Annotated in this window: 66 protein-coding genes, 1 other RNA gene, 2 pseudogenes and 1 riboswitch; of the genes and pseudogenes, 43 read left to right on the top strand and 26 right to left on the bottom strand. The window is 59.7% G+C overall.

From position 1 onward, the window contains the following. Positions 1–113: 113 nt before the first annotated feature. The 14 genes and pseudogenes from NKJ21_RS10090 to NKJ21_RS10025 all read left to right on the top strand — a co-directional run bounded on the left by NKJ21_RS10090 (position 114) and on the right by NKJ21_RS10025 (position 18,706). Positions 114–246: non-coding RNA, RtT sRNA (locus NKJ21_RS10090), on the top strand. Between the two features lie 836 nt (positions 247–1,082). After that, positions 1,083–2,690 carry a dipeptide ABC transporter periplasmic-binding protein DppA gene (dppA, locus tag NKJ21_RS10085; protein ID WP_012540345.1) on the top strand — a complete coding sequence of 536 codons (1,608 nt, stop codon included), beginning with the start codon at positions 1,083–1,085 and terminating at the stop codon, positions 2,688–2,690. Positions 2,691–2,824: 134 nt separating this feature from the next. Further along, a complete protein-coding gene (gene dppB / locus NKJ21_RS10080; RefSeq protein ID WP_008806900.1) occupies positions 2,825–3,844 on the top strand; it encodes a dipeptide ABC transporter permease DppB in 1,020 nt (339 codons plus the stop codon). A 9-nt stretch (positions 3,845–3,853) separates the two neighbouring features. Then, positions 3,854–4,756, top strand: a complete 903-nt coding sequence (dppC, locus tag NKJ21_RS10075; protein WP_032733925.1) for a dipeptide ABC transporter permease DppC — start codon at positions 3,854–3,856, stop codon at positions 4,754–4,756. Positions 4,757–4,766: 10 nt separating this feature from the next. Continuing rightward, a complete protein-coding gene (gene dppD, locus NKJ21_RS10070) occupies positions 4,767–5,750 on the top strand; it encodes a dipeptide ABC transporter ATP-binding protein (RefSeq protein ID WP_008806902.1) in 984 nt (327 codons plus the stop codon). Further along, complete coding sequence (gene dppF, locus NKJ21_RS10065; protein WP_012967082.1) at positions 5,747–6,760, top strand: dipeptide ABC transporter ATP-binding subunit DppF; 1,014 nt, start codon at positions 5,747–5,749, stop codon at positions 6,758–6,760. Before dppD ends, dppF begins: the two co-directional genes overlap by 4 nt. A gap of 24 nt (positions 6,761–6,784) precedes the next feature. Then, positions 6,785–6,958, top strand: a pseudogene (locus NKJ21_RS10060) (hypothetical protein); the annotation flags it as partial. Between the two features lie 316 nt (positions 6,959–7,274). After that, entirely contained in the window at positions 7,275–7,811 is a 537-nt protein-coding gene (gene bcsO, locus NKJ21_RS10055) for a cellulose biosynthesis protein BcsO (RefSeq protein WP_016161937.1), read from the top strand. Position 7,812: 1 nt separating this feature from the next. Then, positions 7,813–8,605 (top strand): annotated as a pseudogene (locus tag NKJ21_RS10050) (cellulose synthase operon protein YhjQ/BcsQ). A gap of 19 nt (positions 8,606–8,624) precedes the next feature. Beyond that, positions 8,625–10,736 carry a UDP-forming cellulose synthase catalytic subunit gene (gene bcsA / locus NKJ21_RS10045; protein ID WP_008806906.1) on the top strand — a complete coding sequence of 704 codons (2,112 nt, stop codon included), beginning with the start codon at positions 8,625–8,627 and terminating at the stop codon, positions 10,734–10,736. Then, positions 10,733–13,165 carry a cellulose biosynthesis cyclic di-GMP-binding regulatory protein BcsB gene (bcsB, locus tag NKJ21_RS10040; protein ID WP_032740321.1) on the top strand — a complete coding sequence of 811 codons (2,433 nt, stop codon included), beginning with the start codon at positions 10,733–10,735 and terminating at the stop codon, positions 13,163–13,165. Before bcsA (NKJ21_RS10045) ends, bcsB (NKJ21_RS10040) begins: the two co-directional genes overlap by 4 nt. Beyond that, positions 13,165–17,217 carry a cellulose biosynthesis protein BcsC gene (locus NKJ21_RS10035; RefSeq protein WP_131024434.1) on the top strand — a complete coding sequence of 1,351 codons (4,053 nt, stop codon included), beginning with the start codon at positions 13,165–13,167 and terminating at the stop codon, positions 17,215–17,217. The genes bcsB (NKJ21_RS10040) and NKJ21_RS10035 overlap by 1 nt, the downstream gene beginning before the upstream one ends. After that, positions 17,217–17,693, top strand: coding sequence for a cellulose biosynthesis protein BcsD (bcsD, locus tag NKJ21_RS10030; protein ID WP_008806909.1), 477 nt, complete (start codon positions 17,217–17,219; stop codon positions 17,691–17,693). The genes NKJ21_RS10035 and bcsD overlap by 1 nt, the downstream gene beginning before the upstream one ends. Before the next feature lie 11 nt (positions 17,694–17,704). Continuing rightward, the gene (locus tag NKJ21_RS10025) at positions 17,705–18,706 is read left to right on the top strand and encodes a glycosyl hydrolase family 8 (RefSeq protein WP_012967086.1); all 1,002 of its coding nucleotides are present in this window, start codon (positions 17,705–17,707) and stop codon (positions 18,704–18,706) included. A 107-nt stretch (positions 18,707–18,813) separates the two neighbouring features. Here NKJ21_RS10025 and bcsG read toward each other — a convergent pair whose 3' ends face one another. The 3 genes from bcsG to bcsE are packed head-to-tail and all read right to left on the bottom strand — an operon-like array spanning position 18,814 to position 22,240. Then, positions 18,814–20,493, bottom strand: a complete 1,680-nt coding sequence (bcsG, locus tag NKJ21_RS10020; RefSeq protein WP_012967087.1) for a cellulose biosynthesis protein BcsG — start codon at positions 20,491–20,493, stop codon at positions 18,814–18,816. After that, positions 20,490–20,687 (bottom strand): cellulose biosynthesis protein BcsF, encoded by a 198-nt coding sequence (gene bcsF / locus NKJ21_RS10015; RefSeq protein ID WP_008806912.1) that lies wholly within the window; start codon positions 20,685–20,687, stop codon positions 20,490–20,492. The genes bcsG and bcsF overlap by 4 nt, the downstream gene beginning before the upstream one ends. Next, positions 20,687–22,240 (bottom strand): cellulose biosynthesis protein BcsE, encoded by a 1,554-nt coding sequence (gene bcsE / locus NKJ21_RS10010; protein ID WP_254732878.1) that lies wholly within the window; start codon positions 22,238–22,240, stop codon positions 20,687–20,689. The genes bcsF and bcsE overlap by 1 nt, the downstream gene beginning before the upstream one ends. A 168-nt stretch (positions 22,241–22,408) precedes the next feature. On the opposite strand from bcsE, the gene bcsR reads away from it, so the two are divergent. From bcsR to NKJ21_RS09965, 9 genes are all read left to right on the top strand, one after another. Then, complete coding sequence (gene bcsR / locus NKJ21_RS10005; RefSeq protein ID WP_002921513.1) at positions 22,409–22,597, top strand: cellulose biosynthesis protein BcsR; 189 nt, start codon at positions 22,409–22,411, stop codon at positions 22,595–22,597. 11 nt (positions 22,598–22,608) lie between these two features. Then, positions 22,609–23,340: a cellulose biosynthesis protein BcsQ gene (gene bcsQ / locus NKJ21_RS10000; RefSeq protein WP_022064695.1), complete on the top strand. Its 732-nt coding sequence runs from the start codon at positions 22,609–22,611 to the stop codon at positions 23,338–23,340. Then, positions 23,337–25,955, top strand: a complete 2,619-nt coding sequence (gene bcsA / locus NKJ21_RS09995) for a UDP-forming cellulose synthase catalytic subunit (RefSeq protein ID WP_012540356.1) — start codon at positions 23,337–23,339, stop codon at positions 25,953–25,955. Before bcsQ ends, bcsA (NKJ21_RS09995) begins: the two co-directional genes overlap by 4 nt. A 10-nt stretch (positions 25,956–25,965) precedes the next feature. Then, positions 25,966–28,311 carry a cellulose biosynthesis cyclic di-GMP-binding regulatory protein BcsB gene (bcsB, locus tag NKJ21_RS09990; protein ID WP_008806916.1) on the top strand — a complete coding sequence of 782 codons (2,346 nt, stop codon included), beginning with the start codon at positions 25,966–25,968 and terminating at the stop codon, positions 28,309–28,311. Between the two features lie 3 nt (positions 28,312–28,314). Then, the gene (gene bcsZ, locus NKJ21_RS09985) at positions 28,315–29,424 is read left to right on the top strand and encodes a cellulose synthase complex periplasmic endoglucanase BcsZ (RefSeq protein ID WP_023298318.1); all 1,110 of its coding nucleotides are present in this window, start codon (positions 28,315–28,317) and stop codon (positions 29,422–29,424) included. Next, entirely contained in the window at positions 29,406–32,885 is a 3,480-nt protein-coding gene (gene bcsC, locus NKJ21_RS09980; RefSeq protein ID WP_254732876.1) for a cellulose synthase complex outer membrane protein BcsC, read from the top strand. The genes bcsZ and bcsC overlap by 19 nt, the downstream gene beginning before the upstream one ends. 243 nt (positions 32,886–33,128) lie before the next feature. Beyond that, entirely contained in the window at positions 33,129–35,135 is a 2,007-nt protein-coding gene (gene hmsP, locus NKJ21_RS09975) for a biofilm formation regulator HmsP (protein WP_254732874.1), read from the top strand. 156 nt (positions 35,136–35,291) lie between these two features. Beyond that, positions 35,292–36,578, top strand: coding sequence for a dicarboxylate/amino acid:cation symporter (locus tag NKJ21_RS09970; RefSeq protein ID WP_008806920.1), 1,287 nt, complete (start codon positions 35,292–35,294; stop codon positions 36,576–36,578). Positions 36,579–36,798: 220 nt separating this feature from the next. Then, on the top strand, positions 36,799–38,301 hold the full coding sequence (locus NKJ21_RS09965) for a pitrilysin family protein (RefSeq protein ID WP_008806921.1): 1,503 nt from the start codon (positions 36,799–36,801) through the stop codon (positions 38,299–38,301). Positions 38,302–38,354: 53 nt separating this feature from the next. Here the strand turns inward: NKJ21_RS09965 and NKJ21_RS09960 are convergent, their stop codons facing one another. Further along, positions 38,355–39,284, bottom strand: a complete 930-nt coding sequence (locus tag NKJ21_RS09960) for a sugar kinase (protein ID WP_012967094.1) — start codon at positions 39,282–39,284, stop codon at positions 38,355–38,357. A 194-nt stretch (positions 39,285–39,478) separates the two neighbouring features. On the opposite strand from NKJ21_RS09960, the gene NKJ21_RS09955 reads away from it, so the two are divergent. Next, a complete protein-coding gene (locus NKJ21_RS09955) occupies positions 39,479–41,530 on the top strand; it encodes an AsmA family protein (RefSeq protein ID WP_254732872.1) in 2,052 nt (683 codons plus the stop codon). A gap of 37 nt (positions 41,531–41,567) precedes the next feature. Here the strand turns inward: NKJ21_RS09955 and NKJ21_RS09950 are convergent, their stop codons facing one another. The 3 genes from NKJ21_RS09950 to NKJ21_RS09940 form a co-directional block, all read right to left on the bottom strand. Next, positions 41,568–42,890: an MFS transporter gene (locus tag NKJ21_RS09950; protein WP_012967096.1), complete on the bottom strand. Its 1,323-nt coding sequence runs from the start codon at positions 42,888–42,890 to the stop codon at positions 41,568–41,570. A gap of 271 nt (positions 42,891–43,161) precedes the next feature. Next, the gene (yhjD, locus tag NKJ21_RS09945) at positions 43,162–44,193 is read right to left on the bottom strand and encodes an inner membrane protein YhjD (protein WP_008806925.1); all 1,032 of its coding nucleotides are present in this window, start codon (positions 44,191–44,193) and stop codon (positions 43,162–43,164) included. A gap of 106 nt (positions 44,194–44,299) precedes the next feature. Continuing rightward, on the bottom strand, positions 44,300–45,199 hold the full coding sequence (locus NKJ21_RS09940) for a LysR family transcriptional regulator (protein WP_022065187.1): 900 nt from the start codon (positions 45,197–45,199) through the stop codon (positions 44,300–44,302). Between the two features lie 119 nt (positions 45,200–45,318). Between NKJ21_RS09940 and NKJ21_RS09935 the strand changes: the two genes are divergently transcribed. Then, the gene (locus tag NKJ21_RS09935) at positions 45,319–46,077 is read left to right on the top strand and encodes an SDR family NAD(P)-dependent oxidoreductase (protein WP_012967099.1); all 759 of its coding nucleotides are present in this window, start codon (positions 45,319–45,321) and stop codon (positions 46,075–46,077) included. Positions 46,078–46,101: 24 nt separating this feature from the next. On the opposite strand, the gene NKJ21_RS09930 is transcribed toward NKJ21_RS09935, so the two are convergent. The 3 genes from NKJ21_RS09930 to NKJ21_RS09920 all read right to left on the bottom strand — a co-directional run bounded on the left by NKJ21_RS09930 (position 46,102) and on the right by NKJ21_RS09920 (position 49,742). Then, complete coding sequence (locus NKJ21_RS09930) at positions 46,102–46,635, bottom strand: GNAT family N-acetyltransferase (protein ID WP_008806928.1); 534 nt, start codon at positions 46,633–46,635, stop codon at positions 46,102–46,104. A gap of 66 nt (positions 46,636–46,701) precedes the next feature. After that, positions 46,702–48,354, bottom strand: a complete 1,653-nt coding sequence (locus NKJ21_RS09925; RefSeq protein ID WP_032740305.1) for an alpha,alpha-trehalase — start codon at positions 48,352–48,354, stop codon at positions 46,702–46,704. 239 nt (positions 48,355–48,593) lie between these two features. Further along, a complete protein-coding gene (locus NKJ21_RS09920) occupies positions 48,594–49,742 on the bottom strand; it encodes an iron-containing alcohol dehydrogenase (protein WP_023323366.1) in 1,149 nt (382 codons plus the stop codon). 135 nt (positions 49,743–49,877) lie between these two features. Between NKJ21_RS09920 and NKJ21_RS09915 the strand changes: the two genes are divergently transcribed. After that, on the top strand, positions 49,878–50,501 hold the full coding sequence (locus tag NKJ21_RS09915) for a glutathione S-transferase family protein (protein WP_012540364.1): 624 nt from the start codon (positions 49,878–49,880) through the stop codon (positions 50,499–50,501). Between the two features lie 52 nt (positions 50,502–50,553). Here NKJ21_RS09915 and gorA read toward each other — a convergent pair whose 3' ends face one another. Beyond that, complete coding sequence (gorA, locus tag NKJ21_RS09910; protein ID WP_012967102.1) at positions 50,554–51,906, bottom strand: glutathione-disulfide reductase; 1,353 nt, start codon at positions 51,904–51,906, stop codon at positions 50,554–50,556. A gap of 72 nt (positions 51,907–51,978) precedes the next feature. Beyond that, entirely contained in the window at positions 51,979–52,821 is an 843-nt protein-coding gene (locus NKJ21_RS09905; protein ID WP_008806933.1) for a 23S rRNA (adenine(2030)-N(6))-methyltransferase RlmJ, read from the bottom strand. Positions 52,822–53,014: 193 nt separating this feature from the next. On the opposite strand from NKJ21_RS09905, the gene NKJ21_RS09900 reads away from it, so the two are divergent. The 3 genes from NKJ21_RS09900 (at position 53,015) to rsmJ (ending at position 57,271) form a co-directional block, all read left to right on the top strand. Next, positions 53,015–54,286: a phosphatase PAP2 family protein gene (locus tag NKJ21_RS09900; RefSeq protein ID WP_047667108.1), complete on the top strand. Its 1,272-nt coding sequence runs from the start codon at positions 53,015–53,017 to the stop codon at positions 54,284–54,286. A 182-nt stretch (positions 54,287–54,468) separates the two neighbouring features. Next, the gene (gene prlC, locus NKJ21_RS09895) at positions 54,469–56,511 is read left to right on the top strand and encodes an oligopeptidase A (protein ID WP_044612950.1); all 2,043 of its coding nucleotides are present in this window, start codon (positions 54,469–54,471) and stop codon (positions 56,509–56,511) included. A 7-nt stretch (positions 56,512–56,518) separates the two neighbouring features. After that, positions 56,519–57,271, top strand: a complete 753-nt coding sequence (rsmJ, locus tag NKJ21_RS09890; protein ID WP_022066426.1) for a 16S rRNA (guanine(1516)-N(2))-methyltransferase RsmJ — start codon at positions 56,519–56,521, stop codon at positions 57,269–57,271. Positions 57,272–57,416: 145 nt separating this feature from the next. Here rsmJ and dtpB read toward each other — a convergent pair whose 3' ends face one another. Further along, complete coding sequence (gene dtpB, locus NKJ21_RS09885; protein WP_008806937.1) at positions 57,417–58,889, bottom strand: dipeptide/tripeptide permease DtpB; 1,473 nt, start codon at positions 58,887–58,889, stop codon at positions 57,417–57,419. Between the two features lie 256 nt (positions 58,890–59,145). Next, a complete protein-coding gene (gene uspA, locus NKJ21_RS09880) occupies positions 59,146–59,583 on the bottom strand; it encodes a universal stress protein UspA (protein WP_004145166.1) in 438 nt (145 codons plus the stop codon). Between the two features lie 382 nt (positions 59,584–59,965). Between uspA and uspB the strand changes: the two genes are divergently transcribed. Further along, the gene (gene uspB, locus NKJ21_RS09875; RefSeq protein WP_002921203.1) at positions 59,966–60,301 is read left to right on the top strand and encodes a universal stress protein UspB; all 336 of its coding nucleotides are present in this window, start codon (positions 59,966–59,968) and stop codon (positions 60,299–60,301) included. Positions 60,302–60,360: 59 nt separating this feature from the next. Here uspB and pitA read toward each other — a convergent pair whose 3' ends face one another. After that, complete coding sequence (gene pitA / locus NKJ21_RS09870; protein ID WP_008806938.1) at positions 60,361–61,857, bottom strand: inorganic phosphate transporter PitA; 1,497 nt, start codon at positions 61,855–61,857, stop codon at positions 60,361–60,363. Between the two features lie 229 nt (positions 61,858–62,086). Between pitA and NKJ21_RS09865 the strand changes: the two genes are divergently transcribed. Beyond that, a complete protein-coding gene (locus NKJ21_RS09865; RefSeq protein ID WP_012967106.1) occupies positions 62,087–63,280 on the top strand; it encodes an NAD(P)/FAD-dependent oxidoreductase in 1,194 nt (397 codons plus the stop codon). A 39-nt stretch (positions 63,281–63,319) separates the two neighbouring features. On the opposite strand, the gene NKJ21_RS09860 is transcribed toward NKJ21_RS09865, so the two are convergent. After that, positions 63,320–64,333, bottom strand: a complete 1,014-nt coding sequence (locus tag NKJ21_RS09860; protein WP_012540371.1) for a magnesium transporter — start codon at positions 64,331–64,333, stop codon at positions 63,320–63,322. A 56-nt stretch (positions 64,334–64,389) separates the two neighbouring features. Next, positions 64,390–64,571, bottom strand: a riboswitch (M-box (ykoK) riboswitch). Positions 64,572–64,729: 158 nt separating this feature from the next. Here NKJ21_RS09860 and NKJ21_RS09855 point away from each other — a divergent pair. Both NKJ21_RS09855 and NKJ21_RS09850 read left to right on the top strand, forming a co-directional pair. Continuing rightward, positions 64,730–65,005, top strand: coding sequence for a type II toxin-antitoxin system HicA family toxin (locus NKJ21_RS09855; protein ID WP_044650325.1), 276 nt, complete (start codon positions 64,730–64,732; stop codon positions 65,003–65,005). Next, a complete protein-coding gene (locus NKJ21_RS09850; protein WP_004181489.1) occupies positions 65,002–65,361 on the top strand; it encodes a type II toxin-antitoxin system HicB family antitoxin in 360 nt (119 codons plus the stop codon). The genes NKJ21_RS09855 and NKJ21_RS09850 overlap by 4 nt, the downstream gene beginning before the upstream one ends. A gap of 27 nt (positions 65,362–65,388) precedes the next feature. Here NKJ21_RS09850 and nikR read toward each other — a convergent pair whose 3' ends face one another. The 7 genes from nikR to NKJ21_RS09815 all read right to left on the bottom strand — a co-directional run bounded on the left by nikR (position 65,389) and on the right by NKJ21_RS09815 (position 71,672). Then, positions 65,389–65,790 (bottom strand): nickel-responsive transcriptional regulator NikR, encoded by a 402-nt coding sequence (gene nikR, locus NKJ21_RS09845; RefSeq protein WP_032733900.1) that lies wholly within the window; start codon positions 65,788–65,790, stop codon positions 65,389–65,391. After that, positions 65,778–66,569: a nickel import ATP-binding protein NikE gene (nikE, locus tag NKJ21_RS09840; protein ID WP_040968932.1), complete on the bottom strand. Its 792-nt coding sequence runs from the start codon at positions 66,567–66,569 to the stop codon at positions 65,778–65,780. The genes nikR and nikE overlap by 13 nt, the downstream gene beginning before the upstream one ends. Further along, the gene (locus NKJ21_RS09835; protein ID WP_008806946.1) at positions 66,566–67,330 is read right to left on the bottom strand and encodes a nickel import ATP-binding protein NikD; all 765 of its coding nucleotides are present in this window, start codon (positions 67,328–67,330) and stop codon (positions 66,566–66,568) included. The genes nikE and NKJ21_RS09835 overlap by 4 nt, the downstream gene beginning before the upstream one ends. Further along, entirely contained in the window at positions 67,330–68,163 is an 834-nt protein-coding gene (nikC, locus tag NKJ21_RS09830) for a nickel ABC transporter permease subunit NikC (RefSeq protein WP_012967107.1), read from the bottom strand. The genes NKJ21_RS09835 and nikC overlap by 1 nt, the downstream gene beginning before the upstream one ends. Next, positions 68,160–69,104 (bottom strand): nickel ABC transporter permease subunit NikB, encoded by a 945-nt coding sequence (gene nikB / locus NKJ21_RS09825; RefSeq protein ID WP_016161924.1) that lies wholly within the window; start codon positions 69,102–69,104, stop codon positions 68,160–68,162. Before nikB ends, nikC begins: the two co-directional genes overlap by 4 nt. After that, positions 69,104–70,672: a nickel ABC transporter substrate-binding protein gene (gene nikA / locus NKJ21_RS09820; RefSeq protein WP_008806949.1), complete on the bottom strand. Its 1,569-nt coding sequence runs from the start codon at positions 70,670–70,672 to the stop codon at positions 69,104–69,106. The genes nikB and nikA overlap by 1 nt, the downstream gene beginning before the upstream one ends. A 139-nt stretch (positions 70,673–70,811) precedes the next feature. Then, on the bottom strand, positions 70,812–71,672 hold the full coding sequence (locus tag NKJ21_RS09815; protein ID WP_008806950.1) for a LysR family transcriptional regulator: 861 nt from the start codon (positions 71,670–71,672) through the stop codon (positions 70,812–70,814). Positions 71,673–71,769: 97 nt separating this feature from the next. Between NKJ21_RS09815 and NKJ21_RS09810 the strand changes: the two genes are divergently transcribed. From NKJ21_RS09810 to arnF, 8 genes are all read left to right on the top strand, one after another. Further along, the gene (locus NKJ21_RS09810; RefSeq protein WP_012540376.1) at positions 71,770–72,276 is read left to right on the top strand and encodes a phenolic acid decarboxylase; all 507 of its coding nucleotides are present in this window, start codon (positions 71,770–71,772) and stop codon (positions 72,274–72,276) included. Between the two features lie 396 nt (positions 72,277–72,672). Further along, positions 72,673–73,812, top strand: coding sequence for a UDP-4-amino-4-deoxy-L-arabinose aminotransferase (arnB, locus tag NKJ21_RS09805; RefSeq protein ID WP_012540377.1), 1,140 nt, complete (start codon positions 72,673–72,675; stop codon positions 73,810–73,812). A gap of 1 nt (position 73,813) precedes the next feature. Next, positions 73,814–74,797 carry an undecaprenyl-phosphate 4-deoxy-4-formamido-L-arabinose transferase gene (arnC, locus tag NKJ21_RS09800; RefSeq protein ID WP_008806952.1) on the top strand — a complete coding sequence of 328 codons (984 nt, stop codon included), beginning with the start codon at positions 73,814–73,816 and terminating at the stop codon, positions 74,795–74,797. Beyond that, positions 74,794–76,779 (top strand): bifunctional UDP-4-amino-4-deoxy-L-arabinose formyltransferase/UDP-glucuronic acid oxidase ArnA, encoded by a 1,986-nt coding sequence (arnA, locus tag NKJ21_RS09795; RefSeq protein ID WP_008806953.1) that lies wholly within the window; start codon positions 74,794–74,796, stop codon positions 76,777–76,779. Before arnC ends, arnA begins: the two co-directional genes overlap by 4 nt. After that, positions 76,776–77,678 carry a 4-deoxy-4-formamido-L-arabinose-phosphoundecaprenol deformylase gene (arnD, locus tag NKJ21_RS09790; protein WP_008806954.1) on the top strand — a complete coding sequence of 301 codons (903 nt, stop codon included), beginning with the start codon at positions 76,776–76,778 and terminating at the stop codon, positions 77,676–77,678. Before arnA ends, arnD begins: the two co-directional genes overlap by 4 nt. Next, positions 77,678–79,333, top strand: a complete 1,656-nt coding sequence (gene arnT / locus NKJ21_RS09785; RefSeq protein ID WP_008806955.1) for a lipid IV(A) 4-amino-4-deoxy-L-arabinosyltransferase — start codon at positions 77,678–77,680, stop codon at positions 79,331–79,333. Before arnD ends, arnT begins: the two co-directional genes overlap by 1 nt. After that, positions 79,330–79,668, top strand: a complete 339-nt coding sequence (arnE, locus tag NKJ21_RS09780) for a 4-amino-4-deoxy-L-arabinose-phosphoundecaprenol flippase subunit ArnE (protein WP_008806956.1) — start codon at positions 79,330–79,332, stop codon at positions 79,666–79,668. The genes arnT and arnE overlap by 4 nt, the downstream gene beginning before the upstream one ends. After that, a complete protein-coding gene (gene arnF, locus NKJ21_RS09775) occupies positions 79,668–80,048 on the top strand; it encodes a 4-amino-4-deoxy-L-arabinose-phosphoundecaprenol flippase subunit ArnF (protein ID WP_008806957.1) in 381 nt (126 codons plus the stop codon). Before arnE ends, arnF begins: the two co-directional genes overlap by 1 nt. Here the strand turns inward: arnF and NKJ21_RS09770 are convergent. Beyond that, on the bottom strand, positions 80,045–81,094 hold the full coding sequence (locus tag NKJ21_RS09770) for an AI-2E family transporter (protein ID WP_008806958.1): 1,050 nt from the start codon (positions 81,092–81,094) through the stop codon (positions 80,045–80,047). The two genes, arnF and NKJ21_RS09770, sit on opposite strands and share 4 nt — an antisense overlap. A 133-nt stretch (positions 81,095–81,227) precedes the next feature. Here NKJ21_RS09770 and NKJ21_RS09765 point away from each other — a divergent pair, with 133 nt between their 5' ends. Continuing rightward, positions 81,228–82,448 carry an MFS transporter gene (locus tag NKJ21_RS09765; RefSeq protein ID WP_008806959.1) on the top strand — a complete coding sequence of 407 codons (1,221 nt, stop codon included), beginning with the start codon at positions 81,228–81,230 and terminating at the stop codon, positions 82,446–82,448. On the opposite strand, the gene NKJ21_RS09760 is transcribed toward NKJ21_RS09765, so the two are convergent. Both NKJ21_RS09760 and NKJ21_RS09755 read right to left on the bottom strand, forming a co-directional pair. Then, entirely contained in the window at positions 82,449–83,006 is a 558-nt protein-coding gene (locus NKJ21_RS09760; protein WP_012540380.1) for a DcrB family lipoprotein, read from the bottom strand. It abuts the gene before it with no gap. 73 nt (positions 83,007–83,079) lie between these two features. Beyond that, entirely contained in the window at positions 83,080–83,745 is a 666-nt protein-coding gene (locus NKJ21_RS09755; RefSeq protein WP_008806961.1) for a 7-cyano-7-deazaguanine/7-aminomethyl-7-deazaguanine transporter, read from the bottom strand. A gap of 206 nt (positions 83,746–83,951) precedes the next feature. Here NKJ21_RS09755 and tusA point away from each other — a divergent pair, with 206 nt between their 5' ends. Beyond that, positions 83,952–84,197 (top strand): sulfurtransferase TusA, encoded by a 246-nt coding sequence (gene tusA / locus NKJ21_RS09750; RefSeq protein WP_002920858.1) that lies wholly within the window; start codon positions 83,952–83,954, stop codon positions 84,195–84,197. Positions 84,198–84,346 lie beyond the last annotated feature (149 nt).

Below are 84,346 nucleotides of genomic sequence, written 5' to 3'. Positions count from 1 at the left end.
GCGAAGCGAGAGAACGTTGCGTCAGCAACGGCCCGCAGGGCGAGCCACGAAGTGGCGAGTCATTCTCTATCACCGACCAAATTCGAAAAGCCTGCTCAACGAGCAGGCTTTTTTGCATCTGTGGCCTGTGAGGATGAGAACCTCCGGGGGCAGGAGGTTCGACTCGAGCGAAGCGAGAGAACGTTGCGTCAGCAACGGCCCGCAGGGCGAGCCACGAAGTGGCGAGTCATTCTCTATCACCGACCAAATTCGAAAAGCCTGCTCAACGAGCAGGCTTTTTTGCATCTGAGGCCTGTGAGGATGAGAACCTCCGGGGGCAGAGTTCGACTTGTGTTCCGTAGGCCCGCGCAATCGCAGCGCCGCCGGGCATCATCAGTGCGCCACTGGCCAAAAATTCCACCAAAATCACAATAAACGACTTTACCCACGTTTCCAGCCAGCTATTCGCTATTTTGTGACATCTTCCATTGCATTTTTTTATCGATGAACAGATCTTTTTTCGCGAAGCTTATGGCTAAATGTAGCATTTTCCGCTGTGCGCTTTAACGTTCGCGCTATTAATCGCTCACATATTGGTCACACGGCAAGAAATTTTTCTCATTTGTTGGAATTGTTTCCCTCTGCGTGTTGCAAATTATTAAGGTCATTATTCTGCTTATTGACCCGTAGCATAAATTTCTCTGCTGAAAATAGCGCCTTGAAGTTTTTTTAATCTTTGCCTGCCGTTTCTCACGCTGGATGTAAAACCCGGCTGGCTGTATTGACGTTTCCCCATTCTGTTGACAGATTGTAGGGCATGAGGGGCATTTCATGGAGAATCCGTACTGCAACTCAGTCGTTTTTGCGAAAGGAATCCCCATCTCTCTCTACGCCTTCGGGCACCACCGACTGGACCGGGTATATTCTAAATAGTTCGAGCTGCGGAAAGGCGGCAAGTGTACGAGCTCCCCTGAGCATAGATAACGATGTGACTGGGATGATCGAGCGCAGCCAACGCATCCGTTGTTTGAAATAGGACGAATAAAAATAAATAAAGGTCCGGCGGATATATGCAAACAACATCACAGTTTTGGAGCAGAATAATGAGTATTTCCTTGAAGAAATCAGGGATGCTGAAGCTTGGTCTGAGCCTGGTCGCCATGACCGTCGCCGCCAGCGTGCAAGCGAAAACCCTGGTTTATTGTTCTGAAGGCTCGCCGGAAGGCTTTAACCCACAGCTCTTCACCTCTGGCACCACCTATGACGCCAGTTCCGTACCGATCTATAACCGCCTGGTCGAATTTAAAACCGGTACCACGGAAGTTATTCCAGGGCTTGCTGAGAAATGGGAAGTCAGTCCTGATGGCAAAACCTATACTTTCCATCTGCGCCAGGGCGTGAAGTGGCAAGATAATAAAGACTTCAAACCCACCCGTGACCTGAACGCCGATGACATCGTGTTCTCCTTCGATCGCCAGAAGAATACCAATAACCCGTACCATAAAGTTTCTGGCGGCAGCTATGAATACTTTGAAGGGATGGGGTTACCGGACCTGATTAGCGAAGTGAAGAAAGTGGACGATAAAACCGTCCAGTTCGTCCTGACTCGCCCGGAAGCGCCGTTCCTCGCTGATCTGGCCATGGACTTCGCCTCCATCCTGTCGAAAGAGTATGCCGATAACATGTTGAAAGCTGGCACGCCGGAAAAAGTGGACCTCAATCCAATCGGTACCGGCCCATTCCAGCTGCTGCAGTACCAGAAAGATTCCCGCATTCTGTATAAAGCCTTCCCGGGCTACTGGGGTACCAAGCCGAAGATCGATCGTCTGGTCTTCTCCATCACCCCGGACGCTTCCGTGCGCTATGCCAAACTGCAGAAAAATGAGTGCCAGGTGATGCCGTACCCGAACCCGGCGGACATCGCGCGCATGAAGGAAGATAAGAACATTACCCTGCTGGAACAGCCGGGCCTGAACGTCGGTTATCTCTCCTTCAACACCGAGAAGAAACCGCTGGACGACGTCAAAGTTCGTCAGGCGCTGACCTACGCGGTGAACAAAGAAGCGATCATCAAAGCCGTTTACCAGGGCGCAGGCCAGGCGGCGAAGAACCTGATCCCGCCGACCATGTGGGGCTATAACGACGACGTTAAGGACTACACCTACGATCCGGAGAAGGCGAAACAGCTGCTGAAAGAAGCGGGCCTGGAAAAAGGCTTCACCATCGACCTGTGGGCGATGCCGGTACAGCGTCCGTACAACCCGAATGCTCGCCGTATGGCTGAAATGATCCAGGCCGACTGGGCGAAAGTCGGGGTCCAGGCCAAGATTGTTACCTATGAGTGGGGTGAATATCTGAAGCGGGCGAAAGCGGGCGAGCACCAGACCGTAATGATGGGCTGGACCGGCGACAACGGGGATCCGGATAACTTCTTCGCGACCCTGTTCAGCTGCGCCGCAGCGAAAGACGGCTCCAACTACTCGCGCTGGTGCTATAAGCCGTTTGAAGATTTGATTCAGCCGGCCCGCGCTACCGACGACCACAACAAGCGTATTGAACTGTACAAACAGGCTCAGGTAGTGATGCATGACCAGGCTCCGGCGCTGATCATCGCCCACTCCACCGTCTATGAGCCGGTGCGTAAAGAAGTCAAAGGCTATGTGGTGGATCCGCTGGGCAAACACCACTTCGATAACGTCTCCGTCGAATAATAAGCACGATGCCTGACCCCCTCTCCCCGCGTGGGAGAGGTAGGGGGCGTATTCCCGCTATTCCGGGGAATGCTTTTGTGAGCAATACAGACGCCCTGTCGCCAGGCGGGGCGTCACTAGAGAGAATCCGGGTTATGTTGCAGTTTATTCTCCGACGTCTGGGACTCGTCATCCCGACATTTATCGGTATCACCCTTCTCACCTTTGCCTTCGTCCATATGATCCCCGGCGATCCGGTGATGATTATGGCAGGTGAACGTGGTATTTCCCCCGAGCGTCACGCGCAGCTGCTGGCCGAAATGGGCCTTGATAAGCCGCTGTGGCAGCAATATGCCCATTACATTTGGGGCGTACTGCACGGTGATTTAGGCATCTCGCTGAAAAGCCGCATTCCCGTGTGGCAAGAGTTTGTCCCGCGCTTTAAAGCCACCCTTGAGCTGGGCGTTTGCGCGATGATTTTCGCTGTCGCCGTCGGTATTCCGGTGGGCGTGCTGGCTGCGGTAAAACGCGGATCCATCTTTGACCACACCGCCGTGGGTCTGGCGCTGACCGGCTACTCCATGCCTATCTTCTGGTGGGGCATGATGCTGATTATGCTGGTTTCGGTGCAGCTGAACCTGACGCCGGTCTCCGGGCGTATCAGCGATACGGTGTTCCTTGACGATACTCTGCCGCTGACCGGCTTCATGCTGATCGACACCGCCATCTGGGGCGAGCAGGGCGACTTTATTGACGCCTTAATGCATATGATCCTGCCGGCTATCGTGCTGGGCACCATCCCGCTGGCGGTGATTGTGCGTATGACCCGTTCGTCGATGCTGGAAGTGCTCGGCGAAGACTACATTCGTACCGCGCGCGCCAAAGGGCTGACCCGGATGCGAGTGATTGTGGTCCATGCGCTGCGCAACGCGATGCTGCCGGTGGTCACGGTCATTGGCCTGCAGGTGGGCACGCTGCTGGCGGGCGCCATCCTGACGGAAACCATTTTCTCATGGCCTGGTTTAGGCCGCTGGCTGATCGACGCGCTACAGCGTCGCGATTACCCGGTGGTGCAGGGCGGGGTACTGCTGGTGGCGACGATGATTATCCTCGTCAACCTGCTGGTCGACCTGCTGTATGGCGTGGTGAACCCGCGTATCCGGCATAAGAAGTAAGGGGCCATCATGTCACAAGTTACTGAGAATAAAGCGATTGCTGCACCGGTGCCAATGACCCCGCTGCAGGAGTTCTGGCACTATTTCAAACGCAACAAAGGCGCGGTCGTCGGTCTGGTGTACGTGGCGGTGATGATTATCATCGCGGTGTTCGCCAACTTCCTCGCCCCGTATAACCCGGCGGATCAGTTCCGTGATTCGCTGCTGGCGCCGCCGTTCTGGCAGGATGGCGGCAGCCTGGCGCATCTGCTCGGCACCGACGACGTGGGCCGCGATATTCTGTCGCGTCTGATGTACGGCGCCCGCCTGTCGCTGCTGGTGGGCTGCCTGGTGGTGGTCCTGTCGCTGATCCTTGGCGTGGTGCTCGGCCTGGTGGCGGGCTATTTCGGCGGGGTGGTGGATTCCATCATTATGCGCGTCGTCGATATTATGCTGGCGCTGCCGAGCCTGCTGCTGGCGCTGGTGCTGGTGGCTATCTTCGGGCCATCTATCGTCAACGCGTCGCTGGCGCTAACCTTCGTGGCGCTCCCGCACTATGTGCGTCTGACGCGCGCCGCGGTGCTGGTGGAGGTCAACCGCGACTACGTGACCGCTTCCCGCGTAGCGGGCGCCGGCGCGATGCGCCAGATGTTCGTCAATATTCTTCCCAACTGTCTCGCGCCGCTGATCGTTCAGGCGTCGCTGGGCTTTTCTAACGCCATTCTCGATATGGCAGCGCTGGGGTTCCTCGGCATGGGCGCGCAGCCGCCGACGCCTGAGTGGGGCACCATGCTCTCCGACGTATTGCAGTTCGCGCAAAGCGCCTGGTGGGTGGTGACCTTCCCGGGCGTGGCGATCCTGCTGACGGTGCTGGCATTTAACCTGATGGGTGACGGTCTGCGTGACGCGCTCGATCCCAAACTGAAGCAGTAAGAGGTTCGAGATGGCGTTATTAAATGTAGATAAATTATCGGTGCATTTCGGCGATGAGAACGCGCCGTTCCGCGCCGTAGACCGCATCAGCTATAGCGTGAAGCAGGGTGAAGTGGTCGGTATTGTGGGGGAGTCCGGTTCCGGTAAATCCGTCAGTTCGCTGGCGATTATGGGCCTGATTGACTATCCCGGGCGGGTGATGGCGGACAAACTGGAGTTCAACGGCCGCGACCTGCAGCGCATCTCTGAAAAAGAGCGGCGTCAGCTGGTGGGGGCGGAAGTGGCGATGATCTTCCAGGATCCGATGACCAGCCTCAATCCGTGCTATACCGTCGGCTACCAGATTATGGAAGCGATCAAAGTTCATCAGGGCGGCAATAAGCAAACTCGCCGTCAGCGGGCCATCGACCTGCTGAACCTGGTGGGCATTCCCGATCCGGCGTCGCGGCTTGACGTTTATCCGCACCAGCTTTCCGGCGGGATGAGTCAGCGCGTGATGATCGCGATGGCGATTGCCTGTCGGCCAAAACTGCTGATTGCCGATGAACCGACCACCGCACTGGACGTGACTATTCAGGCGCAGATCATCGAGCTGCTGCTGGAGTTGCAGCAGCAGGAGAATATGGCGCTGGTGCTGATCACCCACGACCTGGCGCTGGTGGCCGAGGCGGCGCATAAAATTATCGTCATGTATGCGGGTCAGGTGGTGGAGACCGGTGATGCGAAGGATATCTTCCGCGCGCCGCGTCATCCGTACACCCAGGCGCTGCTGCGCGCGCTGCCGGAGTTCGCCCAGGATAAGGCGCGTCTGGCGTCGCTGCCGGGCGTGGTGCCGGGGAAATATGACCGTCCTGTCGGCTGTCTGCTGAACCCGCGCTGCCCCTATGCCACGGATAAATGCCGGAGCGAAGAGCCCGCGCTCGCGGATCTTACCGGCGGCCGTCAGTCTAAATGTCACTACCCACTCGATGATGCCGGGAGGCCTGGATTATGAGTATGCAAAAGGCCGCCACGCAACAACCGCTGTTGCAGGCCATTGATCTGAAAAAACACTACCCGGTGAAGAAGGGAATATTCGCCCCGGAACGACTGGTGAAAGCGCTGGACGGCGTCTCCTTTACCCTTGAGCGTGGTAAAACGCTGGCGGTGGTGGGAGAGTCGGGCTGCGGCAAATCGACCCTCGGTCGTCTGCTGACAATGATTGAGATCCCCACTGGCGGTGAGCTGTATTATCAGGGGCAGGATCTGCTTAAGCATGACCCGCAGGCGCAGAAGCTCCGGCGGCAGAAAATCCAGATTGTGTTCCAGAACCCGTATGGTTCGCTGAACCCGCGAAAAAAAGTGGGGCAGATTCTGGAAGAGCCGCTGTTGATTAACAGCAGCCTGAGTAAAGAGCAGCGCCGTGAAAAAGCGCTGGCGATGATGGCGAAGGTCGGCCTGAAAACCGAGCATTACGATCGCTACCCGCATATGTTTTCCGGCGGTCAGCGCCAGCGTATCGCTATTGCCCGCGGGCTGATGCTGGATCCGGACGTGGTGATTGCCGATGAGCCGGTTTCCGCGCTGGACGTTTCGGTACGTGCCCAGGTGCTGAATCTGATGATGGATCTGCAGCAGGATTTAGGGCTGTCCTACGTGTTTATCTCCCACGACCTGTCGGTCGTCGAGCACATCGCTGATGAAGTGATGGTGATGTATCTCGGCCGCTGCGTGGAGAAGGGCACCAAGGACCAGATCTTCAACAATCCGCGTCATCCGTACACCCAGGCGCTGTTGTCGGCGACGCCGCGTCTGAATCCGGACGATCGGCGCGAGCGGATCAAGCTGACCGGCGAACTGCCGAGCCCGCTGAACCCACCGCCGGGCTGCGCCTTTAACGCGCGCTGCCGTCGACGCTTTGGTCCCTGCACCCAGCTTCAGCCGCAGCTTAAGGATTACGGCGGCCAGCTGGTAGCCTGCTTTGCCGTCGATCAGGATGAGAATCCGCAAAAACCCCACGCCTGATGGCACACTCCCGGTCCCAGGACCGGGAGTTTCTCTTCCGCCGGAGAGGAAACCTGGCAACACCGTTTATTACCGCAGTTTCTGCCATACTCTCGGAGCATTCTTCGTCGATTATCCGAAAAAATAAGCCTTTCAGTCCATTTTTATAGAATTAAAGAGAAATTAAAATGGTTCAGGTTTATTCTTTCGTCCAACTGACGCTATGATTTCATCATGGCGTAATACTTTTATATAAAAACGACTGGGAAGCGCGATGGTTGCGGGGGTTAAGGATGTACGCATACCTAAAAAATGGGGCTATCCTTCTGAAAGGGAAGTGTTAGTGTAGCGATACTTCTGCCGTGGAATCATCCCAAAAATCAAATTCTAAACTATTATAACCCTGTCAATCGTGTGTATTGGTACGTCACCACCGGCGCTTTATCTGCCATACCAGAAGCGTCACGATATTTTTAATATACCCAGAAAATAACAACAAACTTAATATGAAATTTTTAAAATCATGAGGTTATCAATGAACCATTATGATGATCTGCAGCGCTTTCAAGAAAAAACGCGGACGCAAAACCTCAAATTTCAGGATCTTTCTTCGCAAGCCGCCACGCGGGAACATGGGGATTGGGCGATCCTCAATCAGCTGAATCCCGACGCCGGGAAACCCGCTTCTCTGGCGCTGGGAGGGTCGGTCTCCGCGCCGCTGCCGCAGCCCGTGCCTGCGGATCTCTTCCAGCGTGTCGACCCTGTGGTCGCCGCGCCAGCATCACCTCCGGTTGCGCCAGTCCCCCCAGTTATTGCCGCGATCCCACTGCCGGTCGCAGAACCTGCAATGCCGGAACCTGTCGCTCCGGCGCCGGCGATGACGTCAGAGCCCTTGGCAGCGACGCCAGTACCTGAACCGGTGATGTCCCCGCCGCCGAGGATGGCCCCGCGGCCTGCGCCGGGCGCCGACAACTATGCCCACCTGTTCGCGGCAAAAACCGCGGAGCCGGTGGCGAAAAATAAAGACCAGCCTTTGAAATCTCTTCTGGAAAGGATCGCTACATGCCGTTGATTTGCGTCTGTTCACCGAAAGGTGGCGTGGGGAAAACGACCCTTGTGGCCAATTTAGCTTATTCGCTGGCGCGGACCGGCAGCAAAGTCCTGGCGCTGGATTTTGACGTCCAGAATGCGCTGCGTTTGCATTTTGGCGTGCCGTTGAGCGATGAGCGGGGCTACGTGGCGAAGGCGCTGGAACTGCATGACTGGAGCCAGTGTGTGCTGAGCGCCGGCAGCAATATTTTCGTCCTGCCTTACGGCGAAGTGAGCGAAGCGCAGCGTCAGGCGTTTGATGAGCAACTGACCCACAATGACCATTTTCTCCAGCGCGGTCTGTCGGCGCTGCTCAACTATCCCGGGCTTATCACCATCGCCGATATGCCGCCAGGGCCTTCACCGGCGCTGAAGGCCCTGACGGGGCTGGCGGATCTGCATCTGATCCCGCTGCTGGCGGATACCGCCTCAATGTCGACCCTGGCGCACGTGGAAAAGCAGCGCCTGACCGGCGGGGCGCTGAATCACAAGCACGGGCACTATTTCGTCATAAACCAAAGCGATAGCCGTCGCCAGGTCAGCCGGGACGTCACCAGCCTGATGGAAGAGAAACTGGGCGAGCGACTGCTTGGCGTGATCCATCGTGATGAAAGCGTGGTAGAGGCTAATGCCTCGCAGAAGTCGATCCTGGACTTCAACGCCTCCTCCGCAGCGGCCTTTGATATTGAAATCATGGCTAAAAAGATATCTTCGCTGTTGGGTATCCATATTGGCGATGGCACGGTGCACAGCCAGCCACGCATGTCAGGGCTTTAACTTATTGCAGGGCTGCTGAATGAAAAAATCTCTTTTTTGGTTGCTGGCGCTGGTGCTGTCTCCCGTCGCCGTGCTGGTGGTGATCACGCCGATGGACAGCCAAAAGCAGTATATTTTTGGTCTGCTTAGTATCGGTATTCTCTTTCTGATGGGCTTCAGTAAGCGCCGCAGCGTATCGGTCATTATGGTCGTCACGTCGCTGCTGATGTCCACGCGTTATATGTATTTTCGCCTCACGCAGACCCTGCACTTCAACTCGTCCATTGAAGCCATTCTCGGAATGGGACTCTTTCTGGCGGAAGTTTATATCTGGGTGATGCTGCTGCTTAACTACCTGCAGACGGTCTGGCCGCTGAAGCGCGGCATTGTTCCACTGCCGGATGATATGAGCAAGTGGCCGACGGTCGATATCTATATTCCGAGCTATAACGAACCGTTAGAGGTGGTGCGCGATACCGTCCTGGCGGCACAATGCATTGATTATCCAAAAGATAAAATGAAGATCTATCTTCTGGATGATGGCAAACGCAGTGAGTTTGCCGTGTTCGCCGCCGACGTCGGCGTGGGCTATATCACCCGTAACGACAACAAGCACGCCAAAGCGGGGAACCTTAACCATGCGCTGACCCTGACCCACGGGGAGCTTATCTGCGTTTTCGACTGCGACCACGTCGCCACGCGCGTCTTCCTGCAGGCCACCGTCGGCGGTTTCCTGAAAGATCCGATGCTGGCTCTGGTGCAGACGCCGCACTATTTCTATTCCCCGGACCCGTTTGAACGTAACCTCTCCGTCGGGCGCAACATCCCGAACGAAGGGATGTTGTTCTATGGCCCGATTCAGCAGGGGAACGACAACTGGAACGCCACCTTTTTCTGCGGCTCCTGCGCGGTGATCCGCCGCGAGGCGCTGGCGCAGATCGGCGGTTTCGCTGTCGAAACGGTGACCGAAGATGCCCATACGGCGCTGAAGTTTCAGCGTCTGGGATGGAAGTCGGCCTTTCTCGATATTCCGCTGGCGGCTGGTCTCGCCACCGAACGTCTGGTGGTGCACGTCATCCAGCGAACCCGCTGGGCGCGCGGGATGACGCAGATCTTTCGCGTCGATAATCCCCTGTTTGGTCGCGGCCTGACCTTCCAGCAGCGCTTGTGCTACCTGAGCGCCATGCTCTACTACCAGTTCGCGCTCCCGAGGGTGGTGTTTGTCACCGCCCCGCTGGCTTATCTGCTGTTTAACCTCAATATTATTTACTCTTCAGCGAGCCTGATTGTCTCCTATGCCCTGCCGCATCTGTTCCTCGCTATTTACGTTGGTTCGCGAATGAACGGCCGCTATCGCTACAGCTTCTGGGGGGAGATCTACGATATTGTGCTGGCCTTCCACCTGGTGCTGCCGACACTGGTGACGATGATTTTCCCCAAACGCGGCAAATTCAACGTTACCGATAAGGGTGGGCTGCTTGACGTCGGTTACTTCGATTTCACCGTGGTGCGGCCGCACCTGGTGGTGGCCTGCCTGCTGGCCCTGGGGGTGGTGGTCGGCATCGTCCGGGCGATAGGCCATGACTACTTTGGCTCGGATCCCAACGTTATCGCCCTCAACGTCGGGTGGGGGATCTACAGCCTGATCTTCCTGCTGGCGGCGATTGCCGTAGCGCGCGAAACGCGGCAGGTGCGAAAAACCATTCGTATCGATGTCGACATTCCGGTGGTGATCCATTACGCCAGCGGTATCGTTTCCCGCAGCCATACCGCGGACCTGTCGATGGGCGGCTGCCGCGTGGCCGCGCCGGATATGCGCCATCTGGAGGATGATATCGAAGAGATTGAGCTGATCCTGCAGTCCGGGGCTATCTCCATTCCGGCTCAGCTGGTCACCTCAGACGAGCGTTTCCTGCGCCTCAAGTTTGATGAAGATATTCCTCTCTCGCGCCGCCGTGAACTGGTGCGGGTGGTGCTGGCCCGCGCGGATGCCTGGATTAATCCGCCACGCCCGCAGGATAACCCGTTCCGCTCCTTCTTCACCATTTTGCGCTGCGTGTTCGAACTGTTCTGGTTGACGTGGAAAACCCGTCGCAGCCAGCGCAGCCGGACGGCTGTGGCGAAAACGGCGCAGGAGGATGGGACGTTATGAAGCGATTAACGACGCTGGCGCTGCTGGCAGGGATGTTCTCTGCGCCTGCGCTGCACAGTGAAGAGCCGGCTACTGGCGCTTCAGCCCCGCTGAGTTTTCCGCAGCTCAACGGCGCGGCGGACAATGAGCCCGGTGACGAACCTCCGGCGGCCGCTCCGGAAGAGGCCACGCCAGCGGTAGCGCCCGCCCCCGCAGGCGATGCGGCGTTGACAACGCCTGTGCCTGAGATGCCCGCAGTAACCCCGCCGGTGAGCGACACGGTTGCGCCCGATGTCATCCCCGTCGCCCCGGTTTGGGGAGGCGATCTGAATCTGGCGCAAATGGGGATGCCGGATGGCATTATCCTCAGCGGCGGCCAGCGGCAGGGGGGCGTTAGCTTTACGCTGCCTTCCGACCAGGTGGTGATCCATTCCCAGCTCAGCCTTGCCGTCCGCGTATCGCCGGAAATGGCGAGCCGCAACGCCACCCTGCAACTGATGCTCAACGGTCAGCCCCTCGGCACTCTGCCGCTGGGTGCCGATGGCGAGGATGTCTCCCATTATCAGCTGGATATTCCGCCCGCGCTGATGGTCTCCAGCAATAACCTGAGCGTGAAGATCAACGATGGCGATACCCTGCAGTGCCAGCGTGATATTCATGATTCGTCGCGGGTGACGGTGCTGCCCACGTCGCATTTCAGCTGGGAAAGCCAGCAACTGAACATCAGCGACGACCTGAGCCACTTCCCACGCCCCTTCTTTGACAGTATGCAGATGACCCCGGCGGACATCGCGGTCGCCTATGGGGCGAAGCCGTCGGCTGACGTCTTCAGCGCCGCGGCGCTGGTCTCTTCATGGCTGGGTATCCAGGCGGACTATCGCGGCATCGCCTTCAGCGCCCTGCGCGATCGCCTGCCGGAACGCCATGGTATTGTGATTGGCCATCCGGGCGAGCAGGTGGGCGGCATGACGCTGCCGGAAACCGATAAACCGCTGCTGCGCATCATCGCCAACCCTGCCAATCCGGCCTACAAGCTGCTGCTGATTGTTGGTAAAAACGATACGGCGCTGCGCATGGCCGCCTGGCGGTTGACCCGCGGCAACTTCGCCCCGCAAACCGCGACGCTGGATGTCGAACCGCAGACCATCCCGGTTGGTAAAGCGTACGATGCGCCGCGCTGGATCCCCACCGATCGTCCGGTCAGGCTCAGCGAACTGTTGCGTAAGGATCAAAGCCCGACCGTCAGCGGCGTCTGGCATGAGCCTTTACGTATCGCCTTTCGCGCCGCGCCCGACCTCTATCTCTGGGATGGCGAGACGATCCCGCTGCAGGTTGGCTACCGCTTCCCATCGGAAAGCTGGATTAATGAGGACAAGTCCCTGCTGAGCGTCACGCTCAACGGTACCTTCCTCAATAACCTGGCGATGAACAAGCAGGGGCCGCTGGAGAAAGTCTGGCGCCACCTCGGGGGCGATGCGCGCCAGGAGCGCTTTACCATCCCGCTGGCGCCCTATCTGATCTACGGCGATAACCAGCTGTCGATGTACTTCAATGTGGTGCCGAAGGATGATGTTCCGTGCTCGGTACTGCTGAATAACAATATCAAGAGCCGGATCACTGACGATTCCTGGATTGATTTGAGCAAAACGCGACACTTCTCGCTGCTGCCAAACCTCTCCTATTTCGTTGGCGCCTCATTCCCTTTCTCGCGACTGGCGGACTATTCGCAAACGACGCTTATGCTGCCGGCGGACCCGTCTGAGACCCAGGTGGCCACCCTGCTGAATCTGGCGGCGCGCTCCGGAAATGCGACCGGCACCGCGCTGGCGAATAACCGCGTCGTGCTCGGGATGCCGACCGGCGGCGCGGATCTGCAGTCGCTGCGCGAACGTGACGTGCTGGCGGTCACCGCTCTCGATCAGCAGGCCTTTAACCAGAGCCTGCTGGCTGATTCACCGTATCGTCCGGTGGATAACACGCTGAGTGTCCGCGAGCCTGACCTGTGGCAAAAAGTGCAGCGTCGGCTCACCGGCGACTGGACCTCGGCCAGCCTCGATGCCGATCGCTACTTCTCGTCCAGCAGCGCCTGGCGCGGGTTCATCAGCTATCGTTCGCCGTGGAACGCGACTCGCCTGGTGGTGGTGGCGATGGCCAGCAATGATGACCAGCTGGCGCGACTGAAGACCGATCTGGACTCGCCGCGTATCAACGCCGGGATCCGTGGCGATACCGCGGTGATCACCAGTGATAACGGGGTACGCAGCTTCCAGGTCAGCACGCCGTTCCCCAGCGGTCAGATGCCGTGGTACATGATGGCTGTCTGGTATGCCAGCCAGCATTCCGGTTTTCTGGCGGTGCTGGGGCTGATTGCCACCTCGATAATGGGACTGGCGCTGACCGCGATGTTTAAACGTCATGCCCGTAAGCGTCTGGGTTCGGGGGATAACTAATGAAAAGAAAGATAACAATAACGATGAAAACCTCCCGCCGGCTCACGACGTTCTGCCTCACCGGCGCGTTGACTCTCGGTGCTGCTGGCGGCGCGCTGGCGGCAGGTAACGACGCGGCGCTGCAGGCGCTGTTCGCCCAGGCCAACTACTGGCATGAGAAATCCCATGACGAACTGGCGATGGAGTCCCTGCAGAAGGTGCTTTCGGTCGATGCCAATAACACCCAGGCGCTGTATCTGATGGCGCTCTGGTCGCAGCAGGGTGGCGATATGCAGGCGGCGGCGCAGTGGCGCGCCCGGCTGGCGAAAGCGGCGCCGGACAGCCCGGGGCTGCAGGATTTAGACAACGCTAAAAAGATGTCGCAGGTGCCGCAGGGGCAGCTCAGCCTGGCCCGCCAGCAGGCGCGCGGCGGCAATATCCCCGGGGCGCTGGCGACCTGGCGCAGCATGTTTAATGGCAATACGCCGCCTGCCGGGCTGGCGGCGGAATATTACCTGACCATGGCCAGCGACAAATCGCTTTATCCGCAGGCCATCAGCGAACTGCGCCAGTACGTGGCCCAGCATCCGCAGGAGAACGCCCCGCGGGTGGCGCTGGGCAAAGCCTTAACCTGGCGGGAAGAGACCCGCCGGGAAGGGATCGCCCTGCTGGAGCCGATGGCCAGCGGCAATAAAGAGGCGGACAGCGGCTTGCGTCAGGCGCTGCTCTGGCTGGGCCCGCAGGCCGGGGATGAGCAGTATTACGATACCTGGATGCAGCGGCATCCGCAGGATAGCGAAGTTCAGAATTACTTTCGCGAACGGCGCAGCGGTCAGGCGCGCGGCCAGGGCTACGCCAATCTGAACAGCGGCAATACCGCCGCCGCGAAGCAGCAATTTGAAGAGGTGCTGCAGACCAACCCGCAGGATGCCGATGCGCTGGCGGGCATGGGCTATATCGCGCAGCGCAGCGGCGACTACCAGGCCGCGTCGCAGTATCTGAGCCGGGCGGCGGATCTCGGCGGCGACGCCTCGGCGACCCGTCGTCAGCAGGCGGCCGATGCGCTGTTCTACGGCCAGCTGGCGCAGGCTCAGCAGGCCTATAAGCAGGGCAATATTAGCCAGGCGCTGGCGCTCTCCGCGCCGCTGGCGCAGCAGAGCGGGGCGCGGGGCGCCTCGGCGAAGCTGTTCCGCGCCGATGTGCTGCGGCATAACAAAGATTTGCCCCAGGCGGAGCAAACGCTACGTTCGCTGTTAAGCGACGATCCGCAGAACGCGGCGGGGCGGGAAAACCTCTATTACGTGCTGCGCGAGCAGAATAAATCCGCCGAGGCGCAGGCGATGCTGCAGACGCTCCCGCAGAGCCTGCAGCAAAAACTGCAGCCGCGGGTGGTGGCCGGTATGCCGGGCGATGCCGTGCGCCGTCAGGCCCAGGCGCAGGTCAGCAGCGGTAATCCAGCCGGCGCGATTGCCACTCTGCGCGAAGGCGTCGCCCGCTATCCGGACGATCCCTGGCTGCGCCTTGATCTGGCCCGGCTGTTGCAAAAATCGGGTAACGGCAGCGAGGCCTCTTCGCTGATGTCGGCGGCCTATCGCCCCGGCGCCAGCAACAATGCGCTGTATGCCGCCGCCCTGTTTGCCAGCGAAAACGGCGCCTGGCAGCAGGCGCAGACGCTGCTGGCGCGCATTCCCGGCGGCAGCCAGACCAGCGACATGCGCGATTTACGCCAGCGGGTGAACTACAACCTGCAGCTGGCGACCGCCGAAAACTATCTGGCGCAGGGCAACCGCACTGCCGCCAGCAATACCCTGCGGGCGATGGCCTCCACGCCGCCGAAAGCCCCGGCGGACGCCGGCAAGCTGGCGCGGCTGCTGGCCGAGAGCGGCGATCTGACTACCGCGGTCTCGCTGGTGCGCAACAATATCAGCAGCGGGGTGTCCGGCAACGCCGGTGATTACGCCGATCAGATTGCGGTGCTGAATCAGGCCGGGCTGACCGGCGAGGCGCAGAACTTGCTCAGCAATCCGCAGCTGCAGGCCAGCAGTACGCCGACGCAGCTGGCGAGTATTCGCAATGGCTATGTGATCAACGAAGCCGATCGCCTGCGCGAGCAGGGCAATTACGCTGCGGCGTATGACAAGCTGATCCGCGCCATGCAAAGCGACCCGCAGAATACCGATCTGATGTTCGCGATGGCGCGGTTGTACCAGAGCGGCAAAATGAACAAAGAGGCCGGGGTGGTCTATGACTACCTGATGACGCGCGATACGCCGAACCAGGACGCGCGCGCCGGGGCCATCGACGTGGCGCTGTCGGCGGGGAATAACGATCGCGCCGAACAGCTGGCCGGCGGTTTGCGCCAGGATAACTCCCCGGATCGCTTACTGCTGCTGGCGAGAGTCGCAGAGGCGCAGGGCCATCATCAGCAGGCGATGACCTACCTGCGTAGCGCCCGCGGCAAACTGCTGGGTATGCAAAGCACCAACAGCAGCGAAACGCCAACCGTCGGCGGGGTGCTGGCGGCGGATAACCCCTTCATCGGCGTGTCGCAAACGTCGGCGCCGACGCGAACGGCCTCCGCCTACGGGCAGTATATGCCGTGGCAGGTCGCCCAGTCGGCCGCCGCGCCCGGTTCCACGCTGCCGGGGATCCAGCGCCCCGATCTGCCAGTGGACACCGCCGAGACGCGGATGCTGCGCCAGGTGGACACCATGATGGAGTCGCTGCAGGAGAAAACCGGCAGCTGGCTGCAGGGCGGTATGGACGTGCGCGGGCGCGACGGCGAATCGGGTACCAGCAAGCTGACGGAGCTCCGGACGCCGCTGACCTGGTCTTCTTCGCCATTTGGCGATTCGCGCTTTGACTTTACCGTCACCCCGGTGTCGTTGAACGCCGGAACCGCCAGCGGCGACGCCTGGCGTCGCTACGGCGCCAACCCGTTGGCTAACGCGGTCTCCAATATGGTGAGTACCGCCACCAGCGAGCAGGCGGCGATCGCCTCGATGACCGAGGCGGAGCGGACGGCCTATTTTGCCAGCAATCCGGGGGCCGAAGCCTTAAGCGGCCTGGGCACCCTGAATGCGGCAGATTTCAATCCGACCACCAGCAGCGGGATGGAAAATCTGGCGAAGCTCGGGAGCTATGATTCGGGACAGGTCGCCAGCTATCTGGCCTCTTCCAGCCGTAAGCCGAACGTTGACCAGACCAGCGGCTCAACCGATTCGCAGAAGGCTAACGGCGTCGAGCTGGCGCTGGCGTTAAGCGGTGACGATTATCGCGTCGATATTGGCAGCACGCCGCTGGGCCAGGATCTCAATACCGTTGTCGGCGGGGTGAAATGGTCGCCTAAGCTGAGCAACTACCTGTCGCTGATCCTGACCGGCGAACGCCGCTCACTGACCGACAGCCTGCTTTCTTACGTTGGTCTGAAAGACGCCTATTCCGGTAAAACCTGGGGGCAGGTGACGAAAAACGGCGGCACCCTGCAGCTGAGCTATGACGACGGCGACGCGGGCTTCTATGTCGGCGGTGGCGGATACAGCTATCTGGGGCAGAACGTCGCCAGCAACACCAGCATTAACGCCAATGCCGGGGTCTATCTGCGGCCCTATCATGACGAATACCGCCAGTTACAGACCGGGTTGAGCATGAGCTATATGGATTATTCCAAGAACCTCAGCTACTTCACCTATGGCCAGGGGGGCTACTTTAGCCCGCAAAACTATGTCAGCGTGTCGCTGCCGGTCAGTCTGACGGAGAAATATGATAACTGGACCATGAAGCTTGGCGGCTCGGTGGGCTACCAGTCTTACAGTCAGGATAAGAGCGCCTATTTCCCGACCAATTCGGAGTGGCAGCAGACCCTGGAGACGGCGGTGAGCAATGGGTTTGCCAAGGAAGCCTACTATTCCGCGACCTCGAAGAGCGGCATCGGCTATACCCTGCGCGCCGGGGCGGACTACAAGGTTAACAAACAGATGACGCTGGGGGGCCAGATTGGCTATGACACCTTCGGGGATTATAACGAAAGCACCGCCGGGCTCTATATCCGCTATATGTTGGGAGATCATTGATGATGACGGAGAACAATAACCCGGTGGTCACGACCTGGTTCCAGCAACAGCAGACGCCTGCCGGATGGTTCGATCTGTTGGTGATTATGGTCGAAGGTATGTTAAATAATGCCGGCGAGCTGGAAAGCCAGCCCTTCCTGCGTCAGATGGGCGCCTCGCTGGCGGAGACCCATCCGCTGCCGGCGTCGGAGACGGTGGGAGAGCTGGAGGCGAATATCAACCGGCTGCTGACCCATTTCCACTGGGGCGTGGTGACGATTGATGTCGGTGAGGATGGCCTGCGCCTGCGCCATCAGGCGTTGCCGGTCAGCCGGGACGACGCGGGACGCGTGCGCTGGTGCAACGCGTTCTGTGCCATACTGGAGGGGTTATATTCTCGCTGGCTGCAGAGTCAGGGAGGCAGTGCTCATGTCGTTTTACAACGTGAGCGGGTGTTCTCTGTCTCTGACGTTCAGTTTCTTTACTACCATCCATAATGAGTGAATGTATGCCCCTGCGTGCTTTAGTGGCGGTGATAGTGACAACGGCAGTGATGCTGGTGCCCCGGGCGTGGGCGGATACGGCCTGGGAGCGCTATAAGGCCCGTTTTATGATGCCGGACGGCCGTATCATTGATACCGCCAATGGCAATGTGTCGCATACGGAAGGTCAGGGCTTTGCCATGCTCCTGGCGGTGGCGAATAACGATCGCCCGGCGTTCGACAAGCTGTGGCAGTGGACGGACAGCACCCTGCGCGATAAGTCTAACGGGCTGTTTTACTGGCGCTATAACCCGGTGGCGCCGGACCCTATCGCCGATAAAAACAACGCCTCTGATGGTGATACTCTCATCGCCTGGGCGCTGTTGCGTGCGCAAAAGCAGTGGCAGGACAAGCGCTACGCGATTGCCTCGGATGCCATCACCGCCTCCCTGCTGAAATATACGGTGGTGACCTTCGCCGGTCGTCAGGTGATGCTCCCGGGCGTGAAAGGGTTCAATCTCAACGACCATCTGAACCTTAATCCCTCCTATTTCATCTTCCCGGCCTGGCGCGCCTTCGCGGAGCGGACGCATCTGACCGCCTGGCGGACATTGCAGACCGACGGACAGGCGCTGTTGGGGCAGATGGGGTGGGGGAAATCACACCTGCCCAGCGACTGGGTGGCGCTGCGGGCAGATGGCAAGATGCTGCCAGCCAAAGAGTGGCCGCCGCGGATGAGTTTCGATGCGATTCGTATCCCGCTGTATCTCTCATGGGCCGATCCGCAAAGCGCTTTGCTCGCGCCGTGGAAGGCCTGGATGCAGAGTTACCCGCGCCTGCAAACCCCGGCGTGGATCAACGTCAGCACCAACGAGGTGGCACCCTGGTATATGGCCGGCGGCCTGCTGGCGGTGCGCGATCTGACGCTGGGTGAACCGCAGGAGGCGCCGCAGATTGACGACAAGGATGATTATTACTCTGCCAGCCTCAAGCAGTTGGTCTGGCTGGCGAAACAGGATCAGCGTTAGAGACGGTGATTGATTTGCCGCCTTCCCCGCCCGTAGGCATGAGGGTGGGGAAGGGAGAATGGGAACGTCTCACGATGTAAGGCCGCCAGTTTGGGCGGCCTTGTCGCTTATTGCGGATAAGGCACCCAGCTACCGCCATTCAGCTGGACATAAGGCTTGCCCTGATACTGGATGACGATGGCGTTGGCGTTTTCGGACACCGCTGCGCTCTGCGGCAGGTTTGCGACATACTGCTGCCAGTTGACGCTGTCCTCGCTGAACATTTTGCCGTCGAGGGCACGCACCACCAGCTCCGACACCGCCAGGTAACTGCTGGGCTGATCGATGATAATCGGCGCCCCTTCATGCGGCGCTTTCATGCCGAAGAATTTTACCGCCGTCGGGACGTTCGTGATCGACGGGCTCGGGATATCGCGCAGGCCAGAGACCTGCATCTTATCGCCCTTCAGCGCGCCGCCGTGTTCCGGCACCACCACCACCATCACTTTCCGCCCCGATTTCTCCAGCTCGGTGAAGAAGTTATCCAGGTCATCAAACAGCTTCTGCGCACGCACTTTGTAGTCTGCAGTTTTGCTTTGCCCCGGGAAGTGGTTGCCGTCATGCAGCGGCAGGGTGTTATAGAAGGTGGCGCTCCGCGGATTGCTGCTGGCCTCTTCGGTCTTCAGCCAGCGGTTGAGGACCGCCAGATCCTCATACACCGGGGAGCCGTCAAACGCCTGCAGGCTGACCGGCAACCCGGTCTGGTCCATCAGCGGGCTCTGCATGCCGCCCAGCGAACGCAGTTCTTTCAGGAAGTCGCCGAACAGACCGTTATGGCCGAGCATCAGCTGCTGGTTGAAGCCGAGTTTCGCCAGGTTTTCAAACAGGTAGCAATCGGCGCCGGACGGCTGATACAGGTTGGTATGCGACAGCTGGCCGCAGCTGGCGCGCAGCAGGCGCACCGCCGCCGGGCCGCTGTAGGAGGTCGCGGAGTTAAAGTTTTTGAAGACAATATCGAAATGCTTCCACAGCGGATGGTCCATCAGACCGGCGGCTTCAATATCCGACCAGGAGAGCGAGCAGATATTGATCACCAGCAGGTCAAACGGCTGGGCATCCGCCGGCAGCTGGTCCGGGAACGGCGTTTTGCGCTTCTGCTCGGCGGCATAGAAACCGTTCAGCCAGTTGGTGAGATTGGCTGACGTCGGCGGCTCGGTCTGCGGTGGAATATCGCTGCTGGCGGGGCTGGTCGCGGTGCCAGCGGCGGCGTTGGCCCCGGTATTGGCCGGCGCGGTCGTGGCGGCGGCCGTGGTGGGCTGACCGGCGGGCCACAGGGTAAAGGCCGGCAGCAGTGGGCTGACCGCCAGCCAGACGACCATCGCGGAGACAAACACGGTGACGCGCAGCCACTGACTGATAAACAGCCACAGGACCAGTAAAACAAAGAAGGCGCCGACCATGCTCCAGTTAATAAACCGGACGATCAGATCCCAGATATAGCTGGCGCTGAAGCCGGCGATTTGCGAACCCTGGCTAAGAAGCGTCTCCGGACCGGGCAGCCAGGTATCGTGCCAGAACAGCGCGAAGCCGAGCGGAATAGCGATCCAGTGGCGGATACGGTGTAGCTTTTCGCGCGGGATCGGCACCAGCAGAAAGGCGAGAAACACCAGGTTCAGCATCGGGTGGAAATTGAGATACCCGGCCCACAGCAGGGCAAATTTGACCAGAAAATATAAATTCCAGCCGCCAAGGCCGCGCCAGTACTGCCAGAGCGGAAGCGGTGTCGCGGTCGGTTTAGTGTTTGTCATTTGTTCGCTTTGCCTTGCTTAACCGTGGCTCCCCGGCGTAATACGCCTGCCGGTTTCACGTAACGGGGTTTAAAGAACATCAATCTTAACGTCGTGCGAATACGGCGCTGGTAATGGCGCGTCAGGTAACCCAGCGGGAAAAACAGCAGGGCGCAGAGCACCACCAGTTGCAGAATATCGGCGATAGACATCATCAGGCTTGTTCCTCGCGGGTGGTTAACCGGTGCGGCTCGGGGTAGCGTCGCCAGTGGCGTCCATCGTGGGTGGCGTTGATGGTCTCGTTTTTACCCACCGACAGCGGCAGCGGCGTGTTCCAGCGCGCCGGCTCGACGCCGCGCATGATCACGATTTCCGAGAGGATCTGCTTGTCTTCAAACCACACCATGCGGTTAGAAAAAATATCGCCGGTCGGCAGCGGGAAAATGTGGTTTAGCGCGGTATCGAGGTCATTGATCCGGCAAAACGACAAAAACAGCACCAGCCGGTTATTGCCGATGGTCATGATATCGCCCATCCGGTTGGGTTTGCATAACGTCAGCGCCTGCTCAACGCGCAGCCCTGGCGCCGGGCGCAGGGCCACCATTACGCCTTTGCTGTCGGCGGGCAGGAGGGTATTGGCCATCACGTTCTGTACCGCCTCGCAGAAAGCATCCCACTTCTGATAGCCGCGCAGCTTTAACGGCTGGCTCCAGGTCAACAGCGTGGCGAAATCCTCCGGAATATGGCGGGAGAATTTTTGGTTCTGCACGCTTTCGATCAACGTCAGACAGCGGGAGAGCGACGCGCTGCTGGGGATCACCAGACTGGCGCCGCTGCTAAGCAGTAGCCGCTCATCCGTCGCGCGCAGGCTGGGCGTTTGTTCACGGACAATAATTTTCAGCGCCGTACCGCGCTGGCGACGCAGGGTATGAATATAGCGGCCCAGCTGTTCAATTTGCGTATTCTGGGTAATGGAAAAGAGTAACGTGGCCGCTTGCGCGGTGCGCCCGGCGTTGAAGACGTCGTCGTTGGTATCGAACAGGGTCCAGTATTCCGACAGCGGCGGGGCGCCTTCCAGCACGCGCATATTGCTGAGGATCACCTTCTCATCACTACGTGGCTGAACGCTGGTTTCCGTCTCCTGCGCCAGCCGCCAGCCGGCATCATCGTGTTGCACCATCAGCTGCTGCTGGGCGCTGATGCCTTTGTCGCTTCCCCACCAGGCAATATCAAAGAGATGTCGGTCACCCTGGTAACGAATACTTGCCAGGCCGGAAAGGGAACGGTACTCGCGTAATAATGGGGTGAGCTGTCGATCGATATCCTGGGCGGAATTGATCGCCAGGAACGCGCAACGGTGATATTGCGCCCAGCGGCTGGTCTTTTCCACCCAGGCGCATATCTTATCCTTATTTATATTTTGCCAGGTATTTTCAGCGCATAGCAGAATAAACAAGTAATTGCCAGGTTCGAGGGAGCAGACTAAATCACGATGTATTTCTTCCAGTGCTTCCGGACGATTCGGCAGGGTGAACAGCGCGATATTATCCGGGCCACCTTCATTATCTAATGAAATGATATTATTAGGTTTGTCTCCCATTACCAGCGCGGCGATCTTGCTGTTTTTCGCCTGCGCGGCCAGCGTCTGATTAAACAGACTGACGGCATCGGTATAACGGTCAACGTTGAGCCACCATACCCCACCGACCGGCATATGGCACACTTCATCCCATAATGATGAAATACCCAAAGTAAATACACTATCCACGGCATCCCTCGTGCGCCCTGATTGACACTGGATAAGTTTACTAGCGAAACCGGCAGAGTAAACCTAACATTGAAATTAAAGGTCATCAGTTTTAGCATGTACACCTGCTTTTAAGGATGCGCTGTATTCGTCCTCTGGTTTAATAATAAATTTCAAACGGACAGAGATATGCCAGCAAAAGATCCTGCAGTACCCACGGACGCCACGCTGGGGTACACCTTTCAAAATGATTTTCTGGCGCTAAGCCGGGCATTTTCCCTGCCGGATATTGATTATCATGATATTTCCCGGCGCGAGCAGCTGAATGCGGCGCTGAAGCGCTGGCCGTTACTGGCAGAGTTTGCAGAGAAAAAATAAGGAAGCCGGAGATGGCTATTCTGGGATTACAGGGCGTGCGCGGGGGGACTGGCGTCACGTCCATTACGGCTGCACTCGCCTGGGCGCTGCAATTGCTCGGTGAAACGGTGCTGGCGATCGACGCCAGCCCGGATAATATGCTGCGCTTTTTTTTCAATACCGATGTCCATCATCAGGACGGCTGGGCGCGGGCGCTGCTCGACGGCCGGGACTGGCGCGACGCGGGTCTGCGCTATACGCAACATATCGATCTGCTGCCGTTTGGCCAGCTCAGCGCCGGCGAAAGAGAAAATGCTGACCAGCTGCAGCCCGCGCTGGGGGCGATGGCGGAGGCTGTGCAGCAGCTGCAGAGCCAGTACCGCTGGCTGCTGCTGGATCTGCCGAACGGTTATTCGCCATTAACCCGCGAGCTGCTGACGCTGTGCGATCGCACGCTGGTGGTGGTTCATCCCGACGCCAATAGCCATATCCGTCTACACCAGCAGCCCCTCCCGGCCAACAGCGACATTCTGATTAACGACCTGCGGGTCGGCAGCCAGCTGCAGGAAGATCTCTACCAGCTGTGGCTGGAGAGCCAGCCGCGCATCCTGCCGGTGACGATTCACCGCGACGAGGCGATGGCCGAGTGCCTGGCGGCGAAACAGCCTCTTGGGGAGTATCGTCAGGACTCCCTGGCGGCGGAAGAGGTGCTGACCCTGGCGAACTGGTGCCTGATCCACTATTCCGGCGGGAGGCCGGCATGATCCGCCTCAGCACGCTGCTGCTGGCTCCGCCGGTGGGGGAACGGCTGCGCGCGCGCTATGACGACTATCGGCAGCACGGGGCCTCCTGGCTTTCGGCGTCGCTTGGCTGTCTGTGGGCGTCGCTGGTCTGGGCGCTGATGCCGCTGGAGACGCCGCGCTGGCAGGCGATTCTGGCCCACCATGAAACCTATTTTCCCCATATTAATCCGCATCGCCCGCGTCCGCTGGATCCGCTGCGCTACCTGCTGCAATCCCTGTGGTTGCTGGCGACGCGTGTGCCGGAGCCGGAAAAAAAGGTCAACTGGCGCTCGCTGGCGGCCCTGGAAGGGGTGCACGGTCGCTATACGCAATGGCTGGAAAAATTGCCTGAACAGGTGAATGCCCGCACCGGCCATCTGGATAAACAGAAAGAGCTGGCGCACCTTAATCCGAAGCTGCGCCGGGCGATCCTTGGGGGGGTGACCTTCTGCTCGCTGGTGCTGGCGCTAATGTGTATTACGCAGCCCTTTAACCCGCTGTCGCAGTTTATCTTCCTGATGCTGCTGTGGGGCGTGGCGCTGCTGGTGCGCCGCATCCCGGGGCGTTTCTCGGCGCTGATGCTTATCGTGCTGTCGCTGACGGTGTCGTGCCGCTATATCTGGTGGCGCTATACCTCGACGCTGAACTGGAACGACCCGGTAAGCCTGGTGTGCGGGATCATTCTGCTGTTCGCAGAGACCTACGCCTGGGTGGTGCTGGTGCTGGGCTACTTCCAGGTGGTCTGGCCGCTGAACCGCCAGCCGGTGCCGCTGCCGGAGGACATGGATCTGTGGCCAACCGTGGACATCTTCGTCCCCACCTATAACGAAGATCTCAACGTGGTGAAAAACACCATTTACGCCTCGCAGGGCATCGACTGGCCGAAGGACAAGCTGAACATCTGGATCCTCGACGATGGCGGACGGGAAGCGTTTCGCCAGTTTGCCAAAGATGTCGGGGTGCACTATATCGCCCGTACCAGCCACGAGCACGCCAAGGCCGGTAACATCAACAATGCGCTGAAATACGCTAAAGGGGAGTTCGTCTCGATCTTTGACTGCGACCATGTGCCAACGCGCTCGTTTCTGCAGATGACCATGGGCTGGTTCCTGAAAGAGAAAGAGCTGGCGATGATGCAGACCCCGCACCACTTCTTCTCGCCCGATCCCTTTGAGCGCAACCTTGGCCGCTTTCGCAAAACGCCGAACGAAGGGACGTTGTTCTACGGCCTGGTGCAGGACGGGAACGACATGTGGGACGCCACCTTCTTCTGCGGCTCCTGCGCCGTTATCCGTCGCGGCCCGCTGGATGAGATTGGCGGGATAGCCGTCGAAACGGTAACCGAAGATGCCCATACCTCTCTGCGTCTGCACCGGCGGGGACACACCTCAGCCTATATGCGGATCCCGCAGGCGGCGGGGCTGGCGACGGAGAGTTTGTCCGCGCATATCGGCCAGCGCATCCGCTGGGCGCGCGGGATGGTGCAGATTTTCCGGCTCGATAACCCGCTGTTTGGCAAAGGCCTGAAGCTGGCGCAACGCGTCTGCTACGCCAACGCCATGCTCCACTTCCTCTCCGGTATTCCGCGCCTCATCTTCCTCACGGCGCCGCTGGCCTTTTTGCTGCTCCATGCCTATATCATTTATGCGCCCGCGCTGATGATCGCGCTGTTCGTGCTGCCGCACATGATCCACGCCAGCCTGACCAACTCGAAGATTCAGGGCAAATACCGCCATTCGTTCTGGAGTGAAATCTACGAGACGGTGCTGGCCTGGTATATCGCGCCGCCCACCTTTGTGGCGCTGATTAACCCGCATAAAGGTAAGTTCAACGTCACCGCGAAGGGCGGGCTGGTGGAAGAAGAGTATGTCGACTGGGTGATCTCCCGGCCCTATATCTACCTTGTACTGCTCAATCTGGTCGGCGTCGCGGTGGGGATCTGGCGATTTATGTATGGCCCGGAAAACGAAATTCTCACCGTCTGGGTGAGTATTGTCTGGGTGTTCTACAACCTGATTATTCTTGGCGGCGCGGTGGCGGTCTCGGTCGAAAGCAAGCAGGTTCGCCGTTCGCATCGTGTCGAAATGAGCATGCCGGCGGCGATTGCCCGCGAAGATGGCCATCTGTTCTCCTGCACGGTTCACGACTATTCCGACGGCGGGCTGGGGATCAAAATTCACGGCGACGCGCAGGTGCTGGAAGGCCAGAACGCCCGGCTGTTGCTCAAACGAGGACAGCAGGAATATGCCTTCCCGGTAAGGGTCGCGCGGGTCAACGGCAGCGAGGTGGGGCTCCAGCTACTGCCGTTGACCAACCAACAGCATATCGATTTTGTGCAGTGTACGTTTGCCCGCGCTGATACGTGGGCGCTTTGGCAGGATAGCTTCCCGGAAGACAAGCCGATGGAAAGCCTGCTGGATATCCTCAAGCTGGGCTTCCGTGGCTATCGTCACCTGGCGGAGTTTTCGCCGCCGTCGGTGAAGGTGGTTTTCCGCGCGCTCACTTCGCTGGTGGCCTGGATAGTGTCGTTTGTACCCCGACGCCCTGAACGCGCCGCGCCGACGCTCTCCGCAGACCCGGCAATGGCTCAACAATGATGATAATGCGATGAAAAGAAAACTTTCCTGGATGTGTGCAGTAGCGGTGGGCATGTGCAGCTGGTATCCGCTGGCCTCTTATGCGGCGCCAGCCGTCGTGGCGAACGCCGCCCCTGGCGTTCAGCCGCAGGTAGCGACCCCGGGCGCGCCGATCGTGGTGGGCGAGCCAACGGCGGCCCTTGCCGAACCGACCGCCCCGGCGGCGGTGGCCGAGAACGTCCCGCAGCGGGAGGTGAAGCTGACTTTTGCCACCATCGCGCCGCCGCCCGGCAGCATCGTGCTGCGCGGCTCACGGCCTGACGCGTCGGTCGAATTCGGCATGCGCAGCGATGAGCTGGTCGCCAACGCGCTGCTCAACCTGGAATACACCCCATCGCCTTCGCTGCTGCCCGTGCAGTCGCAGCTGAAAGTCTATCTCAACGATGAGCTGATGGGCGTCCTGCCCGTGACCAAAGAGCAGCTGGGGAAAAAGATCCGCGCGCAGTTGCCGATTGACCCGCTGTACATCACCGACTTCAACCGCGTACGGCTGGAGTTTGTCGGTCACTACCGCGATGTCTGCGAAAACCCCGCCAGCAGCACGCTGTGGCTGGACGTCGGGCGCGAAAGCTATCTGGATCTCACCTACCAGTCGCTGAAGGTGCATAACGATCTGTCACACTTCCCGGTGCCGTTCTACGATCCGCGCGATAACCGCCCGCTGACGCTACCGATGATTTTCCCGGGCTCGCCAGCGGTGGCCCAGCAGCAGGCGGCGGCGATTGTCGCCTCCTGGTTCGGCAGCAAGGCCGGCTGGCGCGGCCAGCAGTTCCCGGTCTATTTCAACGAACTGCCGGATCGTAACGCCATCGTCTTCGCCACCAACGACAAGCGCCCGGACTTCCTGCGCGATCATCCGCCGGTCAAGGCGCCGACCATCGAAATGATCGACAACCCGAACGATCCTTACGTCAAGCTGCTGGTAATTTTCGGCCGCGATGATAACGACCTGCTGCTGGCAGCGAAGGGGATTGCCCAGGGCAATATTCTGTTCCGCGGCAGCAGCGTCACCGTGGACGGCATCAAAACCCTGCAGCCGCGTCAGCCTTACGACGCACCGAACTGGGTGCGCACCGACCGCTCGGTCACCTTCGCTGAGCTGAAAACCTATGAGCAACAGCTGCAGTCCAGCGGGCTGGTGCCGGATGCCATCACCGTGGCGCTTAATCTGCCGCCGGATCTCTATCTGCTGCGGGCCAACGGCATCGATATGGATCTGAAATATCGCTACACCATGCCGCCGGTGAAGGACAGTTCGCGGATGGATATCAGCCTCAACGACCAGTTCCTGCAGTCGTTCAGCCTGAACAGCGCTCAGGACGTGAACAAACTGATCCTGCGCCTGCCGGTGCTGCAGGGGCTGCTGGACGGCAAATCAGAGGTCACCATCCCCGCGCTGCGTCTCGGGGCGGTCAACCAGCTGCGCTTTGACTTCCAGTACATGAACCCGATGCCGGGCGGCTCCATCGACAACTGTATTACCTTCCAGCCGGTGCAGAACCATGTGGTGATTGGCGACGATTCGACCATCGACTTCTCGAAGTATTATCACTTTATCGCCCTGCCGGACCTGCGCGTCTTTGCCAATGCGGGCTTCCCTTACAGCCGTATGGCCGACCTCTCCGACACGCTGGTGGTGGTGCCGAAAGCGCCGACCCAGGGCCAGGTGGCGACGCTGCTGCAGGCGCTGGGCGGTATCGGTTCGCAGACCGGTCTGGCGGCGATTAATCTGCAGATGACCGACGATGGCAACCAGATCAAGAACAAAGATGCGGATCTGCTGCTGATCGGCGCGATCCCGTCGTCCCTCAAGGACGACACCAAAATCAACCTGCTGGTCGAGGCGACCAAAAGCTGGGTGAAAATGCCGATGCGCCACTATGACCTGGCGAGCATTTATCCCGATGACGATGCCCGCACGCCCAATACCCGCACCGACATTACCTCTTCCGGGCCGATGGCGGCGGTGATTGGCTTCCAGTCGCCGTATAACGATCAGCGCAGCGTGGTGGCCCTGCTGGCCGACAGCCCGCGCGGTAATGAACTGCTGACCAACGCCCTCAACGACAGCGGTAAGCGGGCAGCAATGTTTGGCTCGGTAGCGGTGATCCGCGAGTCCGGCGTCAACAGTCTGCGGGTAGGGGATATCTACTACGTGGGTCATCTGCCCTGGTTCGAGCGCATCTGGTTCGCGCTCTCTAACCACCCGATACTGCTGGCGATCTTCGCCGCTATCAGTATTGTGCTGCTGGCGTGGGTGCTGTGGCGCATGCTGCGCATCATCAGTCGCCGCCGTCTTAGCCTGGATGATGAATAAACCATGATGAAAGTACTTTGTGGCGCGGTGCTCTCCGCGCTGCTGCTGGCGGCGGGCCCGGTGAGCGCCGCCTGCCAGTGGCCCGCCTGGGAGCAGTTTAAAAAAGCGTACGTCAGCCCTGAGGGACGGGTGATTGACCCCAGCGATGCGCGCAAAATCTCCACCTCGGAAGGACAGAGCTATGGCCTGTTTTTCGCCCTGGCCGCCAACGATCGCGCGGGGTTCGACAAACTGCTGACCTGGACGCAGAACAACCTGGCGGAAGGCGACCTGCGACAACATCTGCCGGGCTGGCTGTGGGGCAAAAAGGACGATGAGCAGTGGACCCTGCTGGACAGCAATTCGGCGTCCGACTCGGATCTGTGGATAGCCTGGGCGCTGCTGGAGGCGGGCCGCCTGTGGCAGCAGCCGCAGTACACCGAGACCGGAAAAGCGCTGCTGGCGCGGATTGTCGAGGAAGAGACGGTGGCGGTACCCGGCCTTGGCACGATGCTGCTGCCGGGAAAAGTCGGTTTTGCCGATGACAGCGGCTGGCGGTTTAACCCCAGCTATCTTCCGCCGCAGCTGGCCACCTACTTTGTGCGTTTTGGCGCGCCGTGGCCTGCCCTGCGCGACAGCAACCTGCGCCTGCTGCTGGAGACCGCGCCGAAAGGCTTTACCCCGGACTGGGTGCGCTATGAGAAAGGGAAAGGCTGGCAGCTGAAAACCGAAAAGCCGCTGATCGGCAGCTATGACGCGATTCGCGTCTACCTGTGGGTGGGCATGCTCCATGATGGCGATAAGCAGAAAGCGCGACTGCTGCAACGCTTCGCGCCGATGGCGGCGCAGACCACGGAGCAGGGGGTACCGCCGGAGAAAGTGAATATCGCCACCGGCAAAACCAGCGGCCAGGGGCCCGTGGGCTTCTCCGCGGTGATGCTACCGTTTTTACAGGACGACGAGGCCCGGTCGGTGCAACGCCAGCGCGTCGCCGATAACTATCCCGGCGCGGATGCCTACTACAGCGCAGTTCTGACGCTGTTCGGCCAGGGTTGGGATCAACACCGTTTTCGTTTCACTGCGGGTGGCGAATTACAACCTGACTGGAACCAGGAATGCGCAAGCTCTCACTAAGTTTACTCACGCTGTCCCTCGGCGTGGCGCTGCTGCCGTTAGCGCAGGCGGCGACGACGCCTGCCCAGGAGCATCTGCTGGAGCAGGTCCGCCTTGGCGAGGCCAGTAATCGTGAAGACCTGGTGCGCCAGTCGCTGTACCGCCTGGAGCTGATTGATCCCAACAACCCGGATCTGATTGCCGCGCGGATGCGCTACCTGCTGCGTCAGGGGGATGCCGCCGGGGCGCAAAAAGAGCTGGAACGACTGACGAAGCTGGCGCCGGACTCCCCGGAGCTGAAGGCGTCGCGCAATGAGATGAAAAGCAACACCGGCGAGGGCCGGCAGGCGCTGCAGCAGGCGCGACTGCTGGGCGTGGCCGGGAAGGTCGATGAAGCCATCGCCGCCTATGAAAAACTGTACGGCGGGGTGCCGGATGACGTTGACGTCGCCATTGAATACTGGACGCTGGTGGCGCGCCTGCCCGCTCGCCATAGCGAAGGCGTCAGCCAGTTGAAAAAGCTGAACGCCAGCGCGCCGGGCAACGTCAGCCTGCTGACTTCGCTGGCGAAGCAGATGTTTGCCGATAACAAACCGCAGGAAGGGTTTGCCTATCTGGCGGAGATGGCCCGCTCGGCCTCAGGACGCGGCATCGCCGCCGACATGTGGTTCAGTGAAGTGAAAAGCATGCCGGTGAGCAAGGCCAGCGTGCAGGCGTTGCAGCAATTTCTCCTGCAGTTTCCCACCGGCTCGGTGGCGGCGAACGCCCGCGTTCTGCTCGACCAGCAGCAGGCGCAGCTGCAGGATCCGACCTTCCGCGCCCGCTCGGAAGGGCTGGCGGCGGTCAAGTCCGGGAATGCCTCGCAGGCGGTCGCGGATCTGCAGAAAGCCGTTCAGGCCGACAGCCGCGACAGCGATGCGGTGGGCGCCCTCGGCCAGGCCTATTCCCAGCGCGGCAATCGCGCGCGGGCAGTGGCGCAGCTCAATAAAGCGATTGCCATGGACCCCGACAGCCCGAACCGCGGCAAATGGGACAGCCTGCTACAAACCAACCGTTACTGGCTACTGATCAAGCAGGGGGATAACGCCCTGAAGGCCGGCCAGCTTTCGCAGGCGCAGCACTATTATGCCCAGGCGCAGCGGGTCGATCGCACCGACAGTTATGCCGTGCTGGGATTGGGGGACGTCGCGGCGGCGCGCAAAGAGTCGGCAGCGGCGGAGCGCTATTACCAGCAGGCGTTGCGCCTGGATCGCGGTAATAATCTGGCGGTGCGCGGTCTGGCCAACCTCTATCGCGCCGAATCGCCGGAGAAAGCCAGCGCCTGGATCGCCGGCCTCCCTCCCGCTCAGCGGCGGAGCATCGATGATATTGAGCGCAGTCTGACCAACGACCGGCTGGAGAAACAGGCGCAGGCCCTGGAAAGTCAGGGCAACTGGGCGCAGGCGGCGGAAGTCCAGCGTCGGCGCCTGGCGCTGGATCCGGACAGCGTGTGGATAACCTACCGTCTGGCGCGCGATCTGGTTAGCGCCGGTGAACGCCAGGAGGCCGACGCGCTGATGCGGGCGATGGTCAACCGCCAGCCGCAGGATGCTGAACGGGTCTACGCCTCGGGGCTCTACCTGTCGGGGAACGACCAGGACGATCTGGCCCTGGCGCAAATCGCCGCTCTGCCGCGCAGCGCGTGGACGGATAATATTCGTGAGCTCGAAGCGCGTTTGCAAAGCGACCGGGTGCTGCGCCAGGCCAACCAGCTGCGCGACAGCGGTAACGAAGCGCAGGCGATCGCCCTTATCCAACGGCAGCCCGACTCGGTGCGCTATGACCTGACGCTCGCCGACTGGGCGCAGCAGCGCGGCGACAGCCAGACGGCGATTGCCGACTATCAGCGGGTGCTGCGCCAGGAGGCCGACAATGGCGATGCGCGCCTCGGCCTTGCGGAAGTCTACCTGGCCGAGGGCGATAAACAGGCCGCCCGGGCGCAGGTCATGCAGTTGAAAGGCGCAGAGACCGAATCCATGAATATGCAGCGTCGGGTCGCGCTGGCGCGAGCCGGCCTTGGCGATACCGCTGATGCCCAACAGATTTTTAACCAGATTGTGCCGCAGGCGAAGGCGCAGCCGCCCTCGATGGAGAGCGCGTTGGTGCTGCGCGATGCCGCGCGCTTTGCCACCCAGACCGGGGCGCCGCAGCAGGCGCTGACGCACTACCGGGAGGCGATGGTGGCCTCCGGCATCACCCCCGCGCAGCCGCAGGATAACGATACCTTTACGCGGCTGACGCGCAACGACAGCCGGGATGACTGGCTGAAGCGCGGGATCCGTAGCGATGCCGCCGATCTTTATCGCCAGCAGGATCTGAACGTCACCCTGGAACACGACTTCTGGGGTTCCAGCGGCACCGGCGGCTATTCCGACCTGAAGGCGCATACCACCATGCTGCAGGTGGATGCTCCGCTGGCGGATGGCCGGATGTTCTTCCGCACCGATCTGGTCAATATGGATGCCGGCAGCTTTTCCACCCACAGCGACGGGAGCTACTCGCCCAGCTGGGGCACCTGCGGGGAGATCGCCTGTACCAGCGGCAGTAAAAACCAGACCGACAGCGGGGCCAGCGTGGCGGTCGGCTGGAAGAATGACACCTGGAGCGGCGATATCGGCACCACCCCGATGGGCTTCAATGTCGTCGATGTGGTGGGGGGGCTGAGCTACAGCAGCGACGTCGGGCCGGTGGGGTACACGGTCAACGTCCACCGGCGCCCCATCTCCAGCTCGCTGCTCTCCTTTGGCGGGCAGAAAGACAGCAGCAGCCATACCGGCACCACCTGGGGCGGCGTCCGCGCCGACGGCGGCGGCCTGAGCCTCAGCTATGACCGGGGCGAAGCGCACGGCATCTGGTCCTCGCTGGGGGCCGATTCGCTGACCGGTAAAAACGTGGCGGATAACTGGCGCGTGCGCTGGATGACCGGGTACTACTACAAGGTCATCAACGAGAATAATCGTCGCGTCACCGTCGGCCTCAACAATATGATCTGGCACTACGACAAAGATCTCAGCGGTTACACCCTCGGCCAGGGCGGCTATTACAGCCCGCAGGAGTATCTCTCATTCGCCGTGCCGGTGACCTGGCGTCAGCGTACCGAGAACTGGTCCTGGGAGCTCGGCGGGTCGGTGTCATGGTCCCATTCGCGCACCCAGACGCAACCCCGTTATCCGCTGCTGAACCTGATCCCGTCCGACTACCGCCAGCGCGCCAGCGAGCTGACGGAGGAGGGGAGCAGCAGCCAGGGATTCGGTTACACCGCCAGGGCGCTGGTGGAGCGGCGGGTGACCAGCAACTGGTTCGTCGGCGCCGCGGTCGATATTCAGCAGGCGAAGGATTATACCCCGAGCCATGCGCTGCTTTACGTCCGCTACTCGGCGGCCGGCTGGCAGGGGGATCTGGATATGCCGCCCCAGCCGCTGGTGCCCTACGCCGACTGGTAGCAGAATAGGCTGAATTACGTCACAGAGCGCCACTCCACGACGCGCTTCGCGTATACTCGTGAGGCATTGCCCACCGTCGGCCGCCGGGGCGATTTCCCCGGCGTCTGCGCCACCGCACGGAAATATCCCGTCACTTCATCCCTCGCGGGCGTGGGCGAAGGATTTGAGTATATAATCAGCCTGAAACGACCGGCATTGAAGGATTGATACCGGGTATGTATTCAGTATCAGTGGAGAACACCGTTGCGCGTCAGCCGTTCACTTACAATCAAACAGATGGCGATGGTCGCGAGCGTGTCCATGGCCTTTGTATTGGTTTTTTGCACTATTTTGCTGTTTCACTTTGTGCAACAGAGTCGCTTTACCACGGCCACGCAGTTAGAAAGTATCGCGCGATCCGTTCGCGAACCGCTGTCTGCGGCTATTCTGAAAGCCGATATTCCGGAAGCGGAAGCCATTTTAAGCCGTATCCAGCCTGCTGGCATCGTCAGCCGGGCGGATGTGGTGTTGCCGAACCAGTTCCAGGCGCTGCGGATGCGATTTATCCCCGAGCGGCCGGTGCCGGTGACCGTCACCCGGCTGTTTGAGCTGCCGGTGCAGATTTCGCTGCCTATTTATTCGCTGGAACGGCCGGCTAACCCCCAGCCGCTGGCCTACCTGGTGCTGCAGGCGGATTCATACCGTATGTATAAATTCGTCATGAGCGCCCTTGCCACGTTAGTGACGGCTTACTTACTTTTGGTGCTGATGCTGACCGTGGCGCTCACCTGGTGCATCAACCGGCTGATGGTGCGCCCCTTGCGGCGTATCGCCCGCGAGCTGAACGATCTCTCCCAGCAGGATCGTCTTGGCCATCAGCTAACGCTCCCGCGCCTGCACCATGACGACGAGATCGGCATGCTGGTGCGCAGCTATAACCGCAACCAGCAGAGCCTGGTGCGCCAGCATGATGAACTGTCCATCCAGTCGACCCGCTTCCCGGTCTCAGAGTTGCCGAATAAAGCCTTTTTGCTGGCGATGCTGGAGCAGACGGTGGCCCGCCACCAGAGCGCCGCGCTAATCGTCGTCGCCTGCGAAACCCTGCAGGATGCCGCCGGGGTCCTCAAGGAGAGCCAGCGCGAAATGCTGCTCCTGACGCTGGTGGAGAAGCTGCGAGCCGCCATTCCGCCGCAAATGGTGCTGGCTCAGGTGAGCGGGTATGACTTCGCGATTCTTGCCGATGGCCTTGCCGAACCGTGGCAGGCGGTGACGTTAAGTAAGCAAGTGCTCACTATTATTAATGAGCGTTTGCCGCTGCATGGGCTGCAGCTGCGCCCCTACGCCAGCGTCGGGATCGCCATGTTCCACGCCGGGCTCAGCGCCGAGCAGTTTTACCGGCGCGCGGTGTCGGCTGCCGTCACCGCACGACGTAAAGGCAAAAACCAGATTGAGTTCTTCGATCCCGAGCAGATGGAAAAGGCTCAGCGCCGTCTGATGGAAGAGCACGACATTATGACCGCCCTCGACAACCAGCAGTTCGCTATCTGGCTGCAGCCGCAGGTGGCCTGCGCCAGCGGCGAGATCTGCGGCGCCGAAGTGCTGCTGCGCCAGCGGCAGGCGGATGGCAGCTGGTCGCTACCGCCGTCGCTGATTGAGCGCATTGAGTCCTGCGGGCTGATTATCCCGGTCGGCTACTGGGTGATGGAAGAGGCCTGCCGCCAGCTGGCGGCCTGGCAAAGCCAGGGGATTATGCTGCCGCTGTCGGTCAATGTTTCCCTGCTCCAGCTGCTGGAACACGATCGTGGTGAGGAGATGCTGAAGCTGATCGCCCGCTACCGCATTGCCCCGGGCACCCTCATCCTCGAGGTGACGGAGAGCTGCCGGATGGACGATCCCCAGGATGTGCTGGCGCGGCTGCGACCGCTGCGCGAGGCCGGGGTACAGATTGCGCTGGATGATTTTGGCATGGGTTATGCCGGGTTGCACCAGCTGCAGCAGATGAAAGCTCTGCCGGTGGATATTCTGAAAATCGATAAAGTATTCATCGATATGCTGCCGGAGGATGTCAGCATGGTGCCGGCGATGATCCAGCTCGCGCGCGGCCTGTCGCTGCGTATCGTGGCGGAAGGGGTGGAGAACGACGCCCAGTACCGCTGGTTGCAAGCCGCGGGCGTCGAGGTGCTCCAGGGCCATCTGTTCGGTTGCGCTTTGCCGCTGGAGGCATTCAGCGCGCGCTATCTCTCCCCGGTTCGTGAGGATGAAAATTTGTAAATGTTTTGTTGACTTGTGCGAGTCAGCTCAAAGATTTTAACAATTGCGTTGCACTTTCGGCGTTAGTTATTTCTGAAATGTTTCCAGGGTGTTATTTTTAAGCCACAGACGTCAAATATCCCTTCTTGCTCTGTGGTTATTCCCAAAGGACACCCTATGAAAACCTCTATCTTTAAAAGCCTCTATGTCCAGGTTCTGACGGCCATAGCGATCGGTATTCTGCTGGGCCATTTTTACCCGGAACTGGGCGCGCAAATGAAACCCTTCGGCGACGCCTTCGTTAAGCTGATTAAAATGGTGATTGCTCCGGTTATCTTCTGTACCGTCGTGACGGGGATCGCCGGGATGGAAAGCATGAAAGCCGTCGGCCGTACCGGGGCGGTGGCGCTGCTCTATTTCGAAGTGGTCAGCACCATCGCGCTGATTATCGGTCTGATTATCGTCAACGTGGTGCAGCCTGGCGCCGGGATGAACGTCGACCCGTCAACGCTCGATGCGAAAGCGGTGGCGGTGTACGCTGAGCAGGCGAAAGACCAGGGGGTGGTGGCCTTTTTACTGGATGTGATCCCGGGCAGCGTCATTGGCGCCTTCGCCAGCGGCAACATTCTGCAGGTGCTGCTGTTTGCCGTCCTGTTTGGTTTTGCCCTGCACCGTCTGGGCAGCAAGGGCCAGCTGATTTTCAACGTCATTGAAAGCTTCTCCCAGGTTATCTTCGGCATCATCAATATGATCATGCGCCTGGCGCCGATTGGCGCTTTCGGGGCCATGGCCTTTACCATCGGTAAATATGGCGTCGGCACCCTGGTGCAGTTGGGGCAGCTGATCATCTGCTTCTACATCACCTGTATTCTGTTCGTGGTGGTGGTGCTGGGGAGTATCGCCCGGGCTACCGGCTTCAGCATCTTCAAATTTATCCGCTATATCCGTGAGGAGCTGCTGATTGTGCTGGGAACCTCCTCGTCAGAATCAGCGCTGCCGAGAATGCTCGACAAGATGGAGAAGCTGGGCTGCCGCAAATCGGTGGTGGGCCTCGTGATCCCGACCGGCTATTCGTTCAACCTCGATGGCACCTCCATCTACCTGACGATGGCCGCGGTCTTTATCGCCCAGGCGACCAACAGCCATATGGATATTTTCCATCAGATCACCCTGCTGGTGGTGCTGCTGCTCTCCTCGAAAGGGGCGGCGGGGGTGACCGGCAGCGGCTTCATCGTGCTGGCGGCGACCATCTCCGCCGTCGGGCATTTGCCGGTGGCGGGCCTGGCGCTGATCCTCGGTATCGACCGCTTTATGTCCGAAGCCCGTGCGCTGACCAACCTGGTGGGTAACGGCGTCGCTACGGTGGTGGTGGCCAAATGGGTCAAAGAACTCGATGCCAAACAGATGGATGATGTTCTGAATAACCGTGTTCCAGCGAACAAATCGCACGAATTATCCTCTTAAATCCTCCTCTTAGGCCCGTACTCCCTTGCTGGAGTACGGGCTCCTGCGCATAATTAGAGGTCATTTCCGCTTGGCGGAAATGACACGAAATGATTATTTTGCGTTGTCATGCGACATTTTCGTCTCCGTGTGGTCTAACCGACGTATTTCACTCTCACTTTTTTTCGGCAGCCCGTCAGTGGGGTGCTGTTGTAACCAGGAATGTTCATCAGGGGTTCACATGCAGGGCACAACAATTAAACTCTTAACGGGCGGTTTGCTGATGGTAGCGGCGGCCGGTTATGTGCAGGCAGAAGCGCTCCAGCCTGATCCGGCCTGGCAACAAGGGACCTTAGCGAATGGTTTGACGTGGCAGGTGCTGGCCACGCCGCAGCGTCCCAGCGACCGTATTGAAGTCCGTCTGTCCGTGAATATTGGCTCGCTGAGCGAAAGCACTCAGCAGAGTGGTTTCAGCCGCTTTGTTCCTCGCCTGGCGTTGACGCAAAGCGGCAGCCTGCCGACGATGCAGGCGCGCTCTTTATGGCAGCAGAGTATTGACCCGAAGCGTCCTCTGCCGCCGGCCATCGTCTCCTACGATTACACAATGTTTAATCTCAGTCTGCCCAATAACCGCAACGATCTGCTGAAAGAGGCGCTGAGCTGGCTGGCGGACGCCAGCGGTAAGCTGACCATTACGCCTGAATCGATCAATCATGCGCTGCAGGGCAGCGACATGGTGGCGACGTGGCCGCTGGATACCAAAGAGGGCTGGTGGCGCTACCGCCTGAAAGGGTCCACCATGCTGGGCCATGATCCTGCCGCGCCGCTGAAGCAGCCGATAGACGTGGCGCAGCTGAAAGACTTTTATCATAAATGGTACACCCCCGACGCCATGACGCTGATTGTGGTCGGTAACGTCGACAGCCGCAGCGTCGCTGAGCAAATCAGCAAAACCTTCGGCGATCTGAAGGGCAAGCGGGAAACGCCCGCGGCGGTGCCGACCTTATCGCCACTGCCTACCGTGCCGGTCAGCATCATGACCAGCGCGGTGCGTCAGGACAAACTGTCCATCATGTGGGATGCGCCCTGGCAGCCAATCCGCGACTCCGCGGCGCTGCAGCGCTACTGGCGCGACGACCTCGCCCGCGAAGCGCTGTTCTGGCACGTGCAGCAGAGCCTGAGCAAAAATAACGTGAAGGATATTGGTCTTGGCTTTGACTGCCGGGTGCTCTATCAGCGCGCGCAGTGCGCGATCAACATCGAATCGCCGGGCGAGCGTCTGAACAACAACCTGAGCGTGGTCTCGCGCGAGCTGGCGAAAGTGCGGGACAACGGCCTGCCGCAGGAGGAGTTTGACGCGCTTATCGCCCAGAAAAGCCTCGAGCTGCAGAGGCTGTTTGCCACCTATGCGCGCACTGACACCGATATTCTGATGAGCCAGCGCATGCGCTCCCTGCAGAATCAGGTGGTGGATATCGCGCCGGAGCAGTATCAGAAGCTGCGCCAGGAGTTCCTCAACTCCCTGACGGTAGACATGCTGAATCAGTACCTGCGTCAGCAGCTGTCCCAGGATATGGCGCTGGTGCTACAGCAGCCGAAAGGCGAACCGGAATACAACATGAAGGAGCTGCAGGCCACGTGGGAAAAACTGATGGCGCCGAATCCGGCGGCCGCGGCGGTCAGCGGCAGCGCTGATACAGTTGACGCCCACAGCGAGGCCAGCGACATCCCGCCAGGGCAGTAACTAACGCCTCTCCGGCGCGCCAGCGGCGGCCGGAGAGCGCTTCCTGCGGAGAATTACTGCGGCATCGCTTCCCGCGGGATGATCGCCCCGCGATACTGGATCACCGTGCTGGCGGTCAGGTGTCCGCGTTTGGCGGCGGATTCAGCATCGCCGCCGGTCAGGCGAACGGCCAGGTAGCCGGCGCTGAAGGAGTCTCCGGCGGCGGTGGTATCCACCACCTTCTCTTTGGCCAGCCTGACAGCCGGCACTTCCTGTAGCGGTTGCCCGCTAACCGAGACCAGGCAGGCATCCGCCCCGCGCTTCACCACCACCTCTTCCACGCCGGCGGCATGCGTGCGGGCGATCACCTCAGCAACCGGTTTTTCCCCCCACAGCGCGTCTTCATCATCGAGCGTCAGAAACGCGATATCGGTGCAGGCAAGCATCTCCTGATAGACCTGCTGCGTCTCCGCCTGGCTGGCCCACAGGCGTGGACGATAGTTGTTGTCGAAGATCACCTTGCCGCCGTTGGCGCGGCACTCACGCAGCAGCGTGAACAGCTTGTCGCGGCTGGCCGGGCTGAGAATGGCGAGACTGATGCCGCTCAGATAGAGATAGTCGAAAGTGGCCAGCTCTTCGCAAATCGCCGCCGCGCGATCGCTCTCCAGCCAGAACTTTGCCGCCGCCTCGTTGCGCCAGTAGTAGAAGGTGCGCTCGCCGGTGTCATCGGTTTCAATGTAATACAGCCCCGGCAGGCGGTCGGCCATCCGCTGGATAAGATCGGTGTTGACGTTTTCCTGCTGCCAGCTGTCGAGCATCTGCTGGCTGAACGCATCGGTTCCCAGCGCGGTGACATAGTGGACGCTCAGTGCGCTGGCATCGGTCTGCCGCGCGATATAGACCGAGGTGTTTAAGGTATCGCCGCCAAAGCCGCGGTTAACGGCCCCGTTCTTCTCTGACAGCTCAATCATGCATTCGCCAATAACGGCAATTTTTTTAGACATAGCCAGAACCTGCAATGGAATCGATATAAACGCTAGTGTGCGCTGCGCTGTTTTGCTGGTCAATCATATTAAAACATCGTTCCATTATTTTTTTGACCTGACGCGCGTAATGTGACGAAAAGCGCATTTCCAGGATAAACGCCGCGTTTTGACTATATTCAGGACTGACGTGATGCAAAAGGAGCGGAGTAGGGATGAGCAGAACCCGTAAAACGTTGGTTATCATCACAGGAACGATACTGTTGCTGATCGTTCTCTTCTTTATCGTGCTGGCCACCTTTGACTGGAACCGGCTGAAGCCGACGATCAATCAGAAAGTGTCCGCCGAACTTAACCGCCCGTTCGCCATCCGCGGCGATCTCGGCGTGGTCTGGGAGCGGCAGCCGGACGAGCGCGGCTGGCGCAGCTGGATCCCGTGGCCCCATGTGCACGCGGAAGATATCGTGCTGGGCAACCCGCCGGCCATCCCCCAGGTGACTATGATCCACCTGCCGCGGGTGGAGGCGACCCTCGCCCCGCTGGCGCTGCTGAGCAAAACGGTGTACCTGCCGTGGATCAAGCTGGAACAGCCCGACGTGCGGCTGATCCGCCTGGCGGAAGACAATAATAACTGGACCTTTCAGCTGGCTGGCGATCAGCGTACGTCGGGCGACAACGCGCCCTCCAGCTGGTCCTTTCGCCTCGATAATATTCTCTTTGACCGCGGGACTATCGCCATTGATGACAAGATCACCCGCAGCGATATCACCATCCTTGTCGATCCCCTCGGCAAACCGCTGCCGTTCAGCGAAGTGACCGGCACGAAGGATCGGCATAGCGCGGCGAAAGTGGGTGACTATGTCTTTGGCCTGTCGCTGAAGGGCCGCTACAAGGACCAGCCGGTCACCGGCAACGGTAAAATCGGCGGCATGCTGGCCCTGCGCAGCGCAAGCACCCCTTTCCCGCTGCAGGGCGACTTCCACTCCGGCAACACCCGGGTGGCATTCAGCGGCACGGTCAGCGACCCGCTCAACGTCGGCGGTATTGACCTGCGGCTGAAATTCGCCGGCGACTCGCTGCGCGATCTCTACGACCTGACCGGTGTGCTGCTGCCGGAGACGCCATCGTTCTCTACCGATGGCCGCCTGCGCGCCGACTTTAAGCAGAAAAACCGCATGCGTTTTGACTACCAGGATTTTAATGGTCGGATCGGCGATAGCGACATTCATGGCTCCCTCACCTATACCACCGGCAAACCGCGGCCGAAACTCAGCGGCGATATGGAGTCGAAGCAGCTGCGGCTGGCGGATCTCGGGCCGTTAATCGGCGTCGATTCCGGCAAAGGGACGAAGAAAGGCGCTGCGCGCCAGGCGGGCGACCGACCGCAGCCGGCGGGTAAAGTGCTGCCGGCAGACCGTTTTGAAACCGATAAATGGCAGGTGATGGATGCCGATGTACGCTTTAAGGGCCGGAGAATTGAGCACGGCGGCACCCTGCCGATCAGCGATCTGTCGACCCATGTGATCCTGGAAGATGGCGACCTGCGCCTGCAGCCGGTGCGCTTTGGCCTGGCCAACGGGTCGATTGCCGGCAGCGTACACTTGCAGGGCGATAAAAAGCCGCTGCAGGGTGAGGCCAATCTGCAGGCGCGACGCCTGAAGCTGAAGGCGCTGATGCCGAACGTCGAGATGATGCAGAAAACCCTCGGCGAGATGAATGGCGATGTTCAGCTGCGCGGCAGCGGCAACTCGGTGGCGGCCCTGCTCGGCAACAGTAATGGCAACCTGAAACTGCTGATGAACGACGGCCTGATCAGTCGTAACCTGATGGAAATTCTCGGTCTTAACGTCGGTAACTACCTGATCGGCCAGATTTTTGGTGATGAGGAAGTTCGGGTGAACTGTGCGGCGGCCAATATCGACGTGACCAACGGCGTCGCCCGGCCGCAGATTTTTGCCTTCGATACGGAAAACGCGCTGATCAATGTGACCGGAACCGCCAGCTTCGCCTCCGAGCAGCTGGACCTGACCATCGATCCGGAAAGCAAAGGCTTCCGGGTGATCACCCTGCGTTCACCGCTGTATGTACGGGGCACCTTTAAATCGCCGCAGGCGGGAGTGAAGGCCGGGCCGCTGATTGTCCGCGGTGCGGTAGCGGCGGCGCTGGCGACCCTGGTGACGCCGGCTGCCGCGCTGCTGGCGCTGGTCTCCCCGGCGGAGGGCGATAGCAACCAGTGTCGGACCATTTTGTCACAGATGAAAAAGTAGGGGAGAGCCCTGACGCCAGCGGCGTCAGGGCGAAGGATCACAACGACTGGTGGCGGGTCTCGTGGGTCAGCAGCAGGGCGATCAGCGTCAGCGCCGCCATCGCCGCCAGATAGGTGCCGACCGCCGCCAGGCCATAGTTGCCCTGCAGCCAGGCGGCAATATACGGCGCGACCGAGGCGCCGAGAATCGACGACACGTTATAGGAGAACGACGCGCCGGTGTAGCGCACCTCCGTCGGGAACAGCTCCGGGAGCAGCGCGCCCATCGGGCCAAAAGTCAGTCCCATCAGGCTTAAACCCAGCAGCAGGAAGGCGAAGACCAGCAGCGGGTTACCGGAGCCCAGCAGCGGTTTAAAAGCGAACAGGGCGAACAAAATAATCATCGTGGTGATGACAATCATGCTCTTGCGACGGCCAAAGGCGTCCGCCAGCAGGCCGGCGACAGGCACCATCACGCCGAAGCCAATCACCGCCATCATCAGCATCCACAGCACTTCGTTACGCGGCAGGCCCAGGCCATTCGGCGCGGCGCCGGTGCTGAAGGTCATCGAGTAGACGGTCATGATGTAGAACAGGGTATAGGTTGCCAGCATGATGAAGGTGCCCAGCACCGTCACGCGGACGTGTTTGGTCAACAGGGTACCCAGCGGGATTTTGACCTGTTTTTTCGCCGCTGCCACTTTGGCGAAGACCGGCGTTTCGTGCAGCGAGACGCGCACGTACAGACCGATGATCACCAGCACCGCGGAGAAGATAAACGGCACGCGCCAGCCCCACTCCATAAACTGCTGATCGGTTAACAGCCAGGAGAGCAGCAGGAAGGTGCCGTTGGCGAAGAAGAAGCCGATCGGCGCGCCCAGCTGCGGGAAGGAGCCGTACAGGGCGCGCTTGCGCGCCGGGGCGTTTTCCGTTGCCAGCAGCGCTGCGCCGCCCCATTCCCCTCCGAGGCCAAGCCCCTGACCGAAGCGCGCCAGCGCCAGCAGCATCGGCGCGACAATGCCAATGCTTTCATAGCCGGGCAGCAGGCCGATCACCACGGTGGAGATCCCCATGGTTAACAGCGAGGCCACGAGAGTGACCTTGCGGCCGACGCGATCGCCAAAGTGACCAAACAGCGCGGAGCCGATCGGCCGGGCGACGAAGGCGATGGCGAAGGTGGCCAGCGACTGCAGGGTGGCCGCGGCGGCATCGCCCTGCGGGAAAAAGATATGCGGGAAGACGATGACCGCGGCAGTGGCATAGATGTAGAAGTCGAAAAACTCAATGGCGGTGCCAATGAGCGAGGCGACAACGACTTTGTTGCGTGAATTGACCGGGGCGGTTTCCTGCGAGTTTTCGAGTGTGGTGGCTGTGGCTTGCATAGATCTTTCTTATTTTTGCGCGAACGAAAAGCCATATAGCCACAGCCACAGGGACATTTCAATCTGTAACAAACGCCGGGAATGGGTAAAAAACAGGCAAAAAGCGGATAATTTTTACACCAGTGAAAATAGTTCTATGAAATGCTTCACACAATTAAAAAGATAGAGGATAAAACCAGTTTTGAGTTAAATAAAAGTTAATGGGTGGATTTATCTACTGAAATAAAGCGCGAGGATGAATTTTGCCTCTTCAATTCATCCTCGCAATGCGTTAACGGTGGGTTTTGCCAGGCATCCGCCGGTCGTCTTTATACTCCGCGGTGGCGATCCATGCGGCGCAGAATAGCGTCAGGCGGGCAAAGAAATAGAAAAAGGCCATCAGCCCCAGCACCGAACCGAACGCCGCCCCGGAGGGGGATTTCACCAGCGCCGGCAGCGTCCAGGTCATGACGATTTTGATGATTTCAAAGCCAATCGCCGCGATAAGCGTGCCGCGAAACAGGGCTTTGCGCCGCGGACGATGGCGCGGCAGCCGCCAGAAGATCCAGAAAAAGAGCAGATAGTTGGCAAAAATCGAGATGGCGAGGCCGATCAGCCGCCAGGCGGGCTTCAGCCATTCAATGTTGTCGAGATACAGCGCGGAGATAATCAACTGCTGGGCGGAACCCGCGACAGAAGTGATGGACAGCGTAATAATCAGCGCCACCAGCAGACCGATCAGCGAGATAAGATCGCGGAAGTATTTTATCCAGATTTTCTCTTCGTCCTGCGGCCGGCGCTCCCAGACGTCGCGCGACTGGGCGCGGATCGCTTCGCGCAAATTGCCCATCCAGTTAATACCGGAATAGAGGGCGACCAGCAGGCCGACCAGACCGACGGCGGTGCGCTGCTGCACCGCGGTGTTGATGGTGTTTTTCAACGTCGCCGCCAGCGTCGGGTCGCTGACGTTTTGCAGAATCTTGTCGAAAATGTCCTGCAGCAGGGTCGGGTGCCAGGCCAGCACGAAACCGGCGGCGGCAAAGGAGACCATCAGGATTGGGATCATCGACAGGAACGAGAAGTAGGTGATGGCCGCGCCGAACTGATTGCCCAGCCGGTCATTGAAACGTTCTGCGGCGCGCAGTAAGTGGGCGATCACCGGATTGCGCTGCACTTTGGCCGCCGTTCCGGTGACGGTCTTCAGCGCCTGGCTGGCTTTTTGCCCGACGGCCGTGTCATTGAGAGCGTCGAGGGGGCTTTTGTTTTTCTCCGGCTGCGTGTCCGGTTCCTGTGGTGGGCGTCGATCGTCGTTTTCCGGCGTCATACGTGATTTCTTCCTTTTTTACCGCGAGATTCAGCAAAAAGTATACCTTAAATGGCGTATCCTGCAGGAACGCATCTACCCGCCACCCGTTCACCATCCGCGGGGATCAATCGACATAATCTTTCATCAACCCGCCCAGCCACTCCATAAACAGATGTACGCGACGGGAGAGATTGCGCCGATGGGGGTAGATAAGCGAGACCGGCAGCGGCTCGGCGCGGTACTGGGGCAGGATCTCCGTCAGGTCGCCGGCGCGTAACGCCTCGCGCACGCCGGTACGCGGCACCTGAATGATCCCCAGCCCGGCGATACAGGCTGCCTGATAGGTTTCCGTACTGTTGACTGTCAATATGCCGCCGGTTTTTACCCAGCGCACCGCACCATCGATCACCACCTCAAAGCCGGGGGGACGGACCCCGAGGGTGCTGGCGTAGTGGATCAGGGCATGATCCGCCAGATCCTCAAGGGATTGCGGATAGCCAAATCGCGCAAGGTAGTCCGGGCTGGCGCAGTTAATTTGCGTCAGCTTGCCCAGTGGGCGGGCGATAAGCCCTGAGTCTTTGAGCGCGCCGACGCGTACCACGCAGTCAAACCCCTCGCGGATCACGTCCACCAGCCGGTCGCTGCTGCTCAGCTCCAGTTCGATGCCCGGATACTGCTGTAAAAAAGTCGGCAGATGAGGGATCACCAGTTTTTTAGCAAAACCGACCGGCATATCCACCCGCAGCCGGCCGCTGATGCTCGCCGGATCGTGCTGGAACATGCCGTCCAGTTCGTCGAGGTTGCTCAGCAGATCCTTCGCCCGCTCGTAGTAGACCATCCCATCCTGGGTGAGCTGAACCCGACGGGTGGTACGGTGCAGGAGCCGCACGCCAAGATGGCTTTCCAGGGCCTGAATCTGCCGCGAGACGCTGCCTTTCGGCAGCGCCAGGGTCTCGGCGGCGCGGGAAAAACTCTCCAGATCCGCTACGCGAATGAATAACTGCATTGCATGAATTTTATCCATGCCGATCGCCTATTGTTGTTATGAATGAAACAGTAAAACGTAATGTAGCGTATTTATTGTTTCACTGGCAGTTAATAAGCTAGAACACAATCACAACGCAACCTGAAAGGGGTTTTCTGATGACACAACGTATCGCTTTAGTGACCGGCGGCAGCCGCGGTCTGGGTAAAAACGCCGCGTTGAAGCTGGCGGCGAAGGGAACCGATATTCTTCTGACTTACCACAGCAACCGCCAGGCGGCCCTCGACGTGGTAGCAGAAATCGAGCAAAAAGGGGTCAAAGCGGCAGCATTAGCGCTGAACGTCGGGGATATATCAAGTTTTGACGCTTTCGCCAGCGAGGTGGCACAGGTGCTGGCGCAGAAGTGGGGGCGAACCACCTTTGATTATTTACTGAACAACGCCGGGATCGGCCTTAACGTCCCCTTCGCCGAGACCAGCGAAGCGCAGTTTGACGAGCTGATGAACATCCAGTTCAAAGGGCCATTTTTCCTGACCCAGCGGCTGCTGCCCCTCCTGCAGGACGGGGGACGGATCCTCAACGTTTCCAGCGGCCTGGCGCGCTTTGCCCTGCCGGGCTATGCGGCCTACGCCGCGATGAAGGGGGCGATGGAGGTCCTGACCCGCTATCAGGCGAAAGAGCTGGGCGGGCGCGGTATTTCGGTGAATATCATTGCGCCGGGAGCCATCGAGACCGACTTTGGCGGCGGCGTGGTGCGCGATAACGCCGAGGTGAATCGGCATATCGCCGCCCAGACCGCGCTGGGGCGCGTCGGGCTGCCGGATGATATCGGCGACGCCATCGCCGCCCTGCTCAGCGATGAGCTGGCGTGGATGAACGCGCAGCGCGTGGAAGTCTCGGGCGGGATGTTCCTCTGAGCCAGACTGACGCCGGGCGGTGCGCTACGGCGCATCGCCCTCCCCACGCAGCCGACCGAACAGCCAGTCATTGTGCCAGCGGCCGTTCAGCCAGTAGTTCTCCCGCAACTCCCCCTCCAGCCGGAAGCCGGCTTTGAGCAACAACTGCTTAGACGCCTCGTTGCCGGCGGTGACGCTGGCGGTCAGGCGGCGGACGCCGCCGGTGGTAAAGGCGTAGTCGCACAGCGCGCGCAGCGATTCGTAGCCGTAGCCCCGGCCCTGCGCCGCCGGAGCGAAGAGAAAGCCGACCTCGGCAATGTCGCGCTGATGATGCTGGTAACCGGTCAGGCCGAGCGGGGTATGGGTGAGCCTGTCGCGCACCACCAGGCACAGCCAGTGTTCATCCCCCGGCGCCCACGGCGGCAGCCGCGAATCGAACGCCTCGCGGATGGCCGCCTGCGGCCGGGGGTCGGCGACGTAGAGCATGACCTGCGGATCCTGCTGCAGGGAAAGAAAAAACGACCAGTCGTCCAGCTGCAGCGGTGAGCAGCGCAGGCGCGGCGTCAGGAGTTCAGGCATAAGCGTCATTCCAGGCAGGGCGAATCCTCTGAACATAGCAGGAGAAAGCCGCCGGGAACAGCCCGACTAGGTTGGCTCACCGTACAGGCCAATCAGTCGGCGCACCACGCCGTTGGTCCAGCCAAAGCCATCCTGCAGGGGATACTCCCCGCCGCCACCCTCATGCGGGACGCCGGTGGCAATATGGTATTTCTCAATCAGCTTGTGATGCTGCTTGTAAAAGTGATTGACCGTCTGCAGCCAGCTCCAGGCAATCTCATCCCCCAGCGGATCCTGGCCGTAACGTTTAAATCCCTGGATCGCCATCCACTGCAGCGGCGCCCAGCCGTTAGGTTTATCCCACTGCTCACCGCTTTCATATTCGGTGGCCATGATCCCCCCGGGGGTGAGCAGGCGGGCCCGCACCGCATCGGCAAGGCGTTCTGCCTGCTCGTGAGTCGCCAGGCCGACGTAAAGGGTGACGATGCTGGCCGCGGAAAACAGCGCCAGCTGTTCACGGCGCCAGTCATAATCGCGGAAACAGCCGTTCTCATCATCCCACAGATAGCGGTTGACCGCCGCCCGCCGATCCTGAGCCTTCTGGCGGAAGGCCGCCTCTGTCTCGCGATCGCCCTTCAGGCCGGAGAGATTGGCGATGGTCGTCTCCAGCTTGAACAGGAAGGCGTTCAGGTCGATGGGGATAAACTGCGTCGTGCGGATGCTGGCCAGCCGCGTGATATCCCGCAGCCAGCGGCTGGAGTAGTCCCAGCCGGACGCGGCGCCCGCCCGCAGGTCGCGGTACACTTCATTGGCGGGCCGCCCGGAGTGTCGGGCGGTCTCCACGTCCTCGCGCCAGGACTCATCCCGCGGCGTGTCCCGGTCGTCCCAGTAGCGATTGAGCAGGGAGCCATCCGGCATACGCACCACGTGGCGATACGCCTGGTGCGGGATCAACGACTCGGCGCCGTCCATCCAGAAGGCGTGCTCCATCTTCAGATGGTCCAGATAGCGCTTCGCGCCGCGCACGCCATCCTCTTCAAAGAGTTCGACCATCAGGGCAAACACCGGCGGCTGCGATCGGCTGAGGTAGTAGGTGCGGTTGCCGTTCGGAATGTGACCGTAGGTTTCAATCAGCCAGGCAAAGTTATCGGCCATGCATTTCAGCAGATCTTCCCGGCCGCTCTCCGCCAGCCCCAGCATGGTGAAATAAGAGTCCCAGTAATAGGTTTCGCTAAAGCGACCGCCAGGCACAATATAGGCCTGCGGCAGCGCCAGTAGCGACGACCAGGGGATATGATCCTGAGGCTCGCGGGTCAGCACCGGCCACAGCTTATCGATGTGCTCTTTCAGCGTCAGGCTGGGGTCCGAGGTGTAGACGTCGGTCTGGTTCTCCGGCAGCCAGAAGTTGTCTTCAACGAACTGTCGCAGGTCGAAGTCGGGCTGACGTTTGACCTTCCGGTAGTGCCGCAGGATGTCCAGCGGATCGTGTTTCGGCGCGCAGTCGGGGAAGGTTTTGCTGTCGGCAAAGATGCGTGATTTCTGCACGTTGGTAAACAGCTCAAGATAGCGATCCGCCGGGGTAAGGGCATCGGACGCCGGAAGCCCTTCGATCACCTCAGGCTCCGGTTCAGCGTCAATCATCTCATCCAGCTTTAATTCGTACGGATCGGCTTCGTAGCAGGGATCGATGTCGATCCTTAACTCGTCGTCTTCAACGTGGCGTAATTTCTGGCTGAACATAGCGATACGGACCTCCGGATAGCGTGAGTTCGGGGCCGGGCATACCCGGCCTTGTCTATTAAGCGTAGACAGTCGCTTCGGTGAGTGTGAAGCAAACTGTGCGTGAGATCACGCTTTTCCGCCGAGAAGAAAAGCTGTCATTTTAAAGTATGCTGTTGATAAGTAATTAAAAATTGTACATCCTGGCACAGATGAAATTCGGAGCATTCATTATGCAACAAAATTTTATCCCGGGGCGCTCACTCCCACGCCGCCTCCAGCATCTCCAGCAGCTGTTCGCCGCTCAGGCTGACCGGATTGGCCTTCATTGATGAGGAGGTGCTGGCGGCCAGCGCCGCCGGTTCCAGCGCATCGCGCGCTACGCCGAGGTCGCGCAGGGTGCCAAGGCCGGCGCGATGGCTCCATTCCCGCAGACTGTCCCAGACCCGATCCACAGGGACGTCCAGCCCGTCGGCCAGCCAGCGGCGAACGTCGTTGAAGCGCTGGCGCAGGGCAGGGTCGCTTATCTGCGACTCATTGAGCGCCAGGCCAAACGGCAGCAGGCTGCCGCATAAAGCACCGTGCGAGGCGCGGCTCAGGCCGCCCAGCGGGCCGGCAAGGCCGTGGATCACTCCCAGCCCGGCGTTCGCCAGCGCCAGTCCACCGCACAGGCTGACCCAGGCCATCTCGTCGCGGCTGGCCGGACACTCTTGTTCCATCAGGATTTTCAGCGCGCGGATGCCCCGCGGGATCGCCTGCTGGCAGAGGGCATCGGTGAAGGGAGTGGCCCGGCTGCAGAGCCAGGGCTCGATCACCTGGGTCAGGGCATCGAGGCCGGAGCTCAGGGTGATGCTCCGCGGCGCGTTGTCGGTCAGCGCCGGGTCGACAATCGCCAGGTCAGGCAGCATTCGGTCGTCGCGCAGGCTCACTTTCCGCTGTTGTTCCGGGACGTTGATCACCGCATTTTTGGTGACCTCCGCGCCCGTCCCGGCGGTGGTCGGGATCGCCACGAACGGCAGCGGACTGGCTTCCAGCTGACGACCCGTTCCCACCACCTCCAGATAGTCGACCAGCGGGCCGGCGGCGGGCACCAGCGCCGCAATCGCCTTACCGGCGTCAATCACCGCGCCGCCGCCGAGGCTGACCACTGCCCGGACGCCTTTCTCGCGCGCCAGCTGGACGCCCTGCTCGATATCGATAAGCCAGGGTTCGCGGCTTATCGCCAGCATCGTGACCTCCAGCTGCAGCGCCTCCAGCTGATGGCGCAGAAACGCCGCCCGCTGCGGGCTGGCGCCATGCACCAGCAGAATGGGGCCGCCCTGCTGCGCCAGCCAGGGGGCAGCGCTCAGGGCCTGACCACGGCCAAAACGAATATTTGCGGGCATCAAAACGGTAAAAGGGGTCAACATGTCGGGTTCCTTTTCGGCAAACAGGCTGGAATCAACTATACACATTATCCACTACTCTGCCTGGTTGCTGGCTGGCAAGGCTGACAATAGAGTAGAGTGAAAGATCTCTCTTTTATGGCTGAGGAATCGCTGACAATGCTAACAATTCTGGGCAAACGCTCTTCAATCAATGTACGGAAAGTGTTGTGGACCTGCGAGGAAGCCGGGCTGGCGTACCAGCAGGAGGATTACGGTAGCGGATTTAAGCCTCTGGATACGCCTGAGTTTCAGCGCCTGAATCCTAACAGCCTGGTGCCGGTGCTGCTGGACGGTGACTTCGTGCTCTGGGAGTCGAACAGTATCTGCCGCTATCTGGCGCGGAAAGCGGAGCGCTGGGATCTGCTGCCCGCCGAGCCACAGCCCGCCGCCGAGGTGGAGCACTGGATGGACTGGCAGGCGACCGAGTTTAACACTGCCTGGCGCCATGCCTTTATGGGGCTGGTGCGTAAAGATCCGCGCTTTCAGGATCCGGCGGCGATTAAAGAGAGTATTGCCACCTGGACCCACTGCGTGCGCATTGTCGAAGCGCAACTGCAGCGTACCGGGGCGTGGATAGCCGGCGAGCGCTTCACCCTCGCCGATATCGTGCTGGGGCTGTCGGTGCATCGCTGGAAGATGACCCCTTTTGCCCATCCGGAGATGCCGGCCGTGGAACGCTGGTATATGGCGCTCAACCAGCGCCCGGCGTTTATGCGCCACGGCAATAACGGCGTGGCCTGAACATAAAAAAAGAAGCCCCTGGGGCTTCTTTTTATCATCCGGCGATCGCGTCTTAGCGCATGGTGACGAACTCTTCTGCCGCCGTCGGGTGAATGGCAACCGTGTTGTCGAAGTCTTTTTTGGTGGCGCCCATCTTCAGGGCCACCGCAAAGCCTTGCAGCATCTCATCCATCCCGAAGCCAATGCCGTGGATCCCGACAATCTTCTCTTCCGGGCCGACGCACACCAGCTTCATGCGGCACGGCTGGCGGTGCGAGGTGACGGCGGTGTACATCGCGGTGAAAGAGGATTTGTAGACCTTCACGGCATCGTCGCCGTACTGCTCGCGCGCCTGCGGCTCGGTTAAGCCGACGGTGCCGATAGGCGGGTGGCTGAAGACCACGGTCGGGATGTTGCTGTAGTCCAGATGCTCTTCCGGCTTGTTGTTAAACAGGCGTTCGGAGAGGCGACGGCCTGCGGCCACGGCCACCGGGGTCAGCTCGACGGCGCCAGTGTTATCGCCCACCGCGTAGATGCCCGGCACGTTGGTGTTCTGGAACTTATCAACGACGATGTAGCCTTTTTCGTTGGTTTTGACGCCAGTAGCCGCCAGGTTGAAGTTATCGGTCGCCGGTTCGCGGCCAATCGCCCAAATCAGGCAATCTACGGTCTGGCTGCGGCCATCTTCCAGCTCCAGCGTCAGGCTGCCGTCGGCATTCTTGACTACCGCTTTCGGGATCGCGTTGGTGTGGAGCTGCGGGCCTTCGGCGTTCATCACTTCCACCAGGGTCTCCACGATCAGCGGATCGAAGCTGCGCAGCGGCGCGTGTTTACGCACGAACAGGTGCGTTTCGGCGCCGAGGCCGTTAATCACCCCCGCCAGCTCAACGGCGATATAGCCCGCGCCGACCACCGCCACGCGCTTCGGCAGCGCCGGCAGTTCAAAGAAACCGTCGGAATCAATACCGTATTCCACACCCGGAATATTCGGGTGGCTCGGCCGGCCGCCGGTGGCGATCAGGATATGGTCAGCGGTGATCGTCTCGCCGTTCACTTCCACGGTATGGGCATCGACAAAGCGCGCGAAGCCTTTGATCACGTCGACGTTGTTCTTACCCAGTACGTTGTCGTAGGAGGTATGGATGCGGTCGATGTAGGCGCTACGGCTGGCGACCAGCTTCTCCCAGTCGAAATGGTTGATGGTGGTATCGAAACCGTAGTCCGGGCCGTAAAGATGAATCGCTTCGCGGATCTGCGCCGCATGCCACATTACTTTTTTCGGCACGCAGCCGACGTTGACGCAGGTGCCGCCCAGTTCTTTGGCTTCAATCAGCGCGCACTTCTGGCCGTACATGGCCGCGCGGTTAATCGAGGCGATACCGCCGCTACCGCCGCCGATGGCGAGGTAATCATAATGTTTGCTCATGCCCATATGTCCTTAATCGTTGATTGCCGCGATTGTAGCGCGAGGCTTAAAAGGTTCCACCGATGGTTGCGATTACTCCGGTACGATCCAACTGACGGTGGCGTGGCCGGTGCCGGCCGGAACCAGCTTGCTGTGCAGCCACGGCAGCACATTGTTCATCTGCTGCTCCAGCTTCCACGGCGGGTTGATGACGATCATCCCGGAGGCGGTCATGCCGCGCTGGTCGCTGTCCGGACGCACCGCCAGCTCGATTTGCAGAATTTTGCGAATGCCGGTGGCTTCTAACTCTTTGATCATGCGTTTGATCTGTGCGCGCAGCACGACCGGATACCACAGGGCGTAGGTGCCGGTGGCGAAGCGTTTGTAGCCTTCGTGGATCCCGGTCACCACCGCCTGATAGTCGGTTTTAATTTCGTACGGCGGGTCGATCAGAATCAAACCGCGGCGCGATACCGGCGGCAGCTTGGCTTTCAGCTGCTGGTAGCCATCGGCTTTATCGACGCGCGCGCGGCTGTCTTTCTGGAACTCGGCGCGCAGCAGCGGGAAGTCGCTCGGGTGCAGCTCGGTCATCTGCAGGCTGTCCTGCTCGCGCAGCAGCTGGCGGGCGATCAGCGGAGAGCCCGGGTAGTAGCGCAGCTGGCCATTACGGTTGAAGTGTTCGACCACGGAAATATACGGCTCCAGCTCTGCCGGCAGGTCGTCCTGCTGCCAGATGCGGGCGATGCCTTCGAGATACTCGCCGGTACGCTCGGCGTGCTCGCCGCTCAGCTGATAGCGGCCCGCGCCAGCGTGGGTGTCCAGGTAGAGAAACGGTTTTTCTTTCTCTTTCAGCGCTTCGATGATCAGGCTCTGAACGGTGTGTTTGAGGACGTCGGCGTGGTTGCCTGCGTGAAAGCTGTGGCGATAACTGAGCATGGATACAGAGATTCCGGGAAGTAAACAAGTTAACCGATAGTTTACCGCAGATCGGCCGAGATTACCGCTGCGCCGCCGCGCTGTTTCATTTCTGCCAAAAGCGTTGCAAAACATAACGCTGTCATAAAAACGTCAAACGGCCGCGCTAGCGTCGGGTGCAGGCAAGGTAATTATCTGAATAAAAGGAAAAATAATGAAAAGGCAACTCTCACTGCTGGCCATCGCGCTGCTGCTGGCGCAACCGGTTCTGGCCAAAGACATCCCGCTGGACAGGGCGGCGGCCCTCGCCAATAGCGTGACGCCGGCTGCCTCCAGCCAGGCGTATGACGATCTTGAGCAACAGGCGCTGACGCAGCTACGTCACGCTCTGCAGGGGGATGCCGCCACGCTGACCCGCGATCGGCTGGCGCACACGAAACAAAACAAAACTCAGGCCGATACCGCCTGGCTGAAGGCCAGCGGCTATGACTTCCAGACCCGGGCCAACCAGCAGGCGGGTATTGCGCTGTTGTCGGCGTTCAGCACCCTGCCGGAGACCGTCGTGAAGCAGAATCTGGCGACGGTGACTAGCATCAATCGCGATGCCGTGCAGACGACACGCCGTCAGGCGCTGGCCGATGCGGAAGGGATTAGCTACCTCTACTTCCTCAGCGATGCGCTGGGGCCGCGGCTGGGCAAAGCGTTTCTGACCGCCTATGACCAGGGCGCGCTGGGGAAAGCGGCAGCATTGATCAAAGCCTCGGAAGTCAGCACCGGCGAGGCGAAAAAGCACTTCAACAATCCGCGGCCGTTTCTGGTTCAGGGCAACACCATTCACCTGGTGCCGGACGACGTGGTGGTGAAGGATAACCAGCCCTATACCGCCGACGGCGGCTCGTTCCCCAGCGGCCACACCAACACCGGCTATACTGATGCGCTGCTGCTGGCGGCGATGATCCCGGAGCGCTACGACGCGCTGGTAACCCGCGGCGCCCGCTATGGCTACTCGCGCATCGTGCTGGGCGTCCACTATCCGCTGGACGTGATCGGCTCGCGGATGGTGGCCGAGCGCAACGTGGCCCACTATCTTAACGATCCGCACTACCGGGTATTATTTAACGAAGCCCGCGATCAGCTGCGCGCCGCGCTGGCGAAAGCCTGCGGCACATCGCTTGCTGAGTGCGCGAAGAGCAGCGTGAAAGACGATCCCTGGCGCGATCCGGCGATGCGTGATTTCTCTCGTTTCACCATGACCTACGACCTGCCGCAGCAGAAGGGGCCGCAGCCGCGTCTGCAGGTGCCTGAGGGGGCGGAAGTGCTGCTGGAGGCTGCCCTGCCGCAACTGTCAGCGGCCCAGCGTCGGGCGTTGATGGTCAACACCGCGCTGCCGGCGGGTTACCCCCTTTCCGGCACCACCCCCGAACAACAGTTCTGGCAGCGGTTGAATCTGTCGGCGGCCTGGGAGATGGCGCAAAAAAGGCATTAATGCGGTTTCCGGCACGCTGCACCGCGTGTTGGCCTTTTCCCGCAACGGGCGGACTTATCGCAGCAATACCCAGGATGACGCACCGCCCGTCATTGAAATTCCCCCAACTATCCCCCATTCTAGATCTCATGCATAAGCGCCGGACGCGCGCTTCATTCACCCTTTTCAACAGGACAGCGCATATGACCAATCCATTACTGACGCCTTTTTCCCTGCCGCCTTTTTCTGCGATCAAACCGGAACACGTGGTCCCTGCGGTCACCAAAGCGCTGGATGATTGCCGGGCCGCGGTGGAAAGCGCGGTGGCGCACGGCGCGCCGTATAGCTGGGAAAATCTTTGCCAGCCGCTGGCGGAAGTGGACGATGTGCTGGGACGCATCTTCTCGCCAGTCAGCCATCTGAATTCGGTAAAAAACAGCCCGGAACTGCGCGAAGCTTACGAACAGACCCTGCCGCTGCTCTCCGAGTACAGTACCTGGGTTGGCCAGCATGAAGGGCTGTATAAAGCCTACCGCGACCTGCGCGATGGCGATAACTACGCCACGCTGAATACTGCGCAGAAAAAAGCGGTTGATAATGCGCTGCGCGATTTTGAATTATCCGGTATTGGCCTGCCGCCGGAGGCGCAGAAACGCTACGGTGAAATCGCCGCGCGCCTCTCTGAGCTGGGTAACCAGTACAGCAACAACGTCCTCGACGCCACCATGGGCTGGAACAAGCTGGTGACCGACGTCGCCGATCTGGCCGGTATGCCGGAAAGCGCGCTGGCCGCCGCTCAGGCTCAGGCCCAGGCGAAAGAGCAGGAAGGGTATCTGCTGACCCTGGATATCCCGAGCTACCTGCCGGTGATGACCTACTGCGACAACCAGGCGCTGCGCGAAGAGATGTACCGTGCTTACTCCACGCGTGCCTCCGATCAGGGCCCGAACGCCGGTAAATGGGATAACAGCCCGGTGATGGCGGAGATCCTCGCCCTGCGCCACGAGCTGGCGCAGCTGCTGGGCTTTGACAGCTATGCGTTTAAATCCCTCGCCACCAAAATGGCGGAGGATCCGCAGCAGGTGCTCGACTTCCTCACCGACCTGGCCAAACGCGCCCGTCCGCAGGGCGAAAAAGAGCTGGCCCAGCTGCGCGCCTTCGCCAAAGCCGAGTTTGGCATTGATGAACTGCAGCCGTGGGACATCGCCTACTACAGCGAAAAACAGAAGCAGCACCTTTACAGCATCAGCGATGAGCAGCTGCGCCCCTATTTCCCGGAAAACAAAGCCGTTAACGGCCTGTTCGAAGTGGTTAAGCGCATTTACGGCATTACTGCCAAAGAGCGTACTGATGTCGATGTGTGGCATCCGGAAGTGCGTTTCTTCGAGCTGTATGACGAAAATAACGAGCTGCGCGGCAGCTTCTATCTTGACCTGTATGCCCGTGAACATAAACGCGGCGGGGCGTGGATGGACGATTGCGTCGGTCAGATGCGTAAACTGGATGGTTCCCTGCAGAAGCCGGTCGCCTACCTGACCTGTAACTTCAACCGCCCGGTCAACGGCAAACCGGCGCTGTTCACCCACGACGAAGTGATTACCTTGTTCCACGAGTTCGGCCACGGTCTGCACCACATGCTGACCCGCATTGATACCGCCGGCGTTTCCGGCATCAGCGGGGTGCCGTGGGATGCAGTCGAACTGCCGAGCCAGTTTATGGAAAACTGGTGCTGGGAGCCGGAAGCGCTGGCGTTTATCTCCGGTCATTATGAAACCGGTGAACCGCTGCCGCAGGAGCTGCTGGAGAAAATGCTGGCGGCGAAAAACTACCAGGCGGCGATGTTTATTCTGCGCCAGCTGGAGTTCGGCCTGTTCGATTTCCGCCTGCATGCGGAATACAAGCCGGAGCAGGGGGCGAAAATTCTTGAGACCCTGGCCGAGATTAAAAAGCAGGTCGCTGTGGTGCCGGGCCCGACCTGGGGCCGTTTCCCGCATGCGTTCAGCCACATCTTCGCCGGCGGCTATGCGGCAGGTTACTACAGCTACCTGTGGGCCGACGTGCTGGCGGCAGACGCCTTCTCACGCTTCGAAGAAGAGGGGATTTTCAACCGCGAAACCGGTCAGTCGTTCCTCGACAATATCCTGAGCCGCGGCGGTTCCGAAGAGCCGATGGTGCTGTTCAAACGTTTCCGCGGCCGTGAGCCGCAGCTGGACGCGATGCTGGAGCACTACGGGATCAAGGGTTAAGTCTGCGGTGAAGATCTGCTTAATTGATGAAACAGGCGCCGGAGACGGCGCCTTATCTGTTTTAGCCGCCCGCTGGGGGCTGGAGCAGGATGAAGATAACCTGATGGCGCTGGTGCTGACGACGGAGCATCTGGAGCTGCGTAAGCGCGATGAGCCCAAACTTGGCGGCATCTTCGTCGACTTTGTCGGCGGGGCGATGGCCCACCGGCGCAAGTTTGGCGGCGGCCGCGGTGAAGCGGTCGCCAAAGCGGTGGGTATTAAAGGTGATTACCTGCCGGATGTCGTCGACGCCACCGCCGGGCTGGGACGCGATGCCTTCGTGCTGGCGTCGGTCGGTTGCCGCGTGCGAATGCTGGAGCGTAATCCGGTGGTCGCCGCGCTGCTCGACGATGGCCTGGCGCGCGGCTATGCCGATGCGGAAATTGGCGGCTGGCTGGAGGAGCGGCTGCAGCTGATCCACGCCTCCAGCCTGACGGCGCTGACCGATATCACCCCGCGTCCGCAGGTGGTGTACCTCGATCCAATGTTCCCGCATAAGCAGAAAAGCGCGCTGGTGAAGAAAGAGATGCGCGTCTTTCAGTCGCTGGTGGGGCCCGATTTAGACGCCGATGGCCTGCTGGCCCCGGCGCGCCAGCTGGCGACCAAACGGGTGGTGGTGAAGCGCCCGGATTATGCGCCGCCGCTGGCGGAGGTCGCCACGCCGAACGCGGTGGTGACCAAAGGGCATCGGTTTGATATTTACGCCGGTACGCCGGAGTAATATTACGCCGTGGTGGTATCTCCCGGATAGCGGCGCAACGCGCCTTATCCGGGCTACCGAATTGTCGCCCGGCTGAGTGTAGCGTAAGCCGGGAACCGCAATATCTGAACAAACGGCGCCAGCGCGGATCGGCCGTCTTAAACGGTTACTCGGCGCTGGCCGGGGTATTAATCATCCGGTTCAGCCACGGCACCATCAGCGCCATCACCACCGTGACGCCCAGCGTCACCAGGCCAATTTTACTGAACACATTGGTATAGACCGGCAAGGTCTGCAGCGGATCGGTGATGTTTTCCGGCACTGCGGTGAAGGTCGCTACGTAGCCGCCCAGAAGGAACGCGGCGGCCTGGGTCAGAAACCACATCCCCAGAATAAAGCCCATCAGATGCTGCGGCACCAGTGCGGCAACCATCGCCAGCCCCAGGGCGCTGATCAGCAGTTCGCCCAGGCTCTGGAACAGATAGACCAGCACAATAAACCACGGCGAGGTTAATCCCTGGGCGTCGGCAAACCACATCCCGGCGGCTGCGGCGGTCAGGAAGCCCAGCGCGCAGAGCAACATCCCGAGGGTAAACTTCACCGGCATGGTCAGGTCTTTCCCTTTGTGACCGAGATGGGTGTAGATCGCCGCCAGCACCGGACTGGCAACCACCACCCAGAAGGGATTGAGCGCCTGGAAGCTGACCGGATTGATGGTAAAGCCCAGGATCTCATGATGGACGTTGTTGATGGCGAAGAAGTTCAGCGAGGTCGGCATCTGGGCATACAGAATGTAGAACAACACCGCCTCGATCATCAGGATAAAGGCGACGAACATTTTGTTGCGTCCGGTTTTATCGAGGCGAAACGCTTCGCGGAAAAAGAACGCAATGACCACGATCGACAGGACAATCAGCACCAGGTTGGCGACCATCACGTTATGCATCAGCCAGGCGCAGAGAAAAATCATTACCACCGTCCCGGCCAGCACCAGCGCCAGATTGCGCAGGCTGAGGGGGCGATGATCCGGCTCGGAGCCAATATCTTTCACCATCCCGCGGCAGGCGAAGTAGACCAGCAGCGCGATAATCAGCCCCGCGCCGCACAGGTTATAGGTCACGGCATAGCCAAACTTTTCGGCGATCACCGGCGCCAGCGAGAGCGACAGCAGTGAACCGATGTTTATCGACATATAAAACAGGGTAAACGCCCCGTCGAGACGGGCGTCTTTAGGCGGATAGCATTTTGACAACAGGCTCGCCGGGTTGGCTTTAAACAAACCGTTGCCGACGGCGATGGTGCCGAGAGCGATAAATATCAGCTGCGGTTTCAGCAGCGACATCCCGGTCATAAAGTAGCCGATAGCCAGCACAATGGCGCCAAGCACCAGCGTGCGTTTGGTCCCCAGCAGATGGTCGCCCACGTAGCCGCCGATGGAGATCAGCCCGTAAACCAGCGCCGCGAAGGCGCCGAAGGTGATAAAGGCCTGTTCCTGAGAGAAGCCCAGCTGTTTAACAAAGAAGACCGCCAGGATCCCCTGAACGCCGTAATAGCCAAAACGTTCCCAGAGCTCCACAAAGAAGATCATGAAGAACGGACGAGGTTGCTGCAGCAAGCCCGTAGGTGCAGTAGTATTCATATTCCTTCGCCTTGTTTTACTTTCCCAAAAAGTATGAACGCGTATGCCAGAACGCGCCGAAAATGTCTGATAACTCGCCATGCTGCGGTTATTGGCTTAATGAATAGATTATTATATAGATGTTTTGGCGAATAACTGGTTGATCACACTAATTGAATGGCGATTTTATGGCTTTAATCTCTGCCATGCGGTGAGGGGAAAGCGAAAATAAAGACGCCCGCATCGGCGGGCGTCTTACGCGGATAACACGGGAAGGTTATTCGTCTTCTTCGTCGCGCAGCGGGACGATCAGCATGTCGACATGGACGGTGTTGATCAGCTGGCGGGCAGAAGACATCAGCTTGCTCCAGAAGTCCTGATGGTGGCCGCAGACCACCAGATCCATATCATATTTTTTAATCGCATCGACCAGCACCTGGCCGAGGTCGCCGCTGCCGCTCAGGGTCTCGGTGATCGGGTAGCCCGCGTTGGTGGAGAGCTCGGTCAGCGCGTGATGGGTCTCTTCGGAGATGCGTTTTTGCATGTCGCCGAGGTTAACGTCAATCAGCCCGGTGTAGAGGTCGGAGTAATTCACATCCACGTGGATCAGGGACACTTTTGCGTTATACGGGCGGGCCATAGAAACGGCTTTTTCAACCAGTACTTTACTCTCCGGGGACAGGTCTACTGCAATAAGAATATGTTTGTAAGCCATAGTGTTACTCCTTCCATAAGTTTGTCGATGACCATTGGACCTGACAGCTGGCGCTGCCGTTTCGCCCGCGTCCTGCGTGCTACATTCGCGGGAGGGTAGCCTTTAAGGACTTCATTGTAGAAGATATTTCCTACCTTATAGCGCCCCCCGCACTCCGTCAATGCACTGGGTTCACCTAAAAGTTAAACAAATTTATCCGTCTTACGTATTGATAACGAATAACCTTGTGGTAAAAAAATTAATGGATCTCCTACACTATTTAATGAGCCGGTCGGAAAAATAAATGTGATCGGAATCGCACTCTTTACGGTATCGTCGTGGGTTATTTGGGGAGCGGTAGCCGCGGAGGATTTCTCCGTGGGCGGGTCGCCGGGGAGGAGGTATGATCAGCACTATTGCGCTGTTTTGGGCCCTGTGTGTCGTTTGTGTGGTGAATATGGCACGCTACTTCTCATCGTTGCGTGCATTATTGGTGGTGCTACGTGGTTGCGATCCCTTGCTCTATCAGTATGTTGATGGCGGCGGCTTTTTTACCTCGCATGGGCAGCCCAGCAAACAGATGCGGCTGGTGTGGTATATCTACGCCCAGCGTTACCGTGACCATCACGATGATGAATTTATTCGTCGCTGCGAACGTGTCCGTCGTCAGTTTATCCTGACCAGCGCGCTGTGCGGTCTGGTGGTGGTGAGCCTGATTGCGCTGATGATCTGGCACTAACGACATCTTCGGGATAAAAAAACGGGCCAGCAAGCTGACCCGTTTTGATCGAATGACGTTTAAATCAGTTTCAGGGAGAGCCAGTAAAGGACGCCTGAAAGGATAATCGCTGCCGGAAGGGTCAACACCCAGGCCATCAGGATGCTGGTCACGGTCTTTTTCTGCAGACCACCGCCATCCACCAGCATTGTCCCCGCCACCGAGGAGGAGAGCACGTGGGTGGTGGAAACCGGCATTCCGGTGTAGCTCGCCAGACCGATAGAAACCGCTGCGGTCATCTGTGCCGACATCCCCTGAGCGTAGGTCATGCCCTTCTTACCAATCTTCTCGCCGATGGTGGTCGCCACGCGGCGCCAGCCGATCATGGTGCCGATACCTAACGCCAGCGCGACCGCCATAATAATCCAGATTGGCGCGTACTCGATGGTGCTCAGCATATCGGTTTTCAGTTTCTTCAGCAGACGCTGGTCGTCAGCGCTGACGTCCGGCAGCTTCGCCACTTTATCAGTGGTGTCGGAGATGCAGAGCATAATGCGACGCAGCTGACCGCGCTGATCCGGTGACAGTGAATCGTAGGTTTCAACGCCGGTCAGCATAGTCTTCACGCGGTCAAGCGCGTTGATAGTATTTGCTGGATGGCAATGAAACTCACCGTTGGCCGCGGTATTGGTATCCGGAGACGGAACCAACTGGTCAACACCGGTGGCTTTCTTCAGCAGGTCAGGGCGCTGCTGAAAGAAGGTTTCCACGTTGTTGACCGCGTCGCGGGTACGAGTGATTTCGTAACCGGAGGCGTTCATATTCACCACGAAGCCCGCCGGGGCGACGCCAATCAGCACCAGCATCACCAGACCAATGCCTTTCTGCCCATCGTTGGCGCCGTGGGAGAACGACACGCCGATAGCGGACAGGATCAGGGCGATACGGGTCCAGAACGGCGGTTTTTTCTTACCGTCTTTCTTTTCACGCTCTGCGGGGGTCAGGTGGATACGCGCGCGTTTTTTGGTACCGCTCCAGTAGCGACGGAGAATGAAAATCAGGCCGCCCGCAATCACCAGACCGACGATCGGCGAGATGATAAGCGAAGCAAAAATGCCGATGACTTTCGGGATATTCAGCGCATCAACCACTGAAGTACCGGTCATCAGCGCATTGGTTAAACCAATACCGATGATGGCGCCAATCAGGGTGTGAGAACTGGAGGCCGGGAGGCCGAAATACCAGGTGCCGAGGTTCCAGATGATCGCCGCCAGCAGCATAGAGAACACCATGGCGAGGCCATGTGCGGAACCCATGTTAAGCAGCAGATCGGTGGGCAGCATATGCACAATGGCATAGGCTACGCTGAGACCGCCCAGCAGAACGCCGAAGAAGTTGAAGAGCGCCGCCATCGCCACAGCAAGCTGCGACCGCATTGCGCGAGTGTAGATAACCGTAGCCACCGCGTTTGCGGTATCATGGAAACCGTTAATCGCTTCGTAAAACAGTACAAAAGCTAAAGCAAGCAATAATAATAGTCCGGTATGTAAATCCAGACCGGCAAATAAATGTAGCATAGGACGTTACGCCATTTTGAGGACATGAACGCGGCGCATTATCAGTGACTTTAGCGGCGCGGGCAAAGTGAAATATAGACTTTTTTTGATTTTCTTCCTGTTTAGGTTTTACCCTGTTGGGAGTAATCCTATATCTTTCAATGATGTATCTAATGCGGGATTTTTCCCGCTGGTGTGACCAGAGTGAAATATTTACAAAACCCGACAATTGGGGAACGAGGAACGCGGTGTGGAAAGGTTTGATGCCATTGTCGTTGGCGCCGGAGCGGCAGGAATGTTTTGCGCAGCGCAGGCGGGCCAGCTCGGCTGCCGCGTCCTGCTGCTCGATAACGGCAAAAAGCCGGGACGAAAAATTCTGATGTCCGGCGGCGGCCGCTGCAACTTTACCAACATGTATGTTGAGCCGGCGGCCTATTTGAGCCAAAACCCGCATTTTTGCAAATCTGCCCTGGCGCGCTACACCCAGTGGGACTTTATCGAGCTGGTCGGCAAATATGGCATCGCCTGGCATGAGAAGACGCTCGGCCAGCTGTTTTGTGATGATTCGGCGGAGCAGATCGTCAATCTGCTGCTCGCGGAATGCGAAAAGGGCGACGTGCAGATCCGCCTGCGCAGCGAAATCCTCAGCGTCGAGCGAGATGAACAAGGCTACCGGCTACAGGTGAACGGCGAAACGCTGATGACCAAAAAGCTGGTGATTGCCTCCGGCGGTCTGTCGATGCCGGGGCTCGGCGCCTCGCCGTTTGGCTACAAGGTGGCCGAGCAGTTCGGCCTGAAGGTACTGCCGACCCGCGCCGGGCTGGTGCCGTTTACCCTGCATAAGCCGCTGCTCGAGCAGCTTCAGGTGCTCTCCGGCGTTTCGGTGCCTTCTACCATTACCGCCGAGAACGGCACCCTGTTCCGCGAAAATCTGCTGTTTACCCATCGTGGCCTTTCCGGGCCGGCGGTGCTGCAGATATCCAGCTACTGGCAGCCCGGCGAGTTCGTCACTGTTAACTTGTTGCCGGACTGCAATCTTGAGGACTTCCTTAACGAGCAGCGCAGCGCGCATCCCAACCAGAGCCTGAAAAATACCCTGGCGATGCAGCTGCCGAAGCGGCTGGTGGAGTGTCTGCAGCAGCTGGGACAGATACCTGATGTAACACTGAAGCAACTGAACGTTCGCGATCAGCAGACGCTGGTGGAGACACTGACCGCCTGGCGCGTGCAGCCGAACGGCACCGAAGGCTACCGGACGGCGGAGGTGACCCTCGGCGGCGTGGATACTAACGAACTTTCGTCACGTACCATGGAGGCGCGTAAGGCGTCGGGTCTCTACTTTATCGGCGAAGTGATGGACGTCACCGGCTGGCTCGGCGGCTATAACTTCCAGTGGGCGTGGTCAAGCGCCTGGGCCTGCGCGCAGGCGCTGGTGGAAGGGTAATCCAAGGGCCCGGGTACTGTGGCACCCGGGCTTACTTGATCAGTTCAACCCAAGAAAATACTGGGCTATTTTGAAATAGATAATCAGCCCGGTGCCATCAATCAGCGTAGCGATAAACGGCGCGGAAACCACCGCCGGGTCGATGCCGATCCGCTTAAGCACCATCGGAATGATCGACGAGACAATCGCGCTCCACAGGGTAATACATACCAGCGTCAGGCTGACGATCAGCGTGATTTCCATGCCAATCCCCATCATCCAGGCGCGCAGGCAGCCCGCCAGACCCAGGGTCAGGGCAATCAGAAACGAGGTCGACACCTCTTTGCGGATCACCCGCCCCATATCGCGCAGCCGCACTTCCCCCAGCGCCATCGAGCGCACCAGCGTCGAGGTGATCTGCGTTCCGCTATTGCCGCCGGTGCCGATGAGCAGCGGAATAAAGAAGGCGAGGGCGATGGCCGATTCCAGCGCCTCTTCGAAATGCTGCAGCACGCTGCTGGTATAGGCTTCGGCCACGAACAGCAGCAATAGCCAGACCGAACGTTTCTTCCACAGCGTCCACGGACTGATTTCCAGATACGGTTTTTCCAGCGGCAGCGTCGCCCCCTGCAGCTGGGCGTCTTCGGTGACGTCATCCTCCAGCAGATGGGCGATCTCCTTTTCCATCAGGCAGCCGACCAGCTCGCCTTTATCGACAACCGGTACCAGGTCGAGGCCGCGCTCGGTGAGTTCGGCAATCACCTGCGGGCGCTCGTCGTCAGGTTTGACGCGAAACAGGCAGCTGTCCATCAGGTAGCGGATAGACTGCCCGACATCCCCTTCCTGCAGGAGCTTTTTGACCGACAGGCTGCCGCGCAGTTTCCTGCCGGCGACGACAAACACCTGGCCGGGAATGTCATCACTGTCCAGCTGGGAGATAAAGTGTTCGCGCGCCTCATGGACGCTGAGATGTTCCTGCAGCGTAATAAAATCGGTACGCATGTACTGGGCGATCGCATCGCCGTCGAAGCCAGAGGTCGCCTGATGGGCGGCGCAGAGTTGAATGGAAGACATGATTAAAATCCCTATAAAAAATCACTCATAGGGGCGAACAAGACAGGGTTAGCGCAGGCAGATCCCTACGTCCTGGTTTTAGCACTGCATAACGTATCTGAACGGTCATGACCGCCAGAAGTTACCTTGGCAACACCTTGATTCGATGGAAGCCTGTATTTCCCTGAGTGGTCTCTCTCGATACCAACAGGGCGGTAACTTGTATTTATGCAGGAGCCTCGCCATAACGAGATCGTTAAATGAGGCGCCATTATTGGCGAAGAGGGATAATTCACAAAGCGTATAATTTATGTGGTTTATCAACTGTTGATAAACAAACTTCATCAGAATTTGGCTTGACTTCATCTTGTGCTATCATTAGCTTGACTTCAATGGATGAAGTCATGGGGCAGGGCGATGGAGCAGCAGGTTTTATCTTTACGTAATAAACAGCGCCACACGCTGGAGCAACTGTTTAAAATCCCTGTGCCACAGGGCATTAAATGGGCCGACATTGAATCGCTAATTAAAGCGTTAGGCGGGGAGATTAAAGAAGGACGCGGCTCGCGCTGTAAATTTTTGTTGAACCACAGCATTGCCAGCTTTCACAGGCCTCATCCTTCGCCGGATACTGACAAAGGCGCCGTGGAGAGCGTGCGCGATTGGTTAATCACTATAGGGGTAAAACCATGATCAAACCTAAAACGCCAAACTCAATGGAGATTGCCGGCCAGCCTGCCGTTATCAATTACGTGCCTGAGCTCAATGCATTCCGCGGTAAGTTCCTTGGATTATCAGGATATTGCGATTTTGTTTCCGATAGTATTCAAGGGTTACAACAGGAGGGCGAGATATCATTACAGGAGTATCTCGCAGATTGTCATGAAGCGGGGATTGAGCCTTATGCTCACCCGGAAAAGATGAAAACCTTCACGCTGCGCTATCCTGAGTCATTTGGCGAGCGTCTTAGCTCCGCCGCTGCGGAGGAGCAGGTTTCCGTAAATACCTGGATCCTTGAGACGCTCAATGAACGTCTCAAACAGGCTTAAAACAGTATGCAGCAGCTCGCCATCGTTTTAATTTTCATCCGCTAAACACTGCAAATGCCCATGGCGCACGCCGCGCTGGGCAATCACCTCGTCGGCAAAATGCTGTACCTCGGCCATGTCACCTTTCAGCACCGCAATCTCCAGGCAGTCGTCATGACTGATATGCACATGCAGCGTGGCGACGGAGAGATCGTGATGATGATGCTGGGTGGCCACCAGCCGGCTCGCCAGTTCGCGTTTCTCATGTTCATACACGTACGACAGGACGGCATACCCGCGCCGTGATTCCGGCGACGGAGGATCCTGGTTGAGGGCGTCGCGCAGAATATCGCGTACCGCCTCCGAGCGATTGTGGTAGCCACGGCGGGCGCTGAGCGCATCGAGGGCGGCCAGCAGGTCATCATCAAGGGTCAGGGTTACGCGCTGCATGGCATGGCCTCGTTTAGCAGAGTGGCAGGAAAAGGTGGCAGCACCGCGCGCTGCAGCGCCTGACCTGCAGGGGAGTGCAGGCGCAGCGGTAAGCTGACCGTCGCGGTTTCGACGATGCGCCCGTGCTCCATCACCAGCACTCGCTGGCAAAAGCGCTCCACCAGCCGCAGGTCGTGGGTGATGAACAGGCAGGCGGTGTCAAACTGCGCCTGCAGGCGCTTCAGCAGGGCGATAATCTCCGCCTGCAGCAGCAGATCGAGATTTGAAACCGCTTCATCCAGGATCAACAGCTGCGGCCGTACCGCCAGGGCGCGTGCCAGGCAGACGCGCTGCAGCTGTCCGCCGCTGAGCTGCGCCGGGCGCTTATCGAGCAGCGACGGCGCGAGGTCGACGGCCAGCAGCATCTCTTCCACCCGCCGCGAACGCGCCTCACGCGACAAGCGTAACAGATGGCGTAGCGGCTCGCTGACGATCTCGCGCACCGTTTTGCGCGGATTCACCGCGCTGAAGGCATCCTGAAATACCAGCTGAATATCACGGCGGAAGGCGCCGATGGCCTCGCCCTTGAGGGCAGTCAGCGGCGTGCCGCGCCAGGCAATATCACCGTGCTGCGGCGTTTCCAGACCCACCAGCATCCGCGCCAGGGTGCTTTTCCCACAGCCGCTGCGTCCGAGCATGGCCACCGTTTCGCCGGGGGCGATGGCGAGATGGATCGCATGTAGGACCCTGCCGTGGTGAGGATAATCGTGACTCACTCCGGTGACGCTGAGTAAATTCATGGTGTTTTCTCCAGGCCGTACAGCGCCAGATGCGCGGCCAGCAGGCGCTGGCTGAGCGGGTGCCGCGGGGCGCTAAATAGCGTATTCACATCGCAGTGTTCAACGAGGCGACCGTTCTCCATGACCGTCACGTGATGCGCCAGCCGCGCCACGACGCCCATATCATGCGTCACCAGCAGCAGCCCCAGACCGCGCCTGGCGACGATATCCGCCAGCAGATCGAGAATGCGCGCCTGGGCGATGGCATCGAGATCGGTCGTCGGCTCGTCGGCGATGATAAAGGGCGCGCGGCTGAGCAGGGCGAGAGCGACCATCATCCGCTGCAGCATGCCGCCGCTCATCTCAAAGGGGTAGCGCTTCAGCAGCGCCCGCGGATTGTCCAGACCGACCTCCTCCATCGCTGCTAGCAGCACGGCGTCATTTGTTTCACGACCCGCTGCCCGGCAGGTTTCCCGGGCGTGCGCGGCCATGGTCTGCAGTGGATTAAAGGCGCTGCGTGGGTTTTGCATGATGGTGGCAATAGTCGTGCCGCGCAGTTGTTCGCCGTGCACCGGAATGCCGTCGAGCAGCACCCGGCCGGCGGTTTGCCTGACGCCAGGCGGCAACATGCCCAGCGCGGCGGCGCAGGTCAGCGATTTTCCGCAGCCACTGCTGCCGAGCAGCGCCAGCACCTGCCCGCGGCGCAGGGTGAAGGAAACGTCGCTGACCAGCGGTCGGTCAGCGGCAAGCGAGATCTGTTCCAGTTGGATCTTCTGCGGCATCAGTGGCTATGCTCCGCGATCAGGTGGGGATCGAGACGATCGCGCAGCGCGTCGCCCAGCAGGTTAAAAGCCATCACGCTGATGAACAGCGCCAGCCCCGGCCAGACCATTTGCAGCGGCTGGGTCCAGATATACTGTCGGGCGTCGTTGATCATTACCCCCCATTCCGCCGTCGGCGCGCTGACGCCGAGACCGAGGAACGACATGCCTGCCACGTGAAGCATCATATGGCCGATATCCAGCGAGGCGAGCACCAGCAGCGAGGGGATCACCGCCCCGGCCAGATGGTCGCTGAACAGCCGCCACTGGCTGGCGCCGCTCAGTCGGGCGGCGAGGATAAATTCGCGCTGGCGCAGGGAAACCACCAGGTTACGCACCATTCTGGCATACCAGGCCCAGTGCGACAGCGCAATGGCGAGGATCACGTTGGTCAACCCGGTACCCAGCACCCCCACCATAAAGAACGACAGGATCGAGGTCGGAAAGGTCATAAACAGTTCGGCGAGGCGCATCAGGCCGCGGTCGGCGCGGCCGCCCAGCAGCCCGGCGCTGCCGCCGACCGCCAGACCGATCAGCAGCACCAGCAGCAGACAAGCCATCACCGCCCCCAGCGAAACGCGGGTGGCGGCCAGCAGGCGTGAGAAAATATCCCGGCCGAGATGATCGGTGCCGAGCCAGTGCGCTGCGCCCGGCGGTAGCAGCCGCTGCTGAAGGTCAATCGCCGCTGGATCCCAGGGCAGCCACCAGCCGCTGCCGATGGCGATGACTGCCAACAGCGCGATAACCAGCATGGCCAGTTTTACCGGCCAGCGAAAGCTTTGTAGCCATCTCATGCGCTCACCTCCTCGTGGCGGCGCAGGCGCGGGTCGAGCGCCGCGTTAAGCACATCTACCGCCAGATTAGCCAGCACGAACACCGTCACCATCATCAGGGTAAAGCACTGGATCACCGGGTAATCGCGATTGAAAATGGCGGAAACTGCGTAGCGGCCGACCCCGGGCCAGGCAAAGATATTTTCGATAATCATGGTGCCGCCGATCAGCTCGCCAATGTGCATGCCCATGGCGGTCACCACCGGCAGGGTGGCATTGCGCAGGATATGTCGGCGCTCCACCTGGCGCGCGCTCAATCCGCGTAGCCGCGCCCATATCACGTGACGCTGGCTGGCGGCGTCCAGCATGCTGGCGCGCAGCAGGCGGGCGTTGATCGCCAGCGACATAAAGGCGATGGAGACGGCGGGCAAAATCAGGTGCTGCCAGTCGCCATACCCCATCGCCGGGAGCCACTGCAGATGCACGGAAAAGAGCATCACCAGCAGAAAGGCCAGCCAGAAGTTCGGCATTGAGACGCCAAGAAAGGCAATCAGCCGTACCACATAGTCCGGCAGGCGATCGCGATGGCGCGCCGCCCAGATGCCCAGCGGCAGAGAGGTGACGAGGATCAGCGCCAGCGCCGCGCCGGTGAGCAGCAGGGTGGCTGGCAGGAAGTGCAGCAGGTCATCCAGCACCGGGCGCTGGGTGGCATAGGAGAGACCGAAATCCAGGTGCAGCGCCCGCCACAGCCAGTGCAGATACTGCATCGCCAGCGGCTGGTTGAGCCCCAGCAGCTCGCGGGTCGAGGCAACCATCTCTTCAGTGGGCGGCAGGTTCGACAGGCGTAAATAATCCAGCGCCGGGTCGCCGGTGCCGAGCCGCAGCAGCAGAAAGATGATGGCGGAGGCGGCGAGCAGCAGCGGGATCAGCAGCAGCAGGCGGCGTAAAATATAGCGTAGCATTATGGCGTTACCGGGTTAATCTGATCGAAAGGGATCTCGGTGGTCACCGGGGCGAACGGGATCTCCCCGACCTCCTGGTGCGCAACCGACATCAGCGAGACATAGCTGATGGGCAGATACACCGCGTCCTGATGCAGGCGGGTCAGCACATCGTGGTACCGTTTTCTCCGCAGCGCCTCGTCCCCCGTGGTCAGTACTTCGCTAATCTCTTTATCAATCAGCGCCTTGTCCGGCAGGCCTCGCTGGGCCTGGTAATCCGCATGCGACGGGACGCGCATCGAGCTTAAAAAGGCATGCGGATCGTAGGGCGCGCCCCAGGTGCGATTGAAGATCATACCGAAGCGGCCTTCGCGCTGGCGGGCGTAAATGCTGCTCTCCTCCTCACCCACCAGGGTGACCTGGACGCCGACCTGCCGCAGATTGGCCTGAATAATTTCGGCCATTGATTTAGCCAGCGCGTCGGTGCCGATAAACGCCAGCTCAATCGCCAGCGGTTGCCCGGCTTTTTGTCGCCAGGGCTGGCCATCCGGCTGCTGCCAGCCAGCCTGCTCCAGCAGGGCGCGGGCTTTTGCCGGGTCGTAACGGCGCGGCGTCAGATCCTGCGGCGCGTAGGGGACCGAGGGGGCAAACAGGGTGTCGGCAACCTGCTGGGTGCCATACAACACGCTATCGACAAGGGTCTGTTTATCGACGGCGTAGTTGAGCGCCTCACGAACCGCCTGCTCGCGGGTCGGGCCCTGGCTGGCGTTCAGCGCCAGCATCACCGTTTCCACCGGGGCGGACAGGCGCGCCACGTAGCCGGGGTGATGGCGAAAACGTTCGAAGGTGTCCAGCGGCAGCAGCCCTTCGTCACCGTAGAGCATATCGATTTCCCCGGTTTCGAACGCCACCGCCCGGCTGGTGGCGTCGGGGATCACCTTGATGGTGATTTGCTGCAGTGCCGGTTTACGACCCCAGTAGCGCTCATTGCGTACCAGCACATCGCGCTGATTGAGCTGCGAGCTCGCCAGTCGCCACGGACCGGTGCCGATCGGGGCTTTAATGCCCCTGGCGGTGCCGCCATCGATAAACTGCGAGGGCGCGATGAAGCGGAACGGGCGGGGCAGGGCCAGCTCTTGGAGTAAGGGCGCGTAGGCGCTTTTCAGAGTGATCTGCAACTCAGTGGCGCTGAGCGCCCGCACGTCGGTGATCTGGTTGGCGAGCTCAAGCCAGGCATGGCGTTGGCGGTTGGCCAGCACCGCCTGGAAATTGGCCGCCGCGGCCTGGGCGTTAAACGGTTCGCCATTGGAGAAGGTCACATCGTCGCGCAGGGTGAACCACCAGGTTTTACCATCGGCGGCGTGACGCCAGCGGGTCGCCAGCCAGGGCTGTACGCTGCCGTCAGCCTGATACTTCACCAGCGGTTCATAGACCATGCTTTGGGCAAACATCTGGTTGGGTGTATAGAGATGGGGATTCAGCGGGCCGACGTTAACCGGCCAGGCGGTGGTGAGCTGGTGCGGCGCGGCCTGAGCCAGTAAAGGGACGCAGGCAACCAGCGCCAGCAGGGTGAGGCGGATAGTAGACAAGACGGTGATCTCAGCGACAGGAAAGTATGACGATTTTAGTGATTCATCATACTTTGGGAGTAACCTGGATCAATATTGCGCCGGAAAGTATAAGAAAATCGTATCATTACACGCGGGCGGTAAACACCGCCTGCGCTTCTCAGGGCGCCCGGAATAAGCCCAGCAGCGTGGCTACCTGCTCGTCGATCGGCGCCAGGTCCCGCTTAACGATCAGGTGCAGCGGCGTCGCGCGGCGCGCGCCGTGGCTGAGGGGCAGCCGCTTCAGCACGCCCTGGTCGAGATGGGGGCGAATGCGCTCTTCCGGCAGCCAGCCGAACCCGACCTGATACATCACCGCATCAATGGCGGCGTCAATGGTGGAGAAGGTCCAGGCGTCACGCGTCGCCTGGCCATCGCCGGTCTGATCGGCAATGCGCACCAGCGGCCACGGCGCCAGCGTGCTGTCCTCCAGCGGCCCGTCGAGCGTGGCGAGAGGGTGGTCGCGGTGGGCGACGGCGATAAAATCAATATTCATCAGCCACTCTCCGCGGCCGGTAATATCCTGGCGGCGGGTCAGCACCATCACATCAGCTTCTGTCCGCGCCGCGCTCTCGTCATCAACGTTTTCCAGCACTTCGGTGAGTCTGACCTGGGTCTGGGGATAGCGCTGCTGAAACTGGCGTAAAATCGCGAACAGCCGCTGGCGCGGGAAAATGCTGTCGACCACCAGATCCAGGCGGGTACGCGCCCCGTTGCGTAAGGTGGCGGCGTGGGTCTCGACGTAGGCAAAGGCCTGCAGCAGCGGTTTGACCTGATTTAGCAGTAGTTCACCCGCGGGGGTGAGTACCGCCCGCCGGCCGGACGGCGCCAGTAGCGCCACGCCTAAGCGCTCCTGCAGCAGCGCGAGATTATAGCTCACCGAAGACTGACTGCGGTTGGTCTCCTCCGCCGCTCTGGCAAAGCTCCCCAATTCCACTACCTTTTCGAGTAACGCCCATTGCTCCAGGGTTGTCTTGTGCATAATCAATCTAAAATTTGGATGTATTTAATCCAAACATAGCGTTATTCATTCATTTTTTAAAGACGTATGCTGTCCTCAACAAAACAGAGGAGAATAAATGATGAGCACTTTCGACAAACATGACCTCAGCGGCTTTATCGGTAAACATCTGGTCTATACCTACGACAACGGCTGGAACTACGAGATTTACGTCAAAAATGGCCACACCCTCGACTACCGTATTCACAGCGGCATCGTCGGCAATCGCTGGGTGAAAGATCAGGAAGCGTACATCGTGCGGGTGGGGGAAAGTATCTACAAAATCTCCTGGACCGAACCGACCGGCACCGACGTCAGCCTGATCGTCAACCTGGGCGACAAACTGTTCCACGGCACCATTTTCTTCCCGCGCTGGATCATGAATAACCCGGAAAAAACCGTCTGCTTCCAGAACGACCATATTCCGCTGATGAATTCGTACCGTGATGCCGGCCCGGCCTATCCAACGGAAGTGATTGACGAGTTCGCCACTATCACCTTCATTCGCGACTGTGGCGCCGATAATGACGAGGTCATTAATTGCCCGGCGAGCGAATTACCTGCGGATTTTCCTGCAAATTTGTAATTCAGCAGAAATAACTTTGTGATCTGCGCTAACATTTTGTCATTAAGCGTGACGATCGCTAATTTAAGTATTGTGTATTGGTTTAATTCCCGTTTACTTTTTGCTATTGCGTTCCTGTTTCTTGCCGCTTAACAGGAACGCTTTCCTGTCATACCCCTGCCATAAAAAATTCCTATCATGCTGTTTAGTAATGAGTTATTACTTATTCTGAGAAAATATTAATTTCTTAATATTATCCTAAGCAAGGTCGACTACATTAATAGTGGTCGAAATACCCTGAAATGGAATGCCGCGCTGAACTCACTTCATTTTAATTTCGTTTAAGTCCGCAGGCGCAGGATATTTTATTCTAACGACCCTGATTTGTGCGTGGGTCAACTACAGAACAGGATGATGATGAGCGATTTTTTGCCGTTTTCGCGCCCGTCGATGGGCGACGCAGAGCTGGCTGCGCTGCGTGAAGTTTTAGCGTCGGGCTGGATCACCACCGGACCGAAGAATCAGGCACTCGAAGCGGCATTCTGCCAGCTGACCGGCAACCGCCACGCGATTGCCGTCAGTTCAGCGACCGGCGGGATGCATGTGACCCTGATGGCGCTGGGTATTGGCCCCGGCGATGAAGTCATTACGCCGTCCCAGACCTGGGTCTCCACTCTCAATATGATCTGCCTGCTGGGCGCTACGCCGGTGATGATCGATGTCGATAACGACAATCTGATGATTACCCCTGACGCGGTGGAAGCGGCGATCACTTCGCGTACCAAAGCGATAATTCCCGTGCACTACGCGGGCGCGCCAGCCGACATCGACGCCATTCGCGCGGTGGGCGAGCGCCACGGCATTCCGGTGATTGAAGATGCCGCCCATGCGGCGGGTACCCATTATAAAGGCCGCCACATTGGCTGGCAGGGGACCGCCATTTTCTCGTTCCACGCGATCAAGAACATGACCTGCGCCGAAGGCGGGCTGATTGTCACCGACGACGACGAGCTGGCCTCCCGTATCCGCAGTCTGAAATTCCATGGTCTGGGCGTGGACGCCTATGATCGTCAGACCCACGGCCGCGCGCCGCAGGCGGAGGTGATCACCCCGGGCTTCAAGTACAACCTTGCCGATATCAACGCCGCTCTGGCGCTGGTCCAACTGGAAAAACTGAGCCACGCCAATCAGCGCCGGACCGAGATTGCCCAGCGCTACCTGCGCGAGCTGGCGGACACGCCGTTTAAACCGCTGACCGTCCCGGCATGGGATCACCAGCACGCCTGGCACTTGTTTATCATCCGCGTCGATGAGGCCGCATGCGGCATCAGCCGCGACGCGCTGATGGAAAAGCTGAAGGCGATGGGTATCGGCACGGGTCTGCATTTCCGTGCGGCTCATACGCAAAAATATTACCGCGAGCGCTTCCCTGAGGTTTCCCTGCCAAATACCGAATGGAACAGCGCCCGCATCTGTTCTCTCCCGTTGTTCCCGGACATGACCGATGACGATGTCACTCGCGTCATTTCCGCACTGCGCCAGCTGTCAGGACGTTGATATGCTTACTTACCCTCCCGTGAAGAAGGTCTCGGTGGTTATCCCGGTTTATAACGAACAGGATAGTCTGCCGGAACTGCTTCGTCGTACGGATACCGCCTGCGCCACGCTGGGGCGGCAATATGAAATTCTGCTGATCGACGATGGCAGCAGCGACGATTCCGCGCGCATGCTGACCGAAGCCGCCGAGGCGGAAGGCAGTCACGTCGTCGCCGTGCTGTTAAACCGTAACTACGGCCAGCACTCGGCGATCATGGCCGGCTTTAGCCATGTGACGGGCGATCTGATTATTACCCTTGATGCCGATCTGCAAAACCCACCGGAGGAAATTCCGCGGTTAGTAGAGAAGGCTGATGAAGGCTACGACGTGGTGGGCACCGTCCGCCAGAACCGTCAGGACAGCATCTTCCGCAAAAGCGCCTCGAAGATGATCAACCGCCTGATCCAGCGCACCACCGGCAAAGCGATGGGCGACTACGGCTGCATGCTGCGCGCTTACCGCCGCCATATTATCGACGCGATGCTCAACTGCCACGAGCGCAGCACCTTTATCCCGATCCTGGCGAATACCTTCGCCCGTCGCGCGGTCGAGATCCCGGTGATGCATGCCGAGCGCGAATTCGGCGACTCCAAATACAGCTTCATGCGCCTGATCAACCTGATGTACGACTTGGTGACCTGTCTGACCACCACGCCGCTGCGTCTGCTCAGCATTTTCGGCAGCGTGATTGCCCTGCTGGGCTTCGCCTTCGGCCTGCTGCTGGTGGTGCTGCGCCTGGCCTTTGGCCCGCAGTGGGCGGCAGAAGGGGTGTTCATGCTCTTCGCCGTGCTGTTTATGTTCATCGGCGCCCAGTTTATCGGTATGGGCCTGCTCGGCGAGTATATCGGACGCATCTATAACGACGTTCGCGCTCGTCCCCGCTACTTTATTCAACGTGTTGTTCGCCAGCCGGAAACGGCATCTAAAGAGGAAGATCGTTCATGAAAGCCGTAGTCTTCGCTTATCACGATATGGGCTGCACCGGTATCCAGTCCCTGCTGGACGCCGGGTATGATATCGCTGCTATTTTCACCCACCCGGATAACCCTGGCGAAAACCATTTCTTTGGCTCCGTGGCGCGCCTTGCCGCCGAGCAGGGCATTCCAGTGTGGGCGCCGGAAGACGTGAACCATCCGCTGTGGATTGAGCGTATCCGCGAGATGAAGCCGGACGTGCTGTTCTCCTTCTACTACCGCAACCTGCTGGGCGATGAGATCCTCAATCTGGCGCCGAAAGGGGCGTTCAACCTGCACGGTTCGCTGCTGCCGAAATATCGTGGCCGTGCGCCGCTGAACTGGGTGCTGGTCAATGGCGAAAGCGAAACCGGCGTCACCCTGCACCGCATGGTGAACCGCGCGGATGCCGGCGATATCGTCGCCCAGCAAACCGTGGCGATTGGCCCGGATGACGCGGCCCTGACGCTGCATCGTAAGCTGTGCGCCGCCGCCACTGAGCTGCTGGGCCAGGCGTTGCCGGCGATCCTTGAAGGAAAAACCGCAGAGCGCCCGCAGGATCACAGCCAGGCGACCTACGTGGGGCGTCGTACCCCGGAGGATGGCCGCCTCGACTGGGAGCAGCCGGCGCAGACCCTGCACAATCTGGTGCGTGCCGTCTCGGATCCGTGGCCGGGCGCCTTCGGCTACGCTGGCGCGAACAAGTTTATCGTCTGGAAATCCCGCGTCCGCCACGATCTGCCGGCAGCCAAACCGGGTACCGTTATCTCCGTTGCGCCGCTGATCGTGGCGTGCCAGGACGGGGCGCTGGAAATTGTCACCGGCCAGACCGAACGCGGTGTGTACATGCAGGGCGCTCAGCTGGCGCAGGCGCTGGGCCTGGTGTCCGGGGCGGTGATCAGCAGCAAACCGGTGGTGGCGATTAAGCGTCGCACCCGCGTGCTGATCCTTGGCGTCAATGGCTTTATCGGTAACCATTTGACCGAGCGCCTGCTGCAGGACGACAACTATGAAATTTACGGCCTGGATATCGGCTCCGACGCCATCAGCCGTTTCCTTGAGAGCCCGCGTTTCCACTTCGTGGAAGGCGATATCAGCATTCACTCCGAGTGGATCGAGTATCACATTAAGAAATGCGACGTGGTGTTGCCGCTGGTGGCCATCGCCACCCCTATCGAATACACCCGCAACCCGCTGCGCGTGTTCGAGCTGGATTTCGAAGAGAACCTGAAGATCATCCGCGATTGCGTGAAATACAATAAGCGCATCATCTTCCCGTCGACCTCTGAAGTGTATGGCATGTGCACCGACAAAAACTTCGACGAAGATACCTCCAATCTGGTGGTCGGGCCGATCAACAAACAGCGTTGGATCTACTCGGTTTCTAAACAGCTGCTGGACCGCGTGATTTGGGCCTACGGCGATAAGTACGATCTTAAGTTCACCCTGTTCCGTCCGTTCAACTGGATGGGACCGCGCCTGGATAACCTCAACGCCGCGCGTATCGGTAGTTCCCGCGCCATCACCCAGCTGATCCTCAACCTGGTGGAAGGGTCGCCGATCAAGCTCATCGAGGGCGGCAAGCAGAAGCGCTGCTTCACCGATATCAGCGACGGTATCGAAGCGCTGTTCCGCATCATCGAGAACAAAGACGGCCGCTGCGACGGGCAGATCATCAACATCGGCAACCCGGAAAACGAAGCGAGCATCAAAGAGCTGGCCGAAATGCTGCTCGCCTGCTTCGAACGCCATCCGCTGCGCGATCGCTTCCCGCCGTTTGCCGGCTTCCGTGAAGTGGAAAGCAGCGATTACTACGGGAAGGGCTACCAGGACGTTGAGCATCGTAAGCCGAGCATTCGCAACGCCAAACGCTGCCTGAACTGGGAACCGAAGGTGGAGATGGAAGAAACGGTCGAACACACGCTGGACTTCTTCCTGCGTACAGTTGAACTGGTGGACGATAAAAATCCATGAAACAGGTCGGCTTACGCATAGATGTCGATACCTTTCGCGGAACGCGGGACGGCGTTCCGCGGCTGCTGGACCTGCTGGGCCAGCACGGGATCCAGGCAAGCTTCTTCTTCAGCGTCGGGCCGGACAATATGGGGCGCCATCTGTGGCGCCTGGTAAAACCGAAGTTTCTGTGGAAGATGCTGCGTTCCAGAGCGGCTTCGCTGTACGGCTGGGATATTCTGCTGGCTGGCACCGCGTGGCCGGGACGCCGCATCGGCGCGGGGAACGAAGCGGTGATCCGCGCGGCCGCCGAGTCTCATGAAGTCGGGCTGCACGCCTGGGATCACTACAGCTGGCAGGCGTGGAGCGGCGTCTGGCCGCAGGAACGGCTGGCGCTGGAGGTTGAGCGCGGCCTGCTCGAACTGGAACGCATCATCGGCCGGCCGGTCACCTGTTCGGCTGTCGCCGGCTGGCGCGCCGATCAGCGGGTGGTCAAAGCCAAAGAATCCTTCGATTTTCTCTACAACAGCGACTGTCGCGGCACGCGGCCGTTCCTGCCCCAGCTCGGTAGCGGCACGTTTGGTACGGTGCAGATCCCGGTCACGCTGCCGACCTGGGATGAGGCGGTGGGCACGGCGGTCGATATCGCCGGCTTTAACCGCTACCTGCTCGACTGCATCCATCGCGACCCGGGCGTGCCGGTCTATACCATTCACGCCGAAGTGGAAGGTATTGCTTACGCCGATCAGTTCAATGAACTGCTGACCATGGCGGCGGAAGAGGAAATTCAGTTTTGCCCACTGAGCCAGCTGCTGCCCGCTGACTTTAGCGAGCTGCCGTCTGGCAAAGTGGTTCGGGGTGAACTGGCTGGCCGGGAAGGCTGGCTCGGACGTGAACAATTACTGACTTCGGGTGTTTGATGAAAAGCATTCGCTATGGCGTCTCTCTGATTGCGCTGTTTGCGCTGTATTACCTGCTGCCGCTTAATTTTCGTTTGCTCTGGCAACCCGATGAAACCCGCTATGCGGAGATCAGCCGTGAAATGCTGGCCACCGGTGACTGGGTGGTGCCGCATTTTCTCGGATTGCGCTACTTCGAAAAGCCGATTGCCGGTTACTGGATCAACAGTATCGGTCAGTGGCTGTTTGGCCATAATAACTTCGGCGTACGCTTTGGGTCGGTCTTCGCTATCACCATGACTGCCCTGCTGGTGGCCTGGCTGGCGTGGCGCGTCTTTCGCGACAAAAAGGTGGCTGTCCTGTCGCCGGTGATTTTCCTTACCGCGATGCTGGTGTATGCGATTGGCACCTATGCGGTGCTGGACCCGATGATCACCCTGTGGCTGGCGCTGGCGATGTGCAGCTTCTGGGGCGCGGCGCAGGCGCAGAGCCGCAGCGGCAAAATACTGGGCTACGCGCTGCTGGGCGTCGCCTGCGGTATGGGGGTGATGACCAAGGGCTTCCTGGCGCTGGCGGTGCCGGTGGTGGGCGTGCTGCCGTGGGTGATCGCCCGTAAACGCTGGCGTGAAGTGCTGACCTACGGCTGGCTGGCGGTGATCGTCTGTACGCTGGTGGTGCTGCCCTGGGGGCTGGCTATCGCCCAGCGCGAGCCTGACTTCTGGCGCTACTTCTTCTGGGTCGAGCATATTCAGCGTTTTGCCGAAAAAGATGCCCAGCACAAAGCGCCGTTCTGGTACTACATTCCGTTCCTGATCGCCGGCAGCCTGCCGTGGCTGGCCCTGCTGCCGGGGGCGCTGAAGCGCGGCTGGCTTGAGCGCGATGAGGCTCGCGGCGCGCTGTATCTGCTGGGTTGGGTGGCGATGCCGTTCCTGTTCTTCAGTATCGCCAAAGGCAAACTGCCGACCTATATCCTGCCGTGCTTTGCGCCGCTGTCGATTCTGATGGCCCGCTACGCGCTGGAGGCCGCAAAGACCGGCGCAAAAGCGCTGCGCATCAACGGGATGATCAACCTGGGCGTTGGCCTGCTGGGGCTGATCGCCGTGCTGGTGGTCTCACCCTGGGGCGTGATGCACAAGCCGGTGTGGACCAAGATTGAGCTGTATAAATGTCTGCTGGCGGCGATCGCCTTCGCCGTCTGGGCGCTGATGGGCTGGCTGGCGATGAAAAACCCTGGCCGCCGCTGGAGCCTCGCCGCGCTCTGTCCGCTCGGCCTGGCGCTGCTGGTGGGCTTCGCCATCCCGGACCGGGTTATCGACAGCAAACAGCCGCAGTTCCTCGTGGATATCGTCAGTGAATCCCTGCAGCCCAGCCGTTACGTCCTGACCAACAACGTTGGGATCGCCGGCGGCCTGGCCTGGGAGCTGAAGCGCAGCGATATTATTATGTTCGACAAACAGGGTGAGCTGAAGTACGGTCTCGACTGGCCGGATGCTCAGGGAAGCTTTGTCAGCCAGGCCGGTTTTGCCGACTGGCTGGCCACGCACCGTCAGCAGGGGCCGGTCTCGCTGGTGCTGTTGATGGATAAAGGAGAGAGTATGGTTGACTTACCGTTACCGAAGCCAGATAACGCCTACGAGCTGGGTCGGGTGGTCTTCCTTCAGTATCTGCCGCAATGAGCGTCTGGATCTGTCTGGTGTTCGCCAGCCTGCTGAGCTGCGCCGGGCAACTCTGCCAGAAACAGGCGACCCGCCCGTCCCGTCGCGGACGGCGGAGTCGCCATATACTCTTCTGGCTGGGGATGGCGCTGTTATGCCTGGGCTGCGGCATGCTGCTGTGGCTGAGCGTGCTGCAGTCTATTCCGGTCAGCATCGCCTATCCGATGCTGAGCCTGAATTTCGTCTGGGTTACCCTCGCGGGCTGGGGCATCTGGCATGAGCCGGTCGCTCGCCGTCACTGGCTTGGCGTCGGGTTGATCGTCGTGGGCATTGTCATTCTGGGGACCAGCGTCTGATGGGCTTTCTCTGGGCATTATTCAGCGTCGGCCTCGTCAGCGCCGCGCAGTTGCTGCTGCGCAGCGCCATGGTGGCCTTGCCGCCGCTGACCGATATTGTGGCATTTCTCCAGCATCTGCTGCATTTCCAGCCCGGGACCTTCGGCCTGTTTTTCGGCCTGCTGGGCTACCTGCTGTCGATGGTCTGCTGGTACTTTGCCCTGCATCGCCTGCCGCTGTCGAAAGCGTATGCCCTGCTGAGCCTGAGCTATATCCTCGTGTGGGCTGCCGCCATCTGGCTGCCCGGCTGGCATGAGCCGTTCTACTGGCAATCGCTGCTAGGCGTGACGATCATCGTCGCCGGCGTGTTGACCATCTTCTGGCCGGTCAAACGCCGCTAGCCGGGGAGCCGGCTTTTGGGACGGCCCGGGCCGAGCAGGATCGCCAGCTTGCTGCCTCCGACGGTGGTCTCCATCCAGATTTTACAGACGCTGGTTAACGGTACCGAGAGCAGCATCCCCACCGGCCCCAGCAGCCAGCCCCAGACCAGCAACGACAGGAACACCACCAGGGTCGACATTCCCAGCCGATGGCCCATCATGCGCGGCTCCACCATGTTGCCCAGCACCATATGCACCACCAGAAACAGCGCCCCGACCAACAGGCACTCATAAATGCCGCTAAACAGCAGCGCCTGCAGCATCGGGGGGATAGCGGAGATAGCGGAGCCAATGTTCGGCACATAGTTCAGCAGAAACGCCAGCACCCCCCACATCAGGGCGAACTGTACCCCCATCGCCAGCAGCCCCAGCCAGACAATCAGCCCGGTCCACAGGCTAATCAGCGTCTTCAGCGCCAGATAATGGGTGACGCCTTTCAGCGCCCGGTGCAAGCCGGCGATATGCAGGCGCGGGTTATTGAGGGCAAAACGCAGTTTGTAGGGCAGGTGGCGAACCTCAAACAGCATAAAGATCACCGTCATCACCAGCAGCACGATGCTGGCCATCGCCCCGGAAAGCTGGGTCATTAGCGTCGTGGCCCAGGTCATCAGCCGTTCTGAATCCATGCGCCGCAGCATGCGCTCCGGATTGATATGCAGATTAAGGAAGGGGAGATACTCCTGGAGCTGGAGGATCTTGCGCGTCAGGGCGCGGTTGAAATCGGGGAGCATGGCGACAAAGTCATTGAGCGACGCCGCCAGTACGCCAAGCAGCGCGGTGAGCATCACCAACATCGCCGTCACCACCAGGGTAATGGCGAACGGACGCCGCACCCCGCGGCGAATGAACCAGGTGACCAGCGGGTTGAGAACAATAGCGAAAAACAGCGCCAGCAGCAGCTGCACCAGAATATCGGCGGCGGCGTGGATCCCGGCGAGGATAATCACTAACGCTGCCAGCTTAAGTAAAATATGGAGCCCGGCTTTATCAGCCTGCGGAGAGGACATAGGTATTCCTTTTATGAGTCGCGCCAGATAAGTGTAGCGGTTCGCCGACTGCCAATATTCCGAAAGGAGGGCTGCTTTTCCGCCGACAGCGTGGTAATAGTGAAAGCTGATTGTCGAAATCTGGTGGAACCTGATGCCCGAACCCGTCGCCGAGCCGGCGCTCAATGGACTGCGCCTCAATCTGCGGATTGTCTCTGTCGTTATCTTTAACTTTGCCAGCTATCTCACCATCGGCCTGCCGCTGGCGGTGCTGCCCGGCTATGTGCATGATGTCATGGGCTTTAGCGCTTTCTGGGCCGGGCTGGTGATTAGTCTGCAATATTTCGCCACGCTGCTCAGCCGCCCGCATGCCGGGCGCTATGCCGACCTGCTGGGGCCTAAAAAGATTGTCGTCTTCGGTCTCTGCGGCTGTTTTTTGAGCGGTTTGAGCTATCTGTTGGCGGCCTGGAGCAGCGGCTGGCCTCTGGTTAGCTTGCTGCTGTTATGCCTCGGACGGGTGATCCTTGGTATCGGCCAGAGCTTCGCCGGCACAGGCTCGACGCTGTGGGGCGTCGGCGTGGTCGGTTCGCTGCATATCGGGCGGGTGATCTCGTGGAACGGGATTGTGACCTACGGGGCGATGGCGATGGGCGCGCCGCTCGGCGTGCTGTGCTATTCACACATTGGCCTCAGCGGCCTGGCGGTAGTCATTATGGCGGTGGCGCTGGTGGCGATCCTCTGTGCGCTGCCCCGCGCGGCGGTGAAGGCTACCAAAGGGAAAGCGATGTCGTTTCGCGCGGTGCTTGGCCGGGTCTGGCCCTACGGTATGGCGCTGGCGCTGGCCTCCGCCGGCTTCGGGGTGATCGCCACCTTTATCACGCTGTTTTATGACGCCAAAGGCTGGGACGGCGCGGCTTTCGCTCTGACGTTATTCAGCTGCGCGTTCGTTGGCACGCGGCTGCTGTTTCCTAACGGCATTAATCGCCTCGGTGGACTGAACGTGGCGATGCTCTGCTTTAGCGTGGAGATTATCGGACTACTGCTGGTCGGCTTTGCCGATACGCCGTTGCTGGCGAAAATCGGTACCTTCCTTACCGGGGCGGGGTTCTCGCTGGTCTTCCCGGCGCTGGGGGTGGTGGCGGTCAAAGCGGTGCCGCAGCACAATCAGGGGTCGGCGCTGGCGACCTATACCGTGTTTATGGATTTGTCGTTGGGGGTCACCGGGCCGCTGGCCGGATTGTTGATGGCGTGGACCGGGATCTCGATGATTTATCTCGCCGCGGCTGGGCTGGTGATGGCGGCGCTGCTGTTGGGCTGGCGGCTAAAAAAACGGCCCCCGGTTAGCGAACCGGAGGCCATCGCACCAGGCCAGTAATTACTGGATGGTGAGGGTGTTGATGATGCTTTCTGCTTCGGTCTGCGCCTGCTGCTGGTTGTCCGCCGGCAGGGTCACCTGCAGGGTCAGCAGTTTGTCATCCACTTTGCCGAGGATCACGGAAGACCAGGCGGTCTGCCCCTTGGCAGATATGATGCTGTCCAGCTGCTGCAGGGTATGGCCTTTCATCTCCAGCGATTTGTTGCTCACCACCTGCAGCTGCGGGTCGCGGCTACGCTGCTGATCTTCCAGTCGTTTCGCCAGTACCGCCAGATCTTCATTGGTGCTGTCGCCGACGATGACGATGACCGCTTTCTGGCCGGTAGCGTCAGAGTAGACGTGCATGTTGTTCGCCTGGGTACCCAGTTTGCCGCTCTGGTCGGCCATGCCCGCAGGCAGGGTGAAGCTCAGTTTGCCATCCAGCAGGCTGATTGCCTGGCCGCTAGCATTGCTCTCCGCTGCTGCGCCAACGGTTGGCGCTTTTGAATCGCTGTTATCGCAGGCGGCAAGCCCCATTACCAGCAGGCCAATACCGACATATTTAACCAAATTGCGCATTGACATCTTCCTTTCGATAAACGGCCACTAATGGCTCATCCGGCTATCTTAACACATCGGCCCGCGAGTACCTTTAACTCGGCTGTAATGCCGACAAATCAGATTTATCCGCCAGTCTTTTCAACAGCATATTTAACAGCACGCCGTACATCGGCAGGAAGAAAATAATGCTGATAAGCACTTTAAAGCTGTAGTCGACGAGGGCGATTTCCCCCCAGTGGGCGGCCATAAACGGGTCCGGGCTGCGCCAGAAAGCGATAAAGAAGAACGCGACGGTATCGCTGATGTTGCCGAACAGCGTCGAGGCGGTGGGGGCCAGCCACCAGTGGCGACTCTGCCGCAGGCGGTTGAAGACGTGGACGTCGAGGATCTGCCCCAGTGCATAGGCCATAAAGCTGGCGATGGCGATGCGCGCGACGAAGAGATTAAAGGTGCCCAGCGCGGCAAAGCCCTGCCACTCGCCCATGTAGAACAGCGCAGAGATGCCGTAAGAGATAACCAGCGCCGGGACCATCACCGCGAAAATGATGCGTCGCGCCAGCGGTGCGCCAAAAATGCGTACCGTCAGATCGGTGGCGAGAAAGATAAACGGAAAACTAAACGCGCCCCAGGTGGTATGGAAACCAAAAATGGAGATCGGCAGCTGAACCAGATAGTTGCTGGAGGTGATGACCAGCAGATGAAATAGCGAAAGCCAGACGAGCGCTTTTTTGCGCTGTACGGTAGTAAACGGATTCATATTGTGACCTTTTTATGCCCGTCATGCTTCAGGTGAATGAGCAATCGGCAGCGGAACGTTGGGGTGAGGGAACCCAATAAAAAACGGCTGCATGATACTGCGTTATCGGCGTAATGCAATGGTTGTTTTTCGCGCAAACGTTAACCTGGCTTGCGTACTGGCGAACTGGGGGTAAACTAGGGCCGTTTTGTTAACGTGAGACTAAAATGAGCGAACTTTTCTCCACTCCTGACCATACCCTGGATGCCCTGGGGCTCCGTTGCCCGGAGCCGGTCATGATGGTGCGTAAAACCGTGCGGACGATGCCGGTCGGCGAGACGCTGCTGATTATTGCTGACGATCCGGCCACCACCCGCGATATCCCGGGATTCTGCCGCTTTATGGAGCATGAGCTGGTGGCCCAGGAAACCGAAGCCCTGCCGTACCGCTATCTGATCCGCAAAAGCCACTGAGCTTTTCCCGGATAGCGGCGCGTAGCGCCTTATCCGGGCTACCCGACGGTCCGGAATCGTAGCCCTGCTAAGCGCAGCGCGAGCAGGGAATACTCCGGATGGCGGCGCGTAGCGCCTTATCCGGGCTACCCGACGGTCCGGAATCGTAG

The organism is Klebsiella sp. SWET4, from assembly GCF_024296565.1.
GTDB lineage: Bacteria > Pseudomonadota > Gammaproteobacteria > Enterobacterales > Enterobacteriaceae > Klebsiella > Klebsiella variicola.
The sequence above is the reverse complement of the archived record's forward strand: the minus strand, read 5'-3'. Positions and strand labels throughout refer to the sequence as shown.

Coding starts and splice junctions, on each gene's coding strand:
- NKJ21_RS09935 (WP_012967099.1), top strand. CDS start 45,319: ATGACACAACGTATCGCTTTAGTGACCGGCGGCAGCCGCGGTCTGGGT.
- NKJ21_RS09905 (WP_008806933.1), bottom strand. CDS start 52,821: ATGCTCAGTTATCGCCACAGCTTTCACGCAGGCAACCACGCCGACGTC.
- prlC (WP_044612950.1), top strand. CDS start 54,469: ATGACCAATCCATTACTGACGCCTTTTTCCCTGCCGCCTTTTTCTGCG.
- bcsR (WP_002921513.1), top strand. CDS start 22,409: ATGCCAGCAAAAGATCCTGCAGTACCCACGGACGCCACGCTGGGGTAC.
- bcsA (WP_012540356.1), top strand. CDS start 23,337: ATGATCCGCCTCAGCACGCTGCTGCTGGCTCCGCCGGTGGGGGAACGG.
- uspB (WP_002921203.1), top strand. CDS start 59,966: ATGATCAGCACTATTGCGCTGTTTTGGGCCCTGTGTGTCGTTTGTGTG.
- dppC (WP_032733925.1), top strand. CDS start 3,854: ATGTCACAAGTTACTGAGAATAAAGCGATTGCTGCACCGGTGCCAATG.
- NKJ21_RS09835 (WP_008806946.1), bottom strand. CDS start 67,330: ATGCCGCAGAAGATCCAACTGGAACAGATCTCGCTTGCCGCTGACCGA.
- dppB (WP_008806900.1), top strand. CDS start 2,825: ATGTTGCAGTTTATTCTCCGACGTCTGGGACTCGTCATCCCGACATTT.
- NKJ21_RS09955 (WP_254732872.1), top strand. CDS start 39,479: ATGAGCAGAACCCGTAAAACGTTGGTTATCATCACAGGAACGATACTG.
- NKJ21_RS09920 (WP_023323366.1), bottom strand. CDS start 49,742: ATGTTGACCCCTTTTACCGTTTTGATGCCCGCAAATATTCGTTTTGGC.
- arnT (WP_008806955.1), top strand. CDS start 77,678: ATGAAAAGCATTCGCTATGGCGTCTCTCTGATTGCGCTGTTTGCGCTG.
- arnE (WP_008806956.1), top strand. CDS start 79,330: ATGAGCGTCTGGATCTGTCTGGTGTTCGCCAGCCTGCTGAGCTGCGCC.
- bcsQ (WP_022064695.1), top strand. CDS start 22,609: ATGGCTATTCTGGGATTACAGGGCGTGCGCGGGGGGACTGGCGTCACG.
- dppD (WP_008806902.1), top strand. CDS start 4,767: ATGGCGTTATTAAATGTAGATAAATTATCGGTGCATTTCGGCGATGAG.
- NKJ21_RS10025 (WP_012967086.1), top strand. CDS start 17,705: ATGCCCCTGCGTGCTTTAGTGGCGGTGATAGTGACAACGGCAGTGATG.
- bcsC (WP_254732876.1), top strand. CDS start 29,406: ATGCGCAAGCTCTCACTAAGTTTACTCACGCTGTCCCTCGGCGTGGCG.
- NKJ21_RS09915 (WP_012540364.1), top strand. CDS start 49,878: ATGCTAACAATTCTGGGCAAACGCTCTTCAATCAATGTACGGAAAGTG.
- arnD (WP_008806954.1), top strand. CDS start 76,776: ATGAAACAGGTCGGCTTACGCATAGATGTCGATACCTTTCGCGGAACG.
- NKJ21_RS09970 (WP_008806920.1), top strand. CDS start 35,292: ATGAAAACCTCTATCTTTAAAAGCCTCTATGTCCAGGTTCTGACGGCC.
- NKJ21_RS09930 (WP_008806928.1), bottom strand. CDS start 46,635: ATGCCTGAACTCCTGACGCCGCGCCTGCGCTGCTCACCGCTGCAGCTG.
- yhjD (WP_008806925.1), bottom strand. CDS start 44,193: ATGACGCCGGAAAACGACGATCGACGCCCACCACAGGAACCGGACACG.
- NKJ21_RS09765 (WP_008806959.1), top strand. CDS start 81,228: ATGCCCGAACCCGTCGCCGAGCCGGCGCTCAATGGACTGCGCCTCAAT.
- NKJ21_RS09810 (WP_012540376.1), top strand. CDS start 71,770: ATGATGAGCACTTTCGACAAACATGACCTCAGCGGCTTTATCGGTAAA.
- NKJ21_RS09900 (WP_047667108.1), top strand. CDS start 53,015: ATGAAAAGGCAACTCTCACTGCTGGCCATCGCGCTGCTGCTGGCGCAA.
- NKJ21_RS09965 (WP_008806921.1), top strand. CDS start 36,799: ATGCAGGGCACAACAATTAAACTCTTAACGGGCGGTTTGCTGATGGTA.
- gorA (WP_012967102.1), bottom strand. CDS start 51,906: ATGAGCAAACATTATGATTACCTCGCCATCGGCGGCGGTAGCGGCGGT.
- nikR (WP_032733900.1), bottom strand. CDS start 65,790: ATGCAGCGCGTAACCCTGACCCTTGATGATGACCTGCTGGCCGCCCTC.
- uspA (WP_004145166.1), bottom strand. CDS start 59,583: ATGGCTTACAAACATATTCTTATTGCAGTAGACCTGTCCCCGGAGAGT.
- bcsB (WP_032740321.1), top strand. CDS start 10,733: ATGAAGCGATTAACGACGCTGGCGCTGCTGGCAGGGATGTTCTCTGCG.
- bcsG (WP_012967087.1), bottom strand. CDS start 20,493: ATGACAAACACTAAACCGACCGCGACACCGCTTCCGCTCTGGCAGTAC.
- NKJ21_RS09860 (WP_012540371.1), bottom strand. CDS start 64,333: ATGTCTTCCATTCAACTCTGCGCCGCCCATCAGGCGACCTCTGGCTTC.
- NKJ21_RS09760 (WP_012540380.1), bottom strand. CDS start 83,006: ATGCGCAATTTGGTTAAATATGTCGGTATTGGCCTGCTGGTAATGGGG.
- nikB (WP_016161924.1), bottom strand. CDS start 69,104: ATGCTACGCTATATTTTACGCCGCCTGCTGCTGCTGATCCCGCTGCTG.
- arnA (WP_008806953.1), top strand. CDS start 74,794: ATGAAAGCCGTAGTCTTCGCTTATCACGATATGGGCTGCACCGGTATC.
- bcsD (WP_008806909.1), top strand. CDS start 17,217: ATGATGACGGAGAACAATAACCCGGTGGTCACGACCTGGTTCCAGCAA.
- tusA (WP_002920858.1), top strand. CDS start 83,952: ATGAGCGAACTTTTCTCCACTCCTGACCATACCCTGGATGCCCTGGGG.
- NKJ21_RS09855 (WP_044650325.1), top strand. CDS start 64,730: ATGGAGCAGCAGGTTTTATCTTTACGTAATAAACAGCGCCACACGCTG.
- NKJ21_RS10035 (WP_131024434.1), top strand. CDS start 13,165: ATGAAAAGAAAGATAACAATAACGATGAAAACCTCCCGCCGGCTCACG.
- dppF (WP_012967082.1), top strand. CDS start 5,747: ATGAGTATGCAAAAGGCCGCCACGCAACAACCGCTGTTGCAGGCCATT.
- arnF (WP_008806957.1), top strand. CDS start 79,668: ATGGGCTTTCTCTGGGCATTATTCAGCGTCGGCCTCGTCAGCGCCGCG.
- dtpB (WP_008806937.1), bottom strand. CDS start 58,889: ATGAATACTACTGCACCTACGGGCTTGCTGCAGCAACCTCGTCCGTTC.
- dppA (WP_012540345.1), top strand. CDS start 1,083: ATGAGTATTTCCTTGAAGAAATCAGGGATGCTGAAGCTTGGTCTGAGC.
- bcsB (WP_008806916.1), top strand. CDS start 25,966: ATGAAAAGAAAACTTTCCTGGATGTGTGCAGTAGCGGTGGGCATGTGC.
- nikC (WP_012967107.1), bottom strand. CDS start 68,163: ATGAGATGGCTACAAAGCTTTCGCTGGCCGGTAAAACTGGCCATGCTG.
- pitA (WP_008806938.1), bottom strand. CDS start 61,857: ATGCTACATTTATTTGCCGGTCTGGATTTACATACCGGACTATTATTA.
- bcsO (WP_016161937.1), top strand. CDS start 7,275: ATGAACCATTATGATGATCTGCAGCGCTTTCAAGAAAAAACGCGGACG.
- NKJ21_RS09960 (WP_012967094.1), bottom strand. CDS start 39,284: ATGTCTAAAAAAATTGCCGTTATTGGCGAATGCATGATTGAGCTGTCA.
- NKJ21_RS09850 (WP_004181489.1), top strand. CDS start 65,002: ATGATCAAACCTAAAACGCCAAACTCAATGGAGATTGCCGGCCAGCCT.
- bcsF (WP_008806912.1), bottom strand. CDS start 20,687: ATGATGTCTATCGCCGATATTCTGCAACTGGTGGTGCTCTGCGCCCTG.
- nikE (WP_040968932.1), bottom strand. CDS start 66,569: ATGAATTTACTCAGCGTCACCGGAGTGAGTCACGATTATCCTCACCAC.
- bcsZ (WP_023298318.1), top strand. CDS start 28,315: ATGATGAAAGTACTTTGTGGCGCGGTGCTCTCCGCGCTGCTGCTGGCG.
- arnC (WP_008806952.1), top strand. CDS start 73,814: ATGCTTACTTACCCTCCCGTGAAGAAGGTCTCGGTGGTTATCCCGGTT.
- NKJ21_RS09755 (WP_008806961.1), bottom strand. CDS start 83,745: ATGAATCCGTTTACTACCGTACAGCGCAAAAAAGCGCTCGTCTGGCTT.
- arnB (WP_012540377.1), top strand. CDS start 72,673: ATGAGCGATTTTTTGCCGTTTTCGCGCCCGTCGATGGGCGACGCAGAG.
- NKJ21_RS09770 (WP_008806958.1), bottom strand. CDS start 81,094: ATGTCCTCTCCGCAGGCTGATAAAGCCGGGCTCCATATTTTACTTAAG.
- bcsA (WP_008806906.1), top strand. CDS start 8,625: ATGAAAAAATCTCTTTTTTGGTTGCTGGCGCTGGTGCTGTCTCCCGTC.
- NKJ21_RS09940 (WP_022065187.1), bottom strand. CDS start 45,199: ATGGATAAAATTCATGCAATGCAGTTATTCATTCGCGTAGCGGATCTG.
- NKJ21_RS09950 (WP_012967096.1), bottom strand. CDS start 42,890: ATGCAAGCCACAGCCACCACACTCGAAAACTCGCAGGAAACCGCCCCG.
- NKJ21_RS09815 (WP_008806950.1), bottom strand. CDS start 71,672: ATGCACAAGACAACCCTGGAGCAATGGGCGTTACTCGAAAAGGTAGTG.
- NKJ21_RS09925 (WP_032740305.1), bottom strand. CDS start 48,354: ATGTTCAGCCAGAAATTACGCCACGTTGAAGACGACGAGTTAAGGATC.